Below are 113,920 nucleotides of genomic sequence, written 5' to 3'. Positions count from 1 at the left end.
TCGGCGGCAATGGACCCGCCGGACACCGGGAACGGAAGCACGACCGACAGCAAGTGCAGGCAGGTGTGCACGCGCATATGCGCATGGCGCCGGTCCCAGTCGAGTTTCTGGACGACCGGCGTGCCGACCGGCGGCAGGTCCTCGCCCCCGGCCGGGACCAAGACGATCCCACCCTCGCCCTTCTCGGCCGTCAGGACGGTGCAGGATCCGCCGACCCAGTCCAGCCGCCCACCGTCGCCGGGCTGACCGCCGCCGGTGGCATAAAACAGGCTTCGGTCCAGGACGATGCCAGACTCTGACACCGACACCACCGTGCCCGGCGCCTCGCGCAGATAGGCGTCGGCGGCGTAGAGCGGATCAGCGGTCGTTGTCGCCATCGGGATCGTCCGGTTCGATATCGCGGTGTGGCACAGCCGTGGGCAAGGTGCTGTTCGCCGCAATTTCCTCGGCCGAGAAGTTGTGACGCGAACCGCCGTGGAAGGCCTGCGCCCCGGGCAGGACCTCGGGGTTCCGAAGCCAGATGTCGCGCTGCGCGAAGGGGATCTCGAACCCTTCCTCGGCGAAGCGCTTGGCGATGGTGTGGTTCATCTCGGACTTCACGACCAGCATCCAGTTCACGTCGCGCAGGATCGCCCGGATTTCGAAGTTCAGCGAATCGGCGCCGAAGCCCTGGAAGACCACGCCCGGATTGGCCAACACCATCGGATGGGAATTCGCGATTTCCAGCAGGACCTTTTCGACCTTTCGGGTGTCGGTGCCATAGGCCACGCCCACCGGCACGATCACCCGGCCCACGGTGTTGCCGCGGGTATAGTTGACCACAGTCCCGGAAATCAGGTCCGAGTTCGGCAGGATCACGTCCGTCCTGTCGAAGGTTTCGATCCGGGTCGAGCGGACCGAGATGTCGCGGACATAGCCCATCTGACCGCCCACATCGATCCAGTCGCCCTTGGAAATCGGGCGTTCGATCAGCAGGATGATCCCCGACACGAAGTTCGACACGATGGTCTGAAGGCCGAAACCGATACCGACGGACAGGGCACCGGCGACGATGGCCAGGGACGACAGGTTGATTCCTGCCCCGGTGATCGCGACCAGAGCCGCCAGGAAGATCCCGACATAGCCCATGCCCGACACCATGGCCGCCTGCCCGCCCGGGTCGATCTTGGTCTTGGGCAGGATCGAGTTGCGCATCGCGGCCTGGATCAGCCGCGTCACGGTCAGGCCCACAGCAAAGATCGCCACGAAGACCAGGAACGACGTGGGCGAAATCACGACCCCGCCGATATCGTAGCCCTGCAGGAACCGCGACCAGAGCTCGGTCAGGTCGGAAATCCGCGCGCCCCAGATCAGCGCCAGGACCGGCAGCATGGCCACTGCCAGGATGAAGCCGATCAGGACGGTGAACAGGTTGTCGCCGGTGCTGTCGTCAATGCCCGCGACCAGGGCATAGATCGCCCCGATGAAGCGTTGCAGGATCAGCGTGACCGCGATCAGGGTCAGCGTCTGGACCAGCGGGAAGATGATCGCCTGCGATGCAGCCACATAACCCACGCCCGCCAGGATCGGCGCGATGATCGCCAGGACCACGACGAAGCGGCGCAGCAGTGGCACCCAGCCGCTGAAGGCCGACGGCGTCTGTTCGGCCGGCGCGGGCGTGCCGTCGTCGGTCCCGTCGTGCAGGTCCATCAGGCCCAGTTGCAGCATCCGCAGAAGCAGCATCGACGACAGCAGGATGATCGGGAAGACCACCACCGCCTTCGACCCGGAATCGATGCCATTGGTCCGGACATAAAGATCGGCCAGGTAGTTCAGGGCCAGCATCAGACCCTGCAGGTCGATCAGAAGCCGCAGCTCGGACCGCCGGTTGACGCGGATAATGGCGGTCCCGTCATCGTCCGCCAGCCCTGTCATCTGAAGACCCAGCCAGTGGTATCCCAGAAGGAACAGACCGCAGACCGGGACCGCGTCCAGCAACAGCTTGGTGCGCGCGCCGTAGAAGCCGGTGAGCAACACGCCTTCGACAATGGCCAGAAGCCCGACGAAGGGACCGGCGATCATGAAGAGCGTGGCCAGGAAACTCCAGACCGGGCCACCGCGGCCGCCATGCGTCAGCGCATAGGCGCCCAGCCGCTTCGACCAGTAGATGCCCCGCAGGACCAGGATCAGGCCGACCAGCCACAGCACGATGGATTCCGGCAGGTTGTTCCACGCCCGGCTCCGCACGTTCGGGTCGTTGGCCTGTTTGGTCACCTCGCTGACGAGCGAGACGGTCGCATCGCGGATATCGGCCAGGGCCCCGGGCCAGACCGTCGGCAGAAGCGGGATCGGGTCCCGCTTCATCAGCGCATCCGTCTGCCGGTTGCGCAGAATCGTGTCGATTTCGGTCACCAGACCATTGGCGCGCAGATAGGCCTCGTCCGCGATGATCTGCGGCGCCTTCAGTTGGGCCAGCTGTTCGGTCAGGTTGGCACGCAACTGTGCCACGTCGTCCGGCTCGGTCACGCCCTCTTCGGGCTTGGGTCCCAGCGCCTTCAGCTGCGCCTCCAGCGAGGAGACGCGCGCGGTATTGGCATCGCGGGCCTGGCCGAATTCGGTCCGATAGGCCGTGATGTCTTCCCGCAGCGTCTCCAGCGTGGAGTCCGATGCCTCTTCGCTGGCAACGACCCGCTGTGCCCGATCGGCCAGCGCGCCCCAGTTCCGCATCAGTTGCTGCGGGTCGCTGGTATCCAGCTGGGCAAAGGCCGGGACCGATGCAAGCGACAGCACAAGCGCCGTCAATCCAATGAAGAACGCCCGGAGAACCTCCGGGCGCGGGAAACGGGGTGCCTTTTGGGCGCGTGCAGTCATGCTTTGGCTCACGTGTCTACGAAGACCCCGGGGATGCTGCGCGGCGCATCGGTCATCCAGTCGGGAACCGGAAGATCCTTGCTGCGCAGGAATTCGGGGTTGAAGAGCTTGGATTGATACCGCGTACCGTAGTCGCACAGCACGGTCACGATGGTGTGTCCGGGGCCCATTTCCTTCGCCAGGCGCACCGCGCCCGCAATGTTGATGGCGGTCGACGACCCCATCACAAGCCCCTCTTCGCGGAGGAGATCGAAGATATACGGCAAGGCTTCGGCATCGGTGATCTGATAGTTAAAGTCCGGCGTGAACCCGTCAAGATTTGCGGTGATCCGCGCCTGACCGATACCTTCGGTGATCGAGGACCCTTCGGCCTTCAGCTCGCCCGTGGTGTAGTAGGAATAAAGCGCGGCCCCCATCGGGTCGGCCAGCGCGATCTTCACCCCGCGGGGCTGAAGCGCGGCCGCCACACCGGCAATGGTCCCGCCCGATCCGGCCGCGGATACGAAACCGTCGACCTTGCCGCCGGTCTGCTGCCAGATCTCGGGACCCGTCGTTTCGATATGGGCCTGGCGGTTGGCGACATTATCGAACTGGTTCGCCCAGATAGCGCCCCTCGGCTCGGTCTTGGCCAGTTCCTGCGCAAGCCGGTCGGAATAGCGGACGAAGTTATTCGGATTGCGATAGGGCGCCGCCGGCACCTGGATCAGTTCTGCGCCCGCCAGGCGCAGCATGTCCTTCTTTTCCTCGGACTGGGTTTCCGGGATGACGATGACCGTCTTGAACCCCATGGATGCGCCCACCAGCGCCAGGCCGATCCCGGTATTGCCGGCCGTGCCTTCCACGATGGTCCCGCCCGGCTGCAGTAGCCCCTTCGCCACCGCATCGCGGATGATGTAAAGCGCGGCCCGGTCCTTGACCGATTGCCCGGGGTTCATGAACTCGGCCTTGCCGAGGATCTCGCACCCGGTTTCCTCGCTGACGCGGCGCAGCCGGATCAACGGGGTATTGCCGACGGCTTCCGCCAGATCTCGTGCGATGTGCATGATGTTCCCCCTCGGTTCCGGCCAGTCTGCGGTTTGGGCCCCAGATGTAGCCCCGGCCGAAGGGGACCTCAAGCGCTGTCGCGCAACCGGTCACGGTGACGTGCCAGCCAAAGAAGGCTGGTCACCAGTGGCAGGTCCTTGAAGGCGCCTGCGTCGAATTCCGCCATCAGCTGGTCGAAGGGGATCACCCGGCTGCGGATGTCTTCGCCTTCCGACGCCAGGCCGCCATGCCCGTCGACTGAAGAAAGGTCGGTTATGCCAATGAAAAGATGAAGGAATTCGGTGGACGATCCGGTCGAGCTGTAGGCACCCGCCACCGGCTCCAGCGCCTTCAGCGTCAGCCCGGCCTCTTCTGCTGCCTCGCGGTGCGCGGCCTCGACAGGCGTTTCGCCCGCATCGATCAGGCCGGCCACCGGTTCCCACACCCAGGGGTTGGGATCGCCCAGCACATAGACCGGCACGCGGAACTGTTCGACCAGCAGCACTGTGTCGGCCACCGGGTCATAGGGCAGAACGACCACCGCATCGCCGACCCAGAAGGCGGCGCGGTCGATGGCCGCTCCCATCGTGCCATCGTACCTGCGGATCCGCAACGAGACCTCGTCCAGCGCAAAGAAGTTCACATAGGACCGCTTCAGCCAGACCTGTTCGACATGGGTGTCCAGCGGCCGGTCAGGATCGGCGGGCCGGGCCTCGGCCGCCAGGCGAGCGGTCGCGCGGATGCCGACGATGGGATCGCGGGCCGCCATCTCCTTCGGCGACAGGTGGCCGTGCATCAGCGCGTATTCGCGCGCCTCGGCCAGGGCCTGGTCGCCTTCCTCGCGCACCCAGTCCGCCAGCGACCATGGCCCGTCCGGCGCCATGCCCGCATTGTCACGCCCCGGCAGAAACATCTGCGCGATGACACCGGTGCCGTCGGGCATCCTCACTTCGACCTGTTCCAGGGTATAGCCCCAGCCGGTCTCGAAATCCGACAGCCGGGCGATGTCCGCTGCGCTGGCGTCCTTCATCAGCAGAACGACCGCTGTGGCGCCCGGCTGACGCTGGATCATGGGCCAATGGCCTTCGGTCACCTTGCAGACGGCGTGATCGGGCATCGTAGCCTCGATCAGGGTTCCCGGCGCGCAGGGCCTGTTCAGCACGGTTTCCAGCAGCGGCACATGGCGCAGCGTGCCATAGAAGGCCATCGTGCGGACATGGTCGTGGCCATTAGCCCGGAACCCCCCGAAAACATTCTGCATCTGGGGCACGTTGTCATGCTTGGTCATCGGCGCGGGCTCCGTCCGGGGCGGTCGAAAAAGGATTGACCGCGCCATAGGGCCGCGCCTGGCCGCGATGCAAGCCCGGCCTTCCCTTCGCCGCAGTGCAGCGTCAAAATGCCCGGTACAGGCGCCGCAAACGCAGGCAGGTCCGACGGATCAGGCCCCGGCGGCCACCGCCGCGGGTTCGGGCCGGGTGATCGTGATCTGGGTCACGTCGCAGGCCGCGTATTCGAAGGCGGCGGCACAGCTGGTCAGGTAATACCGCCACATCCGCTGGAACCGTTCGTCAAAGCCCAGCGGCACGATCCGCCGGTCCCACGCCGCGTCGAACCGTTCCAGCCAGCGCCGCAGCGTCAGACTGTAACTGGTCCCGAACTCGATGGACGGCCCCACCTCCAGCCCGGACTGGGCGATCTGGTTGCGCAGGACCGACGGGCTGGGCAGCATGCCGCCCGGGAAAATATGTTTCTGGATGAAATCCACGCTCTTGCGGTAGCTGTCCCAGCGCTTGTCCTCGACCGTGATGATCTGAAGTGCCGCGCGGCGGCCGGGCTTCAGCCGCGCTTTCAGTGCCTCGAAGAAGACTGGCCAATAGCATTCGCCCACGGCCTCGAACATCTCGATCGACGCCACGCCGTCATAGCTGCCGGTCTCGTCCCGGTAATCCTGCAGGCGGATCTCCACCTTGTCCTGAAGCCCCGCCTTGGCGATACGCGCGCGGGCGAAATCGTGCTGTTCCCGGCTGATCGTCAGACCGGTGACCTTCAGCCCGTGAACGGATGCCGCATATTCCGCGAAACCGCCCCAGCCGCAGCCGATTTCCAGCACATGGTCACCCGCCTGCAGGCCCAGCAGCTGGACAAGCTGTTCGTATTTGGCGATCTGCGCGCGCTCCAGGCTTTCCTGACCGGTCCGGAACAGGCCGCTGGAATAGGTCATCGTGTCGTCCAGCCACTCGCGATAGAACGCATTGCCCAGGTCGTAGTGGTACGAGATGTTCTTGCGTGCCTGTTTGCGGTGGTTTCGCTTCAGCCAGAACCGCGCCCGTTCGAAGGTCCGCACCAGCCCCATGCCGGGAAAGCTGTAGGCCAGCTGATCGTCGGCGGCGTGGATCAGGTCCATGAAGGCCAGAAGATCGGGCGTGCTCCACCAACCGTCAAGGTAGGCATCCGAAAAGCCCATGTCGCCTTCGCGGATCATGCGCGAGAACAAGCCCGGATTGTGCACCTCGATCAGGACCGCCGGACCGGGCTCTGCGCCTGTACGGCGAAAGGTGCGGCCATCGGGCAGTTGCACGTCGATCTGGCCCCGGTCCAGCCGGTCCAGCAACGCGAAACATGCCGCAAAGTATCGCGGCAATCCGCGCTGGCCATCGGTGGTTGTCAGAATTGTGCTCATGTGTCCTCGGGTCCCTCGCAGGTCGACAAGCGTAACGGTCGGGGTCCGGGCTGCAAGGCGCCCGGATGTCTTGACGCACGAAAACACCCCGGAAATGCCGAAAGTTGTGGCATCCATGCCCCGCTTGCGGGCGGGCACGGACGCCGGCGCCCCGGCCCATGGGCCAATCGGCGGATCTGCCGGGGCGCTGGTCCGGCACGGGACCGGACCGGATGGTTTCAGGCCGCACTTTCACGGTTGCCATAGGCCTCCAGCGCGGCCTCTCGCCCCTCTTTCAGGCCGACGATCGGATCGGGATAGGCATCGCCCGGCGACAGGCCCCAGCTTTCTGGGATCGCGTCGAAATAGGACAGCGCGTCGGCGGACGGTTCTTCCCGCCCCTCGGCCAGCCAGCGATCCAGGTAGGCGCCTTCGGGGTCGAACTTCGCGGCCTGGGTCTCCGGGTTGAAGACCCGGAAATAGGGTGCGGCGTCGGGACCCGACCCCGCCACCCACTGCCAGCCCATGGCGTTCGATGCCGGGTCCCAGTCCGTCAGGCAATCGGCAAACCAGTCCTGACCGATCCGCCAATGGGTCATCATGTGCTTGGTCAGGTAGCTGGCCACGATCATTCGCACGCGGTTGTGCATCCGGCCCGTCACGTACATCTCTCGCAGCCCGGCATCGACGATGGGTATCCCGGTCCGGGCCCGCTGCCAGGCGATGACTTTGCGGTCGCCCTGATCCGTCTTCCAGGGAAAGGTATCCCATTCCTCGCGCCAGTTGTCGGTCAGCATGTGCGGCCAGTGGTGCATCAGGTGATATGCGAACTCGCGCCAGACCAGTTCCTTCAGGAAGGTTTCGGCGCCTTGTGACGCCTCTTCCATCTTTGCCCGGCCGGCATGCCAGACGGTGTGCGGGCTGATCTCGCCCAGCGAGAGGTATTCCGACAGGCCCGAGGTCGCGTCGGCTGCCGGCACGTCGCGGTCGTCGCGGTAGCGGTCGATGCGGTCGTCCAGAAACAGGTCCAGCGCGTCGCGGGCGGCGTCTTCGCCCGCCCGGCCATGGGACGCCACAATGGCAGCGCCCCGTCGCATGGCCTTGCCCAGCCCCCAGCCCGCCCGGTCGTCGCCTTCCGGCCATGTGTCCGGCGCCGGGATCCCGGGCACGCTTGCAAGGGGCGCATCGACGTCGCGGACACGGACGGATTTCCACATCGGCGTGAAGACCCGGTAGGGCCCGCCGGTCCCCGTCTCGATGGTCCACGGCTCGAACAGAAGATGGCCGCCGAAACTGCGGGCGTCGATGTCGCGGTCCTTCAGCGCAGACTTGACCTTGCTGTCCCGCTTCACGGCGGCGGGGTCATACAGGCGCGTCCACCAGACAGACCCGGCGCCGGTGTCCCTGATCAGGGTCTGCAAGACCTGAAGCGCCGGGCCCTTGCGGCAGATCAGGCGGCTGCCTTGCGCCTTCAGGGCAGCGTCCAGCGCGTCGAGCCCCTGCCCCAGCCGCCATTTCGGCGCAGCGCCAAGGGCGTCGGTTTCGGGGTCGAGGATGTATACCGGGACCACAGGCCGGCCAGCCGTGCAGGCGGCGGTCAGCGCGGGATGATCGGTCAGGCGCAGATCGCGCCTGAACCAGAGCAGGATCGGGGTCTTGTCGGTCGTCACTTTGTACCTCTTGTCGAGAGGTATACGCACGGGACGCCGCCCCGGATCACAGCACCGTGTCGAGTGCGCCGATCAGCTTCGCGATCTCGGCATCTGAAGTGTAATGTGTGAAGGACAGTCGCAGGACACCGTTTTCCCGCTTCACGCCCATGGCGGAAAGCGCGCGGCCAGCATAGAAATCGCCACCGCCCGCGATGATGCCCTTTTCGGCAAGCGCGGCCGCGACAGGTTCCGCCGGGCGTCCCAGATCCAGCGCCAGCGTGGGCGCGCGGCTTTCTGCATCGGCCGGGCCCAGCAGGCGGACGTCGTTGCGGTCCTTCAGGGCATCCAGCAGGGGCAGCATCGCCTCGAACTCTCGCTGCCGCATCAGGTCATGGACGAAGGCGCCGCGGGCCGCGGGTTGCGCATCGCCGGCCACGCCGTGATGGGCGGCCAGCGCGTCGATGTAATCGGCAATCCCGGCACAGGCCGCGACCTGCGCGTGGTCGGGACCTGCCGGCGTGAACCGCTTGTAGAGCGTGTCGCCGTTGAAGACGTGGCCCTGGTTCGGCAGAAGCATACCCAGTTCCCGCCGGATCGCCATGATCCCCTGGTGCGGCCCATAGGTCTTGTAGGCAGAGAAGAGGTAAATGTCGGGGCCGAGGCTGCCGATATCCGGCAATCCATGGGGCGCATAGGACACCCCGTCGACGCAGACGAAGGCACCGGCTGCATGGGCCATGGCCGTAATCTCGACCACCGGGTTGACCTCTCCCACCACGTTAGAGGCATGGGGAAAGCACACGAGCCGCACGTCCTCGTCCAGGAGGTCGGCCAGTTTCTCGGGGTCGAGATGGCCTGTGGCGGGATCCATCTTCCATTCCCGGATCTCGATCCCGTCCTGTGACAGACGGCGCCAGGGGCCGGTATTGGCCTCGTGGTCCTGGTTGGTGACGACGATCGCCTCGCCCGGGGACAGGAACTGCCGGAAGGCCTGGGCCAGGACATAGGTGTTCTGTGTGGTGGACGGCCCGAAGCTGAGTTCGTCCCTGGCGATGCCCAGGAGCGCGGCCAGCCGCGTGCGGGCCTCGTCCATTTCCTCGCCGCCCAGCCGGGTCGGCGCGGCGGCGCCGTAAGGCTGCATCTTGCGGGTGCGGTAGAAACGCGTCAGCCGGTCGATCACGAAACCGCAGGCATAGGAACCGCCGGCATTCTCGAAATGCACGAGGTCCGCCAGTTCCGGGGCCGAAAAGGCCGGGAAGAGCGAGCGGACGTGATCGGTGTCGAACATCGGGGCGGTCATGGGTCTGCGCCTTCAGTGGTCCGGGCCTGTTGCGTGGCCCGGATCCGTTTTAGCGCAAGGGCCGGGCGTCGCAAGGCCCGCGGCAGGAGGTCCTGTCGCGGGCCTTTTTGGGGGCGCCGCCCCCGACGCGCCCTTGGCGCGCCTCCCCCGAGGTATTTCGAGACCGAAGAAGGGGAAGGCGCGCCCGGTTTGTCAGCGGGGTTCCGTCTTCAGGCCCTTGAAGATGGCCACGCACATCAGGAGCAGGATCACCGTGAAGGGCAGACCCGTCGAGATCACCATGGCCTGAAGGGACGAGAGCCCGCCGCCGATCAGCAGGGCGATGGCCACGAGCCCTTCGAACGTGCACCAGAAGACCCGCTGGGGCATCGGCGCATCGACCTTGCCGCCGGCGGTGATCGTGTCGATCACCAGCGAGCCCGAGTCCGACGAGGTGACGAAGAACACGATCACCAGGATGATCCCCACCGTCGAGGTGATGGAGGCAAACGGCAGGCTACCCAGCATCGCGAAGAGCGACAGTTCCGGCTTGTACGCGTCGATCACCTGGGCCTTCACCGCGCTGCCGGCGGGGTCGGCGATCACCTGTTCGATCGCGGCGCCGCCGAAGACGGCCATCCAGAACAGGCAGACCAGCGACGGGATCAGAAGGACACAGATGATGAATTCACGCACCGTGCGGCCGCGGCTGACGCGGGCGATGAACATGCCGACGAACGGCGACCAGGAGATCCACCATGCCCAGTAGAAGGCGGTCCAGCCCTGCAGAAAGCCGGTATCTTCGCGGCCGTGCGGGTTGGAGAGCGGGATCACCTCGCGCAGGTATCCCACCAGGCCTTCGCCGAATTCGGTCAGGATCGTGGCCGGTCCGGCGGCGATCAGGACGAAGGCCAGCAGGATGATCGCGATGATCATGTTGATCTCGGACAGAAGCTTCACCCCGCCATCCAGGCCGCGGACGACCGAGAAGAGCGCCAGACAGGTGATGCCGATGATCAGGATGACCTGAACGGTGGTCGAGACCGGGATGCCGTAGACGAAGTCGAGCCCGGCATTGGCCTGCTGTGCGCCAAGGCCCAGCGATGTGGCAAGACCGAAAAGCGTGGCGAAGACCGCGAGGATGTCGATGACGTGGCCGACCCAGCCCCAGACCCGTTCGCCGAAGATCGGATAGAAGGCCGACCGGATCGAAAGCGGCAGACCCTTGTTGTAGGTGAAGAGCGCCAGCGCCAGCGCCACCACCGCGTAGATCGCCCAAGGATGCAGCGCCCAGTGGAACGAGGTCGCGGCCAGTGCCATCTGGCGCGCGGCGTCGATGTTTTCGGGGATCAGTGTGCCGTCTTCCGCAAATGGGCGCACGACGCCAAGGGGCGCGTCCCCCCACGGGGTGGCGAAGTAGTAGACCGGTTCGAGCACACCGAAGAACATCAGGCCGATGCCCATGCCCGCGGCGAACAGCATCGCGAACCAGCCGGCATAGCCGTAATCGGGCGTGGCGTCCTGTCCGCCCAGCCGGACCGAACCCCAGGGCGTGACCACCAGCAGCAGGCAGAAGATGACGAAGATGTTCGCCGCCCAAAGGAAGAACCAGTCGAAGCTCGATGTCAGCGCCGGACGAAGCCAGCCGAAGAAGCTTCCGGCCTGTTCGGGAGCCAGAAGCGCATAGGCCACGAAGACGATGATGGCCGCGGCCGAGACGGCGAAGACCGGGTTGTGCACGTCGAAGCCGAAGGGGCCGACACTGCCTTCGACATTGTCCTGACCGATCTCGAATTCGGTTTCGATCAGGTCCACCGCCCCTTCCGGTTCCGGGATTCCCTGATTTGTCGTTTCATCGGCCATTGTTGGCTCTCCCTGTTCGATCGTTTGGGGTCATGGCGCAGATCATCCTTCGCGGATCAGCATGACCGAGACGCCGGCGTGGGCCGCAAGGTGGCCGCCATGCGAGGACAGCAGATAGTCGGCAATGCCCGGCACATGGCTGGCCATGATCACCAGATCCGCCCCGGTGTCCTTGACCGCCTTCAGCAGCGCATGGTTCAGGTCTGCCGCCGGATCGTGCGCCAAGATCGGAAGCGAAGTGGCGGACACGCCGCGCTGTCGGCCCTGGGCATCGGCAAAAGCCGCCAGGGTGTCGCCGAATTCTGCCGGGGTGCGTCCCGTCGGGCCCGGGGCCGACGATCCAACCGCCACGAAGCACAAGCTGGCGCCGTAGTGGCTGGCCATGTCTCCCGCGACGGTCAGCGACCGGGTCAGCTTGTCGACATGGGCCAGATCCACGGGGACCATGATCCTGTTGAACATCGCGTACTCCCTCGCTGTTGATTTAAATGCGTTTTTTGACGGTAGGCCCTTGGGCTAACATATCATGGCTATGGGTCCAACCCACCGCCCCCAAAGAAAGGCCGCACGTCCCATGGCGGCACTTCATCGCAAATCAACGACAATTTGCACGCTTTGGTTGCAAATTATCGCCCCGGGTCGCCTGCGATCACGGGACGTCCCAGGGGTGCTTCTCGCCAAGGATGGCAGCCCGGCTGGGCCTTAGCCGGTGTATTCGCCGGTCCACGTGACGGCGCAAATCAGGACCGATGCGGCCGAGAAGATCAGACTGAAGATCACTGCAACCCAGCGCCAGCCCCGCGTGCGCGAGGTCCAGGCAGAGCGGATCACACCCAGGGTGACGAGGACGGACAGGACCGACTGCAGGGTCGTGAAGATCCCCATGACAGCCAGTCCCCCGCCAGGCGGCAGCGCCCGGATGGCGATCATCAGGATGAACCAGGTGGGCACGCAGACGAACTCCAACCCCAGATGCCCGGCCCAGAAGGTCTCGCCCACGGTCAGGCGCCCCGCGACAAGGTCGCGAAGCCAGGGCGGGCGGAACATGGCCCGGCGCTGTTCCTGGATCGCGGCCAGTTCCCGGGGCGTCGGATCAGGCATTCACGTCGACCACGACGCGGCCCTTGACCTGCCCCTTCAGGATGGCGCCGCCCAGGTCCGGCACCTCGGCCAGGGTGGCGGGCACGATCATCTCTTCCAGCTTGTCCAGCGGAAGATCGGTGGCAATGCGCGACCAGGCCTTGCTGCGGCGGTCAACCGGACACATGACGGAATCGATGCCCAGAAGGTTCACGCCTCGCAGCAGGAACGGGATCACAGTGGTCGGCAGGGCAGATCCGCCGGCAAGGCCGACGGCGGCGACGGAACCGCCATAGATCATCTGCCCCAGAACGCGGGCCAGCATCGCGCCGCCCACGGCATCGACACAGCCGGCCCAGGTTTCGGATTCCAGCGGGCGCTTGACGGGTTCGGCCAGTTCCTCGCGCGGGACGATCCGTGTGGCGCCAAGATCGCGCAGGTAGGTTTCGGTTTCCGGCCGGCCGGTGACGCACGCGACCTGAAAGCCCAGCTTGGCCAGGATCGCCGTGGCGACCGATCCGACGCCGCCGGCCGCGCCGGTGACCAGCACCGGGCCCCGGTCCGGTGTCACCCCGTGATCTTCCAGCGCCATGACCGACAGCATCGCCGTCAGACCAGCGGTGCCAACGGCCATTGCCTGCCGGGTCGTCAGGCCGTCGGGCAGCGGCACCAGCCAGTCGGCCTTGACCCGCGCCTTCTGGGCGTAGCCGCCCCAGTGGATCTCTCCCACGCGCCAGCCGGTCAGGACCACCCTGTCGCCGGGGGCATAGCGGGGATCGTCGGATGTCTCGACCGTGCCCGCGAAGTCGATCCCCGGCACGTGCGGATAGGTCCGGACCAGCCCGCCACCAGAGCCCAGGCACAGCCCGTCCTTGTAGTTGACGGTCGAATACTCGACCGCCACGGTCACGTCGCCGGCGGGCAGACGGTCTTCGGTCAGAGTCTGAATTCCGGCCCGGGTCTTGCCCGTTGCCTCGTCCTTGTCGACCACAAGTGCCTTGAACATTTGATTGCCTCCCACGCGACTCCACTCGCGCCCTTATGCCTTGGCCCGGACCGCGGCGTCGAGGGTCGCGGCCGCCCGGACATCCGGAAAGACCGGGATGCCGGGGGGCGCCCGGCCCGGATCCTGCGCCGCGCTCGGAAGTTGGGCACTGTCCGGAACCTGGAGTCTTGCGCCCGGGACAGCCGCAAGGCGGTTGGTCCGGTTGGTCAGGCACCACATTACGGACGTGTGCGGTGATCGCGGATCGCGCAGGAACGACACGACGCCCCGTGTGGAATGGCCCCGTGTGAAATGTCCGATCAGGCGGGCCGGCCTGTCGATGCCCGGCCCGTCCATCGGACCCGCCGCATGGCCGCGTCCATCCCGGCACAGATCGTGCTATCAGCCCACCGCCCGTCCGTCGCGGCACAGCCACAGAGGGCGGGCCCGACGAAACTGTAAATCGGCCGCGGTTTTCATCAGCACGCGCTACTGGCCGGAATGCGCAGTCGGACAGTACACCGGCACGCCTGCCCTGCCCGGCCTCAGGCGGCGGATCGGCCTGCAACCTTGGCCGTCCCTGTTCGATTTTCGTGGGCCCTAATCTGGCAGGATGAAAAGATCGGTCACCGGCGCCTTGGACCCGGTGGCCGTCAGCATCGCATGGATCTGGCCCCGGTGATGCGTCTGGTGGTTGAAAAGGTGAACGACGCAGAGGCCCAGCGGCTTCGTCACGTCGGCCCCCAGCGCGCCCGAAAACCACGACAGGTCACCGTCCAGCCGGTCCTGGTCGATGTCTTCGCACCAGTCCTCGATCCGGTCGTCCATCATCGACCGGGCCACGGCCCAGCCCTGAATATCGGGCTGGATCGTCACGCTTTCGGAAATGCCGCCCATCGGCCTGTCGCCGCCGTCGAAGCGCGACATCCAGGTGCCGTCGGCCCACAGGAGATGGTTCGCCGTCCGGCGGATCGATGTGAAGAAGGCGCCCCGGGGGCGATCCAGTTCTTCCTCGGTCAGCGCCAAGAGATAGTCGGCCAGCTGATTGTTCTGCCAACGGTTGTAGCGGGCCATTGTCTGGCAATAGACGGGGTCGATCATCGCTGCCTCCTGTCGGCGGGACCGGGGCTCCCGTGCCGGTAACGGACGGGCGCGTCGCACGCCCGTGACGCCAGCTTGGCCGCCCCAAGACAACGTCCCTTGCGGTCGCGCCCCGGTGGCGTCGGGTTAAAGGATGAAGTCCGAGATCTGAAGACCCTTGGCATTGATCAGGTCGATGCGCATGTCGGCGGCGCCGTCGCCATCGACGTCGATCATCACCCGGCTGCCGTTCGTCACGCCAAGGGTGAAGAAGCTGGCCTCTTTCCCGCCCAGAAAGCTGTTCCGGGTCATTGTCAGCGTATCATCCGTCAGCATCGACAGGTCGATCTTGTCGTGCTGCACCTGGTAATCCAGGATCCGGTCGGATGCGCCCACGGTGCTGTCGCGCACGCCGCGGAAGACGAAGACGTCGACACCTGCGTCGCCGGCCCCGGTGCCGTCGCCGAACATCCTGTCCTTGCCGACGCCGCCGATCAGGATGTCATCGCCCGCGCCACCCGTCAGGATGTCGTTGCCGGCATTTCCGATCAGCCTGTCGTCGCCTTCTTCCCCGTCGATGGTATCGTCACCCTTCTGACCACGCAGGACGTCGTCGCCATCGCGTCCGTCCAGCGTGTCGTACCCGGCCCGGCCGCGCAGCACGTTGTCGCCGGAATTCCCGGTCATCACATCGGCCGCGCCCGTGCCGGTCCCGTCGATGTTGCGGGACCCGGTCAGTTTCAGGATCTCGATATTGTCGGCCATGTCGATGCTGACCGAACTGCGCAGCGTGTCGGTCCCGGTGTCGGCGCCTGCGCTCTCGCTAATGACCAACTCGTCGTTGTCGATGACAAAGGTATCGTCGCCATTACCGCCATAGATCGTCCCGGTCACGTCGCCGCCACGGCTGATGAAGGTATCGGCGCCCAGGCCGAGCTCGATGTCGCCGTCGATGATGCCCTTGTTCACGACCTTGTCGCCATCGCCGCCCATGTCGATCTGTTCGCTGATGGTGCCGGTGTTCCGAACGATGTTTTCCAGCGCCGATCCCGAAATCTGTCCGTCGATCATGCCGTGGTTCACGACAGTGCCGGACCCGGCAAAGACGACGGCATAGGTATCGGTTGTGGAAATGGTACCCGTGTTGACGATCAGGGACGTTTCCGACGGGCTGGCGACCGCGACATACAGCCCCACGGTGCCGCTGACGTTGCCGCTGTTGACAGCGTGGAAGGAGGTGACGATCGCCAGCACGCCATAGTCCTGGCCGACGATGTCGCCGCTGTTCTGGATCCGGACATGGGTGCCGCTGATCGACATCCCCCGCGTGCCCGAAATCGTGCCGGAATTCATCGCATCCAGCTGGTCCCCGAAGAATCTGACCCCATTGGTCGTGCCGAAGATGTCCCCCAAATTGGTCATCTGCAGGTTGATGTTCACCGCACGAAGGCCGTAGATCCCGCTGAGCGTGGCTTCGGGCCCCAGATGAATGCGGGTCGTCACCGCTGCCGCATTCTCCAGCCAGACGCCGGCACCCTCTCCGTGAACCGATCCCTGGATCGTCAGGAAGTTGTTGCCTTCGCCATAGACACCAATCGCGCCCGTCGAAACCAGCGTCGCGCTGTCGGCAACGAACAGGTCGTTCCCTTGGGTGACCAGGGTGTTGGTGCCGGCAGTGGCGCTGGAGTTGAAAATGGCGGTCGTGGTCATAGCGATGTCCTCGTGACTTGCAAAACCCATCTGACCCGCATCAGGGCAAGGTTGGAAAGATTGGTTATCGAATGGTTAACATGCGCGGCGCTCCGCGCGAACCCGCGTTCGTTCACGCTGCCTCCGCGGGCGTTGTACCGACGCGCCACCGCCCGGTCGGATTGCATTTGGATTGCGGCCGGGCACGGGCCCGACCGATGCCGCGTATCCGGTCAGAACAGGAAGTCAGTCTCGCCCAGGTCCGTGACTCCTGCCACGTCGATGCGCATGTCGGCCGAGGCATCGCCGTTCACATCGATCAGGACGCGGTTGTCGCCGCCCACGGTGCGGATGAAGAAGCTGGGATAGCCATAGGGCACGAAGCTGTCGGTCGTGCTCATCTCGATTGGGTTGCCGGTCAGGCGGCCCAGGTCGATCTTGTCCTGCCCAACCTCGAAATCGCGGATGACGTCATATTCAAGGACCGTGCTGTCCTTGACCCCACGATAGACGAAGACATCGGCGCCGCCGCCTTCGGCGACGGTATCCCCCCTCAGGAAATCGCGCCCGTTGCCGCCGATCAGGATGTCGTCGCCCAGGCCGCCCGTCATCGTGTCGACGCCGCGCCCGCCGATCAGAATGTCGTCGTCGTCGCCGCCATCCATGATGTCTGCGCCCCGGTTGCCCCGCAGGATATCGTCGCCTTCCAGCCCGTTCAGCCGGTCGCCGCCTGCGCGCCCCTTCAGGACGTTGTCGCCTTCGTTGCCGCCGATCATGTCGTTGTGGACGGTGCCGGTTCCATCGATGTCGCGGGCACCGCCCAGCGACAGGATCTCGATCCCGTTGGCCATCTGGATCGACACGGTGCTGACCAGGACATCGATGCCCTTGGCGTTCAGCGCCTCCTGGATCACGATGCCGTCGCTGTCGATCTGGTAGAAATCGCTGCTGTTTCCGCCGACGACCACGCCCGAAACCGTGCCGCCCCGGTTGACGAAGGAATTTGTACCGCCCCCCAGGACGACATTGCCGTCGATATCGCCACGGTTGATCACCGTGTCGTCGCCGAGCCCCATGTCGATATTGCCACTGATCGACCCGCCCAGGTTCTTCAGCGTGTTGCCGAATTCCGAGAACAGGACATTGCCGTCAACGATGCCCCGGTTGACCATCGACGCGTGGCCAGTGCCGACGACGGTCGCCGTGTCGGCATCGACAGGCGCATTCGGGCCAAACTGCCGGGTCCCGCTGACCGTGCCGTTATTGATGAACCGCGCCTCGAAATTGGCCACCAGACCGTTGAACAGCACCGCCTGCAGGCCCGAGATCGCGCCGTCGTTGATCACTGTCACGTTGTTGCCGGAAACGGACAGGCCGGTACTGGTTCCGTCGATCGTGCCGCCGTTCCAGAAGGACAGGAAACTGGACGCGATGCGCACCCCGGTTTCGCCATGGATGCTGCCCTCGTTCGAAACCTTCGCGCTGACGCTCCGCACGTCCACGCCGTGTTCGGCGCCCCAGATTTCGCCCGCATTCTGCAAGGTCAGGAAACGGGACAGGCCGTCGACCCCACTGTCTCCGCGTACGATCGCCTCGGCCCCGAAGCGCAGCGCATAGGTCCCGCTCGGGTGCGCCAGGTAGATCGCGTTCTTGGCTGCGACCACCGTGCCGTCGATGCCGATCTCGTTGTTCGCCCGGGCGTAGATGCCGTTTTCCTGCGACGACGTGATGGCCACGCCGCCCAGCACGTAAACGTCTTCGTGGTAGTTTGCGATCTTGCCGTTGTAGGTGCGGTGCGTATCCACCGAGATGATCGAAAATGCCATGGTCCGGCTCCCCTCCCGATTGTCGTGTCGGAGCGGACTTCCAACTGACACAACGTCAACTCCGCACCTGGTAGAGTGGTTAACACGGCACGGTGGTGTGCAGAAGTCTTTCTATCCTCCATTGCACAGGCCGGACCTTGGGCCTATATTCGTCTCTGTCCTTCGGGACTATGGACATAAACGCGCTCGTAATAAGCGGATCGGACCCGGGGGCGGTACCCGGCGGCTCCACCAAAAACCCGATCATTGCGGGTCATGGGGCCGAAACAGGATCGACGAACGTCTAAAGGGGTTAGCTTTGTCCCGGCGGGGTACCACCGTTATCGGTCCGCTAAGCATAATTGCCAATGACAATCGTGCTCCGGTGGCCGTTGCTGCGTAAGCAGTAACCAATACCGAAACTCAAGTCCTTGCGCCTAGCAGCGTAAGGCGGGGTTCGCAGGCGCCTGGCAACAGAAGCCTGCACTTTCCTCCCCGCTTTCATCCTGTGGCCTCCGGTCTTCGGAGCTCGGTCAGGCCACGTGCTGCAACTCTGGATCTGGACGTCCTACGTCGGGAACGCGGCCTCGCTACGCTTGGTGAAGCGGATGCCATGGGCCTGCCCGTCGTACAGCGCCCGGCCGCTGTCGGGAACCTGGCCCGGAAACACGGCGGACAGTGCCCCGCCATGTGCGTCCACCAGTCCGACCGGTCCAGGCCATCGCGTCAGACCGATCTGCGGCTGCCCGGGACCACGATTCCGGCCGCCCATCCGCCGTCAGGTTCAGCCCGCTGTCCGGCACCGCCGGCGACCCGGGTGCCCGCAGGCCGTCAAAGGAAAACGCCGCGGGAATGCTTCGACGAAAATCGAAGCGTTCCCGCGGCGTAAAAAGACGGGTCGCCCATACCGAAACGGGCGACCCGAAATCCGGTGAAACCCGGGATCAGTCGATGTTCAGCTTCACGCCCGAGCATTCGGACCACATGTTCATCGCCGACTTGGTGCCATACAGCGAGAAGCCGAAGATGTTGCCGCCCTCGACATCGACGACCAGCACTTCCTTGTTTGCGAAGTCGTTGACGAATTGCGGGTTGTCGATTGCCATCATCGCGCCGTAATAGCCCGCGCGCACGCCTTCGGTGACCTCGGTGATGACCGACTTGTACTCATAGTCGGTGTTGTCCAGCAGCAGGTGGATCTTCTTGGTCTTGCCGTTTTTCAGCTCGCCTTCGAGGTTGGTGAAGACACCGATATAGCCCTTGGTCGGGTCGTTCGCGGCCAGGCCCAGCTGCACGGCCACGCCGTTGCTGTCCTTCAGCATAACGCATTCCTTGGTGGCGTTGTCCTGAAGGACCTCCCAGCCCTGGGTGGTGCCGAAGCTGGTGTACTTGTCCTGAGCGACAGCCGACTGCGCGCCGAAGCAGACGGCGCCTGCGACCAATGCGGCTGCGAATTTACGAATTGCCATGGGATCTTCCTCCTGGTGCTGCCGTAATCTCGGCATGAACGGCACAACTTTATCGCGATCCACGCGGTTCCGCCATGCGCCTTAGAGGTCATAGGACATTTATTCCGCAGTTTTGCAACAGCGCAAAACCGCGGAATGGAAGGATTTTTTTCTGCATCCCGGCCAGGACGCGGTTGCGCGACGATCTAGCGGCCCCCCGGGCTGACCGGGCGGTGCTAGACGGGGACCGAAGCCGCGCAGACCGCCCAGACGGAGCACCCCCGATGACCCCGCCGCCCACCGGATCCAGGCCCCCGACCCTGTCCGACCTTGTCGCCGTCTTCGGCCGAATCGGCCTTTTGTCCTTTGGCGGCCCCGCGGCCCAGATCGCCTTGATGCACCGCGAACTGGTCGAACGCCGCCCCTGGCTGGACGAACAGGGATTCCTGCGCGCGCTCAGCCTTTGCATGCTGCTGCCGGGGCCCGAGGCGATGCAGCTGGCGACCTATGCCGGCTGGCGCCTGCGCGGCACCCCGGGTGGGCTGATCGCGGGTCTTCTGTTCGTGTTGCCAGGGGCGGTCGTGATCGCCGCTCTGGCCGCGCTTTACGTGCAGTTCGGGCAGGTCCCACTGGTGCAGGCGGCTTTCGTGGGCGTGAAGGCGACGGTCATCGTCGTCGTGCTTCAGGCCCTGCGCAGGATGGCCGGCCGCGCGCTGACAACGCCCCGGGCCTGGTGGATCGCGGGACTGGCCTTTCTGGGGATCTTCCTGTTCGACCTGCCCTTCCCTGCGATCATCGCCGCCGCGGCCGTCTGGGGTTATGCCGGCGCGTCGGCATCGGCCACGGCCCCCCCTCCCCTGGACATGTCCCATGGCCGAACGGTCCGCACCGCCGCGATCTGGGCCGCGCTGTGGTTGCTGCCGCTTGTGCTGCTGACGACCACAGGCGCCGGGTTTCTGGCGCAGGTTGGCTGGTTCTTCGCCTGGCTGGCGGTCGTCACGTTCGGCGGCGCCTATGCCGTGCTGGCCTACCTGACCCAGACCGTGGTGACCGATTTCCACTGGATTTCCACCGTCCAGATGATCGACGCGCTGGGGCTGGCCGAAACCACGCCGGGCCCGCTGATCCTGGTGACCCAGTTCGTGGCCATGCTGGCAGGCCAGTTGCAGGGCGGCCCGGGCCTCGCGCTTGCGGCCGGGGCTGTCGCACTCTGGGCCACGTTTGTGCCCTGCTTCCTGTGGATCTTCGTCGCAGGCCCCTATGTCGAGGCGCTGGCCCAACGCCCCCGCCTGTCGGCCGCCCTGCAGGGGATCACCGCCGCGGTGGCGGGCGTAATCCTGAACCTGTCGGTCTGGTTCGCACTGCATGTCCTGTTCGCGCAGGTCGGCCAGTTGGACCTGGGCCCCTTGTCCCTGCCCTGGCCGGCCTGGTCCGGCCTGCAGCCGCTGGCCCTGGCGCTGACGGCGCTGGCTGCACTGGCCATGTTGCGGCTGGGCCGCAGCCTGGGGGAAACGCTGGCCGCAGGCGCCGTTTTGGGGGCGCTGGCGGGCTGGATTTTCGGCGTCGTCTAGTCCGGTCCGGACGTGCCGAGCTGCCACGCAAGGCGTTGACATTCGCGCCCGTGCGCAGCCCCTTTCGTTTTCACCCGAATCCCCTATTCTGCCAGTCAGGAACTGGTGACATGGGTCGGCGTGGGGAACGGCGGAACCCGAAGGAAGCAGGAATGGCGCGCGAAATCGACTATGGCAACCTGATGCACGCGGCGATGCGCGGGCTCATCCGAACCGTCCTGGAAGGCGTAGAAGCCGAAGGATTGCCGGGCGCACACCATTTCTTCATCACCTTCGACACGACCCATCCCGGGGTCCAGATGGCCGACCGCCTGGCCGACCGCTATCCGGCCGAGATGACGGTGGTCCTGCAGCACTGGTATGACAATCTGGACGTCGGCGAAGACGGTTTTGCCATCACGCTGAACTTTGGCGACATGCCCGAACCGCTTTATATCCCCTACACCGCGATCCGGACCTTCGTGGACCCCTCCGTCGAATTCGGCCTGCGCTTCGAGGCGCCCGAGGACGACGAGGAAGATGATGACGAAGACGTTCTGGTGACCGAACGCCCGCTGCGGTCGGCGGATCGTCAGGATGGCGAAGGCAACGGTGACGGTTCGACCGATCCCGACCGTCCCCGCGCCGATGCCGAAATCGTTTCGCTGGACAAGTTCCGGAAATAAAAGACCTTTCCAGGACAGATACAATAGCGCCGGTGACCTGTGTCTCCGGCGCTTTGCATGTGACAACTCCATGAACCGGCCACGACCGGCGGGGACTTGCCGTCCGCCCGGTTGACAGTTTTCCGAAAGATTAACGTTAATAAGACACGGCCGGGATGTGCTGCAGGCAGTCGATCAAGGATCGACCGGCAACCGGTCATGTCGACGGAACTGGAGCGGGACTGCGCACATGGCAAACGATTTTGCGGTATTCCTGGGGGAGATGATCCGCCGGCCGACCGAGGTGGTGGCGATTGCGCCCTCTTCGGCGGCCGTGGCACGAAAGATGACCGAAGGGCTGGAGGCCACGACGGGGCCGATCGTCGAGATCGGGCCGGGCACCGGCAGCTTCACAAAGGCGATCCTGGCCCGCGGCGTGGCACCGGAGCGGGTGACGCTGATGGAGACCAACGAACGCTTCTGCGAGGCGCTGCGGCTGAAGTTCCCGGGCGTGACCGTCCTGAACCGCCCTGCGCAGGAAATCGACCAGTTAGGCCTGACCGATATCTCGGCCGTGATTTCCGGGGTTCCGGTGCTGGCGCGCCCCAAGATCCAGCGCGAGGTCGTGGGCACGGCCCTGAAAGTCATGGCGAAGGACGGGTTCTTCACCCAGATCACCTACAGCCCGACGCCGCCCATCGCGGAAGACATGCGGGCCGAACTGGGCATCACCTGCCGCCACCGCGGCATGGTCTGGAACAACCTGCCCCCGGCACGGGTCTTCGAGTTCCGCAGGGTGCACCAGTGAGGCGGCCGGCGTGACAGGCGAAAAAAGCTGCGCCGCGCAAACCAAAGCGCGGCGTTCTGCGTCTTGGGTATCCAGGTTACCTGCCCGCGCCACGCTACGCGCACGTTCTAGGACCGACTTTCGTCCAAGCCGTACTTCAACAAAAGCTTGGCGTACTGGTTCAGTTCGTACTGTGTGCCGCCAGATTCCGGGTCGCTGGGGTGGCCCTCATCGCTTCCGGCTTTCCGAAGCAACCCCGCGAAATGAAGAGCATCGGCAATCTCCTCCATCTTTCCTTGAAGACCGGGCTGAAACTTCAAGAGATAAAGCAGATCGGGCATGTAACATCTGTTGACCATTGCGGCCAGTCGCATGGCCTGATCATAAGTCAGCCCGCCTTCGACATGCGCGGCCATGAGGCGCCCAACGATAAGCGGCTTCTTCGTGTCATCGGCCCGTTCCAGAATCAGAAGGACCGTCTCGCCGAACTCATGAACTCGCTTCATTTCCTTTAAGTCTTCGACGAAGCGCCGCCTTGCCTTGGGTGTCGTACTGGACATGCCGGCCAGGAACCTGGCGGTCTTTCTCAGGAACAATTCGTCCCCGATACTCCGTCCTGCGCGCACTAGGCCGGTGACGATCCCTAGAATGGGAACCCCGTCCAACGCACCAGAAGTGACCACCGCATCCACACCGGCATCGGCGACAGCCGCCAAGGCATCGATACCTTCCGGGGACGCGATGCTGTCCACCAGGGCGGCACCAAGGGACCTGCCATGATCGTCTGCAGCTGGGCTCAATTTCCCCTCGCTTTCTGAAGAATACGTGCGTCGGACCGCGAGAGTGGGTCGCAGTCCCGGTTTAACCTATACTGTCAGCGGCAAAACTGCATCCGCGCCTGAATGTTTACGACCCCCCTTGGGTACGCAGGTCCGATGTTGACGCCGCAGACAGTTCCGGGTTGTGTCTGCCCCTGCATGCATGGGGGGACATCATGACCGACAAGGTGAAGGGACCCGCGTCCTATTTTCCGTCGATCGAGGCCAAGTACGGGCGCCCGATCGCGGAATGGAAGGCGTTGATCCGCGCGCAGGGGCCGATGAAGCACATGGAGCTGGTGACCTGGCTAAAGCAGGAGCACGGGATGGGCCACGGCCACGCGAATGCGTTGGTGGCCGACACCTTGCGCGAAGGGTCGGAATAGATGGCGCGCCACGATTTCGATCCGTCCACGGTCACGGCCGACGACCGCCCCGCGACCAAGGAGCGGCTGTTCGATCCCGGCGTCGAGACCGCCTGGCGCGGGTCGCTGAACGGCGAAGGCCTGAACTCTGAAACCACGGTGCTGGCCTATGGCAACGACACGCCGGGCGAAGGGCCGCTGCTGCACGTCCATCCCTATGACGAAACCTTCGTGGTGCTGATGGGCAACGCCCGCTTCTTCGTCGGCGACCAGGTGATCGAAGCCAGCGCCGGAGAGGTCGTGTTCGGCCCAAAGGGCCTGCCCCACAAGTTTATCAACCTGGGGCCTGGGCGGCTGCAGACCATCGACATCCACCATTCGCCACGCTGGATTCAGACCGATCTGGAATGACCTTGCCCTGCTGGACGCCTCAAAGGGCCAGAGACTGCCCGCGGACCTAAACGGCATGGCCTGACAGGCACGCGACGGACCGGCGTTCCGCGGACTTCTATCGGTCGCCGGTCCGAGGCGCCCCGATCCGCGCGATTACCCCGAGGGCCCAGCGAGAGGCCGCCGCGCCAAAACAGTCTTGGAGGGAATCGGCGGCGATCACGCTTCCAAGCGCCAGACGGCCCAGGAAGGTCAGCCCCCGGGATTGCGTGCCGTCCGTGCCCAGCACGGTGCCATCCGCTGTTGTCCGGGCGCCCATACCGTCCGCAACCGGGGACAGGCGACCGTCGGACACCAGACCGGTCACCAGCGGATCGGTCACGATGGACAGATCGGGTGACGGCAGGACAGCGTCGATCATCACCTCGGCCACGGCTTCGCGCCCGTCCGCGCTCAGCTTCCAGCCGTTGGAGACCAGCTCGATCCCCGGATCTGCGGACAGGCCCGGATCGACGATCCCGGCCCGGATCAGCGCAGCCAGTTCATGGCTGAACGACACCGGCGGCCCGTAGGAATAGCGCTTCAGCCCCTCGTCGAAGCCGATGATCAGTTCGGCCGTTTCAGGCGCCGTGTCGGCGGGGTTGAAGCCCGACCGCAGCGAGTCCTGCCATTTCCGCCAGACCTGACCTGCGGTGTAGCCGATGCCGGGTGGCACGCGCCCTTCGGCCATGGCGATCCCGTCGTGCAGGATCTTTTCCGGTCCGCCGATTTCCTGCGTGCCGGGGTCGGTCCATTCGGTCCTCAGCCAGTCCTCGATGGCCGCCTTGTCGGCCGCGCCGCCGGCCTTTTTCCAGATCCGTTCCAGGACCGGCAAAAGGGCCGCGCCTATCAGCTCGCGCGCAGTGCCCGGATCTGCCGCCGCGGCCCTGGCGATATGGTCCTGAAAGCACCCGGTCTCTGCCTCTGTCGGTTCGAACAGCGCGTCGATCCCTTCCGTTTCCGGCTTCGGGAACGGCGGTCGTCCGTCCAGCGAGAACGGCAGGATGCGCGCAGGCTCGCGCCCCGAGGGGATATAGACGCCATCCACGAACCGGCCGCCTTGCGCTTCGGTCAGGACGCGCAGCACGTCGAAGGCCGACAGCGCCAGACCGCGGATCGCGACGGTCTTGCCTGTCCAGTCCTCTGTCCTCCGGGCCAGATCGCGGGCGGGATAGGCATCGGCCAGCGCGGCGCCCGTTTCATCTGCATGGGCCTGCCATTCGGCCAGCTGATCGTCGGGCGAAACCTTCGGCTGGCCGACCGTCAGCAGAACCTCGTCATAGGGGCCATGCCAAGCGTCGCCCGCCTTCATCCGCCAGCCCGTGCCCACCTGTTCGGCCGCCAGCACATGATCTGCATGGAATGTCAGGGACAGCGCCTTGTCTTTGCACAGATCCCTGACCCGCGCTTCCAGGTAGCGGCCGATTTCGGTCCGTGGCGGAAAGACGTCCGGGTCCACGGGACCGGGCAGCCAGTCGGCGAAGGACCCGCAGGCCCCGATGTCCGGCGGGCGGATGTCTATATCGCGCAAGGGAATGTTCAGCCGGCAGAAAGGGCTTTCCGCCGGGTCGAAATTCGGGCCCGCGCCGCGCGCGGGGAACGGTTCGAAGATCTCTACCGCCAGCGGGTGCCACGCATGCGGAAGCCGGGCTGCCAGCGCTTCCAGCGCGCCAAGGCCGCGGGGGCCGAACCCGACGACTGCAATTCTGGATTTCGCTTGGCTTTGCATGGGCTTGGACGTCCACCTGAATGTTCTCGTGCTCTTTGTTCATCAATCTAGGCCGTTCCAACGCGAAAACCACAGGAAGGCTGTCCGGCTCGACCGGCCCCCCCCGGCCGAAAAACCCAGGTCAGCCCACCACGTTGAACCCCGGCCCATAGGGATAGCCGGTGATATCCTCGTTCCCGTTCTCGGTTATGACCAGGATATCGTGTTCGCGGTAGCCGCCCGCGCCGGGCCGGCCTTCGGGGATGGTCAGCATCGGCTCCATCGAGATGACCATGCCGGGCTCCAGCACCGTGTCGATATCCTCGCGCAGTTCCAACCCGGCCTCGCGCCCGTAGTGGTGGGACAGGATCCCGAAGGAATGTCCGTACCCGAAGGTGCGGTACTGCAGCAGGTCGCGGTCGGCGAAGAAGGCGTTGATGGCCTCTGTCACCTCGGCGCAGGACCGGCCCGGCCTCAGCAGCGACATTCCGTATTCGTGGGCTGCGACATTCGCCTCCCAGATCTTCAGCGAGGCATCGTCGACCTCGCCCAGAAACAGGGTCCGTTCCAGTGCGGTGTAATAGCCCGAGATCATGGGAAAGGCGTTCAGCGACAGGACGTCCCCGCGTTGCAGGATGCGGCCCGTCACCGGGTTATGGGCGCCGTCGGTGTTGATGCCCGACTGGAACCAGACCCAGGTGTCGCGGTATTCGCCTTCGGGAAAGCGCCTGGCGATCTCCAGCTCCATCGCGTCGCGGCCGGCCATGGCCACGTCGATTTCCCGCGCGCCTTCGCGGATCGCGTCCCGCATGGCATATCCGCCGATATCGGCGACCTGCGCCCCATGGCGGATCAGCGCGATTTCGGCCTGGGACTTCGACATGCGCTGGCGCATCGTGGCCGGGGCGATGTCGACTGTCGCCGAAGGCTTTAGGAAGAAATCCAGCGGCCCCTTCTGCGCCAGCGTCAGGTGGTCGCCTTCATAGCCTACCACCCTGCCCGCGCCCGCAACCGACAGGATCGCGCGCCAGAAATTGTCCCTCTGCCAGTCGGTATAGGTGATGTTGTCGCCATGGCAGCGTCGCCAGGGTTGGGCCGCATCGATGCCCGCGCTGATCGTGACGCTGTCGGTCGCGGTCACCACCAGGCCGAAAGGCCGTCCGAAGCTGCAATAAAGGAAGCCCGAATAGTAGGCGATGTTCTGCATCGAGGTGAAGACGCAGGCGCCGACACCCTCGGCCACCATCGACCGGCGCAGACCGGACAGGCGGGCATCGTATTCGGCGGGTTCGAACGGCAGGATCCGGTCGCCCTGGTGAAAGCGGTAGAAGTCTGGACGGTTCAAAGAGGCGCTCCTTGACGGAGCCGCCGCCGGATCCCGGGGCCGGACCGGCCCGGGCCACCGGCGGTGGCAAGGCAGGATCCCGGCGTTCAGGACGGACATGAAGGGCGCGCCAGACGGCGGCGGCGACGCCATCGCCTGCCCTCGATCAGGACTATGGCCGGATTTCCCCTGGCCGCGCAAGCGGGATCAAACGCCCCGCCCGCGCCTGGTAGTCGCGGTCAGTCCCTGACAAGAATCGTGTTGATGGTCCTCAGGATCTCGCCATTGCGGACACGGCTGAAGGCCAGGTCCAGCCCCAGATCCGTCAGGGTACGGTCGTATTGCTGGATCTCGTAGCCGCCGTCATCGCCCACGAACAGCGAGAAGACGGTCATCGTGTTGCCCTGGATCCGGGCCCAGACGAAGGGCTGTCCCTTCATCGGATCGGCCTGCACCTCGTGCCCGAAGACGTTCTTCTGCATCGCTGCAGCAAAGACGTCCGGCCGGTCGGTCCGGTTGAAATCGATGGAATAGGACGCTTCCTTGCTGCGTCCGTCGTCGAAATAGCTGATCGACGTCCAGGCGACCGTGAACTGATCCTTGCGGTTCTTGTCCTGCGGATAGCCCGAGATCTTCACGCTCATGTCGCGCTGATGAACCTCGCCGTCGGTCGATACCACTTCGGCCGATCCCGAATAGCTGCCGTAGAAATCCGAAATAGTCGCGGCATGGGCGGCGATGGCCGACCAGGCCATCATCAGAAAAACGCCCGCCGCCAGAAGGATCGCGCGCCGGTCCGATACGACGGCCCGGGTGGCCGCGGCCCTGCGGTGCCCCTGATCCAGCATCTGTCGCGGTCCAGCTTTCGGATTGCGTTCGGTCACGGCCTGCCTCCTTGCCATTGGGCCAGCCGCCAGTCCGGACAGGCCGAGACGGCGGCAGCCCCGCTATCCTATCTAGACTATATTGTGCCGCCAGCAAGACGTGCGCTCGACACGATTGCATCGGTACACAACGCCCCTGCGCCATCTGTGCCATTGCCTCCCCCCGCGTGGGCCGGTAGACGGCTTGTCAATCCATTTCCGACATTTCACGCGACGGAGGCGCCCATGTCCGCAACCCGTACCGAAACCGACAGTTTTGGCCCGCTGGAAGTTCCGGCCGACAAGTACTGGGGCGCTCAGACCCAACGGTCGCTGATGAACTTCCCGATCGGCTGGGAAAAACAGCCCGTGGCCATCGTCCGCGCGCTGGGGGTCATCAAGAAAGCCTGTGCCATGGCCAACAAGGCCAGCGGCAAGATGGATCCCAAGATCGCCGACGCGATCATCCAGGCCGCGTCCGAGGTGATCGAGGGCAAGTTCGACGACAACTTCCCGCTGGTCGTCTGGCAGACCGGGTCCGGCACCCAGTCGAACATGAATGCCAACGAGGTCATCGCCAACCGCGCGATCGAGATTCTGGGTGGCGTGATCGGGTCCAAGGATCCGGTCCACCCGAACGACCACTGCAATATGGGTCAGTCGTCCAACGATACCTTCCCGACCGCGATGCACATCGCAGCGGCCACCACCGTGCACGACACGCTGCTGCCGGGACTGGAAGTGCTGGCCGCGGGGCTGGAAGCCAAGGCTGAAGAATTCAAGGACATCATCAAGATCGGCCGGACCCACACCCAGGATGCGACGCCGCTGACGCTCGGTCAGGAGTTTTCCGGCTATGCCAAGCAGATCCGCAACGGGATCGAGCGTATCAAGCTGGCGCTGCCGGGCGTTCTGGAACTGGCGCAGGGCGGCACCGCCGTCGGCACCGGCCTGAACACCTCCGTGGGCTGGGACACCACCGTCGCGGCCAACATGGCCGAGATCACGGGCCTGCCCTTCATCACTGCCCCCAACAAGTTCGAGGCGCTGGCCGCCCATGACGCCATGGTCTTCATGTCGGGTGCTGTGAAAACTGTCGCCATGGCCTGCTACAAGATCGCCAACGACATGCGGTTCCTGGGCTCCGGCCCCCGGTCGGGTCTGGGCGAACTGATCCTGCCGGAAAACGAACCGGGCTCCTCGATCATGCCGGGCAAGGTGAACCCGACCCAGGCCGAGGCCATGACCCAGGTCTGCGCCCATATCCTGGGCAACGACGCCGCGATCTCCTTCGCCGGCAGCCAGGGCCATTTCGAACTGAACGTCTACAACCCGATGATGGCCTACAACCTGCTGCAGTCGATGACGCTGCTGGGCAACGCCGCCGACAGCTTCACCCTGCGGATGCTGAACGGGACCGAAGCCAATGTTGACCGGATCGGCAAGCTGATGCGTGAATCGCTGATGCTGGTGACCGCGCTGGCGCCGACCATCGGCTATGACAACGCGACCAAGGTGGCGAAGACGGCGCACAAGAACGGCACCACACTGAAGGAAGAAGCGATTGCCCTTGGCTTCGTGGACGCCGAAACCTTCGACCGTGTCGTCCGCCCCGAGGACATGATCGGCCCCAAGGGATGAGCGAACCGGTCAATCTGAACCGGTTTCGAAAGGAAAAGGCGCGGGCCGATCGAAAGGCCCGCGCAGACGAGAACGCCGTGAAGTTCGGCCGCACCAAGGCCGAGAAATCGCGCGACAAGGCAGAGGCAGAGCGCGAAGAGCGCCGCCTTGATGCCCACCGCCGCGACGACGACTGATCCCCCGATGACTGGCCGCCCCCGCAAACGATCCTTGACGCTTCGCGGGCACCGCACCTCGGTTTCGCTGGAAGACCCATTCTGGGACGAATTCCGCGCCATCGCCCGCGCCGACGGCGTGTCGGTCAGCGCCCTGGCCGCCCGGATCGACGAGGAACGCGGGCTGGACATCGGCCTGGCCTCGGCCATCCGGCTGTTCGTCCTGCGCCGGGTGAAAGAGCAGGCGGACAGCCCGGCCGCACACCAGCCCTGAAGCCAAAGGCGATTGCGGTCCAATTCGGGCCGGCACCCTTCCGGCCCGGGTCAGTTCCATCCTGAATTGTATTCGCGCAACGAAAACCCGCCCTTTCACAGGATATTTTGCGCCGCGTTCAGGTTTCCTCCAACATCATGGAAGGTTATGCTCTTTCGACAAAGGAACTATCCTTTCGTACAGGGGCATTCGCCGCTTGAATTAATGTCTTGGAAACAGATCCGGGGTAATAAACGATCCCACAGCAGGGGTGATGGACCCCAAGCGCACTGACAGACGGTTGTCGGGGAGGAGGATTGGAATGATGATTGCGATCATGGCCGGGCTGCGTCCCGCGCTTTCCACCGATGCATCCGACACCCGTGGCGAAGCCGCAGTCCTGTCCCTGCCCAGTGGCTGGTGGCTTCTGCCCAGCGTAATCGGGGGCGTTGCCGTCTGGTTCCAGATCGGCCGCGCGCTACTTTCCGCGATCTCATAAACCGCTGCCGCTGCATCACGCCGCACGGCGCCGATGCCGGCAACCCAGCCCACCACCGCAACGCCCCCCGCGCCCGGCCGCATTTCAGCAGGACCGTTCGACAAGACGGTTCGGGGACACGACGCCGTGACGATTCTGCGAAGTTTCGTCCGGTCATGACCGCGCCAGCATTTCGCATGCCATCCGCAGCCTGCCAGGACACTTCCGGCGATCCGGGTGGTGTGATTTCTGGCGGTCCGATTTCGGCGACTGAAACAGCCGCGCGTGTGCCGGCGGCTGTGGCCGACCCTTTGCCATGGACCTGGCCGCATGCCCCAAAAGGCCGACCTTCCAGCAATTCTGGCTATAGGACCTATACGAAAGATCGGTTCCCGAACAGGGGGTTACGACCTTAACTAGTCAAGTAGAAGAGATATGATCAAACGCGGAGAGGCAACCGTGAGTGACAGCCTGCAATGGGTCCTTTGGAGCTTTCTGCGGTCCATCAATGCTGAAGGGCCAGACGACCGGGCGGATCCCGATTTCGACCAGCTTATGGCACAGATGCAAGACCAGCCGACCGTCGCGGTCAAGTCTCTGGGACAATGGCCCGATTCTGCCCTGATCGCCTTCCGGAATGTCGTCCAGGATTTTCTGAGCGATATTCACGAAGCCGAACAGGCCGGTTCAAACGCCTTTTCCAGCAACAAGCTGCTGGGCGACACCACACCGGCCAAACTGTCCGGCCCGCTTCTGACCGAAATCCTTGCGCGGTCGGGCAACACCGAGCGAGTGCTTCCGATGAAGAGGTGGTCGTGACCGGCCCGACCGCGCGATCGGATAAAAAGTCCCGATAGCCCTGCATCGTCCCGATGGCGTCACCAGCCGCCATCATAAGACAGCCGGAAAAATCCGGTGTTCGGCGGTCCAGAGTTGGGGGAGCAGCGCAATCAACCTGCCGGACACTCCGTTCATTCGGAGGAGAGCCGGATCTTAGGTCACCTAAAACGTCAAACACTTGGCGAAGCGTTCGCTTGCGCGTTGGCGATTGGCCTGCCAGGTCACGAGACCTGCCCAGTCATGATGCCGCCGACAGAGACTGCGATCCCAGCAGCCAGGTCGTGTTCCATCACCAACAGACGCGCGTCGGCATCCGGCAGTTGCCCGTCAGGCGGCATTGGTGTCGGCGAACAGATCTTCCGGTGCGATCCCGCGTTTCTTCGCGCTCGCACGGACGGCGTCCTGCATCGAGGTGCTGCGGCCTAGCAAACGGCGGAACCGTGCCTCGTCCAGTTCCAGAAGGATCGACGGCGCAATCGCGCGCACTTCCGTCCTGAGCGTCTTTTTCATCAGGATGGACATCTGGCCGAACATTTCACCGCGCCCCAGGCGCCAGGTCTGGCCGGCCGTTTCCACCTCTGCCGCCCCCGACGCAATGAAGAACACGCTTTTCGCAACGCCGTCCCTGCGGACGATGACGTCCCCGGCATTCGCATAACGCGCCCGAAGCACGCGGCTCAGACGTTTCAGGTCACGTTCCTCCAGCCCGGCAAAAAGCGGAAGCTGGCGCACCAGTTCGATCCTTTGAAGCGTGATATCCAGGTTGGGGCGATCCTCGGCCGCCGCCCGGCGCAGGTCGAGGTCCTCCATCAGCTTGGTGTAGACTTCGGCCCCGATCAGGCCATCTTCGCGCATCGTCGAATACTCACGCTCTTCCAGACGCAGAGCGGTCCGGCGAATGAAGCGGCGCTCCAGTTCCTCGGCATAGCCGGGATACTGCAGCCTCAGCCCTTCCAGCGCGGTTTCGACCATCTCGATCCGGCGCGACAGCAGTTCCGACAACAGGTCGCTGACCCTCTTGCCGTGAATACGGCGGATGCGTCCGGTGATGAAACCGTCCAGATCGCGCAGGACCAGCCGCTGCGACAGCAGCAGTTCGAAATGGGCCGCGGTCATACGCGCCAGCGGTCGCGACATGCGCAGCCGGAAATTCAGGCGCCCGGCCGCACGGAAGGCGCGGCCGTAGGCCACGCTGCGGCGTGCGGCGCGGTTATACCCGTTTCGTCCGCCCGAGCGCGCGCCCTCGATCAGGCGATCCGCATCCGACAGCACCTGCTCGGCCATCCGGGCAGAGATCGTACGCTCCCTCACCCGGGCAAGGATCGTGTCGCGTTCGTGACCGGCCAGCGCAATCAGGCCCAGGGTGATCCGGTCCCGGTCCAGGATGTCGGCACTATCCTCGGCCGCCCTGACGGCGTCCTCCAGCCTTTCGCCGAAACGCTTGGCTTCTGACCGGACGATATCGCGGCCAAGGTCGTAATTCTCTGTGGTGCGCGCCAGGTCTTCCCGGACCTGCTGCAGGGCCACAGCGACCACCTGTCGCGACAGTGCCTCGTCGATCGGCGACAGGCGGTCCAGCCCCAGTTTGCCGATGATCCAGCGCAGGGTCGTGCCCTGCACGATCAGCGTGAACAGCGTGAAGCCGGTGGCAAGGATGCCGACCACGCGCTGAACCCCGTCCGGGACGCGGAAGCTTTCGGTGACCGCCAGCGCCAGCGCCAGCGTCACGGCGCCGCGCAACCCGCCCCACAGGATCGCGACCCGATAGGGCTGTTCGACCGTGGGGGACAGCTTCAAGGCGGCCAGCAACGGCAGGATGATGAAAAGGATCAGGGCCCGTGCGGCAATGGCAGCAAGGATCACCACGCCGACCTGCACGAAATCCTCGATCCGGACCTCTTCCAGAAGCCGGGGCACCAGCAGCGCCGCCAGGATGAAGATCAGCGCGCCAGCCCAGTGCGCCAGGACGTCCCACAGCTCGCGCAGGTTGGTCCAGGTCTGCGGCGGCAGACGCCCGGGACCGCTGAGGTTCAGTGTCAGACCGGCTGCCACGACGGCGATGACGCCGGACGCGCCCACGCTCTGTTCCGCGCCGATATAGGTGAGATACGGCAGCGCCACCGAGATCGAGATCTGTGCCAGTTCGTGACGGCCGAACATACCCATGACCCAGACCGCGATCCGCGCGGCCAGCCAGCCTGTGACGGCACCGCCGACGATCAGGAAGGGAAAGCGCGCCAGCGCGTCACCCAGTTCGGGGTCCGGTACGCCCAACATGACGAAGCCCATGAACAGCCCGAACAGCGCGATGGCGGCGGCGTCGTTCAGCAGGCTTTCGCCCTCGATGATCCGCGACAGGCGGCGCGGTGCCGAGATCGACCGGAAGATCGAGACCACGGCGGACGGATCGGTCGTGGAAATGATCGCGCCGATCAGCAGACAGGCCGCAAGCGGAAGCGTGCTGACCCACGACAGCGCATAGCCCACGAAAAGCGTCGCCGCGACCACGGCCACGACGGCCAGCATCAGGATCGGCACCCAATCGTCGAGCATCCTGCGCAGGTCCATCCCCAGCGTGGCCTGGAACAGCAGTGTCGGCAGGAAGACATAGAGAAACGCGTTCGACCGGATCGGCAAACCCAGGATCGCTTCGGCCACGGGGTTCAGCGCGTCGGTCAGCTGGGTCCGCAGGAAAAAGGTCGCGCCGACGCCGATCAGGATGCCGATGCCCGCCAGGATCACGCTGAAGGGCAGCCGCAGCCGCGCAGCCAACGGCTCCGCAAGCCCGATGACGAGGAAAAGCGAGGCAATGACGGTCGTGATGAGAACAATGTCCATGCTGTTGAAATATCACATGGATCGAGGAGTTCATCGTGGAAAAGTTGTTTCCGGACATTCAGCGAGGCCGACGCCGGTCCTCCGTCGTGAATGTCCGTTGCGAAGGGCCACAGTGCGGCGGGAGGGTGCTGTTTCTATTCGCGGCAACAGGCCGGGCGCATCGGATGCTGCCCGCATGGGTCACCGCTGCGGCACGGCCGACAGACTGCACCGAGCGCTTGCACGAAATTCAATCATCGTCGGGAGGCAATTTCTTCATCTGTCGAGCGACGTGTTAAACCGGCTCGGCGGATCATGGTTGCGTTCCACCTTCCTCCTCAGGAGAGGTCCGTGCCATGCGGTGTCCAGCATCATGCGGAGTCCAGCATAAAGGCCAAACCCATCATGATCCGGGCGAAGACGCCTTTATCGCTACACATCTTGCAACGGTTCCGAGACGTGTCTTGTGAGGGCCGCATTTCCTTGGGGCCTCGCGCCGACCCAAGCCATTGCGATTGATAAGGACAATTCCTCTCAGGACACGCCGATCAACGCCCCGTGGCTTCCCGTGTGGCTTCGGCAAGCAGGGTTTCGGACGCGCCATCTTTGCGTCGCTCGACCGGAGTAGACCAGACATGCTCACCGCTCGTTTTCAAGCCGTGGCTCATGGACGCCCACCCAAATCAATGGGTCCTGAGCTCAGGGTCTTTCCCTTCCCCCGCGTGCAGTGCCGCTCCAGGTCGAAATCAGTCGGCCGTCGATGGCGACCAGGCCGGCACAGATCAAAGCCATCCCGACGAAATGGCGCGGCAGCATGGTTTCTCCAAGGAATGCCGTGCCCAGAAGAATTGCACTGACCGGGATGAGGAAGGTCACGAGCAACAGGTTCGTTGCTCCGGCCGTGGCGAGGATGCGAAAGTAAAGCACGTAAGCCAATGCCGTCGAAATCGCAGCAACACCTATGGCGGCGCCGATTGCTTCAGGGCTCGGCATCGGCAGGGTCCAGGGGCGGTCCACGACGGCGACAAGCGGCAACATGATCAGGCTGGAGGCCATGACCTGACCTGTGGCCGTTCCGATAGGGCTGACACCCCTATCACGGAACCGTCGGCCATAGATGCCGGCCAAAGCATATGAGATGGCGCCCCCCAGGCACAGAAACTGAGCAAAAAGACCGGCGCCAATGCCGCGCAACGCGTCCAGACCGATCATGACAGCGACACCGGCAAAACCGACCAGGACCCCAAGGACCTTGCCACCTGTCATGCGTTCGTCGTCGGTCAGAAAGTGCGCGAAAATCACCGTGAACATTGGGGTCGATGCATTCAGGATCGAGGCGACGCCGGATGCTATGTCCTTCTGCCCCCAGACGATGAGGGTAAAGGGGATCGCGTTGTTCAGGAGCCCCATTGCAAAAAACGCCCCCCAGATCCTCCGACCGCGCGGCAGGCGCTGACCGCTTAGACGCATGATCGCCAGCAGGATCATTGCCGCCAGGGCGACGCGGCAGACCACCACCGTGAAGACAGGCAACTCGCGTACGGCAATCGCATTGAAGAAAAATGACCCGCCCCAAACGCCGGCCAGTGCCAGCAACATGGACCATTCCAAGAGAGACATGGCGCGATGAGTTGCCGATGGCGATTGCAATTATCGTACTCCGGTTCGGCCGACTGGGCGGCATTTCGAAGCGATGATTGTCCGTTTCGACATAGGCTCGGCGACCCGTTCCTTGCGGTTTCCGGCAATGCGGCTGGATCTCGATTTCCGGCATCCGGCGGAAGTGCGGGCAACCGCAGCCCGGGCGGAGCTCTTCGACCGCTCACCAGCCGCAACCAGCTTCGGCGTCCGGCACGAGGTCTGTCGCCGCTTCGCCGACTTCAGCGGGCGTCAGGATGGCGTTCCGGTCCAGTGTGGCAAGCAGGCCGATCACCGACCGTCGTAGGCCGGCCCCGACGCCCGGGGATCGACAGGGCACCGCGCTGGCGGTCAAGCCATGCGCACCCGTCACGGCGATTCCGCTGAACGCGCAGCTGGAGCACCTTCCGGGTCGGTCCCGGCTAGAGGATCACCAGTGTGTCATCGCTTTTGCCCAGACCTGTCAGGGCGATATCTGCGAAATAGGCGTTCCCGACTTCGCCCGGTGCGTCGCTCCCCATGCCCAGGACGATCCGGTCGAACGTGCCTTGATGGATGCTGCCGACATCGATCTCAAATGTCTTGTAACCACTGCCGATCTCGTATTCGCCGCCGGAGTGCCCCCACTGTTGCGTCCCGGCAAACTGGAAGAAGAGGTCATTGTCGAGACCGGTGTCACAGTCCAGGCCGATACCTTGTATTTCGCCCTCGGCATCGCTGCGGAACCGGACCGACAGCACGGTATTGGCGTCGACCTCCAGATCCTGCCCTGCCAGGATCGCCTTCCGGGCATTGGACGCCAGTTCGAGCCCCCGCCTCCCACGAATTCTCGAGCGGCCCCCTTGTCGTTGGCCGCCCCGCCCTGGCTGGTCACATTCACCGAGAACGGATCGCGCAGAAGTTCGATATTCGAGAACTGAACCATGCCGGAGCCGTCCGCATCGTCGTCAGGTACCATGGCAAGATTGGCAAAATCACCCTGGAAGAACGTGCCTGCCGCGATCTCGAAATGACGGGTGTCGCCGTTGCCGGCATAGTCCAGATGCGCCGCCATGTTCTTGCGGAATTCGGTTCCGCCCAGTTGGAAGAAATGCGGGAAATCCCTTCCGCTTCCGTTGAATCTGCTGTCCGCATCGAAACCGATGGCCGCGATCTCGCCCGGATCGCTACTCGAGAAATCGAAGGACAGGACTGTGTCCGCCGTGATCTGCGCATCGACCGTAAGGTATTTCCACGCGTTGCCCGTCAGGGACAGGTCTCTCCCAACGCCGGAGACCACCGCCTGGCCTTCGTCCTGATCCCCCTGGCGCATAAGCCCGCCACCACATAGTCGGCAGACGTTCCATCCACACCGATCCGGACGTAGGCGGGCGCGGGCTCGTCTGAGACGGTCAGGGACAATGTCTCGGTCCCGTCGCCGCGGAAGAACAGGGGCGGCGTTTCGAAAAAGTCATGGGCCGTCGGGACCAGATCAGATGTTGGCAGGATCGTGAACCCGATTGCCAACAGGTTGTCGGTCTGATCCTCCTCATCGATGTAGTTATCCGCGTCGGCCACGACCAGCATGTAGTAGTCACCGGGCAACGGCCCGGATTGCAAATGGGCAGCCTCGTCTACGTTGGACCGGTACGACGCACCGGGAGTCAGACCGACAAGCCCTGACACCAAGACAAAGCTGTCTGACATGTCCCAAACCGCATCAGGCGAAAGGCAGGCAATAAAGCCGGAGTAGTCCACGCCGATGTCGCCGTGATTCATATGCGTGGCACTGACAACGAAATCCTGGCTGATGAAATTCGCCTGCGGTGTCGCCCAGTTGAAACCACTCCAGGAAAGATTTGCCGCCATTTCTCAATTCCCCTCACAAAACCCTATGATACGTAGCGTACACGGACGGCGGCGAAATTCAGACTTTTCCAAATTCCCATGCGTCACACTGCCATTCCGGATTCCACGTTCCAAAAAAAAACGCGCATCTGAAATTAAATCTCCGTCACGGCAAAGCGACCGTTCCCGTCCCCAACACCAAGGCATCCCCGGCCGCCGGCCAAAGCGATCAAGTATCGATCCTGTGAAGCAGCCCAATTGGCCCGGCGCTGCAAACCCCGACGCGGCTCCTCCCCGTCAATTGCACCTATGAAGGCTCGATGCACTCCGGACGCGTTCGGCACATCTTTGCCTCAATCCAGATCCGAAAACGCTACGCTTGGATCTTATCTCAGGTGATGGTGCAGCCCGCTTTCTACAGACACTCGAAATAAAGGTCATTTCCATTGATCTGCAATGTCCATTCGCACTGCCGAAGACAGTTTCAATTTATCAGATTCGAGCGATTTGGCGGCTGAATATTATCTGAAATCTTACAATCTCGACGTAAATCTTCTGTCCTTCGCGCGAGGGTACATTGGACGAAATTTCATTTCGAAATAGGCGGCGTAACCCTATTCCTTTTCGGCAAGGATCGTTCGCAGCGCCTCGCCCGAACTACCGCCGTGGGCTGGGTGCGGCAGGCGCTTCGGTCGATATGGATGACAGGTGGCCGCGTCGTCCCGGATCGGCTCCTGGACCTGTTCTGGCACCTGCCGGCGGGTGGCAGCTCAGCCCAATCGTTGCCGGCTGAGCCACTGCACGGGTGTCATGCCCAGTTCGCTCCGAAACGCCCTGCGCAGCGATTGGGCGTCGGGAAAGCCGGACAGAGCGGCGATCCGTTCAATCCCCCGGGACCCTTGCAACAGGGCGTCCTGGGCCCGCGCGACCCTCGCCCGACGGATCCATCCCCCCAGGCTGCCACCGGTGCGCGCCCGGATGTGCCGGGTCAGGCTGCGGCGGCTCATACCCGACTGGGCCGCCAAAGCATCCAGGCAGGGACTTGTCACCGGGTCGGACCAGAGCCGTTCGAGGATACCGGCGACCCGGCGTTCCGCCGAGGAGGCCGGCGCAGGACGGTCCAGCAACTGCGGCTGGTCGGCCGCGCGCTGCGGCGCAACGACAAGCTGGCGCGACACCCGATTGGCCGTTGCCACGCCGGAAAGCCGGGCAAGCACATGCAGGCAACAATCAAGCCCGGCGGCAATGCCCGCCGAGGTCAGCACCTGACCTTCATCGACGAAGATCGCCTGCGGATCGGTCCGAACGGCGGGAAAGCGCGCGGCAAATTCCCCGACCTTCGCCCAGTGGGTCGTCGCACGCCGGCCGTTCAACAGGCCCGCTTCGGCCAGACCAAAAGCCCCGAGACACAGGCCGATCACGATGGCGCTCCGCCCATGAGCGGCACGGAGCTGCTCCAGCAGCGGTCCGGAAACCGGCTCCTCCGCATCCCGCCAACCAGGAAGAATGACAATATCCGCCGTTTCCGTGGCATCGAGCCCATGATCTGTTTCGATCAGGACACCGCCGGTCGTCGTCGGGATGCGGCGTTCTTCAGCGCAGACCATCACTTCGTGGTCCATGGCCAGAAAGGGCTCGCCAAAGACCGCGAGCGGCACGGAGAGCATGAAGGGGCTTATGCCCTTGTAGGCGATGACGGCGATGCGCATTGGCCCAAAATAATTGAAACATGACCTTCGGGCCACTGCAAACCGCCGGATCGGCATAGTAGGTCGAATACCGGACCCAAAAGGAGGCCCCAGATGAGCCGCGCGCTTCTCGTCATCGATATTCAGAATGACTATTTCCCGGGCGGCGTCCTGCCGCTGCATGATGCAGAGGCGGTCGAAGGACGTGTCGTCGCTGCAATCGGACGTGCCCGGCGGGCCGGCGATCGCGTGATCGCGATCCGTCATGTATCGCAGGCAGAGACCGGGCTGTTCGCCGCCGGCGGGGATGGCGTTTCCATTCGTCCGGCAATCCTGGCGGCCGTCGGCGACGCCCCGGTCGTGACCAAGACGTTCGCCGATGCGTTTCAGGATACGGATCTCGCCCGGCATCTGGAGGGGGCCACCGACCTTCTGGTCTGCGGGATGATGACACAGAATTGCGTCGTGTTCACAGCCATGTCGGACGCCGCGGCAAAGTTCGATGTAACCGTCATCGGCGATCTTTGCACCGCGCCGTCCGAGATCGTGCATCGGATTGCGTTGGGCGCCCTGGCGTCGAAGCTGCGGGTCGCCAATGCCCCCGACGTCTGGGACTGAACGAAAAGGCGGCGGCGGCTACGCGTAGGTCCGTCCCCTTCTCCCGGCCTGACGACCCGGACCGCCGGCTACCGGACTGCTGCAGATCCCTCTGACCCGTTGGACTGAAACCCGGAACCCTGGGTTCGCGACCCAACGGGCACTTCGCAAGCCTACCCGTCTTCCTGCGCCCGCCCCCCATCGCCGCTTCGGTCCGCCGCTTCCAGATGAACCGGCTGCGGAAGCGGGCATCAGCTAGGCGATCTTACGGAGATGTGGCACTGAAGCATCCTGCGCCGAGGCAATCTGGAATTCCGCCACAACTTCGCTCAGCAAATTGGTCGCGTCGGTCAAAGCCGTCGTTGCAGCAGAGGTTTCTTCAAACATTGCCGCATTCTGCTGTGTAAGCTGATCAAGCTCACCCATGGTGTGCTTGAGATCGGCGATTCCCTTTGACTGGGTGCCCACCGTAGATGCGATGTTCTGCATGGAGTCAGATGCCTTGCGGACCGCATCCAGAACACCGCGAAGTACCTCACCCGCGTTGTCGACAAGCTGCACACCGTTTCGGACCTGGCGCGCACTGTCGCTGATAAGAACACTGATTTCCTTGGCGGCATCCGACGAACGACCGGCAAGCGCGCGAACTTCCGTAGCGACAACCGCGAACCCTTGCCCCCCCGACCCGGCGCGCGCGGCCTCGACACCGGCGTTGAGCGCCAGAAGATTGGTCTGAAACGCCACGTCTTCGATCATATCGACAACCAGCTGGATGCGGTCGGAGCTTTCCTTGATCTGATCCATCGCGTCCAGCGCACCGTCGACCACTTTCATGCCGTTTTCGGCATCCACCCTTGTCCCGGCTGTCGTCACCGCTGCCTTCCGGGCGTCTTCCGATGCGGCGGACATGACTTCGCTGATGTTGTCGATACGCGAGGTTACGCTTCCCAGAGCGTTCGCCTGATGCTCGGTCCGCTGGGCAAGTTGTTCGGATGCCGACGCGATACTCATTGTGTCCAGCTTGATTGAGCCTGCGGTATCCTGGACGCGGGTCATGGCAACCGACAGAGAATTGACCGCGCTGTTGAATTCGTTTCGCAGCGGCTCGAACTGTTCCGGAAACACGGTCTCGATCCGTGTTGCAAGGTCTCCATTTGCCAATTTGGTCAAAGCCGCGCTGAACTGTTCCATGACATTGAGCTGTTCGGCTTCCTTCCGCGTCAGGTTCAGTTGCAACTCTTGCGAGCTGGTCAACGCATCGGACAGCTGTGTCGCCTCTTGCTCGATCTGGGCGCGTTGTTTCAGCTGCATGTGCAGCAGGTAGGAAAGACCCATGGTTTCCGCCACCCAAACGGTGCCGTGCAGCGCCAGGCGCCCCAGATCAAGCAGCAAGCCGCTGCTTGGGTAAATCAGCGTCGGCAGAAAGAACGTCAGCATCGCGTGATGAACAATGACGAGCCCTGAAGCGGCGAGAAGTGCCCGCTGGTCTTGCAGGATAACCAGACCGGCCAGCACGGCAAAATAGATGAGGTGGGAGTCGAGCTGCCACGGGTTTCCGGCCAGGGCTGCCGTCAGCAGCGGCAACTGGCCCATTGCCCCTAGCGACACTGCGATCCGAGCAATACCCCCGCCCCGGCGCTGAAGGCCGAGGGCGACTGTGACAATTGCCAAGGATACTGCCAGAAACGGCCAGGGCGACAAGCCCGCCAACCAGGCACCGCACGCCGGGAGGGGCGCCAGCAGGATGTTGACATAGCCGATTACGCGGAGGCCATTTGCCTGCGCGACCGCAAGTGAGGAGGTGTTGCTGGTCATTCTAAACTCCGCAGAGTTGCGCTGCGATTGCGCCGTCGAGGACCAACCAAGCGCCTTCGGCATTCAGACGCTCTGGAAAGTCTTCAGGATGAGTGTCTGCCACGGCAAGCAGGGCAAACGGTGCACGCGTCGGTCCGACGGGACGTCCGCCCGCGCGGCTGACCAGGTCAGGCAAACCGTTCATCGGCCCGATAACAAGAAGTGTGCTTGTCGTCTGAACAGGGCGCCCTGTCAGAGCCAGCACTGGCGCCGAGATCAGGGGTCCCATGACCAAACATATCATTGCAACGACACGCATTGCGGCCTTTCCAAAGGAATCTTTTCGTCCCGCAGAAATAGCACCGTGACCTTACCAGTCGATTAAGTTGCGTCCGCCATTAACAGCCCTGCAAACAGAGGTCGTCCCCGAAGACCGGGCACCCTGCCAAGCCTGCCAGCAACCGTGGCGAGGACGAACAGCGAGGCTGGCAAACGGAAGATTCACGGCGCCGAATTCAAGGCAGAAGGCGCCGCCTGGAACCATTCGTGGCGAGACGACGAAAGCCGAGCTGGCGGCAATGGCGTGCATGAAACGCCGATCGACACCTGGAAGCGGCAGGCACAGGGCAGCATGGCCGGCCTGACAGGCAGCAGCATGATCGACAGGCTAGCTTGGCGACGCCCAAATATGTTCGGGAAATGGGGAAGACCTCAGGGCAGCGCGTCCACGACCCTGCCTGCAAGATCCTGGGGCGAGCGTTCGCCATCGAGGCGAAGAACCGGGGCGGTTTGCGTGGCCAGCCACCGTTCATGCTGTGCGAGGTTTCGTCCGGTGAATGACGGATCGTCGTAACGAGAGGCCCAGTCACGGAACGCCAGATGTGACCGGTGCATGTCGCCGCCGGGAAGAATCCGGCTTCCATGACGGAGCGCCTCACGCGCGTCCAGTCGTTTCAGGCGTAACGGGGTTGGCGTATGGATGAAGACGATCAGATCGACATTCACGACCAGCGGATCGCCCCAACCGATGAACGATCCGGTCAGCACCCAGCCCTCGCTCCGGCGTTGGCGCTCGCTGATCAGCAGGACACGGTCTTCGGGATCTCGTTTGACGCTGAACGGCGGGTCGGTCGGCATCCAATAGAAATTGTCGACGTCAATCTGTTGGACATCTAGTCGTTCGGCCAGGACCGCGCCAAGCGTCGACACGCCCGAGCAAGAAGCACCCATCAGATATAGTTTTGGCTTCACCTGACGCCTCGTGAAGATCTACGCGTCGCTGCCGACGATACCGGTCTGGCGAGACGCGTTCGTCACCAGAAGGCGGCCGCCACAACCCAACGTCTCTGCTGCAACTCTGCGTGTCGCATACTGAAAAACCCCCTGTCCCGCCACAGCCCAGATCCTGGCCCATTCCAGTACGGGAGTCACGTTTTCCGCATGTGGGCGCCATCTGCCCGAACATATGCAGGACGCGGTCGATGTGCCGGGTTTTGCATGCCGGAAACGGGAGACCACAGCTTATGGGGACTTCGGAACATTTCGCAGATCATGGATCGGTCTATGAAATCATGGTGGGTGATGAGGGATTTGAACCCCCGACATCTTCGATGTGAACGAAGCGCTCTACCACTGAGCTAATCACCCGCCGTGGACCGGGTATGTAGCGGCAGGCGGCGGGGTCCGCAAGAGCCTGCGGACAGGAAAATGAAAGGCCCCGGAACATCGTCCGGGGCCTTTCCGACTCGGGTGTCGAAACGGGCCGAAGCCCGGCGTTTTCAGGAGACGTCGGTCTCGCCGCTCTCGACGGCATCGTCTTCCGTCTTGAGCTTGGGCATGCGCACGCGGCAGAAATAGGTCGTGGCCCCTTCCGTCTCGGTCGAACGGTTAACCCGCAGCTTGCCCATCGGGGGCAGGTTCATCGGACGGCCTTCTGCAAGGGTGGCGCCCATCTGGGCCAGCATCGCATCGATGACCGGCTTCGCGAATTTCTTCTTCACGCCTGTTTCGGCCACGATCATATCGATCAGGTCGCGGCGCTTCAGCTCTTCCACCACCTCGGCCGGATCGGTCGCCACGGCGTCTTCGCCGTCGATTTCGGCTGCCATGACCTTGGCGCGCGGGGCGCGCTGTTCGGTCTTGCTGGAAGGGGTCTTGTCGGTGCTCATCTGCAGTCCTCGACAGGGTTGAGTATTTTCAAATCTTACACCCGATGAGGTCACAACACTACGGAATTTGGCGAATGTTGCGCCTCCATGCCTCCAAAAGACGGCAATTTTACACATATTTTGCGCGATCCTGGCCCGCAGGCACCATTTACACCCCGGGCGACCAGCCCCGGACGCGCAGCAGGGGCGTCCGGCGGAGTTCAAAGCAGAATCGGACGATCCCGACACGAAAACGGCCGGACCCGAAGGTCCGGCCGCATCCTGTTCACTGGCCCGAAAAACGGCCCCGGCGCGATCAGTGCGCCGTGGTCGCGGGCGCAGGCTTGCCCGAGGCCATGGCCGCGCGGGCGGCTGCGGCTTCGGCATCGGCGGCCTCGTCCCAGTCGGCCGGTTCCGGCACACGGACCAGGGCGTGTTGCAGCACTTCCGACACGTGGCTGACGGGGATGATGGTCAGCCCCTCCTTCACGTTGTCGGGGATCTCCGGCAGGTCCTTGGCGTTTTCCTGCGGGATCAGCACCGTGGTGATGCCGCCCCGAAGCGCCGCCAAGAGCTTCTCCTTCAATCCGCCGATGGCCAGCGCGTTGCCGCGCAGCGTCACCTCGCCCGTCATCGCGATGTCCTTGCGCACCGGGATCTGGGTCAGCACGGACACGATCGAGGTCACCATCGCCAGGCCGGCCGACGGGCCGTCCTTGGGCGTGGCGCCTTCAGGGACGTGGACGTGGATGTCCCATGCCTCGAACTGCGGCGGGGTCAGGCCAAGCTTCGGCCCGACCGACCGGACATAGCTGGCCGCGGCGTCGATGGATTCCTTCATCACGTCGCCCAGTTTGCCCGTGGTCTTCATCCGGCCCTTGCCCGGCAGGCGCAGTGCCTCGATCGACAGAAGCTCGCCCCCGACCGAGGTATAGGCCAACCCGGTGACCACACCGATCTGATCCTCTTTCTCGGCCAGGCCATAGCGGTACTTGGGCACGCCCAGGAAATCCGACAGGTTTTCCGGGGTGACCGTCACGCTGTCGGTCTCGCCCTTGACGATCTTGGTCACGGCCTTCCGGGTCAGCTTGCCTAGTTCGCGTTCCAGGTTCCGCACGCCCGCTTCGCGGGTATAGGTGCGGATGGTCTGGGTCAGCGCCTCGTCGGTCAGCTCGAACTCCTTCTTGCGAAGGCCGTGCGACTTGACCTGCTTGTCGACCAGGTGCTGTTTCGCGATCTCGCGCTTTTCATCCTCGGTATAGCCGGCCAGGCTGATGATCTCCATCCGGTCCAGAAGCGGCCCGGGCATGTTGTAGGTGTTCGCCGTGGTCAGGAACATCACGTTCGACAGGTCGTATTCCACCTCAAGATAGTGGTCCACGAAGGTCCCGTTCTGTTCCGGGTCGAGCACTTCGAGCATGGCCGAGGCCGGATCGCCACGGAAGTCCTGGCCCATCTTGTCGATCTCGTCGAGCAGGATGAGGGGGTTCGTGGTCTTGGCCTTCTTCATCGCCTGGATGATCTTGCCGGGCATGGAGCCGATATAGGTCCGGCGGTGACCGCGGATCTCGGATTCGTCGCGCACGCCGCCAAGGCTGATGCGGATGAATTCCCGGCCCGTGGCCTTCGCCACCGATTTGCCGAGCGACGTTTTACCAACACCCGGAGGGCCGACGAGGCACAGGATCGGCCCCTTCAGCTTCTTCGAGCGCTGCTGCACCGCCAGGTATTCCACGATCCGTTCCTTGACCTTCTCCAGGCCATAATGGTCGGTATCCAGGATCTCCTGCGCGCGGTGCAGGTCCTTCTTCACGCGGCTTTTCGTGCCCCACGGGATCGACAGCATCCAGTCGAGGTAGTTGCGCACGACAGTGGCTTCGGCCGACATCGGCGACATCGACTTCAGCTTCTTCAGCTCGCCCTCGGCCTTTTCGCGGGCTTCCTTGGACAGCTTCGCCTCGGCGATCTTGGCTTCCAGTTCGGCCACTTCGCCGGCGCCGTCCTCGCCGTCGCCCAGCTCCTTCTGAATGGCCTTCATCTGCTCATTCAGATAGTACTCGCGCTGGGTCTTCTCCATCTGGCTCTTGACCCGGGTCTTGATCTTCTTCTCGACCTGCAGGACCGACAGCTCGCCCTGCATCAGGCCATAGACCTTCTCCAGACGTTCGCTGACCGACAGCGTCTCAAGCAGTTCCTGCTTGCGCTGCACGTCGATGCCCAGATGACCCGCGACCAGGTCGGCCAGCTTTGCCGGCTCGGTCGACTGACCGACGGCGGCCAGGGCTTCTTCGGGGATGTTCTTGCGGACCTTGGCATAGCGTTCGAATTCCTGCGCGACGGTGCGCAGCAGGGCCTCGGCCACTTCCTCGTCGCCGGGCACTTCCTCCAGCGGCTCGCCCAGGGCCTCGAAATAGGCGGGGTTGTCCAGAAGCCGGGTGATCCGCACGCGTTCCTGGCCTTCGACCAGCACCTTGACGGTGCCGTCGGGCAGTTTCAGCAATTGCAGGACATTGGCCACGACGCCGGTCTTGTAGATGCCGTCGGCGTCGGGATCGTCCTCTGCCGGGTCGATCTGGCTCGACAACAGGATCTGCTTGTCATCTGCCATCACCTCTTCCAGGGCGCGCACCGACTTTTCCCGCCCGACAAAGAGCGGCACGATCATGTGCGGGAAGACGACAATATCCCGAAGCGGCAGAACCGGAACCGGGGTGGTGGTGTACGAAGGCGCTTCCATTGGCATTCCTTATCTTGGGCAAGACGGCCGAGGCCCCGCAAGGCGGCAGCACGGTGGCCGTCTCCGGTCGAACGAAATAGGTGGGGCACCGTTCCGGCTCTGTCAACCGCTCTCGCCGTTCGGATGGGGCGTGCCGGGTATCTGGTCCGGTCGATCCGATCCTCGGGAAGCGTCGGCTCCGGACCGTTCAGGTCCGGTTGGTGGCGGGTCCGTTCGTGGCAATCCCACACTGTCGCCGAACCAGCGTGGCCGGTCCGGGTCTTTTCGGCAAGTCGCGTCCGGCGTCCCGTCCCCGTCTGGGGAGAAGCCCGGCCCGCCTGCCGAAGGGCGCCGCCTTTCCCGGCGCAGTGCTGAAATATTCATCGCGTCCCGGCCCTTCAAGGGCCGCGCCCCGATCCGCCGGCACCGCGGGGCACCGCACACCGGGTCCGCAAACGGCCACGGTCCGGGGCACCGCCGCGCGCCCGGACGGGCGCGCACAATATTCGGATCGGGCCCAACGCGTGGCCTGTCGATGACGGCCTCATGACGCCGCAGACCGGGGACCGGCCCGTCGGGGATCAAAGCTGCCTCACAGCGGCGGGATATCCCCCTCGGCCCGGCCGGCGTGGAACTCTGCCTCCCAGGCATCGAACCGGCCTTCGGCGATGGCGCCGCGCATTCCGGCCATGATCTCCTGGAAGTAATGCAGGTTGTGCCAGGTCATCAGCATCGACGACAGGATCTCGCCCGCGCGGAACAGGTGGTGCAGGTAGGCGCGGGAATAGCTGCGGCAGGCCGGACAGGTGCAGGCCTCGTCCAGGGGGCGCGGATCGTCGGCATGGCGCGCATTCTTGATGTTCACGACGCCGCGGCGGGTAAAGGCCTGCCCCGTCCGTCCCGACCGGGACGGCAGCACGCAGTCCATCATGTCGACCCCGCGCTTCACGGCGCCGACGATGTCGTCGGGCTTGCCCACGCCCATCAGATAGCGCGGCTTGTCCGCGGGCAGCATGGCCGGCGCATAGTCAAGGACGCCGAACATCGCCTCCTGCCCCTCGCCCACGGCCAGCCCGCCCAGGGCATAGCCGTCGAAACCGATCTCGATCAGCGCCTTGGCGCTTTCTTCGCGCAATTCCCGCGTGACGCCGCCCTGCTGGATCCCGAACAGCGCATGGCCCGGCCTGTCGCCGAAGGCCTCGCGCGACCGCAGCGCCCACCGCATCGACAGGCGCATGGCCTCGGCCACGCGTTCGTCGGTCGCGGGCAGCGCGGGGCATTCGTCGAAGCACATCACGATGTCGGACCCCAGCAGGCGCTGGATCTCCATCGACCGTTCCGGCGTCAGCGTGTGGCGCGACCCGTCGACATGGGACCGGAAGGTCACGCCCTCCTCGGTCAGCTTGCGCAGTTCGGCCAGGCTCATCACCTGAAAGCCGCCGCTGTCGGTCAGGATGGGCTTATCCCAGTTCATGAACCTGTGCAGGCCGCCCAGCCGGTCGATCCGTTCCGCCCCGGGGCGCAGCATCAGGTGATAGGTATTGCCCAGCAGGATGTCGGCGCCGGTTTCGGCCACGCTTTCGGGCCGCATCGCCTTGACGGTCGCGGCGGTGCCCACGGGCATGAAGGCAGGGGTGCGGATCTCTCCCCTCGGGGTCGAGATCACGCCGGTACGTGCGGCCCCGTCGGTGGCCTGCAGCGAAAATGAGAATCGGTCGGTCATGGCAGCAGGGATTACGCCCGAAACCGCCGCGACGCAAAGGCAGGGCGGGGCTCCCCCCGCCGTTGCCGGTCCCAAGGGCAGGTGCAGAGGGGTGAACCCCGCCCTACGGGTCATGCAGAACGCGCCCGGAACAGCTCCGGGCGCGTCTGGCACGTGTCGGCAAAACGTCTGGGAACCGTTGGGCCGGATGGACCGGCCCCGTGGGGTCCCAGGTCAGATCGCGTCTGCTTCGGAGGCCAGTTCCAGCGCCTCTTCTTCCTCGGGATCGGTCACTTCGTGTTCCGGCAGGACCAGCGACAGGATGATCGCGGACAGACCGGCCAGGGTGATGGGGGCGGCCACGACCTGCTTGATGAAGGTCGGCAGGTGCTGCGTGGCGTCCGGCACCATGACCACACCCAGCGACAGGCCGAAGCTGACCGCCATGATATAGACCCGGCGCTGGTCGATCGGTTCCGTCGCCAGAATGCGGATGCCCGCCACGGCGATGGTGCCGAACAGGACCAGCGTCGCGCCGCCCAGGACTGGTTTTGGGATGATCAGGAAGGCCGAGCCGATCACCGGGAACAGCCCCATCAGCACCAGGTAGCCCGCGATCCACAGGCCCACATGACGGCTGGCAACGCCCGTCATCTGGATCACGCCGTTGTTCTGGCTGAAGGTCGTGTTCGGAAAGGTGCAGAAGATCGCCGCGATCCCCGAATTGATCCCGTCGCCCAGCACGCCGCCCTTGATGCGGCTCATGTAAAGCTCGCCTTCCACCGGCTGGCCCGAGATGACCGAGTTCGCGGTCAGGTCGCCCGAGGTCTCGATCGCCGTCACCAGGTACAGGAACGCAATCGGGATGAAGAGACCCAGGTCGAAATCAAAACCGTACTTGAACGGCATCGGCACCGCGAAAAGCTGCGCATTGGCCACCGGCGCAAAGCTGACCATGCCCATGAAGGCGGCGATGATCGTGCCGACGACCAGCCCCACCATGATCGCGGAAATGCGCAGCATCGGCTTGCCCAGGAAGGTCATGACCAGGATGATCACCACGACGACCGTCCCCATCAGCAGGTTTTCCGGCGCGCCCAGGTTTTCGCCCGCCGTGGCACCGCCGGCAAAGTCGGTGAACCCCACCCGCAGCAGGCTGAGACCGATCACCGTGATCACGATCCCCGTCACCGTCGGGGTGATGATCCTGGACAGGTAGGGCAGCAGCTGCGACAGCACCACCTCGACCAGACAGCCCACAAGGCACAGTCCGAAGATCATCGCCAGGATGTCCTCGGGCGTGCCGCCGCGGCCCTTGACCGCAAAACCGGCAGCCAGCACCGCGCCCAGAAAGGCAAAGCTGGTGCCCTGCAGGCTGAGAAGGCCGGACCCTACCGGCCCGATCCTGCGGCACTGGATGAAGGTGCCGACCCCCGACACGAAGAAGGCCATCGCGATCAGATAGGGCACATGTTCGCCCAGACCCAGCACGCCCCCGATGATCAGTGTCGGCGTGGCGATCCCCACGATGGCGGCCAGCAGGTGCTGAAGCGCGGCCAGTGCCGCCTGCGGTGGCGGTGGCACATCGTCCAGCCCGTAGACCAGATCGTGATGCGGTATCCCTTCGGCCATGTTCTGTCCCCTATGCAATGATTAAACCAGTCGTCCTGGTAACTGGGCCGATCTTCACGCCCGTTTTGCGGTTGCAGCAACATGGCCCGCAGTGCCCCGATGCCGGCCGTCGCGAACATGTCACTTTTGCGACACTCCCGAGGTCGGTGATTAATCCGCAGGCAGTACGTGAAATGGCGACCGGGACTGCAAGCGTTCCCGCTCCGGTCGCATTTCAGCGCCCTGCCTCGCCCCGCTCCACGTCCATTCGACAGGCCGTATCGGCCGCCGGACGGGCGCCTATCCGGCGCGTCGGCCGGCCGGGTCGGGTCATCGGGTCGGGCCGCCGCGTTGCGCCAGAACTGGCCCCGGACATTCACACATTCTTCACCAAGTTCCGACACTGGAACGGCGACGCACGCGATTCATCCGGCAGCGCCCTGCCCGACCGAAATTCGCGGGTTTCGCCGGCCATGCATCGGCCCTATAGGGGCCGCCTCTCAATCTGACGGAGTCGACATGTTCCAGCCCAAGCCCCTGACCTTCGGATGGGAAGAATGGGTCGCCCTGCCCGATCTCGGCCTGCCCGCGATCCGGGCCAAGGTGGATACCGGGGCGCGGACCTCGGCGCTCCATGCCTCGGATATCGAAACGTTCGGCCCCGTCTCGCATCCGCGCGTCCGCTTTTCCGTCCAGCCGATCCCCGGCCGCACCGATCTGGCCATCGCCTGTTCCGCCGAACTGGTCGACCGGCGCGAGGTGACGTCGTCCAACGGGGAATCCGAACTGCGCTATGTCATCCGCACCAATCTGACCGTCGCCGGCCAAAGCTGGCCGATCGAGGTGACGCTGACCAACCGGTCCGGCATGGCCTCGCGCATGCTGCTGGGCCGGCAGGCGCTCAGCGAGCATATCTCCATCGCGCCCACGGAACGGAACCTGCAGCCGGAACTCAGCTACGACGTCTACCATTCCCAGCAGGTCCGCCGCGCCGCGCCGAAACGCGCGCTCAGGATCGCGGTCCTGAGCCGCGAGAACAACTATTCCACCAAGCGTCTGGTCGAAACCGGCGAAGCCCGCGGCCACGTGGTGGAGGTGATCGATACCGCGCGCTGCTACATGGCGATCAACGCCCTGGCGCCCGAAGTGCATTACGATGGCAAGCGCCTGCCCCGCTATGACGCGGTGATCCCGCGCATCGGGGCCTCGATCACGCCCTATGGGACGGCCGTCATCCGCCAGTTCGAAACCATAGGGACCTTCTGCGTGAACGGCAGCGCCGGCATCACCGCCAGCCGGGACAAGCTGCATGCCCATCAGGTGTTGGCCGCCCGCCAGATCGGGATGCCGGTTACGGCCTTTGCGGCGTCGCCCAAGGACACCGACAACCTGATCGAACTGGTGGGCGACGCGCCGCTGGTGGTGAAGCTGCTGGAAAGCACGCAAGGCAAGGGCGTGGTGCTGGCGGAAACGACCAAGGCCGCCGAAAGCGTGATTTCCGCCTTCCGGGGCCTGCGCGCGAACTTCCTGGTCCAGCAATTCGTCAAGGAAGCCGCGGGCGAGGATATCCGCTGTCTGGTCGTGGGGTCCCGCGTCGTGGCGGCGATGAAGCGCACCGGGGCCGAAGGCGACTTCCGGTCGAACCTGCACCAGGGCGGTACGGCAACGGCAGTCCGCATCACGAAGGAAGAGCGCGACACCGCCCTGCGCGCCGCCCGCGCCTTCGGGCTGAACCTGGCGGGCGTCGACCTTCTGCGATCCTCCGACGGGCCCAAGGTGCTGGAGGTCAATTCCTCCCCCGGGTTCGAGGGGATCGAGACGGCGACCGGCAAGGACATCGTCGGCAAGCTTTATGACGAGATCGAGCTGCGCGTGCGCCCGCAGCCGGTGCGTCGCCGCAAGGCCGCAGCGTCGGAAGACGCATAGGCCGGAACGCTCTCATCGACACACAAGCGCACGGGTTCCCGCACGGTTCGCCTTAAGGCTGTTCTACACTCCGGGAAAAAAGCCCATCCAAACGCTTCCCCCGTGACGCCGTCGCCGCGGGGGAACCGTTGTTTGTCCGGCACAACGCGACGCGGATGCACTGCCAGACCCACCTGAACGACCACCAGAAGGGCATCACCGGCAACGTCTGTGCCGACGGGATGGTCGAACCGGACGACGACGTGGGCGAACTGCTGAACCTGCTGGACGAACTGGGCGTGGCCGACAACGCCATGGCCATGTTCTCGACCGGCAACGGGGCGGCGACGCATTCCTGGCCCGACGGCGGCAACCAGCCCTTCCGCGGCGAAAAGGGGCTGGGCGGCTATGAAGGCGGCTTCAAGGTGCCGATAGCGGTGAAATGGCCGGGCGTGATCCCTGCCGGCACCACCACCGGCGAGATGACGCCGATGGGGGACTGGATGCCCACCATCATGTCCGTTCCGGGCCAGCCCGACCTGAAGGACGGGCAGCTGGACGGCGCCGACATCGGCGGCACGAATTATCGTGTCCAACTGGACGGTTACGACCAGAGGCCGATCCTGAACGGCACCGGCCCGTCCAACCGCATGGAATTCTTCTATTTCACCGAATCCCCCTTCCACGGCCTGCATCACGGCAAATGGAAAATCCTGTTCACGACGCAGGACAAGTGGTTCAACGGTGTTGTCAGCCAGCTGATCACCCGGCTGGACCTGGACCCGTTCGAACGCTTTCACGAGGCGCGCGGTTTCGACGAATGGCAGGAAAACCTATCCTGGGCGCTGTCACCGGCGCTGGCCATCGTCCAGCAACTGGCGGACACCTTCCAGACCTGCCCGCCGCGCCTGATCAGCTTCAGCGCCGATACCGACACCGGCACCGGCACGATCATGGAGCAGATCATGAACGCGACCCCCAACCGCTGGGGGCGGTCGGATCGTGACTTCCGATCCGGCACATCCTACATGAAGGTTGTGCCACGGACAGGAGGATCACCGATGGACGAACAACTTCTGATCGACCTTCTGGCCGGGAACCTCGTCTATGTCCTGGCCTTCGTGCTGGTCGTGGTGGTGATCTTCCGCGGCGTGAAGATTGTGCCGCAGTCGGAAAAATACGTGGTCGAACGGTTCGGCCGGCTGCATTCGGTGCTGGGGCCGGGCATCAACGTGATCGTGCCCTTCATCGACTATGTCGCGCACCGGATTTCGATCCTGGAACGGCAGCTTCCGACGATGAGCCAGGATGCCATCACATCGGACAACGTGCTGGTCGAAGTCGAAAGTTCCGTCTTCTACCGCATCATCGAACCGGAAAAGACCGTCTACCGGATCCGCGACGTGGACGCGGCCATCGCGACCACCGTGGCCGGCATCGTGCGCTCGGAAATCGGCAAGATGGAACTGGACGAGGTGCAGTCGAACCGCGCCACCCTGACCGCGACGATCAAGGAATCGGTATTTGCCGTGGTCGACGACTGGGGGATCGAGGTCACCCGGGCGGAACTTCTGGACGTGAACCTGGACCAGGCGACCCGCGCAGCGATGCTGCAGCAGCTGAACGCCGAACGCGCCCGCCGCGCCCAGGTGACAGAGGCCGAAGGCAAGAAGCGCGCGGTCGAACTGGCCGCGGATGCCGAACTTTATTCCTCGGAACAGATCGCCAAGGCGCGCCGCATCCAGGCCGATGCCGAAGCTTACGCGACCGAGGTGGTGGCCAGGGCGATCCGCGATCACGGGATCGAGGCGGCACAGTACCAGGTCGCCCTGAAACAGGTCGAGGCGCTGGTGGCGCTGGGCAAGGGCGAAGGCCGCCAGACCATCGTCCTGCCCGCCAACGCGATGGATGCCTTCGGCGACGCCTTCGCCATGCTCAGGGGCGTGGGCAAGACAGGGGCCGGGCGATGATCTTTCTGGACCTTCTTGTCCTCTGGTGGGTCTGGCTGGCCGCCGCGCTGGTCCTTGCCACGCTGGAGGTGCTGGTGCCCGGCTTCGTCTTCCTGGGCTTCGCGATTTCCGCCCTGCTGGTTGGGCTGTTGCTGCTAATCCTGCCCCTGGCCGTGGGCGCGCTGGCGCTGCTTGTGATCTTCGCGGTGGTGGCGCTGGTGGCCTGGATTGTGCTGCGGCGGCTCTTTGCGCTGCCCACCGGACAGGTGCGGATCATCCGCCGGGACATCAACGACTGACGCGCTCCCCATACCAGCCGCGGGGTGGACGTTACCTGCGCAAAATCCTATATATTCGGTCAGGATATGAACGAGGCCGGAATGACCGAAAGCACCCAGCCGCTGGAAGGCACACCGTTGATCGCACCGTCGACCACGGACCATCCGCTTTACGAGGCCGTCACCGACGCCTGCCGCACGGTCTATGACCCGGAAATCCCGGTGAACATCTACGAGCTGGGGCTGATCTACACCATCGAGATCAGCGAAGAAAACGACGTCCGCATCCTGATGACCCTCACAGCCCCGGGCTGCCCCGTGGCCGGCGACATGCCGGGCTGGGTCGCCGATGCCGTCGAACCCCTGCCGGGTGTCCGCAAGGTCGATGTCGACCTGACCTGGGAACCGCCCTGGGGCATGGACATGATGTCGGACGAGGCGCGACTGGAACTGGGGTTTCTCTGAACGCCAGCCGCGTTTGACCGCCCTCTGACGGCCGATCCTGCAGGCCTCACCCTGTCGAGCCACCGATGCCGGACGCCGTCGCGGTCCGGCATGTGCTCTGTGTCAGGGCTTCGATCCGATGGCCCCCGGCCGGATTGCCACCCCGCCATTGTTGGCATCTGCCGCCCGATCCTCGAATTCCATGGCCTCGCCAAAGGGCATTGCATAGCCGTCGTCGATCAGCTTCTTCATCGCCGCCACATTCGCCGGATCGAAGGCCGCGGCCGCAGCGGCCAGCGCCTGTGCCTCCGTCCCCAGATCCGCATCGTCGACACAACGGTTGATGAAGCCCAGCCGTTCCGCCTCTTCCGCCGTCACCCGGCGCCCTGTCAGGGAAATCTCCTTGGCGCGGTGCGGCCCGATCAGCCGCGGCAGGCGCTGGGACAGGCCCCAGCCCGGGATCAGCCCGAATTTCGCATGGGTGTCGCCGAACCAGGCCGACCGCCCCGCCAGGCACATGTCGCAGGCCAGCGCCAGTTCGAACCCGCCGGTCACCGCCAGCCCGTTCACCGCCGCGATCACCGGCTTTTTCACCGCCGCCAGCGTGTCGCCCAGATTGGTGTCGGCCGCCAGGGACGTGCCGACCGGCGCGCCCGATGATCCAAGTTCCTTCAGATCCAGCCCCGCACAGAAGGCACGGCCCCGGCCGGTGATCACAATGGCGCGGATCCCGGCATCCGCATCGGCCACCTTCAGTGCCGCCACCATCGCTGCCTTCAAGGCCCGCGACAGCGAATTCAGCGCGTCGGGCCGGTTCATCGCCAGCGTCAGCACCCCGTCTGCCGTGGATTGTTGCAGAACCTGGTCGGTCATCGTCATCTCCCTGTCCCGGCCCACTCCGGTCTTATATCCCGGCGACCCCCGGACTTCAGTCATGCATGTTTGTGCCCGGGCCACCAGTCCCGGCAGGACCAGGACCCGGGTCAGAGTGACCATGACGACCGTCCCCTTGCCAGAATCGATGTCCGTCCCGCCCGGCTTTGTCCGCCTCGAAGACCCGACCGAGATGGCGGCCGTCAACGGCCCGCACTACTTGATGCCCGCCGCAACCGGCCCCGGCACGCTGGGCTTCCGCGTCGAACGACGCCGCCTGAACCGGTCGGGCCTCTGCCATGGCGGCACGCTGGCCGTCTTCGCCGACATGATGGGTCGCGCGATGGACCTGACCTCGTCCGAAAAGACCGGCCCGACGATCACGCTCTCGGGCGACGACCTGGCGCCGGTGAAACAGGGCGATCAGGTCGGGGCCACGCCGGAACTGACCCGCGTCACGCGGCGGATGTTCTTCTTCCGCGCGCTGATGGTGGTGGGCGACACGACCGTCGCCAGCGTCCACGGCATCTACAGGCGCCGGTCCCGCACCGAAAGCGTGATCGAAGACTGACGCCTCACAGCCGTCCAGGCGCCAGCTTTTCCGGCACCAGCCCCTGGGCCGCGATGTCGTCCGGAACGCCCCGGCCCAGCACCAGCGCCGCCGCCAGCCGCGACAGGGCGGGCGCCGTCTGGATGCCGTAACCGCCCTGCCCGGCCAGCCAGAAAAAGCCCGGCGCGACGTCGGAATAGCCCACAACCGGTTCCCCGTCGGCCACGAAGCTGCGCAGGCCCGCCCAGCGGCTTTCGATGCGGCGGACCTTCAGGTCAAAGGCGGTCTCGATCCGGTCGATACAGATGGCGATGTCCAACTCGTCCGGCTGGACGTCCTGCGGCTCCTCCGGATCCTCGTTGGCGGGCGAAATCAGCAGTCGCCCGGCATCGGGCTTCATGTAGAACGCCTCGTCCACGTCGCAGGTCATGGGCCAGCCGTCGACATCCACGCCCTCGGGCGCCGCGATGGTCAGGGCCGTGCGGCGCCTGGGCGTCAGCCCGATGGTCTCGGCCCCGGCCAGCGCGCCGATCCGGTCGGCCCAGGCCCCGGCGGCATTGACGACCACCGGAGCGTTGAAGGTGCCGGCGGCCGTTTCGACCGTCCAGGCGTCGGCCGTCCGGGTCAGGCCGGTGACAGGGGCCTTTGTCACCAGTTTCCCGCCCCGGGCACGGAAGGCGCGCAAATAACCCTGCAACAGCCCGTGCACGTCGATGTCCTGCCCGCTTTTCGACAGCATGGCCCCCACGGCATAGCCATCGCGAAGCACCGGCACGAGCTTGCGCGCCGCGTCGGCATCCAGCCGTTCGACCGTGCCTTCGGCCGAAGCCTCGGTGATCATGGCGTCCAGCGTGTCCGACTGGTCGGCCCGCGCGATCATCAGCACACCCCGGGGCGTGACCAGCGGTGCCTCGGCAAAGCCTTCGGGCGGATCGTGAAAGAACGTGCCCGCGGCACGGGTCAGCGCCCGGATCCCCGGCGGGCCATAGCCCGGTTCGTACATCGCCGCGGACCGTCCGGTCGTGTGATAGCCGGGCTGGCCTTCCATCTCCAGCAGCAGGACCCTGGTATCCCGCGACAGCTCTGCCGCGGCCGAAGCCCCGGCCATGCCGGCGCCGATCACGATCACGTCCACCTGTTCACCCGAAGCCATGCCTGTCGTCCCGTTTCAGATCCGTTCCCTGATGCGATACCATGCCCCGGACCTGCGCGCCGCGCGACGGCAGCGCGCAGGTCCAATGGAAAGCCCCCGTTGGCCCACACGACCTGTCGGTGGCAACCTGCTCTCGTCAGCCCCCCCCCTCAAGGCCCCCTCAAGGCCCCTGTCCCGCATGGCCACAGGGCGGTAAAGCTGCCACGGGGCATTCCAAGGGGCATCCAGGGGGCAGACGGGACATCATGGGCATTGAAGGCGAACCGATCAGTACCAGCATCCTGGCGATCATGTATTTCGGCGACGTCGTCTTTGCCGTCAGCGGCGCGCTGACGGCGGCGCGGTTCCGGATGGATGTGCTGGGCTTCGTGCTGGTCGGCACGATCACGGGCATCGGCGGTGGCACCACGCGGGACCTTCTGCTGAACCGCGAAATCTGGTGGGTCCACGACCCGACAGAGCTGTTACTGTGCGCGGTGGCGGCCCTGACGACCTTCTTCTTCGTCCCGTCCGAACGCTATCGCCAGCGCGGCCTGATCTGGGCCGACGCCCTGGGTCTTGCGGCCTTTGCCGTGGTCGGCTGCCACACGGCGCTGGCCTTCGGCACGCCACTGGTGATCGCGGTCTTCATGGGGATGCTGACCGCCACCGGCGGCGGCGTGATCCGGGACGTGCTGACCAATACCCAGCCCATCATCCTGAGCGGCGAGCTTTATGCAACGGCCGCCCTGGTCGGCGCGCTGACCTATGCGCTGCTGATGCAGACCGACATCCCCGTCCCGATCGCGCAGGGCATCGCCTTTCTGGCGGCCTTCACCCTGCGGGCGCTGGCGATCCTGCTGGATATCCGCATGGGCCCGCCAGGCGAGTTCGTCCGCATCGGCCGCTGGAACGGCCCGCGGCAGTAACTCTTACCACTGCCCCAGCGCCGGCAGTTCCGCCAGGCGGGCCGCGGCCATCTGCATCGCCACGGTCGCCTTGGCCTGCCGGTCGATCAGGTCCGGCAGCGCCAACGGCAGCGAGGTGCCAAGCACCGCCCGCGCCCGCCGTTCCGGCCCGGTCGCACCGACGGGCACGGCCAGCCCGGCGATGCCGCTTTCGTATTCGCCGCGCACGACAGAGACGCCGCCGTAGATCGCCGCCTCCACCGCCTTCGCAATCGCGTCGCGGTCCAGGCAGGTGTCGGCCGTCATCGCCTCCAGCGGCGCGGCGGCGATCAGGTCGGCGCGCTGGCCCTCTGGAAGACCGGCCAGCAGCATCCGCCCCACGGCGGTGGGCAGCAGCGGAAGCGTGCTGCCGATGGTGAAGCCGAAGCTGACCCGCGCCTCGGCCGTGGCGGACTGCGCGACATAGATCGCCTGCATCCCGTCGCGGACCGCCAGACTGACCTCGCCCCCCATGCGGGTCGCACAATCGTTCAGGACCGGCTGGACGGAATGGCCCACCGCATTGGCGCGCAGGAAGGCGCCCGCCAGCGTCAGCACCCCCGGCGCCAGGCGATAGCCGCGGTCGGTCGCGGCCAGCAGCCCCGCCTGAACCAGCGTCAGGCTCAGCCGTCGCACCGTCGCCCGGTCCAGACCTGTCCGTCGGGCCAGGTCGGCCTGCGTCACGTCCCCGTCGGTGCCGCGAAAGGCGCGCAACACCTCAACCCCCTTCAACAAGGTCGTGGCGATGTTCCGGTCCTGCATGCGGTCCCTTTCCGCCGGCCACCCTTGACAGGTCGCGCCAGCACGGTAGCATTTCACTATATCAACATATGTGCGTATAACGCACGTCCCAGCCAACGGCAACCAAGCTCGGCCCACCACGCCGCCCCAGGGAGATGACCGCGATGATCAGCCAGGAATTGAACGACACGATCACCCGGGTCGGCCCCGGCACGGCGGCCGGAGAGGTCCTGCGCCGCTATTGGCAGCCGGCGGCACTTGTCGACGAACTGGCCGGCGAAAGGCCCGTGGTGCCGGTCACGCTGTTGGGGGAACGGCTGGTCCTGTTTCGCGACAACGACGGCAATCTGGGCCTGATCGGCCGCCACTGCCCGCACCGGGGCGCCGACCTGTGTTTCGGCCGGCGCGAGGACAACGGCCTGCGCTGCCCCTTCCACGGCTGGCACTTCGACCGCAACGGCCAGTGCGTGGAACAGCCCGGGGAACCCGAAGGTTCGGAAATGTACAAGCAGATCAAGACGGTATCCTATCCCGTTGAAGAACGAAACGGCATCGTCTTCGCCTATATGGGCCCGGGCGAACCGCCCAGCTTTCCGAATTTCGACTGTTTCCGCGCGCCCGACACCCATGTCTTTGCCTTCAAGGGCCTGTGGCAGTGCAACTGGCTTCAGGCGCTGGAAGTGGGGATCGACCCGGCGCACGCATCCTTCCTGCACCGCTTTCTGGAAGACGAGGACCCGAAAGACAGCTATGGCAAGCAGTTCCGCGACAGCGCGGGCGAAACCAACATCCCCATGACCCAGCTTCTGCGGGACTATCCCCGCCCGGAGATCCGGGTGGAGGAAACCGATTTCGGCATGAAGCTGACGGCCCTGCGGCACATGGAAAACGGCATGACCCATGTCCGCGTCACGAACCAGATCTTCCCCGAAGCGATCTGCATTCCCATGAGCCGCGAGATGACGATCACCCAGTGGCACGTGCCCATCGACGATGAAAATTGCTATTGGTATTCGATGTTTACCAGCTTTGCCAAACCGGTGAACAAGGATCTGATGCGCGAACAGCGGCTGAAGGAGCACACGTTGCCCGACTATGCGCCGCTGAAGAACAAGTCGAACAACTATAACTTCGACCCGGCGGAACAGGCGACGCAGACCTATACGGGCATGGGGCTGGACATCAACGTGCACGACCAGTGGGCGGTGGAAAGCATGGGGACGATCCAGGACCGCACGCAGGAGCATCTGGGCAAGACCGATGTCGGCATCATCAAGTTCCGCCGCATGCTGCGCGAGGCGATCCGGAACTTGGCCGACGCGGAAGAAACCGCGCTGCCCATGCGCAACGGCGTCGACGTGTCCAGGATCTTCGGCCCCCTGTCGAACGACGCGATCACCGACACCGCCGACTGGGAAGCCGCCAGCCAGCGCGCCGATGCCGAACGCCGCGCCGCCTGCCCCTGGGATGCGACGGTCTGACGGCACCGGCCCATCCAAAAGGCGGTCCCCCGCCCCGACGGCGCCCGGGGCGCACGCGTCCCGCGGGGGCGGATCATGTCACGCAGGCGCCGGGCGGCGTGGCCTTGCCCGGGGCACCTGTCCCGGGCGTTTCGCAGTGCGGGTGGGCACGTGTCGGGCGTCCTGGGCGGGGTCCGGACACCGGGCCATGGCGCGCGGCCGCATCGAAAAGTGGTGTCCGTTAAAGGGGAACGCCCGTCTGCGCCGGGAACAGGCCATCCGTGCAGGCCCTCTGCACAGGACGCGATTCAACTGCCGACCATACCGTTCGGTATTCAGAAACCTCTTTGAACATCCCCTGTGGATGATATTCGGAGGCTATACAGCAGGAAGGCCGTAAGCAGGCGTTCACCAGGTAACGATGACCCGATTGTCCCGAGAAAAAGCCCGCGAGGCGACACGCGGCAAGCTGATTGCCGCGGCGCGCACCTGTTTTGCCCAGCACGGTTTTGCCGGGGCATCGGTCGATGTGATCGCCGAAACCGCCGGCTATACCAAGGGCGCCTTCTATTCGAACTTCGACAGCAAGGAAGCCGTCTTCTTCCTGCTGCTGGAAGACCACCTGGCGCAGGAGATCGCGCGCGGACGTTCCGCCACCGCCGGCAGCAGCTTCAACGAGGCACTGAACCGGATGATCCGCGTCTATGACCTGGAAGGCGAAAGCCAGGACTGGTGCCTGCTGGCGGTGGAATTCGCGCTGCATGCCGCGCGGTCGGAAAGCTTTGCCGCGCGCTATACCGAGCTTTGCGGCAACAATCACGTGCAGCTGGGCCGGAACCTGACGCGGTTGGCGGATCTTGCGGGGCGGCCGATGAACAAGCCCGCCTACAAGGCCAGCAAGTTCCTGGCCTTCCGCACCGGCCTGGCGCTGGACCGGACTGCCCCCGCCCCGTCGCTGACACCCGGTGACGTGCGCGGCGCGCTGGGGGGATTCCTGCGCAAGGTGCTGCTGCGGATCTGACCGGATCCGCACACGCGGCGCTGCGGGTTTCATCATCGATACTTGGAATATGTGCATTTTTTGTGCAACTATTCGCAGCACAGCCTTTCATGTCACGACAGTTCTGGCCGCCTTTCCGCACTGCGGCATAGGTTCGGGGCGAGTAGAAGCGGAAGGGCCCCAGGCTCGGTCATTGCTCATCCATTCCCGACGGTTGCCTGCGAAAGCGGCAGCGACTGGGCTATTGTGGTGAGGCGACGCATGCTCGACAGCAACAACGGTGCAACCCCGTCCGGCGGCAACATGTTCACAGCGCATATTGCCCAGCGGATGACGGGTGACACGGCCGGAGCGCAGTGTTCCGGCAGGGCCCGGGTCCGCGCTTGCCACATTGGAAGCACGGGCATGCGGGACCATCGCCCGTCGGCCTGCCGCTGCGGCCGGACGCGGCGCAGACCGCCCATGCACGACCGGATCACCAACCGGAGTAGAAGCAGTCAGCGCCACCGGAAGGGCGTCGGTCATTGCTCCCCATCTGCAGGAGGAGACCTGAGATGACGAGCGACACGCCGAAACTGGCGGAGCTGGAAAAGGAAGCCCTGATGGGCAGTTACGGCGAGGAGGTCGACCGCGACATCCCCCGGATCGACATGTCCGACTTCCACGCCCGCAAGGCGGAGATCACCGAAGACCTGTGGCAGGCCGCGACCGGCATCGGTTTCTTCCAGCTGGAAAACCACGGCATCCCGCAGGCCCTGATCGACGAGGCCTTCGCCCTGTCGGCGGCCTTCTTCGATCTGCCCGCGGATCTGAAGGACACCATGCCCCTGCGCCCCGGCACCAATGCGGGCTGGGAATACATGGCGCAGGTGCGCCCGTCGACGGGGACGGCGGACCGCAAGGAAAGCTTCCAGATCACCCTGCCGCGGATGCGGGGCCTCTGGCCGTCCGAAGGGGACCTGGCTGGCTTTCGCGCCACCATGCTGGCCTTCGAACGTCAGAACTGGGCCCTGGCGATGAAGGTCCTGTCCTGTTTCGGCGACCGGCTGGGCTTTCATCCCGACACCTTCATCGATGGCCACGATCCGCAATCGGACCAGTACCAGTCCACCCTGCGGCTGCTGCACTATCTGGGAATGGAAGACGCCACGCCCGAGGATTTCAGGGGCTGGCGGTCGGGTGCCCATACCGATTTCGACTGCCTGACGCTGTTGCACCAGAAGGGCGGTCAGGGCGGCCTGCAACTGTGCCCGTTCAAGGACAGCCGGGGCCGCGCCATCGCCTGGACCGACGTGCCGCCGCTGGAGGGCGTGATCACCTGCAATATCGGCGACATGCTGATGCGCTGGTCCGACGACAGGCTGCAGTCGACGCTGCACCGGGTGCGGATGCCCAAGTCCGACGAATATCTGGGCCCGCGCTATTCCATGGCTTTCTTCGCCCAGGCCAACAGGGACACCGTGCTGGCCGGTCCCGACGGCAAGTACGATCCGATGACTGGCCACGATTACATCCAGATGCGCCTTGGCGCGAATTACGGAAAAAAATGATGCACGACAGGCGGTTGCCCGAAAAGGTTAACGCGACCGCCTGCCGTGGCGAAATCCGGCAGGCGCGGGTCCGGTCCCGCGCCCCCATGGCCCTGTCTTCATCTGCCTCGACACAATCGGCAGGGCTGAACGGCATGACCCGCGCCGGGCGGGATTGCCTTCAAGAAACAAAGATCCAACACGGAGGTTACCAATGAAATCCACAGCTCTCGCCGGCGCCCTGGTGGCGCTGGCCGCGGTACCCGCGGCCGCCCAGGACCTGCCCAAGGCCGTCTTCGGCACCAACTGGCTGGCCCAGGCCGAACATGGCGGGTTCTATCAGTCGGTCGCCGACGGCACCTACAAGGACTGCGGTCTGGACGTGTCCATCGTGCAGGGCGGCCCGCAGGTGAACAACCGCGCCATGATGCTGGCCGGCAAGATCGACTATCACATGGGAGGCGACCTGCTTCAGGCGTTCAACGCCGTCAAGGAAGGCGTGCCGGTCGTGTCGGTCGCCGCGATCTTCCAGAAGCACCCGCAGGTGATCCTGGCCCACCCGGGCAAGGCCGAAACCTTCGAGGACCTGAAGAACCTGACCCTGCTGATCGGCGACAACGGCTATCAGTCCTATTACCAGTGGATGATGGCCGCCTACGGCTTCACCGCCGAACAGCGCCAGCCCTACACGTTCAACCCGGGCCCCTTCCTGGCGGACGACAACAAGGGCATGCAGGGCTACCTGTCGTCGGAACCCTATCTGGTTGAAAAGGAAGGCGGATTCACCCCGGCCGTGTTCCTGATCGCCGATGCGGGCTATTCCACCTATGCCACCACGATCGAGACGATGGCCGACACCATCGCCAATAAGCCCGAGCAGGTGCAGTGCTTCGTCGATGGGTCGATCAAGGGGTGGTACAACTATCTTTACGGCGATCATTCGGCCGCCGATGCGATGATCATGGCCGAAAATCCGGAGATGACGCAGGACAAGATCAACTACGCGATCGAGAAGATGCTGTCCGAAGGCATCGTCGATTCCGGCGACGCCGAGACGATGGGCATCGGCGCGATGACGGACGAGAAGGTGAAGGATTTCTTCGACAAGATGGTCGACGCCAAGGTGACCGACGCCGATATCGACTGGAAGTCGGCCTATGACAACCAGTTCGTCAACGCTCAGGTCGGCATGGACCTGAAGAAGTAAACGTTCCTGCGGCGGGGCGACATGTCCCGCCGCCCCCTTTCGGAGGTAGCTATGGCCAAGGAACGCAAACCGCTGGGGCAACGCGACCCGGTGCTGCACATGAGCCATGTCGAAAAGACATTCCGCGGCAATGTCGTGGCACTGAAGGACATGAACCTGGACGTGAACGAGGGCGACTTCATCTCGCTGCTTGGGCCGTCGGGTTGCGGCAAGTCCACTGCGCTGCGGCTGATCTCGTCGCTGATGCAGCCCACGTCCGGATCCATCCGCTGGGCCGGCGGTCAGACCAAGGACGACCTGGGCGTCGTCTTTCAGGAACCGACGCTGATGCCCTGGGCGCGGGTGGCCGACAATGTCTGGCTGCCGTTCCGCCTGCGCGGCAAACCCTATGCCGAGGTCAGGGACGACGTGCTGGAGGCGCTGAAGCTGGTGGGGTTGGAAAAATTCCAGCGCGCCTTCCCGCGCGAACTGTCGGGCGGGATGAAGATGCGCGTGTCCATCGCCCGCGCACTGGTGACCAAGCCGCGGCTGATCCTGATGGACGAACCCTTTGCGGCGCTTGACGAAATCACGCGGCACAAGCTGAACAACGACCTTCTGGAACTGCGCCAGCGGGTGAACTGCACGGTGATCTTCGTGACCCATTCGGTCTTTGAATCCGTGTTCCTGTCGGACCGGATCGTCGTCATGGCCGCCCGCCCGGGCCGGGTGATCCGCGAATTGCAGGTCGACGCGCCCTATCCGCGCGACGAGGCCTTCCGTACCTCGGCCGAATATGCCGCCTATTGCCGGCAGGCCTCCGAGGCGCTGCACGAAGCGATGGGAGAAGCGGCATGACCCTGGCCCAAGACGGCGCCCCCGTGGTGCACCCGGAACTGGACGCCGAGGAAGCCGCCCGCGCGCGCACCGAACGGGTGATGAAAATCGCCCGCTGGACGCTGCCGTCGCTGGTCATGGTCCTGACGATCCTGGCCTGGCACCTTTACGTGACCATCGGGGAAATCCCGCACTATATCCTGCCCGGACCGACACTGGTGGCCCAGAAGATGGTCGAGGACTGGTCGATCCTGTGGCCCGCAATGATCAAGACCGGCCGCCTGACGGTGCTGGCGCTGACGCTGGCGGTGATCGGCGGCGTGGGGCTGGCCGTGGCCTTCACCCAGTCGAAATGGGCGGAAATGTCGTTCTTTCCCTACGCCGTGATCCTGCAGGTGACGCCGGTCGTGGCGGTGGCGCCGCTGATCCAGATCTACGTGGAAAACGCCTTTGTCGCCGCGTTGCTGTGCGCCTGGATCGTCGCCTTCTTTCCGATCCTGTCGAATACGACCATCGGGCTGAAGTCGGCGGATCACAACCTGAGCGACCTTTTCACGATTTACGGGGCCACGAAATGGCAGCGGCTGCGCTACCTTTCTGCGCCGTCGGCGCTGCCCTTCTTCCTGGGCGGGCTGAAGATCGCGGGGGGCCTGGCGCTGATCGGCGCCGTGGTGGCCGAATTCGTGATCGGCCGGGCGGGCACGGGCCTTGGCCTTGCCTCGACCCTGCTGGAGGCGTCCTATCGCTTCAACTTCGGTCGTCTTTACGCCGCGCTGATCCTGATTTCGGTCATGGGCGTGGTCATCTTCGCGCTGATGAGCGCGATTTCCTATCTGGCGCTGTACCGCTGGCACGAAAGCGCCCTGAAACGAGAATGAACATGGACTTCAAGACCCTGCCTTCCGGGCGCTTCACCCTGCGCAACGTATCTGTTCCGGCCTGTCTGATCGGCCAGCCGGGCGACCTGGTCCGCACCGATATCGGTGTGGACGCGGGCAAGATCGCAGCGCCCGGCGGCATGGACGTGGACATGGGCGGCGCCATGGTGCTGCCCACCTTCACCGACATGCACACCCATCTGGACAAGGGCCATATCTGGCCCCGGTCCCCCAATCCCGACGGCACCTTCGACGGTGCGCTGTCGACGGTGCGCGCCGACCATGCCCGCTGGACGGCCGAGGACGTCGGCGCCCGGATGGATTTCGCCCTGCGCTGCGCCTATGCTCACGGCACCGCCCGGATCCGCACCCATATCGACAGCGTCGACGGCCAGTATCAACGCAGCTGGCCCGTGGTGGTCGAGATGCGCGAGAAATGGGCCGGCAGGATCGACCTTCAGGCTGTGTCCCTCATGAGCTGCGACCGCTTCGGCACCGACGCGGCCTTCGACGACCTGGCCAATGTGGTCCAGCAGGCGGGCGGCGTTCTGGGCCTGGTGACCTATCCGATCCCCGACCTGCCCCGCATCCTGAACGGGTTCTTCGAGATGGCGGGCAGGATGGGCCTGCATGTCGACTTCCACACGGACGAGACGATGGACCCCACGTCCGAAACGCTGTGCATGATTGCCGAGTCGGTGCTGGAAACGGGCTATGATCTGCCGGTCGTCGTCGGCCACTGCTGTTCGGTGTCGACGCAGGAGGAGGCGCGCGCGCTCGACACGCTCGACATCGTGGCCAAGGCCGGTCTGAACGCCGTGTCGCTGCCGATGTGCAACCTTTACCTGCAGGACCGCGCCCCGGGCCGCACGCCCCGCCGCCGCGGCGTGACGCTGGTGCACGAGATGAAAGCGCGCGGCATCCCCGTCAGCTTTGCCTCCGACAACACGCGGGATCCGTTCTATGCCTATGGCGATCTGGACATGGTCGAGGTGATGCGAGAGGCGACCCGCATCGCCCATCTGGACCATACAGGCACCGACTGGGTGAAGGCCTTCACCACGACCCCGGCCGCCGCCTGCATGTTCGATGCCCCGGACCTCAGCCCCGACGCCCCTGCCGATCTGATCCTGTTCCGGGCGCGGTCGTGGACCGAATTCTTCGCCCGCCCGCAATCCGACCGCGTGGTCCTGCGGAGGGGAACGGCCATCGACCGCACCCTGCCCGACTACGCCGAACTCGACCACCTGATGACGAATTGAGGACGACATGACTGCCGATATCGCCGGAGCCAAGGCCGCGCTGGCCCATCTGGACATCGAACAGAGCCCCGCAGGCATCAAGGCCGCCAGCCGGGACTTCTTCTGGTACTCGCCCGTGCTGAAGGAACACATGGACCACCTGGAGGCGGATTTCGTCGTCCGCCCCCGGACCGAGGCCGAGGTGATCGAGATCCTGAAGGTCTGCTATGCCCATGACGTCCCCGTCACCACGCGGGGGGCCGGCACGGGCAACTATGGCCAGGCCATGCCGATGCGGGGCGGCTGCGTCATGCACCTGCGCCACATGACGGCAGTGAAGGAAATCGCACCGGGTCGCGTCGTCGTGGAGCCGGGCTGCCTGCTGAAGGATCTGGATGCCGCCACAATCGCGCATTCCGGTCAGGAACTGCGCATGGTGTCGTCCACCTGGGCGACGGCGACCATCGGCGGTTTCATCGCGGGCGGATCGGGCGGCGTAGGGTCGGTGACCTGGGGCGCGCTGCGCGATCTGGGCAACATCATCCGCCTGCGGGTCGTGACGATGGAAGCCGAGCCACGGATCCTGGAATTCAAGGGCGAGGAACTGGCCCGCGTCAGCCACGCCTACGGCACCAACGGCATCATCACCGAACTGGAGATGCCGCTGGCCCCGGCCTATGACTGGACCGACATCTTCGTGGCCTTCGACGATTTCGGCGCGGCGATGAGCTTTGCCGACGACATCGCGAACGAGGACGGGATCCTTCTGAAGATCGCGTCGGTCTACGAGGCGCCCATCGCACATGACTATTTCCAGCGGGTGAAGCCCCATGTCACCGAAGGCACGCACCTTGTGGGCCTGATGGTGGCGCCGCAGAACATGGACGGGTTCCTGACCTTCCTGGGCCGGCGTCCGGCGGCCAGGATGATCTACCGGTCCGACGATCACGACTGGCCCAAGGGGCCGGGCAAGGTGTTCGAATACGGCTGGAACCACACCACCCTGCGCGCGCTGAAGGTCGATCCGTCGATCACCTATCTTCAGGTCCGCTATGCCTTCCCCGACCACAAGGAACTGGTGGAAAAGATCCGCGCGAAATTCTCGCCCGAGATCCTGCAGCACCTGGAGGTCATGCGGTCCGGCGGCAAGGCGGCCTTTGCCGGGCTGACGCTGGTGAAATACACGACCGAGGAGCGCCTGAACGAGATCATCGCGCTGCATGAAGAGGCCGGCGCCCTGATCTTCAACCCGCACCGCTACACGCTGGAGGAAGGCGGCCGCCAGATGACCGACGACACCCAGCTGGCCTTCAAGCGCGAGGCGGATCCCAAGGGCCTTCTGAACCCCGGCAAGATGATCGGCTGGGACAACCCGGATTTCGACTATGCGGGCATGTACCACTATCCCGACATGACGAAACCGGCATGAGGGCCCCCAGATGAAAGCCCTTGTTCTCTTTGCCCACCCGGTGCCGGAAAGTTACGGCGCGGCGCTGCACACGACGATCGTCGAAACGCTGCAGGGCCGCGGCTGGGAGGTCGACGATTGCGACCTGAACGCCGAAGGCTTCGATCCGGTGATGTCGGCCGAGGACCGGCGCAGCTATCACGACGTGCAGACCAACCAGACGCGGGTGGCGGGCTATGTCGAACGGCTGCGGGCGGCGGATGCGCTGATCCTGTCCTTCCCGGTCTGGAACTTCGGCTATCCGGCGATCCTGAAAGGGTTCTTCGACAAGGTCTTCCTGCCGGGCGTGTCGTTCCGGCTGGAAGACGGCAAGGTCGTGCCCAACCTCGACAACATCAAGACGCTGGTGGCGGTCACCACCTATGGCGGCACCCGCTGGCGGGCCTTCACCGCGGGCGATCCGCCGCGCCGGTCGGTGACCCGCGCGGTCTGGCATTCGACCCGGCCCGACAAGATGAAGTACCTGGCGCTTTACGACATGAACCGCGCCAGCGACGCAAAACGCGCGGCCTTCCAGGCGAAGGTCCGGCACGAGATGGAAGTGCTCTGACCATGCGCGCCCTTGTTGTCTACTGCCATCCGAGGCCGGAGAGTTTCACGGCCGCGATCAAGGCCACCGTCCTGGCCCGGCTGGATGCCGCGGGCGCCGAAGTCGAGGTGCTGGACCTTTACGCCGAAGGCTTCGACCCGGTGATGGACGGGCCGGAAAACGCGGCCTACCTGGCCTGTTCGCTGGGCAAGGCCCATGTGCTGGACCATGTCCAGGCGCTGGAATGGTGCGACACGCTGATCTTCGTCTATCCGACCTGGTGGTACGGGATGCCGGCGATGCTGAAGGGCTGGCTGGACCGGGTGCTGCTGCCGGGCAGCGCCTTCCTGATGCCGGACGCCGAACATAGCGACATCCGCCCGGGCCTGACCCATATCACCCGGCTGGCGGTCTTCACGACCTGCGGCGCCAGCTGGTGGCTGACACGGCTGATCGGCGCGCCGGGCCGGCGGACGCTGCTGCGGGGTCTGCGGATCCTGTGTGCCAAACGCTGCCGCACCGCCTTTGCCGCGCATTACCGGATGGACAGTTCCACCCCCGACAGCCGGGCGCGGCACCTGACCCGCGTCGTCCGCACGCTGGACAGGTTCCTGGCCGGCCGGCGATCAATGAAGGAGGCCGCCGCATGATCCCCGTCCTGGACTGGAGCACCTTCGCCACCGACCCGGATGTCTTTACCACGTGCCTGGGCGAGGCCTGCCGCGAAACCGGGTTCTTCCTGCTGACCGGCCACGGCATCCCCGACGCGCTGATCGAAAGAACCTTTGCCGCCGGCGATGCGCTGTTTGCCCTGCCGGTCGCGGCAAAGGAGCAAATGTCGATCGCCCGCAACCCCCACAACCGCGGCTGGACCGGGCCGGGGGGCGAGAACCTGGACGACAGCTCCGACCAGGTCGACCGGAAGGAAGCGTTCAACATCGGCCTCGACCTTGCGGCCGACGATCCGCGGGTCGTGGCGGGCGAACGGTTTCGGGGGGTGAACCTGTGGCCCGACCTGCCGGGTTTCCGGACGACGCTGACCGCCTATTTCGACGCCGTGCTGACGCTGGGGGTCGATATCCACCGCGCCATCGCCCGCGACCTGGGGCTGGAGGAAGACTTTTTCGCCCCCCATTTCACGGCGCCGCTGGCCACGCTGCGCCTGCTCTCCTACCCGCCCGGCACCGGAGCGGCGAACGAGATCGGCGCCGGCGCCCATACCGACTATGGCTCGATCACGCTGCTGATGACGGATGGCGAGGCCGGGCTTCAGGTCCGCCCCCGCGGGCAGGGCTGGGTGGATGTACCCCATGTGCCGGGCGCCTTCGTGATCAACATCGCCGATTGCCTGATGCGCTGGACCAACGACATCTATGTCTCGACGCCCCATCGGGTGCTGCCGCCGAAACGTGCGCGGCGGTCCATCGCCTTTTTCCTGGACCCGAACCCCGACAGCGTGATCACCGCCCTGCCCGGCACCGGTACGGCCAAATACCCGCCCGTGACCGGCGCCGACTATCTTCAGATGCGCCTCGACGCGACCTACAAGACGGAGCCCGCCCCATGAGAACCCTGGACTGGACCGCGCGCCGCGCGCCCGAATTCGGTGCCGTGGACCCGATGAAGACCATCGCGATCCTGCCGACGGCGGCGGTGGAACAGCACGGGCCGCACCTGCCGGTGGGGACCGACACGCTGATCGCGGAAGGCATGCTGAACCGCCTGCGCGCCACCTGCCCGGCGGACCTGGACCTGGCGATCCTGCCGATCATGGCGGTCGGCAAGTCGAACGAACATCTGTGGGCCGCCGGAACGCTGACGCTTTCGGCCGCGACGGCGCTGGCGGCATGGACCGAGATTGGCCTCTCCGTCGCCCGCGCCGGCGTCCGGAAGATCGTCATAGCGAATTCCCATGGCGGCAACCTGGACCTGATCTCGATCCTGTCGCGGGAACTCCGGGTCGAGGCCGGGATGCTGGCGGTCAAATGCCAGTGGGGCAATTTCGGCCACCCGGACGGCATGTACACACCGCACGAGCTGCGCTTCGGTATCCATGGCGGCGATGTCGAAACCTCGCTGATGCTGGAATTCCGCCCTGACACGGTGGACATGTCGAAGGCGGTCAACTTCCGCTCCGCGGCCGAGACGATGCCGATCCCGCCCACGGGCCCGATTAGCCGCGGCTGGATCGCGTCCGACCTGAACCCGGACGGCACGGTGGGCGACGCGTCCCTGGCCACGGCCGAGAAAGGGGCGGCCACCGCCGATCACCAGGTCGCGGGCTTCATCGACATGTTGCGCCAGGTCGAGGCGATGCCGGTCCCCACGGCGCCGGCCAAGATCGCCTAGCGCGGGGTACGCCCCGCCGCGCCGGCCCGCGTCTTGCGCAAACGGCGGGGCAAACCCCGCCCTGCGCGGAAACTTCCAGCGACGCAGCAGTCCCTGCGTGGTTCGGGGGCTCTGCCCCCGCCGCGCCCCTGGCGCGACTCCCCCGGAGGTATTTGGGAAAGAGGAGAAGCAGGAGCGCGCCCCTGGCTTCTTCTCTTCGAAAATACTCCCGCCGGAGGCGGCACGCCGCCAAGGCGTCGACCGGCCCGTGCCGAGGACGCGCGCGGGTCAGGCGACGGCCGCGGTGGGCGCGCGGTCCGACATCGTGGCGATCTGGGTGTCGCCGAAGCCGCGCAGGGTTTCAGTGCGGAGACAGGCGAGGTCGAATTCCTGCTCCAGCTCGCGGATCATGGGGCCGCTGACGGTGATTTCCATCGGTTCGGAAATGTCCTGAAGTCGCGCGGCCAGGTTCACGGCCGGGCCGAAGACGTCGTAGATGTATTTCTGGATCCCGACGACCGAGCCCACGACCGAGCCCGAGGCCAGGCCGATCCGGGCCTGCCACTTGTGCTGGTGGGTGCGATTACGGTGTTCGAGATAGCGCACCATCTTGGCCGCGCAGCGGGCGGCCGACAGCATGTGGTCCGGGTTCGGATGCGGCAGGCCCGCCACCGCCAGGTAACAATCGCCGATGGTCTTGATCCGCTCGCAGCCGTGCATTTCGCCGATCCGGTCGAAGGCGGTGAAGAGGTCGTTCAGTTCCGCCACCGTGACCGTCGGGTCCGCGGCCGCCGCCATGTCGGTGAAGCCCACGAAGTCCAGCATCAGGACCGAGACCGGTTCGAACAGGCGTGGCGCGACGGAACCGAAGCTGCGGTATTCCTCATAAACCGTGCGCGGCATGATGTTCAGCAGGAGCTTTTCGACCTGCACCTTCTCGCGTTCCAGGTCGCGGGTGCGGCGGTCGACCATGGCGGCGTAGCTGTCGATCATGGCTTCCGTCTCGCGCAGGCGCGAGACGTTCTGGCATTCCAGGATCAGCATCTGGCGGCCGTCATGTTCGGCCCGGTCGACGCGCGCCTCGAGGATCAGGGTGCGGCGCCTGACCTTGGCGCGGATCTCGACCTGGCCGCTTGCGATGGCGTCTTCCATCGCCTCGGGACCCAGGCTTTCGACGACCGCGGCCACGGGGCTTTCCGGGGCGGCGTCGGGGAACCAGCCCTGAAAGGTCCTGTTGCAGAAGAGGATCCGGTGGCTGGCACTGTCCAGGAGGCAGAGACCGACGCCGATGGATTTCAGAAGGCGGGTGCTGAGCGTTTCGGGAAACATCGGCCTATCTCCTGACGATGACGGACCGCCGCCGTTCTACGGAGGTCAGGATGGTGACGATATCGACGGGCTCCAGCCCGGCGGCGGTCAGCGTCTCGGTCAGAAGGGCCGCGATCTCGTCGAATTCGGCATGGGTGATGGCCATCGACGCGTGGGCCCGGGCCAGGCGGTCGTCGGAAAAGTCGACCGGACCGCCCATCATCATGGCGAAGAACTTGGTCTGGTGGTCGATCAGCCGGGTCATGTCGACATCGTCGAAATAGGGACCCAGCGTGTCGCTGTCCAGGACGCGGTCGTAGAAGTCCATGATCACGTTCCGAAGCATCCGGATGCCGCCGTATTTCTCGAACAGCGGCAGGGAACGGGAACGCGTTACGGCAGTGGTCATGGCATCATTCCTTCCGTCTATGGGGCATCTGGGGGAAAGGCCCGGCGGCGACCGGGAGGGGTTGGGGGAACGGGATCGCCGCCGGGGTCGGGCAGAAGAGGACCGGACGCAGGGCCGGCTGCCCTGTCAGGTCCGGTGTCAGGCCTTGTGGACCACGATCTCGGCATATTGTGCCGGGACGATCATCTGCCGGTCGCAGGACGAATGGACACGGGCCAGCGCGATCAGGTCGGCGGCCAGCGCCTTGTGCCCGTCGGCACCCACGGCCTGGAAGGCCTTGTTCATGGGGCCGTAGGCGACGCTCCAGCTTTCGATCCAGTATTCGGGCGAGCGCAGGCGGAAGGTATAGTCGCGCAGCCGAACGTCGATTTTGCGGGACTGCGCGCCGAAGAGTTCGCGCAGGCGGCCTTCGGTGCCCCATTCGGCGGGGGACCGCAGACCGGCAGGCGGCGGGACGTGCTTGCCGATGGTCTTGAAGACCTGGCCGATGAAGCCCTGGGGCGTCCAGTTGGCAAGGCCGATCTTGCCGCCCGACCGGCAGACCCGCAGCAGTTCCGCCGCGGCCGTATCCTGGTCGGCCGTGAACATCACGCCGAAGGTCGACATCACCGCGTCGAAGGAGCCATCCTCGAAGGGCAGGTTTTCGGCATCGGCCTCGCGGAAGGCGACGGTCAGCTTTTCGGCCTCGGCCCGGGCCATGCCGGCCTTCAGCCAGTCGGTGACGTAATCGGTCGAGACGACGTTGCAGCCGCGGCGCGCGGCGGCCAGCGTGGCGTTGCCGTTGCCGGCGGCCACGTCCAGGACGCGGGCATCGGGGCGCAGGTCCATGGCCTCGGCCAGGTTTTCGCCTACGATCTGGATCGTGGTGCCGATGGCGGGATAGTCACCGGTGGCCCAGGTGGCCTGTTGCCTGGCCTTGACGGCGGCGAGATCGGGCAAGGGGGCGGTTGCGACGTTCATTGTGGGTTCTCCTTGGGTCGGATCGTTCAGGGTGGATCAGTACCCAACTGATCGCCCATCCCCGGTTCCGTTGCTTGGAGGAGATCTGCAGAACCTCTGCAGATTGCGGGAGAAGCCGTGGTTTCTGTCTGCAACGCGCCGGAAAGCCCCGTCTGCGCGCCCGGGGCAGCCAAATGTGTTCCCAGATCGCGGAATTGAGTTTACGTTGCGTCCACCGGCCCTGTCGCAGGCCCGGGGTGGAGCCGCCATGCGCTATGTCTTTGCCGATTTCGAACTGGATGCCGACAGGGCAGAGCTTCGGCGCGAAGGCCAGGTCGTGCCGGTCGAACCGCAGGTCTTCGATCTGCTGAACCTGCTGGTCGGGGCCGGCGACCGGATCGTGACGCGGGACGAAATCTTCGACCGGATCTGGGGCGACCGGATCGTGTCGGACGCGGCCCTGTCCAGCCGGGTGCGCGATGCGCGCAAGGCCATCGGCGACGATGGCAAGGCCCAGAAATACATCCGCACCATCCAGCGCCGCGGCCTGCGCTTCGTGGGCGCCGCGCAAAAGATCGTGCCGGGCGTCGTCGCGGCACAGACGCCGGCGCTGGCACCGACGTCGCCCCAGCCCGCACCCGACAGCTTCGAACGGCCCGCCGTGGCGGTCCTGCCCTTCGACGACCTGACATCCGACGGGCGGCCATCGCCGCTGGCGGACTGCCTGACGATGGAACTGTCGGCGGCCCTGTCTGCCTGGCGCTATTTCCCGGTGATCGCCCACACCTCTGCCGCGCGGTTTCGGGGCAGCCCCCTGAGCGCCGCCGATATCGGCGCGGCGTTGAAGGCGCGCTATCTGGTGTCGGGATCGATCCGGAACCTGGGCAATCGCCTGAAGGTGCAGGTCACGCTGACCGATACCGAAACCGACACCCAGATCTGGGCCGACCGCATCGCGCAGGATGTGGCAGGCGTGCTGGACCTGGAGGAAGAGGTCGCAGCCCTGATCGCCACCGCCGTCTCGCCCGAACTGGAAGGGGCCGAGGCGCGGCGGATCATGCACAAGGCGCCCGCCGACCTGACCGCCTGGGACATGTCGATGCGGGCGGCCTGGCTTCTGAGCCAGCGCAACCCCGACGTCCTGTCCGAGGCCGAGGCACTGGCCACGGCGGCCGCCAATCACGCGCCCGGCTGGGTCCTGCCCTATACGCTGATCGCGATGTCCCGCTTTCACCAGGCGATGTCGGGATTTTCGGTGGCCGACAGTGGCCAGGCCTTCCAGCCCACGCTGGAGGCCGCCCGTCGCGCGCTGGAAGTGGACCAGACCGCCTGGATCGCCCATGCGCTGACCGCGGTGGGCGAGCTCTGGTCCAACCGCACCCATGACCGCGCCCTGCTGCACGTGGAAAAGGCCCTGGAACTGAACCCCAGCGCCGCCATCAACTATCACTTCGGCGGCTGCATCACAGGCTTTTCCGGCGATCCCACCAAGGCGCGCACCTACCAGGAACGGATCTGCCGCGTCGATCCCGTCTATCCCTACCGTGCGGTGATCGAGGCGGACCTGGGCCTGTGGCACATGCTGGACGGCAACTGGGCCGAGGCCGACGACCATCTGGCCCGGGCGCAAAGCTGGGACCCGGCCTATGGTCGCGCGTTGCAGCGCCGGATGGTCCTGTCCGGCCTGACCGGCAACCGCGATGCGGCACAGGCGGCCGCGCGGCGGCTGGCGGATCTGGGCCAGACGCTGGATCCGCATGCCATCATCGCCTCCTACCCGTTCCGGCGGGACGACCACCGCGAGATGTTCCTGCAGGGCCTTCGCTTCGCGGGCTTCAACATCTGATCCCCGCCCCGGACCGCCCCCGACCGCTTCGGGCCACCCCGGTTCGGTGACGACGCCCGCGCGCTCAGATATTTGTCGCCGCTGCGAGGAATCATTTGCGCAATCCGATATGTTTGATATCCATCGATCGTCGAAGGCCGAGTGGAGAGGCCTTTACGGGAGGAAATCATGATCAATCGTCGTATTGCGCTTGGCGCAATCATTTCTGCTGTCGTGCCCTTCGCCGCGCAGGCATCCGATGTCACCCTGCGCCTGTCGCACTGGGTGCCGGCCGGCATCGCCCCCGCCAAGGCCGGGATCGAGCCCTGGGCCAAGTCAGTCGAGGAAGCGTCGAACGGCAGCATCAAGATCCAGATCTTCCCGGCGCAGCAGCTGGGCAAGGCGCCGGATCACTATGACATGGCCAAGCAGGGCATCGTCGATTTCGCCTGGGTGAATCCGGGCTATACCGCAGGCCGTTTCCCGGTCTACGCGCTGACCGAAATCCCGTTCATGGCGGACAATTCCGTCAGGGGCGCGAAGGCGATCCACGAATGGTATGTGGAATACGGCGCCCCCGCGGAAATGGAGGACGTGAAGTTCTGCTTCGTCCATCCGCACGCGCCGGGCACGCTGCATTCCAAGACCAAGATCACCAAGCCGGAAGAGGTCAAGGGCAAGAACGTGCGCCCGGCGCACGGCACCATGGCCCGCTTCATCAGCCTTCTGGGCGGCGGCCCCGTCCAGGTGCCCGCTCCCGAAGTGCGCGAGGCACTGGCCCGTGGTACGGCCGAAGCCGTCACCTTCCCCTGGGGGGCAATGTACGACTTCAAGCTGACCGGCGAAGTGCCGCAGCACCTCGACATGCCGTTCTACCTGTCGGCACAGTCGCTGGTGATGAACAAGGCCAGCTATGACAAGCTGTCGGACGCCAACAAGAAGGTGATCGACGAGCATTGCTCGCCAGAGTGGTCGGCCAAGGTCGCCCAAGGCTGGAACGACGACGATATGGCCGCCCGCGACAAGCTGATCGCCGACCCGGACCAGACCCTGAACGAGCCGACGGCAGAGGAAGTCGAAGCCTGGCGCGCTGCGTCCCAGCCGCTGATCGAGGAATGGAAAGCCTCGGTCAACGCCAAGGGCCTGGACGCCGACGCGATCCTGGCGGCCTACATCGCGTCGCTTGAAGCGAACGACGCCAAGTACTGATCCTCTTTTTCACTGCCACTGATCTGCGCGGTACGCCGCGCAGATCCTCCAGCTTCGGGTTTTCCATGGAAAAAAGCTCTGGAACGGGGAACGCGGTATCGCGTGCGATCCTTGCGATCGAACGTATCGCCGCTGTGATCCTTGGCCTTGTCACAGTCCTGATCATGGTGTCGGCCATCACGCGATACGGCTTTGCCATGCCAGTGCCGGATGTGTTCGACGTCTCGCGCCTGGTGCTGGGCATCGCCATCGCCTGGGGTTTCGCCAGCCTGGGCTTTCGCGGCAACCACATCAAGGTCGACCTGCTGGCCCAGGCCGTGCCGCGCGTCGTGCTTAAGGCGATCAACGCCTTCGCGTGGGGGGTGCTGCTGTTCTTCACCGCGCTGATGACCTGGAAGATCTGGGAACGCACCATGGACGCGATGGGCGGCGGCGATGCCACGATGGAGCTGCGCCTGGCCCACTGGCCCTTCTTCCTGGGGATCTGCCTGGGCCTTCTGGCGGCCCTGTTCACCACCGCACTTCGGTTGTGGCTGATCGTGACCCGGGGCACCGACCTGGGCGAATTCGAAAGCATCGAGACCGAAGGTCACAAAGAATGAGCCCCCAAAAATGAGCAACGAGTTCCTGACCTTCGCAGGCTTCGCCGCCCTGTTCGGAATGATGATCCTGCGGGTGCCTGTGGGCGTGGCCATGGGCCTAGTGGGCATCGGCGGTTTCGGCGCCATCGTGGGCTTTGGCCCGGCGCTGAACCTCCTGGCGCAGTCCCCGATCTCGACCATTACCGACTTCAACCTGACGCTGATCCCCTTCTTCGTCCTGATGGGCGTCCTGGCCACCAATTCCGGCATGTCGTCCGAATTGTTCGGCGCCGGGCGGGCCTGGCTGGGCGGCATGAAGGGCGGGCTTGGGCTGGCCTCTGTCGGGGCCTGCGCGGGCTTTGCCGCGATCTGCGGGTCCTCCGTCGCCACCGCGGCCACGATGACCAAGATCGCCTATCCCGAGATGAAGCAGAACGGCTATTCGGACGAGGCCGCGACCGGCATCATCGCCGCGGGCGGCACGCTGGGCATCCTGATCCCTCCTTCGGTCGTCCTGGCGATCTATGGCTTCATCACAGAAACCGATATCGGCACGCTTTTCGTGGCGGGCATCGTTCCCGGCATCCTGGCCGTGATCATGTACATGGCCACCGTGCGCCTGTGGTATGGCAGCGACCTGCCGGCCGGCGACACGTTCAGCCTGAAGGCCGGGCTGAAATCGCTGCGGGGCATCTGGGCCGTGCTGCTGCTGTTCATGGCGGTGATCCTGTCGATCTATTTCGGCATCGCGACCGCGACCGAGGCCGCGGCCGTCGGCGCCGTCGTCACCGCGATCATCGGCATGGCGCGCGGCCGGCTGAGCTGGTCGATGCTTCTGGACAGCCTGGTCGAAGCGCTGCGCACCTCGGTCGCGATCTATGTCGTGCTGATCGGGGCCACGCTGTTCGGGTACTTCCTGACGATCACGCAGGTGCCGCAGAACCTGACGGAATACCTGCTGGGGCTGGGTGCCGGGACCTATGGCACGCTTTTGCTGATCATGCTTCTGTTCTTCGTCATGGGCTGTTTCCTGGACGCGATGGCGATGATCATCCTGATGGTTCCCATCGTCTTTCCCGTCGTGCTGGAGCTGGGCTTCGACCCGATCTGGTTCGGTATCATCATCGTGATGACCGTGGAACTGGGCCTGATCACGCCGCCGGTGGGGATGAACGTCTTCGTCATCAACTCCATCGCCACGCGGGTCAGCCTGGTCACGATCTTCAAGGGCGTCCTGCCCTTTGTGGTGACCGACGTGCTGCGCCTTCTGCTCCTGATCGCCTTCCCGGCCATCGTGCTGTTCCTGCCGTCGGGGATGCACTGAGCGATGGAAGACGGCGGTCGCAAATCCGAAATCACCGAGCCGGCGGAACTGACCGACAGCGTCAGCTACCGGATCCGCCTGCTTCAGATCGCCGCCTACAAGAGCTTTGAGAGGGTGGTGGCGGGCCACGGCACCGCGCCGCGATATTTCGGCCTGCTGAAGATGGTCGAGGCCAATCCCGGCATCAGCCAGGCCCGCCTGGCCGAGGCGATCTTCCTCGACCGTTCCAGCCTTGTGCCGATCCTTGAAACGCTGACCCGGGAAGGCTGGATCGAACGCCACCCCTGCCCCAACGACAAGCGCGTCCGGCAGGTCTTTCTGACGGGCGACGGGCGGACCCGCCTGGCCCGGTTGGAGCACGAGGTGCTTCGCCACGAGGCGATGATGACCACCGGCCTCAGCGCCATGGACCGCACCCGGCTGCTGCAGCTTCTGTCGAAGATCGACGGCAACCTGCGCAGCGCCTTTTCCGACGACGGGAACGGAGACGACACATGACCATCAGAAGCCTGGCCGATATCGAGGCGCTGGAAGCCCATGGCTTCGACGCCGTCTTTCCCGTGAAGACCCCCTGGGACCTGATCCGCGACGCGGCCGGGCGCGCGCCAGACAGCCTGGCGATCCGCTATCTGACCGATGCAACCGATACGTCCCGCGACGTGACCTTGACCTATGCCCAGTTCGCCGACCGCATCGCCCGTGCCGCGCAGGTCTTCCGCGACCTGGGCGTGGAGCCCGGGAAATCGGTGGCCTTTTTAGGCCAGCACACGCCGTCCGCGCAGGTGGTGCTGTGGGGCGCGCAGGGCGCCGGGCACCTTTGTCCGATCAACCCGATGCTGCGGCCGGACCATATCGCCGTCCTGCTGAAGGCCGCCGATGCCGCCGTGGCCGTGATCTGCGGGCCCAATTCCGAGGTCGACTATTGGTCCGCCCTCGTCCCTGCGCTGCGGGCCGAAGGTGTCACGATCCCGATCCTGGCCATCGACGCGGATGGCGAGGCCCCCGGCGCCCATGGGCATCTGGAAAAGATGTTGGAAGAGGCCGCGCCTCTGACGACGCCTCATGGGGACGAAACCGCGCTTGCCGCGTGCTATCACACCGGGGGCACCACAGGCGCACCGAAGCTGGTGCTGCATTCGCGGCTGAACCAGGCCCATGTCGCCCGGTCCTGCGCGCTGATGCACGATCTGCGGGCCACCGACGTGATGCTGAACGGCTTTCCCCTGTTCCACGTCGCCGGCGCCTTCGTCTATGGGCTGTCGACCCTGTCGGTCGGCGGCACGCTGCTGATCCCTGGCATACAGGGTATGCGGAACCGGGCCTTCGTCGGCTCGATCTGGGAACAGGTCGAACGCCACGGCATCACCATGATCGGCGCCGTTCCGACCTCTATGACCACTTTCGCGGGCCATCCGATCGATGCCGACATCTCCTCGCTTCGGTATTTCCTGACCGGCGGGTCGCCGCTGCCGGTGGAACTGGCCGACATGGTCGAACGGCAGACCGGCAAGGGCGTGCGCAACATCCTGGGCATGACCGAATGCGCAGGCACCGTCGCGGTGGAACCGGTCCACGGACCCCGGACGCCCCTGTCCTGCGGCCTGCGCATCCCGTTTTCGCAGGTCGCGATCCTGGGAGAGACCGATGGCGACGCCGACCCGTCCAAGATCCTGCCGGCGGGCGAGACGGGCATCATCGCGCTGCGCGGTCCCAATGTCTCGGCCGGTTATTCCGATCCGTCGCGCAATGCCGGCACCTTCCTGCCCGGCGGCTGGCTGGTGTCGGGCGACGTCGGGATGCTGGATGCCGAAGGGCGCCTGTTCATCACCGGCCGCAAGAAGGACATCATCATCCGCGGCGCCCACAATATCGACCCGCAGATGATCGAAGACACACTGTTGGCCCATCCAGAGGTCGAGAATGCTGCCGCCGTCGGCATGCCCGACGCCTATGCCGGAGAGCTTCCCGTGGCCTTCGTCACGCTACGCGCGGGCGGCACCGCGACGGGGGCGGACCTGATCGGCTTTCTGAAGGACCGGATCGAAGATCCGGTCGCCTTGCCGAAACGCATTGCCGTGAAGGACAGCCTGCCCCTGACCCCGGTGGGCAAGATCTTCAAGCCAACCCTGCGGCAGGAGGCCGTTCTGTGGGCCGTCGCAAGCGCCGCCGAAACCGCCGGCCTGACAGAGGTGGAGGTCGAGGTATCCGACGACCTGAAGGCCACCGTCACCGCGCCCGAGGATCGGTTGCCGGCGCTGAAGGCCGCGCTGGCCACCATGCCGCTGACCGTGACCTTCCGCGCCGGGGTGCCGCAATGACCCTGCCGCTGCTTTACGAAACCGACGGCCCCGTCGCCACGATCACCTTCAACCGGCCCGACCGGCACAATGCCCTGAACCCGGAGGTCGTCTGCCGCATGGACGACGCCCTTGCCGCGTTCGAGGCGGACGACGCACTGCGCGTCTGCATCGTCACCGGCGCGGGATCCGCCGCCTTCTGCGCGGGCGGCGATCTTGAAACCATGCTGCCGCTGCTGACGGGCGCGCGGGCGCCCGAAACCAAATGGGACCGCCGCATCGCCGCAGACCGGGACACCGTGTTCCGGGCAAGCTTCAAGGGCCGGCCGTTGACCAAGCCGGTGATCGCCGCGATCAACGGGCACTGCCTGGCCGGCGGGTTCGAACTGATGCTGGGCACCGACATCCGCATTGCCGCGCCGCACGCGACCTTCGGCCTGCCCGAGGCGAAGCTGGGCCTGATGCCCTTTGCCGGCGCGCTGGCCCGACTGCCCCGGCAACTGCCGCCCGCGCTGGCGATGGAGATGATGCTGACCGGCGACAGCTATCCGGCGGAACGGATGGCCGCCCTGGGCCTGATCAATGCCGTCGTTCCGGCAGAGGAGGTCCTGCCCCGCGCGTTGAAGATCGCGGCCAGGATCGCCGCCAACGGCCCCGTCGCGGTGCGCGAGATCAAGATGGCGGCGCTGGATGCCATCGGCCGCCCCTTCGACGACGGGTTCCAGCGCGAGACCGAGGCCATGGACCGCGTTCTGGCGACCGAGGATGCGGTCGAAGGCCCAAGATCCTTCATGGAAAAGCGCCGGCCTGTCTATCGCGGCCGCTGACGCCCAGGATCACAGCGCCGCACGCTTGATCCGGAACCGTTCCCGGTAGGCGCTGGGGGATGTCCCGGCAAATTCGTGGAAGGTGGCGCGGAAGGTGGCTTGCGAGCCGAAGCCGCAATCCTCGGCGATGTCCTCCAGCGTCAGAGCAGTCTCTTCCAGCAGGCGCATGGCCCGCAAAACGCGTTCCCGGCGCAGCCACTGGACCGGGGTCTGGCCCGTCGCCTCGCGGAAGCGGCGCAGGAAGGTGCGTTCGCTCTGCCCCGCCTGTTTCGCCATGTCCGGCACCCCCATGGGCCCCGCCAGCTGTCCCCGCGCCCAGTCCAGCACCGGCGCCAGCGATGACCCGGGCCGCAGCCTGACCGGCGCATCCACGAACTGTGCCTGCCCGCCGTCGCGGTGGGGCGGCATGACCAGCCGCCGGGCGACCAGATTGGCGACCTTGGCCCCGTGATCCGTCCGGATCAGGTGCAGACCCGCATCGATGCCCGCGCTGGACCCGGCCGATGTCACGATCCCGTCTGCCTCGGTATAAAGCACGTCGTCACGGACCTGCGCATCCGGGAACCGCGCCTGAAGGTCGGCCGCATAGCGCCAGTGGGTCGCGGCGGGCCGTCCGTCAAGCAGGCCGGCCGCACCCAGAAGGAAAGCGCCGGAACAGATCGACATCAGCCGCGCACCGCGTGCATGTGCGCGGGCCAGCGCGGCCGACAGCTCCGCCGGTGGGGCTTCATTCCGGTCCCGCCAGCCCGGCAGGCAGATCAGGTCGGCCGTGTCCAGCAGATCCAGCCCGCCGTCGACCTGCATCCGGTAACCGCCCATGCCCCGGATCACCGGATCCACCCCCGCCAGGGCGAAATCGTACCACGGGAAATCGAATTCCGGCCGCGGCAGGGCGAAAAGTTCGGTCACGATGCCGAATTCGAAGGTGCAAAGCCCATCATAGACAAGGCAGACGACGCGGGTCGTGGAGGTCATCGGGGGTCCCCGTCACGTTTGGCGGAATACTAGCGCAGATTGTCATTCCCGCCAATTCCCGATTGGCGTGTCCCGGCGTAAATCTGCAGCGACAGACTGGAGTTCGCCCATGACCAACCCGATCACTGAAGTGCCCGCCGCCCCCTCGGACCGCGCGCTTGCGCATTTCGAGGCGATGCTGGAGTTCGAAACCGATTGCTGGGACACCCACGCAGCGCTGGAGTCGGGCGAAACCGACTTTGTCGTCCTCGACGTCCGGTCCCCCCAGCTTTACGCGCAGGGCCATATCGACGGCGCGCTGTGCCTGCCCCATGGCAAGATCACCGGCCGCAGGATGTCGGAATTCGCGTCCGGCACAACCTTTGTCGTCTACTGCGCCGGGCCCCATTGCAACGGCGCCAACAAGGCCGCCGTCCGGCTGGCGCGGCTGGGCCTTCCGGTGAAGCTGATGATCGGCGGAATCACCGGCTGGCTGGACGAAGGGTTCGACCTGGTGAGGGACAGGGGCTGAGGCCCCTCAGGACCCTGCCGCCACCGGCGCCACGTCCACCCGCAGGATCCGGCCGTCCAGGCCGGGTCCCGCCGCCGGCCACAAGTCGGCCACACGCGGATCGTGGGCGGGCACGATGTGATCGTCGCTGTCGGCCAGCTCCCGGATCCGGCCATGGGCCGCGATCATGTCGGAGATGTTGAAGGCCACGGCATAGGGTTTGCCCCGCTCCAGCTCCTCGAAATAGTGCAGCGCGTCGGACGCCAGCACCACCCAGCCCCGCGCGGTATGGACGCGCACGATCTCCTGCCCGTCGCAATGGCCGCCGACCCAGTGGACGGTGACGCCGGGGGCGACCCCGGCGTCCGGCCCGTGCAGGTGCAGCCGCCCGGCGTGCAGCAGGCCGACCAGTGCAGCGATATCCGGCGCCAGATAGGCATGACGGAACAGCGCGTGTTCCATCCAAGGGCCGGTGACATAGGCCATCTCGCGCGCCTGCATCCAGAACCGCGCCTGCGGGAAGGCATCGATGTGGCCGACATGGTCATAATGGGCATGGGTCAAAAGGACGGTATCGACCGACGCAGGGTCGATGCCCAGTTGGGCCAGGGCCTCCGGCGGGGCCATCACCGGGGTGTGGCCGTACCGCGCCGCCGTTTCGACCTTCATTCCGGTGTCGACGACGACCGTCCGGTCGGGCCCGACCAGCACCCAGGAATAGAAGTCCATCTGCAGCAGCGCCGCCGGATCGGGATCGTTGATGAAGTTCTGCGCCCGGATCCGCACCGTGTTGACCCCGTGGCGAATGGCATAGATCTGATAGTCCGGCAGGTGTCCGGTCATCGTCTTCCCCCCCTTTTGCCGGTCGAAACCTTCCGTCGCCCGGACGTTGCGGACCAGCCTAGCCGCGACCGGGCGATGCGTCGAAGGCAATCGGCACGTCACAAGCCGCTGCCCTGCCCGTCCGACACATCGACAGACGATCCCGGATCGCCTATCCCTTTGGATCAGGGCCACACAGCTGGGGAGCATCGGGCATGGGCAGTCTGGAACGGCGCGGCTGGGTTGCGGGCGGGGTCGAAGACTATGTCGCAGAAATCGCCGGCTGGACATCCGCCGCAGGCAGTGACGCGGTCGAGGCGCGGATCCTGGAGCTGTCGGCAGAAAACCGTCGGATCCACGAAGCGCAGTGCGTGAACCTGAACCCGGCGACGAACGTGATGAACCCGAGGGCCGAGGCGCTGCTGGCCTCGGGCCTGGGCACGCGGCCTTCGCTGGGCTATCCCGGCGACAAGTACGAGATGGGGCTGGAGGCGATCGAGAAGATCGAGGTCATCGCCGCCGAACTGGCCGCAGAGATCTTTGGCGCGAAATACGCCGAGATCCGCGTCTCCTCGGGCGCGATGGCCAACCTTTACGCCTTCATGGCGACCTGCCAGCCGGGCGATGCGATCATCGCGCCGCCCTCGTCGATCGGTGGGCATGTCACGCACCATGCGGCCGGCGCTGCGGGGCTTTACGGCCTGAAGATCCACGAGGCGCCGGTGACGGCCGACTATGCGCCGGACCTCGACGGGCTGGCCGCACTTGCGCGCACGGTGCGGCCAAAGCTGATTACGCTGGGCGCCTCGCTGAACCTTTTCCCCTGGGACGTGGCGGCGGCGCGCAAGGTGGCGGACGAGGTCGGCGCCTGGCTGCTGTTCGACGCGGCACATCTGTGCGGAATGATCGCCGGGGGCACGTTCCCGAATCCGCTGGCCGAAGGCGCGCATCTGATGACGATGAGCACCTACAAGAGCCTGGGCGGCCCTGCCGGCGGCCTTCTGGTCACGAACGAGGCCCGGCTGGCGCAGAAGCTGGATGCCATCGCCTTCCCCGGCCTGACCGCGAATTTCGACGTGGCCAAATCGGCGGCGCTGGCGGTCGCGCTGCTGGACTGGCGGGAATACGGCGCGGATTACGCGCGGGCCATGGTCGCCACCTCGACAGCCCTGGCGCAGGCGTTGCAGGCCCGCGGGCTGCCGGTCTTCACCACGTCGCTTGGCGCCACGTCCTCGCACCAGTTCGCCTTGAAGGCCGCCGGATTCGGCGGCGGGCAGACCGCGTCAAAGCGGCTGAGGTCCAGCAATATACTGGCCTGCGGGATCGGCCTGCCCATCGCCCCGGTCGACGACGATCTGAACGGCCTGCGGATCGGGACGCCGGAAATCGTGCGCTTCGGCATGGGGCCCGCGGACATGGACGAACTGGCCGACCTGATCACCCGGTCCCTGACCGGGAACGATCCCGAAGCGCTGGCCCCAGCCGTCACCGCCTTCCGCGCGCGTTTCGCCACGCTTCATTTCATGCGCTAAACCCTTTCAATCCCGTTTTTTTACGCAGGTTTTTCCATGGTCCGTTCGATTGTTCTGCTCTGCCTGGCCCTGACGGTTCTGACGGGCTGCTTTCGCGTCCAAAACGGCGATGACGTGACGCGGGTCCGCCAGGGCATGGGTGCCAGCGTGCAGCCCGCCGTGACCGGACTATACTGGAAGACCAGCCCGGACGGGGTGGTCAGGCCCTCGGACCCGGTGGTTCTTGTGCGCAAGATCCTGCGCGACGGGCGTCCGGCCTATGCCGTGAACTCCAGCTTCGTCTATGCCTTTCCGGCGGGCGGCAACCGCTACTTCTTCGAACTGGTCGACAAGGGAGAGCTGACCTCGGCCGATTTCTCCACCTGGTCGGTGGCGGATGTGCAGGGCGGGCGGATCGTTGTCTATGGGGCCGGCTGCACGAACGTGTCGGAAAACATGCGCAAGATGATCGGATTGGTGCCGGATGGGCAAAGCAACTGCACCGTTCGGGACGCGACGACGCTGAAGAACGGGCTGACCATGGCGGTGCAGACTTCGAAACCGGCCAATGTCTATGTGCTGAAGCAGCAGTTGCCGGACTTCTGATCCGGATCAGACCGTTTCGAACACCGGTGCGAAGGTCACGGGAAAGTTCACCGACCGGGCGATGAAACAATAGTCGTGGATCCGGTGGTGGATCGCCTCTGCCTCGGCCAGATCGGTCCCCCACGGCACCGCGATCCGCGGCCGCAACTCCGCCGACACGAAGCGGCCCTTACCCGACGGTTCGGTTTCGCCATGGCCCACGGGCGTGTCCCGATAGGACATGACGGCGATCCCTGCGTCGCTGGCAAGGTGCAGATACCACAGCATGTGACAGGCCGAGAGCGCGGACAGCAGCATGTCCTCGGGGTTCATCTTGGCAGGATCCCCGCCCAGCATCGGGTCGTTGGAACAATGGATCGGCGCCTTTCCGGGCACTGCCACGTCCCATGTCCGGTCGTACCCACGATAGCTTTGCGTGCCCTGCCCGCGGTTGCCGGTCCAGATCACGTGCGTGGTGAAATCGTGCGCCTTGGCCATGTTGCCAGCCCCCACAAAATTGGATACATTCATCCATTAATCCAAGGTGGGACATGGATCAACCGATGACAGCGGACGAAATCGCGGCGGAACTGAAGGCGGACATCATGGCGGGCCGCATCCCGCCGGGAACGGAACTGCGTCAGGAAGGGATCGCGCTGCGTTTCGGGGTCAGCCGAATGCCGGTCCGGGATGCGCTGAACCTGCTGGCCGTCGACAGGCTGGTCCGACTGCGCCGAAACCGCGGCGCGCAGGTGATCCGCTTTTCGGCAGAAGAGCTGGCCCAGGTCTTCCACATGCGCCACCTGCTGGAGGCCGACCTGTTGCGCCATGCCATCGACCGTTACGACGAAGACGCCCTGCAACGGCTGAAGCACGAGATGCACCGCTGCGAGGTCGAGGCCGGGCACCCGGACTTTCCGGCCGCCGACTGGCGCTTTCACGCGGTGCTTTACGCGCCGTCTGGCATGGAGCTGCAGATCGCCACTGTTCAGGAACTGCGCCTGTCGGCGCAGGTCCACGTCGCCGTCTATGACGACCTGCGCCAGTCGGAAACGCAGTGGAACGACGACCATCGCCGCATTGTCGCGGCGGTCGAGGCGCGCGACAGCGACGAAGCGGTGCGGGCGCTGCACGCCCACCTGACGCAAGCCGAAGCGGCGCTACGCGCCGCCATGGGCGGGGTTCGCCCCTGACAGACCCGACAGGATCGCGCGCGCGGCGCGCAGGCCGGGTGCTTCGCCGCCCTGCCCCAGGCGTTTCATCGTCAGGGCCATGGCGTCCAGCTGGGCCGTGGGATCCGCCAGCACCGTCTTCAGGCCGGCGGCGATCAGCTCGGGGCGGCAGTCCTCGCCCAGGCATTCGGGCACGGTGCGGGTATCGGTGACCAGGTTCACCAGCGTGACCGTGTCGATCAGGGCCATCCGCCAGATCAGCTTGCGCGACAGCCAGTTGAAGTCATAGGCCACGACCATCGGCGTGCCCGCCGCCGCCAGTTCCAGCGAGACCGTACCCGAGGTGGCGATCGCCGCCACTGCCGTTGCAAAGGCCGCGCGCTTGTGGCTGGCCGCCAGATCGGCGTCCGTGCCGCGCGGGTCCAGCACCAGCACCTGGCCGGGCCAGTCGGCCACCGTCTCCTGCACCAGTTGTGCCACGCCCGGCGCCGCAGGCACCACGACGCGCAGGTCCGGACGGTCCGCCAGGACCTGTTTCAGCGCAGTGCCGAAGATCTGCCCCACGCGCCCGACCTCGCCCCGGCGAGAGCCGGGCAGCACCAGCAGCACCGGCGCTTCGCCAAGATCGTGCGCGGTGCGAAAGGCCGCGATCTCGGCCTCGGTCGCCTGGGGTTGGGCCACGACGGGATGGCCGACGAAGGTGCATTCCATACCGGCCGCTTCCATGTAGGGCGGCTCGAACGGCAGCAGCGCCAGCACGTGATCGATCATCTTCGCCATCTTGGCGGCCCGGCCCGGACGCCATGCCCAGACCGACGGGGCGACATAGTGGACCGTGCGCAGATCGGGTCGCGCCTCCTTGACCAGCCTGGCGACCCGCAGACAGAAATCGGGGCTGTCGATGGTGATCAGCACATCCGGCTTCGTGGCGATCACCGCATCCGCCGTTTCACGGATGCGGCGTTTCAGGTGGAAGTACTTGGGCAGCACCTCGGCCAGCCCCATGAGGCTGAGTTCGTCCATCGGGAAGCGGCTGACCAGACCCTGCGCCTGCATCAGCGGACCGCCGACCCCGTCGAAGGCGATGCCCGGCGCCAGTTCCCGAAGGCCCGCCATCAGCGCCCCGCCCAGTGCATCGCCCGAGGCCTCGCCGGCGATCAGGAACGCCTTCATGTCACACGCGCCGCGCGGGACCACAGGAACAGGCCCAGCCGGTTGCATTCGGCAATCACCGTCTCGCGGTCCAGGACCAGGACGCCGCCGGCCTCGATCACGATCCCGGCCAGCGCCGCATCGGCGGCGCCACGGACGGTTTCGGGGCCGATCGTCGGCAGGTCGGCGCGACGTTCCTGCCCGACCTTCGGCGCCTTGTAGAGCACACCACCCGTGGTCGGCAGCGAGTCGGGCCGGTTGAGGAGACTGGACAGCATCCAGTCGGTGCCGAAGACGGTTTCGACCCCGATCGCCATGCCCGCGCGGACGGCGCAGGCCTGACCGATGTCGACGGCGCTCATCGCGCCGACGACGGCCGCGCCGCGGGCCGCATCGCCGATGTCGGCCCTTGCCGGCTGGCGGTCCGTAGGACAGCCTTCGGCCATCAGCAGGTCCGGCGCGATCTCGTGCGCGCCGAGGACTGTGAACCCCTGGGTTTCGAAGACCCCGATGGCGATCCGCAACGATCCGTCATCGCCCTGGGCCAGCGCCTGCATGATCACCGGCACCAGCGGCAGCGTCGCCGCGTCCAGCGCCGACGGGTCGACGTCGGGCCGGGTCAGGCTGCCCGCAAGGCAGAGTTCAGTCACGCCGCGGGCCTTCAGGTCCGCCAGCAGCGTGCCCAGCGTTTCCACCCGGAAGGTCAGGTCAGGGGTCAGCCCCTCGGGCACGGTCCCTTCGAAGGAACAGACCACGGGGCGCGCGCCCATCGCGGCCACAATGGCGGCAGGCAATCCGCCGCCCCCGGCAATCAGCGCTTGCATGGCGTGCCCTCCCCGGCTGACCTACTTGCCCGGCGTCAGGAAGTGCCGGTCGCTGTCCGCAAGGACGAAATCGACGATATGGCGGACATAGTCGCTTTCCGTCTCGTCCCCCAGACGCTGGGCGCGGTCGTGGAACGTGCCCTCGCCCTGGCTCAGCATCTGGAAGGCCGCCCGCAGCGCGGTGATGTCCTTGCGCGGCACGCCGCGCCGCTTCAGCCCCACAAGGTTCAGCCCGTCCAGCACGCCGCGCGGCGCCTGGACCAGGCCATAGGGAATGACGTCGTTCGTGACCATGGTCAGCGCACCGATGATGGCGCCGCGGCCGATGCGGACGAACTGGTGGATGCCGCAGAGGCCCCCGATGATCACGTCGTCTTCCAGGATGCAATGCCCCGCCACGGCGGCCGAGTTCACGACGATCACCCTGTCGCCGACGATGGCATCGTGCGCCACATGGCAGCCGGCCATCAGCAGGACATCGTCGCCGATCTTGGTCAGACCCCCGCCGCCCGCCGTGCCGGTATTGACGGTCACATGTTCGCGGATCCGGGCCCGTTCGCCGATTTCCAGACGGGTCTTTTCGCCCCCGAACTTTTTGTCCTGGGGGATCTCGCCGATCACGGCGAAGGAATAGAGAACGGAATCCGCCCCGATCGACGTTTCGCCGGTGACGACGACATGGCTTTTAAGTTCGACACGGTCGCCCAGCGTGACGTCGCGGCCGACCATGCAGAACGCGCCGATCACGCAATCGGCCCCTATGCGAGCGCCCTCTTCGACGATGGCCGTCGGATGGATCGAGGTCATGCCTGCTCCTGTTATCCCTTGCCCCAGTCGATCATGGCGGTGAACTCCGCCTCGGCTGCGACTTCCCCGTCGACTTCGGCGCGGCCCGCGATCTTCCACACCTTGCCGCCGGGGCGGCCACGAACGGTGGTCACGTGCAGCTTCAGCACGTCGCCCGGCACCACCTTGCGGCGGAACTTGCAGTTGTCGATGCCCATGAAATAGATCAGCAGGTCCGTCGTTTCCATTTCGACGCTGCAGCCGATCATCACGCCCGCGGTCTGACCCATCGCCTCGACGATCATGATACCCGGCATGATCGGCACATCCGGAAAGTGTCCCTGGAAGTGCGGTTCGTTCATGGTGACGTTCTTGATCCCCGTTGCCGACGACGTGCCGTCGATGTCCACGACCTTGTCCACCAGCAGGAACGGATAGCGGTGGGGCAGTATCTGCTGGATGCGTTGGATATCGGCGGTCAGAAGCGCAGGGGCTGTATCGGTCATTCGGATCGGTCCTTGGTACGGCTGATGCGGTGACTAGCAACCCGGCCGGTCGCAGGCAAGCACCGCCTCAGGGTTGCCCGGCAGCCGGAGCGGATTGCCGGGCGGCGTCGGGGGCGATGGCGGGACCCATGTCGTCGGCCGGATCCGGACCGGCATCGGCCGGCGCCAGGGTGCTTCCATCGGCCAGCGTGGCGTCGATCCGGGCTACGATATGATCCGTGATGTCGATCGCCTGTGCGCTCGCGATGACCGACTGCTGCTCCAGGATCGCGGCAGCCCCGCTTTCGTGCAGCGCCATGCCCAGGATCGGCTGGATGTCGGTCCAGAACCGGCTCTGCGCCTGCTCGTGCTTGCGGTTGGCTTCGGTCAGCGCCTGGTCGCGTTCGCGCCGGATCTCGCGCACCTTGGTGTCGAAGGCCCGGGCCAGGTCGGCAAAGGCCTGCTGTTCCATTTCGGCCCGGCGTTCCGACAGGTCCTGTTCCTCGGCCGTCAGTTCGGCCTCGATCCGGCGGTTGTCGGCAGCCAGGACCGCCAGTTGGGCCTTGTAGTCGTTTTCGATCCGCTGGCCGTAAAGCGATTTCCGGAAAACCTCTTCCGACCGGACAGTCAGAAGCGGGCTGATCGGCGCGTCGCCGGTCTGAAGGTTCGTGGGAGGACCGGACTGCGCCGAAACGGTGGCCGGCAGAAGCGACAGGCCCGCTGCCAGAAGGGCAGCGGCCCAGGCGGAAGACCCGGCCCGCTTCCGGGGCTGGGTCCGATCTGTCCTGCGGTGGGGTGCGGGCTGCATGGCCTACATCAGAACGTGGCCTGGACGGTCAGGTCGAAGTTCCGCGAGCGGTCGAAGTCTTCCTTCTTGATCGCCTTCGAGAAGTTGAACCGCAGCGGGCCGATGGCCGTCGTCCAGAGCACAGAGAAACCGATCACGTGGCGCAGCGACATGTCGCGACCGACCACGCCCGGCCCGGTAACGTTCACGTCCGCTAGGTTCCACAGGGTGCCGATGTCATAGAACAGGCCGCCCCGGATCCCCAGTTCCTCGGGCAGGCCGATGGGAAATTCCGCGTCGAGGCGCAGCACGGCGAACTGGTTGCCGCCCAGCGGGTCGTTCACGTCGCCATACTCCTGGCGCGGACCGATACCGGCGGGTTCGAAGCCCCGCATCCGGTTGGTGGACAGGGTGAACCGGTCTTCGGCCCGGCTGGGTTGATCCGACTGCCAGCGCAGGGCACCTGTCTCGAAGGTCGCGCGCAGCACGACTTCCTCGTGATACACCCGGGTCTGGGCAACTGCCTTGGCGTTCGACTTGATGTACTTGTTGTCGCCGCCGACGCCCGCCACTTCGGTCCCGAATTCGATCAGCAAACCACTGTTCGGGTCCAGGCCGTTGGTCCGGCTGTCGAAGGCATAGTTGAAGCCAAGCGCGCTGGACGTCTTACGACCTTGTGCGATCTCGCTCAGGATGATCGGGCCGTTGGTCGTGCTGTTCTGCGCTTCCATCTCCGAGTTGCTGTAGCTGTAGTTGAACGAAACCCGGCTGAATTCGTTCACGCTGAAGGTCAGCGCGGGACGGAAGAAGCGCGCACTGGTGTTGTACTTGCGATAGCTGGACGAAGTCGTGCCCAGACCCAGGTCCAGGTCGAAGCGCAGGTCGCGGCCCAGAAGATAAGGTTCGGTAAAGCCGATCTGGAAGTTGTCGGCGTCCTGAGCGGTCGCGATCACGAAGCGCAACCGCTGGCCCCTGCCCAGGAAGTTGTCTTCAGTCAAGCCCAGGTTGATGCCCACGCCGCTGTCGATCGAGTACGACCCACCCACCGTCAGCGAGCCCGTGGGCTTTTCCTCGACGTTCACGTCGATGATCTGCTGTTCGGGCGAGGACCCTTCGCGGGTTTCCACGTTGGCGTCGGCAAAATAGCCCAGGGCCTTGATCCGTTCCGCGCTCTGCCGGATGGCGCGCGGGTTGAACGGGTCGCCTTCGACCGTGGTGAACTGCTGCCGGATCACGCGGTCCAGCGTGGTGGTGTTGCCCTCGATGTCGATGCGCTCGACAAAGACACGGGGACCGCGGACCAATACGAAGTCGACATCCAGCGTCAGCTGGCGATCGTTCCGGGTGACCCGGGGTTCGACCCGCATGAAGTCGATGCCCTGACGAACCGCCAGGCGTTCCATCCGGGTGATCGCCTGCTCCATCAGGGTCGGGCTGTAGATCACGCCGGGCTTGATCCGCAGGGTCGCCGCGTAATCGTCGGCATTGGCCTGGGCCATATCGCTGGTGACGGTGATATTGCCGAACTTGAACTGATTGCCTTCGTACAGGTCGAACAGCAGGAAGAAACCGTCCCGCTCCTGGGTCAGTTCCACGTTGGCGCTGTTGATCCGGAAATCGACATATCCGCGCGACAGGTAGAATTCCCGCAGCACCTGCTTGTCGAACTCGATCCGGTCTTCGATCAGCGTGTCGTTGCGGACGAAGGCGCGCAGAAAGGTCGCCTGCTTGGACTGCATCACCTGCCGCAGGCGGCGGTCGGTGAAGGCGCGGTTGCCGACGAAGCTGACCCGCTCGATCTCGATGGTGGCGCCCTCGTCGATCTCGAACACCAGATCGACGCGGTTGTCGTTGCGGCGGATGATCTGCGGACGCACCGTGGCGGCAATCCGGCCCTGCTGGGAATATGCCTCGGCAATCACGCCGGCATCCCGTTCGACCTGCGCCGGGTTCAGCACGCGCCGCGATTCGGATTCGATCAGTTCGGACAGCGCGTCGTTCTTGATGCGCCGGTTGCCTTCGAAATTGATCCGGTTGATCGTCGGGTATTCCGTGACCTTTACAACCAGGGTCGATCCCTGCGGAACCAGTTCGACCGTCTCGAACGCGTTCGAAGCGACAAGGCGCTGATATCCGTCGTTCAGCTGCGCCGCGGTCACTTCTGCCCCGCGCTCGATCCCGAGGTAGCTGACGATGGTCGACGACTCGATCCGCTGGTTGCCTTCGATCTTCAGGTTCGTGAACCGATAGCTCTGGGCAAGTGCGGCATCCATAGGCAGCAGCAATGCGAGGGCCAGACCCAGCGCATAGACCAGCCGCGCAAACGCGGACTTCATCGGGCGACGCAGAGAAAATCCGCGCACGCTCCCCTCGCGGTTCAGCGAAACCATATTCCCGACCCAATAGCAGCAGACATCAGCAATGTGGTTATCGGTATTGCAACACCTTGTCAAAACCGCAGAAAAGCCGATCCGCCATGCTGCGGCATCCTGCCGGGCCGGGGTTTTGCCATCTATCACCCTTGTTTCAGGGACTTTCCAATTCCCTGTTGCCGTCGCGGGAACCTGCCGACCGGCAAAAGATATTTTCCGCACTGCGGCGGACCTGTCCCGGAACAGAATCGGTTCCGCCGCGGGGGCCGGCGCCGAACCGGCCCCGGCAGCCCTGTCAGCACGCCCATCCGGCCGTCCGGGGCCGGGTCGTTCCGCGATCCGGGCGGCTGTCTGTCCCGGACGGGATCGGAAAGCCGTCCGGAACGCCGGTCAGCAGAACAGGTCGTTCGACAGCGCGAAGAACATCAGCGAAAGAATCAGCACCAGGCCCGCCGTCATCAGGATGCGCAGCGCACGTTCGCTGGGCGGGCGGCCGGCCACGGCCTCGTAGCCGAAGAAGACGAGGTGCCCGCCGTCCAGAACGGGAATCGGGAAGAGGTTCAGAAGACCCACTGCCGTCGACAGCACCGCGATGAAGCGGATGAAGCTGCCCGCGCCCTGGCTGGCCATGTCGCCGGACGCCTCGGCGATGCCGATGGGACCGGACATGTTGCAGGTACTGATCGCACCCGTGATCATGTGCCAGAGGCCGGACAGGGAACCGCTGATGATCGCCCCGGTCTGCAGGACCCCGCCCTGCAGCGCCTCCCACGGGCCGGCGACAGTGGTCGCCGGGTCGAAGGCCATGCCCCCCACGATGCCGATCCGCCAACGGGTGACGAAACCGCCATCGGCCGATGGTTCGTCCGTGCGCCGCGGCGTCAGGGCGAAATCGTTGACCGTGCCGTCGCGCCAGACGCCCAGCAGCAGGGTTTCGCCTGCGCCGCCCTCGACCACGTCCCGCAATTCGTCGAAGGCCGCGATGGGCGTCCCGTCGACCGAGGTGATGACGTCTCCCGGCCGCAGGCCCGCATCCATCGCTGCACTACGCGGCGCGACCTGACGGACCAGCGGCGGCAGCAGATAGGGGCCGTCGACCTCCATCCGCTGGCCGTCGCGACTGACAGTATAGGTCAGGACCGGCTGTTCGGGCATCGCATCGGTGAAGGCAGCCCAGGCGGCACCGTCGCTGAAATCGGGGGTCGGGATGCCTTCGATCCCCAGGATGACGTCGCCTTCCTGCAGTTCGTAGAAACCGTTGGGCAGCGCATATTCCTCGCCCACCGTCAGCGGTTCCGAGGCAACGCCCCGCAGCATCAGCACCGCCGCGAAGACGGCGATGGACAGGATGAAGTTGAAGACCGGACCCGCCAGCACGGTCAGCGACCGCGCCCACAGCGGCGCGCCGTGCATCGTGCGGCGCAGCTCTGCCGGATCCTCCGCCGCCACGCGCATCGTCGCGGCGTCCGCCCCGGCCGAAGCCGCATCGGCATCGCCCAGGAACTTCACGTAACCGCCGAAGGGAAGCGCCGCCAACTGCCAGCGGGTGCCGCGCCGGTCGACCCGGGAAAACAGGACGGGCCCGAAGCCAAGCGAGAACACCTCGGCATGGATGCCGGTCCAGCGGCCGACGATGTAGTGGCCGAATTCATGGACCGCCACGATGATCGACAATGCGATCACGAAGGCCACGAGCGTATAGGCCAGCCCGCCGAACTGCGGCATCATCTCGACAATATTCACGTCCCGTCCCCGTTCTTGGTATTCGTTCCGGCCGCCCCGCCGGACTGCGCCTTACGCATCTGCGGTCGCGGGTCCGGTTTTCAAGGGTTTCAGCTGCCCGTGCGGGCCTGCCCCGCCAGCGCCGCGATTTCCGCATCCGCCGCCGCGCGCGCGGCCAGATCGGCCGCCAGCACGTTGTCCAGGGTCATTTCGGCGTCCATCAGGCCCGGTTGCCCTTCGATCCGGTCCAGCACGCGCGCCACGACTTCGGCCATGGCGGTAAAGCGGATGTGACCGTCCAGGAAGGCATCCAGCGCCCGTTCCTTGGCCCCGTTGAAGACCGCGCCGGCCAGCCCGCCCCGCGCCATCACCTGCCGCGCAAGGTCCAGCGCCGGATAGCGCGCCGGATCCGGCGCCCGGAAGGTCAGCGTGCCGATCTGCGCCAGGTCCAGCCGCGCGACCGGCAGATCCTGCCGCTCCGGCCAGTGCAGCGCGTAACCGATGGCGTGCCGCATGTCCGGCGGCCCGACATGGGCCATCAGCGCCCCGTCGCGGAACCCCACCAGCGCATGGATCAGCGATTCCGGGTGGATGACGGTCTCGATCCTGTCCGGATCGACCCCGAAAAACTCACGGGTTTCAATTAGTTCCAGCGCCTTGTTGAACATGGACGCACTGTCGACCGTGATCCGTGCGCCCATCGCCCAGTTGGGGTGCGTCGTGGCCTGGGCCGGGGTGGCATGGGCCAGCTTCTCGATGGGCCAGTCGCGGAAGGCGCCGCCGGACGCGGTGATAACAATACGTTCGACCGCCTCCATCGCCTCGCCCACCAGGGCCTGGAAGACAGCGGAATGTTCGCTGTCGACAGGCAGGATGCGGCCGCCATGGGTCGTGGCCGTCTGCATCACAAGCCGCCCTGCACAGACCAGCGATTCCTTGTTGGCCAGCGCCAGCGTCGCGCCCTGTTCCAGCGCCGCCAGCCCCGGGGCAAGCCCCGCGGCACCAACGATGGCGGACATGACCCAATCGGCAGGGCGCGAGGCGGCCTCGATCAATGCCTGCGGGCCTGCCGCGGCCGTCACGTCCGAACCGGCCAGAGCGTCTTTCAGCGCACCAAGGCACTCCGGATTGGCGGTCACCGCGACATCGGCCTTCAGCCGGATCGCATCGATGGCCAGCCGGTCGATATTCCCGGCCCCGGTCAGGGCCACGACGTCATAGGCATCGGGCGCACGGGCAATCAGGTCGATGGTGTTCTGCCCGATGGACCCGGTGGCCCCCAGGATCGACACGCGCCGCATCAGCCCGCCCCCGCCGGATAGCCCGTGACGGTCATCACCAGAAGCACCAGCACCGTGGCGCCGATCATGCCATCGAAGCGGTCCAGCACGCCGCCATGGCCCGGGATCAGCGTGCCGCTGTCCTTGGCGCCGACGCTGCGCTTGATCGCACTTTCGGCGATGTCGGACAGCTGCGCGGCCATCGAGGCCGCGACGGACAGTACCACCAGCCCCCAGCCCGTCGGGATGATCCAGGCGAAGATCGCCCCGATCAGCGCCGCCGCGATCCAGCCGGCGATGGTGCCGGACCAGGTCTTGTTGGGGCTGAGCGCCGGCCAGGTCTTGGGCCCGCCGATGGCCTTGCCGGCGAAATAGCCCGCGATATCGGTGCCTGCGACCAGCAGGACCAGCCAGAACATCCAGTTCACGCCGAATTCGTTCCGGACCGACATCATGCCGAAGGCCGACAGCAGGATCAGCAGCACAGCCGGCACCGCCATGCGGCGTTTGTCCGGCAGGGTGATCCACGTGACCACCAGCGGCACCAGAAGCGTCGGCACCACCATTTCGGCCCGGAAAAAGATCGCGAACAGCGCGCAGGCCCAGGACAGAAGGCCCATCTGGCGCGCCAGCACCGGATCCTCGGGCGCCAGAAGCGTGAACAGTTCCCACACCAGAAGGCCCGTCAGGATGCCCACGAACCACAGCCAGACCGACCCGCCGATCCCCAGCGCGCCGAAGGACGCCACGGCCAGAACGGTACCAGAGATCACGCGCACCTTGAGATCGCCCCAGGTCCGCTTGCCCCCAGCCCCGACCTTGCCTGCGCTGTCGGTTGGATCTGCCATCGCCCTATCCGGACACGGCCCCGAAGCGCCGTTCCCGTCCTGCATAATTGGTGCACAGCCGGGCAAATTCCTCGGCCGTGAAGTCGGGCCACAGCGTGTCGACGAATTCGTATTCGGAATAGGCGGACTGCCACAGCAGAAAGTTCGAAATCCGCGCCTCGCCGCTGGTGCGGATCACCAGGTCCGGATCCGGCAGCACGTGGGTATCGAGGTATTTGGGCAGCGTTTCCTCGTCGATTTCCTCGGGGTCCAGCTTGCCGTCCGCCACGTCGCGGGCCAGCCGCTTGGTGGCGCGCGCCACCTCGTCCCGGCCGCCATAGTTCAGCGCGACCGTGATGTTCACCCCGTCATTGTCGGCGGTCTGCGCCTCCAGCGTGTCCATCAGGTCGATCAGCTTCCTGTCCAGCTTTACCCGGTCGCCGATGAAGCGCACCCGCGCACCGCGGTCATGCAGCTCGCGGGTCTCCTTGGCGATGTAGCGGCGGAACAGGCTCATCAGGCCCGCGACCTCGACCTGGGTACGTTTCCAGTTCTCGGTCGAAAAGGCAAAGATCGTCAGATACTTGACGCCGATATCCTCGCAAGCCTCGACCACCTCGCGCACGCGCCGGGCACCGGCATGGTGCCCGAACAACCGCGGCCGCCCGCGGGCCTGAGCCCAGCGGCCATTGCCATCCATGATGATGGCCACGTGCTGTGGCGCCCCCGGGATCGGGTCGAAGACCTTGGCATTCTTGCTGCCGGCCTTCTTGAACTTGCCAAGGAAACCGCCGGCCTCAGACATGCATGATCTCGGCCTGTTTCGTTTCCAGCGCCGCGTCCACCGCGGCGATCATCTTGTCGGTCAGGTCCTGCACCACGGATTCCCAGAATTTCTGGTCGTCTTCCGACATGCCGTCGGCCTTGGCCTTCTTGATCTGGTCCATCCCGTCGCGCCGCACGTTGCGGACCGACACGCGGGCATGTTCGGCATACTGGCCGGCAACCTTGGTCAGCTCGCGGCGGCGTTCCTCGTTCAGTTCGGGGATCGGCAGCATGATGATGGTGCCGTTCAGCTGCGGGTTGATGCCCAGCCCGCTTTCGCGGATCGCCTTTTCGACCTTGCCGACCAGGCCCTTGTCCCAGACGTTGATCGTGACCATCCGCGGTTCGGGCACGTTCACCGTGCCCACCTGGTTGATCGGCGTGGGAGAGCCATAGGCCTCGACCATGATCGGTTCCAGCATGGAGCCACTGGCGCGCCCCGTCCGCAGAGAGGCGAATTCTGTCTTCAGGTTCGCCATGGCGCCGTCCATCCGGCGCTGCAGATCGTCGGTGTCGAGTTCGAATTCGTCGGACATAGCGGTCTTCTCGTTGTTGCCCCCGACAGGCGCGGTCTCCCGGCCCGCCCGGATCTGTTCCAGCCTTGCGGCCGTTCCTCCCCGGCCCTGATCCGGATCAACGATCCCCGCGCCGGCGCGTTCCGTCCAACGCGAAACGCCGGACCGTCAGGGCCCGGCGCCGAGGCAATCGGCCGGTGACCGCTCTATAGCCTTAGCCGCGCACCATTGTATAGGTGCCTTCCCCGGACAGGATGCCCCGGAAGCCACCCGGTTCGTCCAGCGAGAAGACGATGATCGGCAGCTTGTTGTCCCGCGCAAGGGCAATCGCCGTCGCGTCCATCACGCCCAGACTGTCGGCCAGGCACTGGTCATAGCTGACCGTGTCGTAGCGCTTGGCATCGTCGAACTTCTTGGGGTCCTTGTCATAGACGCCATCGACCTTGGTGCCCTTGAAGATCGCCTCGCAGTGCATCTCGTTCGCGCGCAGCGTGGCGGCGGTGTCGGTCGTGAAGTACGGGTTGCCGGTCCCGGCGGCAAAGATGCAGACCCGGTTCTTTTCCAGGTGCCGCACGGCGCGGCGGCGGATGTAGGGCTCGCACACCTCGTCCATCCGAATAGCCGAGATCACGCGGGTATAGACGCCCATGTTCTCCAGCGCCGACTGAACCGCCAGCGCGTTCATCACGGTCGCCAGCATGCCCATGTAGTCGGCCGTGGTCCGCTCCATCCCCTGTGCGGATCCGGACAGGCCGCGGAAGATGTTGCCGCCGCCGATCACCATCGAGATCTGGACGCCCAGTTCATGGACCGACTTCACCTCGCGGGCGATACGTTCCACCGTGGGCGGGTGCAGCCCGAATCCCAGCTCGCCCATCAGGGCCTCGCCGGAAATCTTCAGCATGACGCGTTTGTACTTGATCCCCGAGGGATCGGATCCTGTTTCGGGTGAGGCGGTCATGTTGCGCTCCGGACTGTCATGGGGGTAATTTCGCGCAAACTGAACGATAAGGCTTGAGGGTTCAATGCGACAGGCAGGCGGATATGCACGGATCTGCCCGGCTGGGACATTTTGGCAAGGACCGGCGGCTTGAAGATGGACGATATCGTGCCGGGGAACCTGCCACCGGACTGCCCCGTCCTGATCGCCGGGCCCACGGCCTCGGGCAAGTCGGCACTGGCGCTGACCATCGCCGAGCGCCATGGCGGGCGGATCGTCAATGCCGATGCCAGCCAGGTCTATGGCTGCTGGCGGGTGGTGACGGCCCGGCCCTCGGCGGCCGAGGAGGCGCGCGCGCCCCATGCGCTGTACGGCCATGTCGCCCATGACGCCCCCTATTCCGCGGGCCACTGGCTGCGCGAGGTGGCGCCGCTTCTGCCGGACGGGCCGCGGCCGATCATCGTGGGCGGTACGGGCCTTTATTTCACCGCGCTGACACAGGGCCTGGCCGACATCCCCGCCACACCGCCCGAAATCCGGGCCGAGGCCGACCTGATTCCCCTGGAAACCCTGCTGGCCGACCTGGATCCGCGCACCGCCGAAGGGCTGGACCGCCGGAACCGCGCCCGGGTTCAGCGCGCCTGGGAAGTGCAGCGCGCGACCGGGCGGGGGATGGCAGACTGGCAGGCCGACACGCCGCCGCCCCTTCTGCCGTTGTCCGGCACGCTGCCGCTGGTCATGGATGCGCCAAAGGACTGGCTGACCGCGCGGATCGAACGCCGCTTCGACGCCATGCTGGCGGCGGGCGCGCTGGACGAGGTGGCGGCGATGCGGGACCGGTATGATCCCGCCCTGCCTTCGATGCGGGCCATCGGCGTGCCGGAGCTGATGGACCATGTCGCCGGTCGCCTGTCACTGGACGAAGCGCGGCAGAGGGCGACCGTTTCCACCCGCCAGTTCGCCAAGCGGCAGCGCACCTGGTTCCGTTCCAGAATGGGTGCATGGCGCAGGATCCCGCCGCCTGCTGCATAATGCTGCGGCACCGGGCGGCCGGACATCGGGGCCGCAGCGCAAGGGGTATTGGCGGTTTGAGGCCCCCTCGTTAACACTATTGGTTAATGTTCGACGCCCCGCGCATATCCGACGGGCCTTCCTTCCTGTCGCTGTCCGGTCTGGCCCCTGACGGGGCCTGGCAGATCGACCTTGCCCATGACCGTCCGCAGCACCTGCTGATCTGGATCACGCGCGGACAAGGCACGGCGCTGCTCTATGGGGCGCGGGTCGGCGTAGGCCCCCACAATGCGCTGTTCGTGCCGGCGCGGAACCTGTTCGCGCTGCGCATGGGGCCCGGTGCCCTGGGTCACGTGATGGCCGTGCCGCTGCCCGCGGCCCTGCCCCTTCCGGACGGACCCAAGCATCTGCGCATCCGCGAGGTCGGCGACCAGCGCGACCTGACCGCCCATATGGAGGCCGGCGCGCGCGAGCAGCGGCAGATGGACGACCCGGCGCAGGACAACACCCTGACGCAGGCCGCGGTCGACGCCCGCGCCATGCTGACGGCGATCTGGCTGGCGCGGCACCTTGGGACAGGTGGTGCGCCAGACCCCAATCCCACCGCGGCGCGCCATCTGGTGCGGGCCTATGCGCGACGGATCGTGGACCACTACGCTTCGGGCGCCACCATGGCCGACCATGCCGAGGCACTGGGGGTCACAGCCACCTACCTGACCCGCACCTGCAGGGGCGAAACCGGCCACACGGCGGCCACCTTGCTGACCCAGCGGCTGCTGCACGCGGCCTGCAGTCAGTTGATCGGAAGCGACCGCCCGGCGCAGGACATCGCGGCCGGCCTGGGCTTCGCCAGCGCGGCCTATTTCAGCCGCTTTCTGCGCCACCACGTCGGCCAAAGCCCTATTGCCTTCCGCCGGCTGCACCGCCCCTGACGCAAAGCTCCTGATCTTTTGCAGCTTTTTCAGGCTTTGCCTTGCCCACCCCTGCGACATTTGCGCCCGCCAATGCCCGTCAATGTCGCATTCAGCGAGTTCTTATGTCGCTTTCTGTCGTTCCAGTGACGGCGACGGGAATTGACGCGTGGGTTGAACTGGTGCCGAATAGCGACCATGCACCCGGTCCCGGACCCGTGACCGCCTACGCAACCGGGCAAGACATGCGAACACGCAGGTACGAGGCAGGACGACAGGACACCAATGCCGCTTCGCCGCCCTGTACCGATTGCGCCCCGATGCCGGCCGGCCCGCAACGCGGACCGACCCGAAGACGATACGACGCGACAGGCACTAAAATAACGATAACGAGCGGGGGCCACCGAGCCTTCGACCGACAGGGGAAAGAAGCTTGGGACTGTTCATCCTCCGACGAACCGGTGTGATGGTGCTGACGGCGTTGTGCCTCACCTTCATCGTGTTCTTCCTGACGAACCTCTATCCGAACCTGGAAAAGCTTGCGAAGACGCAAGGCAACTTCCGGATGTCGGACGAGGCAGTGGCCAGCTGGCTGGACAACAACGGCTATTCGGGGCCGATGCTGTTCAGATACGGCGAATGGCTGGGCGTGACCCCCGGCTGGACCCGGGACGCCGCCGAAGGCAAGGTCCGCGGGCGCTGCATCGACGGCGACGTCCTGCCAGAGGTCGCGGCCGAGGCCCCCGCCTATTGCGGCATCATCCAGGGCTACTGGGGCCGGTCGACGGTCTTCAAGGAACCGGTCGCGGGCATCATCGGCGAAAAGCTGGGCCTGACGGGGGTCCTGATGTTCTGGGTGCTGGTGCTGATGGTGCCAACGGCCCTGATCGTCGGCGTCCTGGCGGGCATGCGGGAAGGATCGGCGCTGGACCGGGGGCTTTCGACCTTTTCGATCATCACCACGGCCACGCCGGAATATGTGTCCGGGGTGATCTTCATCGCGGTCTTCGCTTCGTCCGCCGTGGGGCTGAAATGGTTCAAGGGCACGGCCACCAGCGCCATGTCCCAGCCGACATTCGAAAACTTCTTTCTGCCGGTCCTGACCATCGCGCTTTACGGCATGGGCTACATCGCGCGGATGACCCGCGCGTCCATGACCGAGGTGATGACAGCCCAGTACATCCGGACTGCACGCCTGAAGGGGGTCAGCTTCGGCAACATCGTCCTGAAGCACGCCTTGCGGAACGCGCTGATCGCACCGTTCACGGTGATCATGCTGCAGTTCCCGTGGCTTCTGAACGGTGTGGTCATCGTCGAGACCCTGTTCAACTACAAGGGCTTCGGCTGGACGCTGGTACAGGCCGCCAGCAACAATGACATCGACCTCCTGCTTGCGGTCTCCGTCGTCTCGGTGGCGGTGGTGCTGGTGACGCAGCTGATATCGGATATCGGCTATGTCTATCTGAACCCGCGTATCCGGCTGTCGTAAGAGAGGCACATGATGGAACCCCTAAGCGGTATCGACATTACCGGACGCATCCTGTGGCAATTCTGGCCCGTCTGGATTTCACTGATCGTGCTTTTCGCCCTGTCCATGCGCTTCAAGCGCAGGCTGGGGCTTTACGGCAAGCTCTTCGACAGCCCCATCGGCATGATCGGCTTTGCCCTGGTGATGTTCTGGATCTTCACCGGCATCTACGCCAGCTTCGACCTGATCATGACGCACCTCCCACTGTCCCAGATTTCGGGCCTGAAGAACAAGGGCCCCGGATCGCCCTTGCCCAGCCCCGACCCCGGCCAGTACCAGTGGTACCTGCTGGGCGGCGACAACCTGGCCCGCGACGTCTTCAGCCGCATGGTCAAGGGATCGTCCATCGTGATCGGGATCGCGCCGCTGGCGACGCTGTTCGCCTTCATGGTCGGCATCACCATGGGCCTGCCCGCAGGATATTATGGCGGGCGGCTGGACGTGTTCCTGTCCTTCATGGCGAACCTGATCCTGGCCTTCCCGGTGATCCTGCTGTTCTTCCTGCTGGTGACGCCGGAAATCGTGGCGGCGGGCGTGCCGAACTACATGGCGACGGTCCTGTTCTGCTTCCCGATCATCTTTGCCACGGTGCTGCTGAATTCGCGCTACCATTCCCAGCCCTCGGTCAGGACGCCCCTGATGAGCGCGGTGCTGGTGGTGCTGATCTGGATCTATCTCTCGGCGATCTCGACCGACGGGTATCTGGTTCGGACGGAAGGCCTGAAGATCCCGCTGCTACCCAATGCAATCGACCTCTTCAACATTGCCGGCGGCACGCTGGTCGTGTTCGTGTCGGTGGTCTTCGTGAACTCGCCCACCGTCTACCGGATCGTCCGGGGCCTGACGATGGACATCAAGACCCGCGACTATGTCGCCGCCGCCCAGACAAGGGGCGAAGGCCCGTGGTACATCATGCTGTGGGAAATCCTGCCCAATGCCCGCGGCCCGCTGATCGTCGATTTCTGCCTTCGGATCGGGTACACGACGATCCTTCTGGGCACGCTCGGCTTCTTCGGGCTGGGCCTGCCGCCGGAAAGCCCCGACTGGGGGTCGACCATCAACGACGCGCGCAAGCTTCTGTCGATCTATCTGCACCCGGCGCTGCCGCCGGCGCTGGCGCTTCTGTCGCTGGTCCTGGGGCTGAACCTGCTGGCCGACGGGTTGCGCGAAGAAAGCCTGAAGGACTGATCTTGAAGACAAACCCCAAAACCCTGGCCCGGGCCGCTGCTGTCGCCATTTCGATGGCGATGGCGGTGCCCGCGGCCGCGGCCGACCTGTCACCCTACCGGATGCGCGACTGCATCGCCGAAGCTTCCGCCCTGATCGCCTTCGGCAAGGCGATGCAGAACTATGGCGCGGGCATCACCGACGACCAGCTGGACCGGCTGGGCACGCTGCGCGACGGCTGGGTGAACATCACGATCAACACGCTGGAATGCCGGTCGCTGGGCCTTCTGTCCGACGCCATCGAGGGCGGTCAGAAGGACGTGCGCGACATGACCGCAAAGCTGGGCACGCGCCAGCCGCAGGATGTCTGGAACCGGCAGATGAAACAGATCCGCACCTGCGCCGACATGTTCGGCCTGGACGCCACGCGGCAGGCGGCCACCGCCACGCCCTTCGACCTGACCACATGCCAGAAGGGCTGACGGGCCTCGCCCCTTGCCCACCCGCCACGGGATTGAACGGAGACGACGCAAATGTCCAAGGATGACTACGACGGCCCGATCCTGGAGATCGAGAACCTCTCGATCTCGTTCTTCACCCGTCTGCGGGAAATCCCCGCGGTGATGGACTTTTCCGTGACCGTCCAGCCGGGCGAGGCCGTAGGCCTTGTCGGCGAATCGGGATGCGGCAAGTCCACCGTGGCCCTGGGGGTGATGCGCGACCTGGGCAAGAACGGGCAGATCGTCGGCGGGTCGATCAAGTTCAAGGGCCGCGACATGGGCGCCATGTCGGACGAGGAATTGCGCGATATCCGCGGGTCCGAGATCGCGATGATCTACCAGGAACCCATGGCCAGCCTGAACCCGGCGATGAAGATCGGCAAGCAGCTTATGGAAGTGCCGATGATCCACAAGGGCGCCTCGAAGGAACAGGCCTACGAACGCGCGCTGCAGGTGGTCACCGATGTGAAGCTCCCGGACCCGAAGCGGATCCTGGACAGCTTCCCCCACCAGCTTTCGGGAGGCCAGCAGCAGCGGATCGTCATCGCCATGGCGCTGATGGCCGAACCCAGCCTGCTGATCCTGGACGAACCCACCACTGCGCTGGACGTGACGGTCGAGGCCGCGGTGGTCCAGCTGGTAAAGGAGCTGGGCAAGAAATACGGGACGTCGATGCTGTTCATCTCGCACAACCTTGGGCTTGTGCTGGAAACCTGCGACCGGCTGTGCGTGATGTATTCGGGCGAGGCCGTCGAAACCGGATCGATCGCAGACGTCTTCGACAAGATGCAGCACCCCTATACGCAGGCGCTGTTCCGGTCGATCCCGCTGCCCGGTGCCGACAAGAACGCGCGGCCGCTGAAGGCGATCCCGGGCAATTTCCCCCTACCTCATGAACGCCCGCAGGGCTGCAATTTCGGCCCGCGCTGCGACTATTTCGAGGACGGCCGCTGCAATGTCACCGATATCCGCATGGCCGAGGTCGCGGGCGACGACCGTCACTGGACCCGCTGCCTGAAGTTCCAGGAAATCGACTGGAACGCGCCGATGGAACTGATGGAGACCAAGCAGAAGGGCGAGATCGGTCCCGTCGTCCTGAAGATGGACAACCTGAAGAAATACTACGAGGTCGCGGCCAATGCCCTTTTCGGCGGCGGCAGGACCAAGGTGGTGAAGGCGAACGAGACGCTGAGCTTCGAGGCCCGCGAAAGCGAGACGCTGGCCATCGTGGGCGAAAGCGGCTGCGGCAAGTCCACTTTCGCAAAGGTGCTGATGGGGCTGGAAACGGCGACCGACGGGCAGATCCTTCTGGACAACCGCAATATCGAGATGACGCCGATCGAGAAGCGGGATTCCAAGACCGTGAGCGAAATCCAGATGGTCTTCCAGAACCCGTTCGACACGTTGAACCCGTCGATGACGGTCGGCCGTCAGATCATCCGTGCGCTGGAAATCTTCGGCATCGGCAAGAACGACGCGGAACGCCGCGCCCGGATGCTGGAACTGCTGGACCTCGTGAAGCTTCCCCGCGAATTCGCCGACCGCATGCCGCGGCAACTGTCGGGCGGGCAGAAACAGCGCGTGGGCATCGCCCGCGCCTTTGCCGGCGACGCCCGGATCGTGGTGGCGGACGAACCCGTGTCGGCGCTGGACGTGTCTGTTCAGGCGGCGGTGACGGACCTGCTGATGGAGATCCAGCGCGAGAAGAAGACGACCCTGCTGTTCATCAGCCACGACCTGTCCATCGTGCGCTACCTGTCGGACCGGGTCATGGTCATGTATCTGGGCCACGTGGTGGAACTGGGCACGACCGATCAGGTCTTCTCGCCGCCCTATCACCCCTATACCGAGGCGCTGCTGTCCGCCGTTCCCATCGCCGACACCTCGGTCCAGAAGGAACATATCGTTCTGGAAGGCGACATTCCGTCGGCGATGAACCCGCCCCCGGGCTGCCCGTTCCAGACGCGCTGCCGCTGGAAGGACCAGGTGCCGGGCGGGCTTTGCGAAAAGGACGTGCCGCCGATGCGCCAGATGGCGGACGGCCACCAGATCAAGTGCCATCTGGCCGAAGATATCCTGTCCCGCATGACCCCGGTCATCAAGATCGCCGCCGAATAAGCGCGGGGTCCCGCTGACGACGCGGCCGGCCGTAGACCGGCCCGTCGTTCCCATTACGATGATACGCGTGCGGAAACGGAAAGGCGGTGACCGGCATGGAATATGACGAGGCAGCGGCGGACCGGCTGGAAGCGACCTATCTGGGCAAGGACGTGATCGCACAGCGGGCCGACACGCTGGCCCGGCTGGCGATTCAACCCGGCGAACACGTGCTGGACATCGGTTCCGGTCCCGGATTCCTGGCCGAGGAGATGGCCCGCCAGACCGGGCCGGATGGCCGGGTGACGGGCGTCGACCTGTCCCCGATCATGGTGGCGCGCGCCCTGGCCCGGGCCTCCTGCGGGTGGCTGGACTTTCTGCAGGCGGACGCGACCTCGCTGCCCCTGCCCGATGCGGCCTTCGACGTGGTGGTGTCGACCCAGGTGGCCGAATATGTCCCTGACATCCCCGCCATGTGTGCCGAAATCGCGCGGGTCCTGAAACCCGGCGGGCGCGGGTTGGTCATGGCGACGGACTGGGGCGGGCTGGTCTGGCATTCATCGGACCCGGCCCGCATGGACCGCGTGATGAAGGCGTTCGAGCCCCATTGCGCCGATCCGCACCTTCCCCGGACGCTGGGCCCAGAGCTGCGCGCGGCCGGGCTGGCGGTCCCCGGCATCAGCTATTTTCCGATCGTGAATACCGGGATCGGCGACGGCAGCTATTCCCGCGGCTCCATCGACTTTGTCGCAGGCTACGTAAAGGACGGTGGGGCCATCCCCGCGGCAGAGGTTCAGGCGTGGCGCGACGACCTGCATGCGCTGGACGAACGCGGGGAGTACTTCTTTTCCAACGGGCGGTTCAGCTTCGCCATCGCGAAGCCCTGATCGACCGGACCGGCCCGGATGGCCGCGGACCCGGCACCGACCCCGACGCGCCGAAGCCGGATCAGCTACCCCATATCACCCGGACGTAATTCTGGGTTTCCTTGTAGGGCGGGATGCCGCCGTGCTTCTTCACCGCTTCCGGCCCGGCATTGTAGGCCGCCAGCGCCAGCCGCCAGGACCGGAAGGTCCGGTATTGCGTGGCCAGATAGCGCGCGCCGCCGTCCAGGTTTTCGTAAGGGTCGGCCGGATCGACCCCCAGCCGCCGCGCGGTCGTGGGCATCAACTGGGCCAGACCAAGGGCGCCCTTGTGCGACTTCGCCCTGGGGTTCCAGCCGCTTTCCTGCTGGACCAGCCGCAGGAACATCTCTTCCGGGACCGAATGGCGGCGGGCAGCCTTGCGGGCCATGTCCAGGTATTCGCCGCGGTAGTTGCCCGAATAGGCGCGCGAGACACCGATGCCATCCCCCAAAAGCGGCTGGGCCTGCGGCGTCAGGCGCACGGAATAATCGTATTGCGTGGCGCTGCGGGTATCCAGGACCTTGGTCCGGGCCTTGAACACGTCGCCCCGGTTCTTGTTCGACGCAAAGAGATCCGCCGCAACGGCATCGACCGGGCCAAGGCCCACGGCCATCGCCACCATCATCGCAAGGCCACGGCCCATCCGGGACCCGCCACTGCGCCGCGCCGGCTCAACTGCCGGTCTCACCGTTTCTGCCCGTACGCTCAATGATCCACCCGTCTGATGCGGCCCTTGCGCTGCGTTTTCCGGCGACGGACCTGCGCACCCCAATGGCAGATCCCGGCAGTCGCCGATCGAGGCATTCGACCGCAGCGTGGACCGGTTCGTTTCGCCCGGAACCCTATCCACATAAATTTGGAGCATTATATCTTTCCCGCACGCAAGATCCAGCCTTTCGCGCGGGTTGTCGCATCGGCAAGCGGGCTTCCGCCCCTATCCTGTTTCCGCACGCTGCGCGCTGGTATAGGGTCGGTCAACACGGCTCTGCCCGGATTCGACACACGACACCAAAGACCCATCAACGAAGGACAGCGAAGGCCATGGCCGGCTCCATCAACAAAGTCATTCTCATCGGAAATCTTGGCCGCGACCCCGAGGTGCGCAACTTCTCGAACGGTGGCAAGGTCTGCAACCTGCGCATCGCCACGTCCGACACGTGGAAGGATCGCGCCACCGGCGAACGCCGCGAGAAGACCGAATGGCATACCGTTGCCATCTTCAATGAACACCTGATCCGGCTGGCCGAACAATTCCTGCGCAAGGGGTCCAAGGTCTATGTCGAAGGCAAGCTGGAAACCCGCAAGTGGCAGGACCAGCAGGGCCAGGACCGTTACACGACCGAAGTCGTGCTGCGCCCCTTCTCGGGCGAGATGACGTTCCTCGACCCGCGGGCCGGCGAAGGCGCGGGCGCGGGCGGCGGCAGCTATGGCGGCGGGTCCGGCTATGGCTCTTCGGGCGGTTACGACCGGATGCCCGATGACGATCCCTATGGCGCGCCCTCCTCGGGCGACGGCGGCAGCCGCGGCCCGTCCAGCCGCGACATGGACGACGAAATCCCGTTCTGATCCCCTTCAAGGGCCTGAACGACCGAATGAAAGGGCGCCGCGACCACGGCGCCCTTTTTCCTTTGATCAGGGTCCTATCCCTACGGATAGCGCGCGCATACCGACGCCCTCCCCCGTTAACGGATCATCAAGGTTAACAAACGGACGTCCAAATTCATCGCTTGCGAAGCGAGTCGCCCACATGAAAATCCGTCACGAACGTCCGATGTCCGACATGGCCTTCCCGGTCCGCGCGCCCTTGCGCCTGACCGATGCGATCGGTCGGTCCTGGTCCGTCGGCTGCTGGACCCTGTCCGGCCTGATGATCGAAGGTGCCGCGGATCTGCCCCGCCAGGCGCAGCTGACCATCCCGTTCCAGAGCGCGGACGTGTCCTTCACCGTCACCCTGGGCGATACGGACGAAAACGGCTGGGTCATCTTTTCGGGCCTGACGGGACCGCAGCGGGAAACGCTGGCGCTGTTCTATCGCAACCTGCTGTCGGGCAGGATGGAGGCGACCGCCGACATCATCACCAGCCTCGACACGCCGGTCGATCTGGTGCCGATGGGCGAAACCGACGACGAAAAGGCCGCCACCGCCACCCGCAGGGCACCGCGGGCCGTCCGCATCGCCGGCCGGCTGCTGCAGTACGCGGCGCTGGCGGGCATCGTCTTCGGTGTGCTGGGCAACCAGGTCTGGAAACGGATCGACAATGTCGACATCCAGCACGGCCGTGTCGTGGCGCCGATGCTGCAACAGACAGCACCGGGCAATGCCACCGTCGCCGATCTGCGCGTAGCGGTCGGCCAAAGCGTTGCCCGGGGCCAGCTTCTGGTGGCCTTCCGGACCCCGGGCCAGGACGCCGACCTGAAGGCGGCGCAGGCCGACCTTTTCGCCGCCGAGGCAGAGCTGGCCCGGGTCGAGGCCGCTCTGAACGAGATCCGCGCCACCGTCGCGGATACCGAAGCGTCGATGGCCCGCCGTTTTGCCGTCGCCGCCATGGCCCGTTCGGAATTCCTGAAAAACGACAGCCTGGACGAGGCGCGCGAGCTGTGGCTGACCATGCGCACGGAAGACCCGGCCGCGGCCGACTCGCTGCGCCCGGACGCCATCACCGAACGCCAGATCGCGGCGCTGGTCGATGAACGCGCGGCCGATGTGGCCCGCGCCCAGGCCGCGCTGGACACCTTGACCTCCGAAGCCCGCGCGCTGGACCTGCGCGCGCCGGCCGATGGCGTCGTCCGCCAGCTCTATGTCGCGGACGAGGATTTCCTGCGCGCCGGCACGCCGGTGCTGGACCTGGAAACCGACGCGCCCCGCGTGGCCATCGGCTGGGCCTCGCCCACTATGGCGGAAACGCTCTTTGTCGGCATGCCGGCCGAAATGGGCTTCAACGTCAATGGCCACCGCCAGAAGCTGCAGGGCGAGGTCGTGAACCTGACCACAGGCGAAAATCCCACCCGTCAGGGCGAATTCGGCATCATCGTGACCGTCGCCGTCGATGGCATGGACGTGGCCGAAACGCGCGAGACGCTGCGCCCCGGTGCCCCTGTCGCCCTGAACGCCGAAAAGCAGTTGGGCACGCGGATGCTAGCCGGTGCCGAAGGTCTGGCCCAGTCCGTCGGTTGGACCCTGGACCGCGTGCTGCCGGACCGGGTCTGGCCGATGCCCTTCGGCACCGGTCAGGACACACGCATCGTCGTCCACATGCCCACGACCGACCGCTGATCCCCTTCGCGCCCGGACCCATTGCCATGACCCCGACCACCTCGGTTCCGTCCTCGGACTACGCCTTCGACAAGAGCCTGACCGCGCGCCTTGACGCGCTGAAGGGGCCGGCCCCGTCCTACTGGTCGCGCTGGACGCTGGGACAGGTCACCCTGGGCCTGGGCATCCTGGCCTGGCTGGTCTGGCTGATGTTCAACACCCAGAACCGGTTCACCCAGCCGGGTGTCGTGCACATCACGATCATCCTGGGCACCCTTGGCATCTGGCGCTTCGGCTGGTGGTTCACCCACGCCATCCGCGCCGAGATCTATGCCCGCGCCGCCTTTCCGGCGATGCGCGCCCGTGCCTCGGCCCTCTGGGAGGACGGATGGAGACCGCGGCGGCTCCACATCCAGATGACCACCTATTTCGAGGAAGCCGCGATCACCAAGCGGGTCATCGGATCGATCCTGTCCCAGATCAAGCGCGAGGGGATTCCCACGACGCTGTATATCGGCACAGGCTCGGCCTATGACGAGGAGATCATCCGGTCTTTCGTCGAAACTCATGCGCAGGACATCCCCGACGATCTGGCGGAACTGGTCTTCATCCGCCAGAACCAGCCGGGCAAGCGCATGGCCATCGGCCTGATCCTGCGCGCGATCAACCGGTCCGACGTGCATCCGGACGACTTGGTCATCTTTATGGACGGCGATGCGCTTTACGGGCACGACGTGCTGGAAAAAACCCTGTCGATGTTCGGCGCAGACCCGGTGCTGCAGGCCCTGACGACGGACGAGGAGGTCATCTGCTATGGCCCGCAATGGATCCAGTCCTGGCTGAACATGCGCTTTGCGCAGCGCCGGCTGGCCATGCAAAGCCACGCCCTGTCGGGGCAGGTTCTGACGCTGACAGGGCGGATGTCGGTCTTTCGCGCCAAGCACATCCTGTCCTACCAGTTCATCCGCACGATCGAGGCGGATCACCTGGATCACTGGCTGTGGGGCCGGTTCCGGTTCCTGTCGGGCGACGACAAGTCGACCTGGTACTACCTGCTGACCAAGCGGGCCAAGATGATCTATGTTCCCGACGCCACCGTCTACACGATCGAGGTGATCAAGGAAAAAGGCCTGCAGCGCATGGTGCAGAACTTCCGCCGCTGGTCGGGCAACATGCTGCGCAACGGCGCCCGCGCCATAGCCCTGGGGCCCTTCGTCGTGAAGCCCTTCATCTGGTGGTGCGTCGTCGATCAGCGGCTGGCGATGTGGACAATGCTGGTCAGCCCGGTCATGGCGATCCTCGCCTCGGCCACGGACCCGGTCTATATCTGGACCTGCCTGATCTGGGTCGTCTTCAGCCGCGTTGTGCTGACCCTGTTCCTGTTCCGCTATGCAAGATCCGTGGACATGAGCTGGCCCTTCATCCTGTACTTCAACCAGATCATCAACGCACTGGTGAAGGTGTTCATGGTCTTCCACCTGTCCAGGCAGAAGTGGTCCAACCGCGGGAACCAGAGCGTGGGCGGCGGTGCTAGCATGGTCGCACGGCTGCAGGGTGCGATGGCCAAGTTCCAGTTGATCACCGCGGTCACAGCCTTCGTCGCCGCGGCGGCGCTCTACATGGGGCTGATCACATTCCCCGGGTTCTGACGCCCAACCGCGCACCACTTCTAACCTTCGGTATCGCCGTCTGTACCAACGCACGCCCGGCCTGTTCTTCCGAACGACCGGGCGCGCTGCGTCTGCGTGCTATGGTCTGAAGACCGCCGTCCTCAGGACCACTTGGCACAGGAGACCCGGATCATGATCACGCCCATCCTTCTTGCCGGTGACGACGGCCTTTCCCTTCATCGCAATGTTCAGGGCCGGTCCCTGCCCGGCGACGGCGAAAGCTCTCCCTTGATGGACCTCGCGCAAAGCCTCGTCCGCGCCGGCTGCACCGACCCGATCGTGGTCACCAGCCCCGCCTGGCAGCGCGAAGCCCGCCGCCAGCTGGCCGAAGCCGGGCTGGGCGATGCGGATATCCTGATCACGCCCATGCCCCGGGGCAGCGCGCCGGCCGCCCTGTCCGCCGCCCTGCGGCTGGAGATGGCGCGGGACGCCATTCTGCTGGTCTGCGGGGCCTCGGACCTGGCCGCCGATGCCCACGCCCTGGCAGCCGCGATCCAGACCGGGCAGCCCGCGGCAGAGGCCGGCGGCCTCGTGACCTTCGGGCTTCTGCCCGACGACCGGGCCTTCGACCACGGATGCCTGCGCATCGCAGCCAAGGATCGCGGTGCCGCCGGGCCGGTGCCCCTGATCGGCCATTGCGAACCGCCGGGCCGCGTCCATGTGCGGACCCTGCTGGAACGGGGCGATCATCTGGGCCATGCGCAATGCTACATGCTGCGGGTCGATACGCTGCTGGCGGCCTTCTTCGCCGCCGCCCCGGCGCTGAAAGCCACCTGCCGGGCCGCGCTGGACCATGCGGCACCGACCTGCGGGGCGCTTCTGCTGGCCAATTGCCCTTGGTCGGATCTGGAATATACCTCGATCGATCCCGTGCTCTTGGGAACACCCGCCGATGTCCGGGTCGTGGCCCTGGGTCCGGCCGGCACCGGCGATGACCGGGACGGCGAACCGCTCGCCTGCCGCCCGTCGGAGCGGTCGGCGGACCGCC

Annotated in this window: 104 protein-coding genes, 1 tRNA gene, 1 other RNA gene and 2 pseudogenes (2 of these 108 running past the window's edge); 53 read left to right on the top strand and 55 right to left on the bottom strand. The window is 65.4% G+C overall.

Annotation, left to right across the window (positions count from 1 at the left end; all coding sequences use genetic code 11):
* The 14 genes from FQK05_RS15345 to FQK05_RS15280 form a co-directional block, all read right to left on the bottom strand.
* Positions 1–377, bottom strand: the 5' portion of a protein-coding gene (locus tag FQK05_RS15345) for an alanyl-tRNA editing protein (RefSeq protein WP_158968344.1). It extends 349 nt beyond the left edge of the window; only the first 377 of its 726 coding nucleotides appear in the window; its start codon is at positions 375–377; its stop codon lies off the left edge, out of view.
* A complete protein-coding gene (locus FQK05_RS15340) occupies positions 358–2,850 on the bottom strand; it encodes a DUF3772 domain-containing protein (protein WP_158968342.1) in 2,493 nt (830 codons plus the stop codon). Before FQK05_RS15340 ends, FQK05_RS15345 begins: the two co-directional genes overlap by 20 nt.
* 8 nt (positions 2,851–2,858) lie before the next feature.
* Complete coding sequence (locus FQK05_RS15335; protein ID WP_158968340.1) at positions 2,859–3,893, bottom strand: cysteine synthase A; 1,035 nt, start codon at positions 3,891–3,893, stop codon at positions 2,859–2,861.
* 68 nt (positions 3,894–3,961) lie between these two features.
* The gene (locus FQK05_RS15330; protein ID WP_233270527.1) at positions 3,962–5,161 is read right to left on the bottom strand and encodes an NUDIX domain-containing protein; all 1,200 of its coding nucleotides are present in this window, start codon (positions 5,159–5,161) and stop codon (positions 3,962–3,964) included.
* Positions 5,162–5,311: 150 nt separating this feature from the next.
* Positions 5,312–6,553: an SAM-dependent methyltransferase gene (locus FQK05_RS15325; RefSeq protein ID WP_158968338.1), complete on the bottom strand. Its 1,242-nt coding sequence runs from the start codon at positions 6,551–6,553 to the stop codon at positions 5,312–5,314.
* Between the two features lie 218 nt (positions 6,554–6,771).
* Entirely contained in the window at positions 6,772–8,202 is a 1,431-nt protein-coding gene (locus FQK05_RS15320) for a cryptochrome/photolyase family protein (protein WP_158968336.1), read from the bottom strand.
* Positions 8,203–8,248: 46 nt separating this feature from the next.
* Positions 8,249–9,484 carry an aminotransferase class V-fold PLP-dependent enzyme gene (locus FQK05_RS15315; protein ID WP_233270526.1) on the bottom strand — a complete coding sequence of 412 codons (1,236 nt, stop codon included), beginning with the start codon at positions 9,482–9,484 and terminating at the stop codon, positions 8,249–8,251.
* A 192-nt stretch (positions 9,485–9,676) separates the two neighbouring features.
* Positions 9,677–11,326, bottom strand: coding sequence for a BCCT family transporter (locus FQK05_RS15310; protein WP_158968333.1), 1,650 nt, complete (start codon positions 11,324–11,326; stop codon positions 9,677–9,679).
* A gap of 42 nt (positions 11,327–11,368) precedes the next feature.
* The gene (locus FQK05_RS15305; RefSeq protein ID WP_158968331.1) at positions 11,369–11,788 is read right to left on the bottom strand and encodes a universal stress protein; all 420 of its coding nucleotides are present in this window, start codon (positions 11,786–11,788) and stop codon (positions 11,369–11,371) included.
* Positions 11,789–12,028: 240 nt separating this feature from the next.
* Entirely contained in the window at positions 12,029–12,427 is a 399-nt protein-coding gene (locus FQK05_RS15300; protein WP_158968329.1) for a hypothetical protein, read from the bottom strand.
* Positions 12,420–13,412 (bottom strand): MDR family oxidoreductase, encoded by a 993-nt coding sequence (locus tag FQK05_RS15295; RefSeq protein ID WP_158968327.1) that lies wholly within the window; start codon positions 13,410–13,412, stop codon positions 12,420–12,422. Before FQK05_RS15295 ends, FQK05_RS15300 begins: the two co-directional genes overlap by 8 nt.
* 579 nt (positions 13,413–13,991) lie before the next feature.
* Positions 13,992–14,492, bottom strand: a complete 501-nt coding sequence (locus FQK05_RS15290) for a DinB family protein (protein ID WP_158968325.1) — start codon at positions 14,490–14,492, stop codon at positions 13,992–13,994.
* Positions 14,493–14,618: 126 nt separating this feature from the next.
* Complete coding sequence (locus FQK05_RS15285; RefSeq protein WP_158968323.1) at positions 14,619–16,181, bottom strand: calcium-binding protein; 1,563 nt, start codon at positions 16,179–16,181, stop codon at positions 14,619–14,621.
* Between the two features lie 212 nt (positions 16,182–16,393).
* The gene (locus FQK05_RS15280; protein WP_158968321.1) at positions 16,394–17,986 is read right to left on the bottom strand and encodes a calcium-binding protein; all 1,593 of its coding nucleotides are present in this window, start codon (positions 17,984–17,986) and stop codon (positions 16,394–16,396) included.
* Between the two features lie 117 nt (positions 17,987–18,103).
* On the opposite strand from FQK05_RS15280, the gene ssrA reads away from it, so the two are divergent.
* Positions 18,104–18,453, top strand: a transfer-messenger RNA (tmRNA) gene (gene ssrA, locus FQK05_RS15275).
* A gap of 80 nt (positions 18,454–18,533) precedes the next feature.
* Here the strand turns inward: ssrA and FQK05_RS26390 are convergent.
* On the bottom strand, positions 18,534–18,665 hold the full coding sequence (locus tag FQK05_RS26390; RefSeq protein ID WP_267902370.1) for a hypothetical protein: 132 nt from the start codon (positions 18,663–18,665) through the stop codon (positions 18,534–18,536).
* A 244-nt stretch (positions 18,666–18,909) separates the two neighbouring features.
* Positions 18,910–19,434, bottom strand: coding sequence for a hypothetical protein (locus FQK05_RS15270; protein WP_158968319.1), 525 nt, complete (start codon positions 19,432–19,434; stop codon positions 18,910–18,912).
* Between the two features lie 263 nt (positions 19,435–19,697).
* Between FQK05_RS15270 and chrA the strand changes: the two genes are divergently transcribed.
* The 3 genes from chrA to FQK05_RS15255 all read left to right on the top strand — a co-directional run bounded on the left by chrA (position 19,698) and on the right by FQK05_RS15255 (position 22,436).
* Positions 19,698–20,984: a chromate efflux transporter gene (gene chrA, locus FQK05_RS15265; protein ID WP_158968317.1), complete on the top strand. Its 1,287-nt coding sequence runs from the start codon at positions 19,698–19,700 to the stop codon at positions 20,982–20,984.
* A gap of 152 nt (positions 20,985–21,136) precedes the next feature.
* Positions 21,137–21,649, top strand: a complete 513-nt coding sequence (locus FQK05_RS15260) for an SspB family protein (protein ID WP_158968315.1) — start codon at positions 21,137–21,139, stop codon at positions 21,647–21,649.
* A 229-nt stretch (positions 21,650–21,878) separates the two neighbouring features.
* Positions 21,879–22,436 carry a class I SAM-dependent methyltransferase gene (locus FQK05_RS15255; RefSeq protein ID WP_158968313.1) on the top strand — a complete coding sequence of 186 codons (558 nt, stop codon included), beginning with the start codon at positions 21,879–21,881 and terminating at the stop codon, positions 22,434–22,436.
* A 107-nt stretch (positions 22,437–22,543) separates the two neighbouring features.
* Here FQK05_RS15255 and FQK05_RS15250 read toward each other — a convergent pair whose 3' ends face one another.
* Entirely contained in the window at positions 22,544–23,167 is a 624-nt protein-coding gene (locus FQK05_RS15250; protein WP_233270525.1) for a hypothetical protein, read from the bottom strand.
* A 242-nt stretch (positions 23,168–23,409) separates the two neighbouring features.
* Here FQK05_RS15250 and FQK05_RS15245 point away from each other — a divergent pair, with 242 nt between their 5' ends.
* Together FQK05_RS15245 and FQK05_RS15240 are read left to right on the top strand one after the other, a co-directional pair.
* Positions 23,410–23,619, top strand: coding sequence for a DUF4287 domain-containing protein (locus tag FQK05_RS15245; RefSeq protein ID WP_158968309.1), 210 nt, complete (start codon positions 23,410–23,412; stop codon positions 23,617–23,619).
* The gene (locus tag FQK05_RS15240) at positions 23,620–24,009 is read left to right on the top strand and encodes a cupin domain-containing protein (protein ID WP_158968307.1); all 390 of its coding nucleotides are present in this window, start codon (positions 23,620–23,622) and stop codon (positions 24,007–24,009) included.
* A gap of 97 nt (positions 24,010–24,106) precedes the next feature.
* On the opposite strand, the gene FQK05_RS15235 is transcribed toward FQK05_RS15240, so the two are convergent.
* From FQK05_RS15235 to FQK05_RS15225, 3 genes are all read right to left on the bottom strand, one after another.
* Positions 24,107–25,756 carry an FAD/NAD(P)-binding protein gene (locus FQK05_RS15235; protein ID WP_158968305.1) on the bottom strand — a complete coding sequence of 550 codons (1,650 nt, stop codon included), beginning with the start codon at positions 25,754–25,756 and terminating at the stop codon, positions 24,107–24,109.
* A 121-nt stretch (positions 25,757–25,877) separates the two neighbouring features.
* Positions 25,878–27,080, bottom strand: coding sequence for a M24 family metallopeptidase (locus tag FQK05_RS15230; protein WP_158968303.1), 1,203 nt, complete (start codon positions 27,078–27,080; stop codon positions 25,878–25,880).
* Positions 27,081–27,298: 218 nt separating this feature from the next.
* Entirely contained in the window at positions 27,299–27,943 is a 645-nt protein-coding gene (locus FQK05_RS15225; RefSeq protein ID WP_233270524.1) for a hypothetical protein, read from the bottom strand.
* A gap of 225 nt (positions 27,944–28,168) precedes the next feature.
* Between FQK05_RS15225 and fumC the strand changes: the two genes are divergently transcribed.
* From fumC to FQK05_RS15200, 5 genes are all read left to right on the top strand, one after another.
* A complete protein-coding gene (fumC, locus tag FQK05_RS15220; protein ID WP_158968301.1) occupies positions 28,169–29,563 on the top strand; it encodes a class II fumarate hydratase in 1,395 nt (464 codons plus the stop codon).
* Positions 29,560–29,739: a DUF4169 family protein gene (locus FQK05_RS15215; RefSeq protein ID WP_158968299.1), complete on the top strand. Its 180-nt coding sequence runs from the start codon at positions 29,560–29,562 to the stop codon at positions 29,737–29,739. Before fumC ends, FQK05_RS15215 begins: the two co-directional genes overlap by 4 nt.
* 7 nt (positions 29,740–29,746) lie before the next feature.
* On the top strand, positions 29,747–29,992 hold the full coding sequence (locus FQK05_RS15210) for a ribbon-helix-helix domain-containing protein (RefSeq protein ID WP_158968297.1): 246 nt from the start codon (positions 29,747–29,749) through the stop codon (positions 29,990–29,992).
* A 301-nt stretch (positions 29,993–30,293) separates the two neighbouring features.
* Positions 30,294–30,470 carry a hypothetical protein gene (locus FQK05_RS15205; RefSeq protein WP_158968295.1) on the top strand — a complete coding sequence of 59 codons (177 nt, stop codon included), beginning with the start codon at positions 30,294–30,296 and terminating at the stop codon, positions 30,468–30,470.
* 438 nt (positions 30,471–30,908) lie between these two features.
* The gene (locus tag FQK05_RS15200) at positions 30,909–31,268 is read left to right on the top strand and encodes a hypothetical protein (RefSeq protein WP_158968293.1); all 360 of its coding nucleotides are present in this window, start codon (positions 30,909–30,911) and stop codon (positions 31,266–31,268) included.
* 348 nt (positions 31,269–31,616) lie between these two features.
* Here FQK05_RS15200 and FQK05_RS15195 read toward each other — a convergent pair whose 3' ends face one another.
* The 6 genes and pseudogenes from FQK05_RS15195 to FQK05_RS15170 all read right to left on the bottom strand — a co-directional run bounded on the left by FQK05_RS15195 (position 31,617) and on the right by FQK05_RS15170 (position 39,280).
* The gene (locus tag FQK05_RS15195; protein ID WP_158968291.1) at positions 31,617–34,127 is read right to left on the bottom strand and encodes a cation:proton antiporter; all 2,511 of its coding nucleotides are present in this window, start codon (positions 34,125–34,127) and stop codon (positions 31,617–31,619) included.
* Positions 34,128–34,498: 371 nt separating this feature from the next.
* Positions 34,499–34,743: pseudogene (locus FQK05_RS26145) on the bottom strand (transposase); the annotation flags it as partial.
* 62 nt (positions 34,744–34,805) lie between these two features.
* Positions 34,806–35,705, bottom strand: coding sequence for a DMT family transporter (locus FQK05_RS15190; protein WP_233270523.1), 900 nt, complete (start codon positions 35,703–35,705; stop codon positions 34,806–34,808).
* 502 nt (positions 35,706–36,207) lie between these two features.
* Complete coding sequence (locus tag FQK05_RS15180) at positions 36,208–37,056, bottom strand: hypothetical protein (RefSeq protein WP_158968285.1); 849 nt, start codon at positions 37,054–37,056, stop codon at positions 36,208–36,210.
* Positions 36,990–37,592 (bottom strand): CARDB domain-containing protein, encoded by a 603-nt coding sequence (locus FQK05_RS15175; RefSeq protein WP_158968283.1) that lies wholly within the window; start codon positions 37,590–37,592, stop codon positions 36,990–36,992. The genes FQK05_RS15180 and FQK05_RS15175 overlap by 67 nt, the downstream gene beginning before the upstream one ends.
* 749 nt (positions 37,593–38,341) lie before the next feature.
* Complete coding sequence (locus FQK05_RS15170; protein ID WP_158968281.1) at positions 38,342–39,280, bottom strand: GlxA family transcriptional regulator; 939 nt, start codon at positions 39,278–39,280, stop codon at positions 38,342–38,344.
* 93 nt (positions 39,281–39,373) lie between these two features.
* On the opposite strand from FQK05_RS15170, the gene FQK05_RS15165 reads away from it, so the two are divergent.
* The gene (locus FQK05_RS15165) at positions 39,374–39,877 is read left to right on the top strand and encodes an isochorismatase family protein (protein ID WP_158968279.1); all 504 of its coding nucleotides are present in this window, start codon (positions 39,374–39,376) and stop codon (positions 39,875–39,877) included.
* A gap of 234 nt (positions 39,878–40,111) precedes the next feature.
* Here FQK05_RS15165 and FQK05_RS15160 read toward each other — a convergent pair whose 3' ends face one another.
* The 7 genes from FQK05_RS15160 to FQK05_RS15130 form a co-directional block, all read right to left on the bottom strand.
* On the bottom strand, positions 40,112–41,671 hold the full coding sequence (locus FQK05_RS15160; protein WP_158968277.1) for a methyl-accepting chemotaxis protein: 1,560 nt from the start codon (positions 41,669–41,671) through the stop codon (positions 40,112–40,114).
* A gap of 690 nt (positions 41,672–42,361) precedes the next feature.
* The gene (locus tag FQK05_RS15155; RefSeq protein ID WP_233270522.1) at positions 42,362–42,901 is read right to left on the bottom strand and encodes an ATP-binding protein; all 540 of its coding nucleotides are present in this window, start codon (positions 42,899–42,901) and stop codon (positions 42,362–42,364) included.
* Positions 42,902–43,222: 321 nt separating this feature from the next.
* Positions 43,223–43,297: transfer RNA gene (locus FQK05_RS15150), tRNA-Val, on the bottom strand.
* A 131-nt stretch (positions 43,298–43,428) separates the two neighbouring features.
* Positions 43,429–43,818 carry an HU family DNA-binding protein gene (locus FQK05_RS15145; protein WP_158968275.1) on the bottom strand — a complete coding sequence of 130 codons (390 nt, stop codon included), beginning with the start codon at positions 43,816–43,818 and terminating at the stop codon, positions 43,429–43,431.
* Positions 43,819–44,113: 295 nt separating this feature from the next.
* Complete coding sequence (lon, locus tag FQK05_RS15140) at positions 44,114–46,534, bottom strand: endopeptidase La (protein WP_158968273.1); 2,421 nt, start codon at positions 46,532–46,534, stop codon at positions 44,114–44,116.
* A gap of 571 nt (positions 46,535–47,105) precedes the next feature.
* Positions 47,106–48,236, bottom strand: a complete 1,131-nt coding sequence (tgt, locus tag FQK05_RS15135) for a tRNA guanosine(34) transglycosylase Tgt (protein ID WP_158968271.1) — start codon at positions 48,234–48,236, stop codon at positions 47,106–47,108.
* A 213-nt stretch (positions 48,237–48,449) separates the two neighbouring features.
* Positions 48,450–49,847 (bottom strand): nucleobase:cation symporter-2 family protein, encoded by a 1,398-nt coding sequence (locus tag FQK05_RS15130; protein WP_158968269.1) that lies wholly within the window; start codon positions 49,845–49,847, stop codon positions 48,450–48,452.
* Between the two features lie 498 nt (positions 49,848–50,345).
* On the opposite strand from FQK05_RS15130, the gene rimK reads away from it, so the two are divergent.
* The 5 genes and pseudogenes from rimK (at position 50,346) to FQK05_RS15105 (ending at position 54,423) form a co-directional block, all read left to right on the top strand.
* Complete coding sequence (rimK, locus tag FQK05_RS15125; RefSeq protein ID WP_158968267.1) at positions 50,346–51,752, top strand: 30S ribosomal protein S6--L-glutamate ligase; 1,407 nt, start codon at positions 50,346–50,348, stop codon at positions 51,750–51,752.
* Between the two features lie 155 nt (positions 51,753–51,907).
* Positions 51,908–52,243 (top strand): annotated as a pseudogene (locus FQK05_RS26140) (sulfatase-like hydrolase/transferase); the annotation flags it as partial.
* A 549-nt stretch (positions 52,244–52,792) separates the two neighbouring features.
* Entirely contained in the window at positions 52,793–53,701 is a 909-nt protein-coding gene (locus tag FQK05_RS26135; protein WP_158968517.1) for an SPFH domain-containing protein, read from the top strand.
* Complete coding sequence (locus FQK05_RS15110; RefSeq protein WP_158968265.1) at positions 53,698–53,979, top strand: hypothetical protein; 282 nt, start codon at positions 53,698–53,700, stop codon at positions 53,977–53,979. Before FQK05_RS26135 ends, FQK05_RS15110 begins: the two co-directional genes overlap by 4 nt.
* Positions 53,980–54,060: 81 nt before the next feature.
* Positions 54,061–54,423 (top strand): SUF system Fe-S cluster assembly protein, encoded by a 363-nt coding sequence (locus tag FQK05_RS15105; protein ID WP_158968264.1) that lies wholly within the window; start codon positions 54,061–54,063, stop codon positions 54,421–54,423.
* Positions 54,424–54,525: 102 nt separating this feature from the next.
* Here the strand turns inward: FQK05_RS15105 and FQK05_RS15100 are convergent, their stop codons facing one another.
* The gene (locus FQK05_RS15100; RefSeq protein ID WP_158968262.1) at positions 54,526–55,275 is read right to left on the bottom strand and encodes an enoyl-CoA hydratase; all 750 of its coding nucleotides are present in this window, start codon (positions 55,273–55,275) and stop codon (positions 54,526–54,528) included.
* A 121-nt stretch (positions 55,276–55,396) separates the two neighbouring features.
* Between FQK05_RS15100 and FQK05_RS15095 the strand changes: the two genes are divergently transcribed.
* Entirely contained in the window at positions 55,397–55,846 is a 450-nt protein-coding gene (locus FQK05_RS15095) for a PaaI family thioesterase (protein WP_233270535.1), read from the top strand.
* 4 nt (positions 55,847–55,850) lie between these two features.
* Here FQK05_RS15095 and FQK05_RS15090 read toward each other — a convergent pair whose 3' ends face one another.
* Positions 55,851–56,978: an NAD(P)/FAD-dependent oxidoreductase gene (locus tag FQK05_RS15090; protein WP_158968258.1), complete on the bottom strand. Its 1,128-nt coding sequence runs from the start codon at positions 56,976–56,978 to the stop codon at positions 55,851–55,853.
* A 245-nt stretch (positions 56,979–57,223) separates the two neighbouring features.
* Between FQK05_RS15090 and FQK05_RS15085 the strand changes: the two genes are divergently transcribed.
* Entirely contained in the window at positions 57,224–57,886 is a 663-nt protein-coding gene (locus tag FQK05_RS15085) for a trimeric intracellular cation channel family protein (protein ID WP_158968256.1), read from the top strand.
* Between the two features lie 3 nt (positions 57,887–57,889).
* Here FQK05_RS15085 and FQK05_RS15080 read toward each other — a convergent pair whose 3' ends face one another.
* Positions 57,890–58,666: an IclR family transcriptional regulator gene (locus tag FQK05_RS15080; protein WP_158968254.1), complete on the bottom strand. Its 777-nt coding sequence runs from the start codon at positions 58,664–58,666 to the stop codon at positions 57,890–57,892.
* Between the two features lie 143 nt (positions 58,667–58,809).
* On the opposite strand from FQK05_RS15080, the gene FQK05_RS15075 reads away from it, so the two are divergent.
* The 12 genes from FQK05_RS15075 (at position 58,810) to FQK05_RS15020 (ending at position 71,122) form a co-directional block, all read left to right on the top strand.
* Entirely contained in the window at positions 58,810–60,126 is a 1,317-nt protein-coding gene (locus FQK05_RS15075) for an aromatic ring-hydroxylating dioxygenase subunit alpha (RefSeq protein ID WP_158968515.1), read from the top strand.
* Positions 60,127–60,535: 409 nt separating this feature from the next.
* On the top strand, positions 60,536–61,126 hold the full coding sequence (locus FQK05_RS15070) for a TetR/AcrR family transcriptional regulator (protein ID WP_158968252.1): 591 nt from the start codon (positions 60,536–60,538) through the stop codon (positions 61,124–61,126).
* A gap of 533 nt (positions 61,127–61,659) precedes the next feature.
* Entirely contained in the window at positions 61,660–62,655 is a 996-nt protein-coding gene (locus FQK05_RS15065) for an isopenicillin N synthase family dioxygenase (protein WP_158968250.1), read from the top strand.
* 193 nt (positions 62,656–62,848) lie between these two features.
* A complete protein-coding gene (locus tag FQK05_RS15060; RefSeq protein ID WP_158968248.1) occupies positions 62,849–63,841 on the top strand; it encodes an ABC transporter substrate-binding protein in 993 nt (330 codons plus the stop codon).
* Between the two features lie 51 nt (positions 63,842–63,892).
* Positions 63,893–64,678, top strand: a complete 786-nt coding sequence (locus tag FQK05_RS15055; RefSeq protein ID WP_233270521.1) for an ABC transporter ATP-binding protein — start codon at positions 63,893–63,895, stop codon at positions 64,676–64,678.
* Positions 64,675–65,535: an ABC transporter permease gene (locus FQK05_RS15050; protein ID WP_158968246.1), complete on the top strand. Its 861-nt coding sequence runs from the start codon at positions 64,675–64,677 to the stop codon at positions 65,533–65,535. Before FQK05_RS15055 ends, FQK05_RS15050 begins: the two co-directional genes overlap by 4 nt.
* Positions 65,536–65,537: 2 nt before the next feature.
* Positions 65,538–66,797 carry a cytosine deaminase gene (locus FQK05_RS15045; RefSeq protein ID WP_158968244.1) on the top strand — a complete coding sequence of 420 codons (1,260 nt, stop codon included), beginning with the start codon at positions 65,538–65,540 and terminating at the stop codon, positions 66,795–66,797.
* Positions 66,798–66,804: 7 nt separating this feature from the next.
* The gene (locus tag FQK05_RS15040; protein WP_158968242.1) at positions 66,805–68,205 is read left to right on the top strand and encodes an FAD-binding oxidoreductase; all 1,401 of its coding nucleotides are present in this window, start codon (positions 66,805–66,807) and stop codon (positions 68,203–68,205) included.
* A gap of 10 nt (positions 68,206–68,215) precedes the next feature.
* Positions 68,216–68,794, top strand: a complete 579-nt coding sequence (locus tag FQK05_RS15035; protein WP_158968240.1) for an NAD(P)H-dependent oxidoreductase — start codon at positions 68,216–68,218, stop codon at positions 68,792–68,794.
* A 2-nt stretch (positions 68,795–68,796) separates the two neighbouring features.
* The gene (locus FQK05_RS15030) at positions 68,797–69,423 is read left to right on the top strand and encodes an NAD(P)H-dependent oxidoreductase (protein ID WP_158968238.1); all 627 of its coding nucleotides are present in this window, start codon (positions 68,797–68,799) and stop codon (positions 69,421–69,423) included.
* Positions 69,420–70,340 carry an isopenicillin N synthase family dioxygenase gene (locus FQK05_RS15025; protein ID WP_158968236.1) on the top strand — a complete coding sequence of 307 codons (921 nt, stop codon included), beginning with the start codon at positions 69,420–69,422 and terminating at the stop codon, positions 70,338–70,340. Before FQK05_RS15030 ends, FQK05_RS15025 begins: the two co-directional genes overlap by 4 nt.
* Positions 70,337–71,122 carry a creatininase family protein gene (locus FQK05_RS15020; RefSeq protein ID WP_158968234.1) on the top strand — a complete coding sequence of 262 codons (786 nt, stop codon included), beginning with the start codon at positions 70,337–70,339 and terminating at the stop codon, positions 71,120–71,122. The genes FQK05_RS15025 and FQK05_RS15020 overlap by 4 nt, the downstream gene beginning before the upstream one ends.
* A 267-nt stretch (positions 71,123–71,389) precedes the next feature.
* Here the strand turns inward: FQK05_RS15020 and FQK05_RS15015 are convergent, their stop codons facing one another.
* From FQK05_RS15015 to FQK05_RS15005, 3 genes are all read right to left on the bottom strand, one after another.
* Positions 71,390–72,430: an adenylate/guanylate cyclase domain-containing protein gene (locus tag FQK05_RS15015; RefSeq protein WP_158968232.1), complete on the bottom strand. Its 1,041-nt coding sequence runs from the start codon at positions 72,428–72,430 to the stop codon at positions 71,390–71,392.
* 4 nt (positions 72,431–72,434) lie between these two features.
* Positions 72,435–72,818 carry a group I truncated hemoglobin gene (locus FQK05_RS15010; RefSeq protein ID WP_233270520.1) on the bottom strand — a complete coding sequence of 128 codons (384 nt, stop codon included), beginning with the start codon at positions 72,816–72,818 and terminating at the stop codon, positions 72,435–72,437.
* Between the two features lie 138 nt (positions 72,819–72,956).
* A complete protein-coding gene (locus tag FQK05_RS15005; RefSeq protein ID WP_158968230.1) occupies positions 72,957–73,778 on the bottom strand; it encodes a class I SAM-dependent methyltransferase in 822 nt (273 codons plus the stop codon).
* Between the two features lie 247 nt (positions 73,779–74,025).
* On the opposite strand from FQK05_RS15005, the gene FQK05_RS15000 reads away from it, so the two are divergent.
* From FQK05_RS15000 to FQK05_RS14970, 7 genes are all read left to right on the top strand, one after another.
* Positions 74,026–75,603 carry a winged helix-turn-helix domain-containing protein gene (locus tag FQK05_RS15000; protein ID WP_158968228.1) on the top strand — a complete coding sequence of 526 codons (1,578 nt, stop codon included), beginning with the start codon at positions 74,026–74,028 and terminating at the stop codon, positions 75,601–75,603.
* A 168-nt stretch (positions 75,604–75,771) separates the two neighbouring features.
* Entirely contained in the window at positions 75,772–76,791 is a 1,020-nt protein-coding gene (locus FQK05_RS14995) for a TRAP transporter substrate-binding protein (protein ID WP_158968226.1), read from the top strand.
* A 65-nt stretch (positions 76,792–76,856) separates the two neighbouring features.
* Positions 76,857–77,393 (top strand): TRAP transporter small permease, encoded by a 537-nt coding sequence (locus FQK05_RS14990; RefSeq protein WP_158968224.1) that lies wholly within the window; start codon positions 76,857–76,859, stop codon positions 77,391–77,393.
* 10 nt (positions 77,394–77,403) lie between these two features.
* Entirely contained in the window at positions 77,404–78,696 is a 1,293-nt protein-coding gene (locus FQK05_RS14985; RefSeq protein WP_158968222.1) for a TRAP transporter large permease, read from the top strand.
* Between the two features lie 3 nt (positions 78,697–78,699).
* The gene (locus tag FQK05_RS14980) at positions 78,700–79,194 is read left to right on the top strand and encodes a MarR family winged helix-turn-helix transcriptional regulator (protein ID WP_158968220.1); all 495 of its coding nucleotides are present in this window, start codon (positions 78,700–78,702) and stop codon (positions 79,192–79,194) included.
* Positions 79,191–81,014, top strand: coding sequence for an AMP-binding protein (locus FQK05_RS14975; protein WP_158968218.1), 1,824 nt, complete (start codon positions 79,191–79,193; stop codon positions 81,012–81,014). Before FQK05_RS14980 ends, FQK05_RS14975 begins: the two co-directional genes overlap by 4 nt.
* A complete protein-coding gene (locus tag FQK05_RS14970) occupies positions 81,011–81,820 on the top strand; it encodes an enoyl-CoA hydratase/isomerase family protein (RefSeq protein WP_158968216.1) in 810 nt (269 codons plus the stop codon). Before FQK05_RS14975 ends, FQK05_RS14970 begins: the two co-directional genes overlap by 4 nt.
* Before the next feature lie 9 nt (positions 81,821–81,829).
* Here FQK05_RS14970 and ftrA read toward each other — a convergent pair whose 3' ends face one another.
* On the bottom strand, positions 81,830–82,795 hold the full coding sequence (ftrA, locus tag FQK05_RS14965) for a transcriptional regulator FtrA (protein WP_158968214.1): 966 nt from the start codon (positions 82,793–82,795) through the stop codon (positions 81,830–81,832).
* A gap of 109 nt (positions 82,796–82,904) precedes the next feature.
* Here ftrA and FQK05_RS14960 point away from each other — a divergent pair, with 109 nt between their 5' ends.
* Complete coding sequence (locus FQK05_RS14960; protein ID WP_158968212.1) at positions 82,905–83,306, top strand: rhodanese-like domain-containing protein; 402 nt, start codon at positions 82,905–82,907, stop codon at positions 83,304–83,306.
* Between the two features lie 6 nt (positions 83,307–83,312).
* On the opposite strand, the gene FQK05_RS14955 is transcribed toward FQK05_RS14960, so the two are convergent.
* The gene (locus tag FQK05_RS14955) at positions 83,313–84,128 is read right to left on the bottom strand and encodes an N-acyl homoserine lactonase family protein (RefSeq protein ID WP_158968210.1); all 816 of its coding nucleotides are present in this window, start codon (positions 84,126–84,128) and stop codon (positions 83,313–83,315) included.
* 194 nt (positions 84,129–84,322) lie between these two features.
* Between FQK05_RS14955 and FQK05_RS14950 the strand changes: the two genes are divergently transcribed.
* Both FQK05_RS14950 and FQK05_RS14945 read left to right on the top strand, forming a co-directional pair.
* Positions 84,323–85,639 (top strand): serine hydroxymethyltransferase, encoded by a 1,317-nt coding sequence (locus FQK05_RS14950; protein WP_158968208.1) that lies wholly within the window; start codon positions 84,323–84,325, stop codon positions 85,637–85,639.
* Between the two features lie 36 nt (positions 85,640–85,675).
* Positions 85,676–86,224, top strand: a complete 549-nt coding sequence (locus tag FQK05_RS14945; RefSeq protein ID WP_158968206.1) for a hypothetical protein — start codon at positions 85,676–85,678, stop codon at positions 86,222–86,224.
* Between the two features lie 6 nt (positions 86,225–86,230).
* Here the strand turns inward: FQK05_RS14945 and FQK05_RS14940 are convergent, their stop codons facing one another.
* Positions 86,231–86,734 (bottom strand): OsmC family protein, encoded by a 504-nt coding sequence (locus FQK05_RS14940; protein ID WP_233270519.1) that lies wholly within the window; start codon positions 86,732–86,734, stop codon positions 86,231–86,233.
* A 32-nt stretch (positions 86,735–86,766) separates the two neighbouring features.
* Here FQK05_RS14940 and FQK05_RS14935 point away from each other — a divergent pair, with 32 nt between their 5' ends.
* Positions 86,767–87,396, top strand: coding sequence for a GntR family transcriptional regulator (locus FQK05_RS14935; protein ID WP_158968202.1), 630 nt, complete (start codon positions 86,767–86,769; stop codon positions 87,394–87,396).
* On the opposite strand, the gene lpxB is transcribed toward FQK05_RS14935, so the two are convergent.
* The 12 genes from lpxB to pyrH all read right to left on the bottom strand — a co-directional run bounded on the left by lpxB (position 87,364) and on the right by pyrH (position 99,911).
* Positions 87,364–88,548 carry a lipid-A-disaccharide synthase gene (lpxB, locus tag FQK05_RS14930; RefSeq protein WP_158968200.1) on the bottom strand — a complete coding sequence of 395 codons (1,185 nt, stop codon included), beginning with the start codon at positions 88,546–88,548 and terminating at the stop codon, positions 87,364–87,366. The genes FQK05_RS14935 and lpxB overlap by 33 nt on opposite strands.
* Entirely contained in the window at positions 88,545–89,351 is an 807-nt protein-coding gene (locus FQK05_RS14925) for an LpxI family protein (RefSeq protein WP_158968198.1), read from the bottom strand. The genes lpxB and FQK05_RS14925 overlap by 4 nt, the downstream gene beginning before the upstream one ends.
* 21 nt (positions 89,352–89,372) lie before the next feature.
* On the bottom strand, positions 89,373–90,158 hold the full coding sequence (gene lpxA / locus FQK05_RS14920; RefSeq protein ID WP_158968196.1) for an acyl-ACP--UDP-N-acetylglucosamine O-acyltransferase: 786 nt from the start codon (positions 90,156–90,158) through the stop codon (positions 89,373–89,375).
* Positions 90,159–90,169: 11 nt separating this feature from the next.
* Positions 90,170–90,643, bottom strand: a complete 474-nt coding sequence (gene fabZ / locus FQK05_RS14915) for a 3-hydroxyacyl-ACP dehydratase FabZ (protein ID WP_158968194.1) — start codon at positions 90,641–90,643, stop codon at positions 90,170–90,172.
* A 67-nt stretch (positions 90,644–90,710) separates the two neighbouring features.
* A complete protein-coding gene (locus tag FQK05_RS14910) occupies positions 90,711–91,430 on the bottom strand; it encodes an OmpH family outer membrane protein (RefSeq protein ID WP_158968192.1) in 720 nt (239 codons plus the stop codon).
* Between the two features lie 8 nt (positions 91,431–91,438).
* Positions 91,439–93,745 (bottom strand): outer membrane protein assembly factor BamA, encoded by a 2,307-nt coding sequence (gene bamA / locus FQK05_RS14905; protein WP_158968190.1) that lies wholly within the window; start codon positions 93,743–93,745, stop codon positions 91,439–91,441.
* Positions 93,746–94,171: 426 nt separating this feature from the next.
* On the bottom strand, positions 94,172–95,524 hold the full coding sequence (rseP, locus tag FQK05_RS14900) for an RIP metalloprotease RseP (RefSeq protein WP_158968188.1): 1,353 nt from the start codon (positions 95,522–95,524) through the stop codon (positions 94,172–94,174).
* An 89-nt stretch (positions 95,525–95,613) separates the two neighbouring features.
* Positions 95,614–96,804, bottom strand: a complete 1,191-nt coding sequence (gene dxr / locus FQK05_RS14895) for a 1-deoxy-D-xylulose-5-phosphate reductoisomerase (RefSeq protein WP_158968186.1) — start codon at positions 96,802–96,804, stop codon at positions 95,614–95,616.
* Positions 96,804–97,631: a phosphatidate cytidylyltransferase gene (locus FQK05_RS14890; protein WP_158968184.1), complete on the bottom strand. Its 828-nt coding sequence runs from the start codon at positions 97,629–97,631 to the stop codon at positions 96,804–96,806. Before FQK05_RS14890 ends, dxr begins: the two co-directional genes overlap by 1 nt.
* Before the next feature lie 4 nt (positions 97,632–97,635).
* Complete coding sequence (locus FQK05_RS14885; RefSeq protein WP_158968182.1) at positions 97,636–98,415, bottom strand: isoprenyl transferase; 780 nt, start codon at positions 98,413–98,415, stop codon at positions 97,636–97,638.
* The gene (gene frr, locus FQK05_RS14880) at positions 98,408–98,971 is read right to left on the bottom strand and encodes a ribosome recycling factor (RefSeq protein WP_158968180.1); all 564 of its coding nucleotides are present in this window, start codon (positions 98,969–98,971) and stop codon (positions 98,408–98,410) included. The genes FQK05_RS14885 and frr overlap by 8 nt, the downstream gene beginning before the upstream one ends.
* Positions 98,972–99,164: 193 nt before the next feature.
* The gene (gene pyrH / locus FQK05_RS14875; protein WP_158968178.1) at positions 99,165–99,911 is read right to left on the bottom strand and encodes a UMP kinase; all 747 of its coding nucleotides are present in this window, start codon (positions 99,909–99,911) and stop codon (positions 99,165–99,167) included.
* 135 nt (positions 99,912–100,046) lie between these two features.
* On the opposite strand from pyrH, the gene miaA reads away from it, so the two are divergent.
* The 7 genes from miaA to FQK05_RS14840 all read left to right on the top strand — a co-directional run bounded on the left by miaA (position 100,047) and on the right by FQK05_RS14840 (position 107,991).
* Complete coding sequence (gene miaA, locus FQK05_RS14870) at positions 100,047–100,922, top strand: tRNA (adenosine(37)-N6)-dimethylallyltransferase MiaA (RefSeq protein WP_158968509.1); 876 nt, start codon at positions 100,047–100,049, stop codon at positions 100,920–100,922.
* Positions 100,923–101,008: 86 nt separating this feature from the next.
* Entirely contained in the window at positions 101,009–101,833 is an 825-nt protein-coding gene (locus FQK05_RS14865) for an AraC family transcriptional regulator (RefSeq protein WP_233270518.1), read from the top strand.
* Positions 101,834–102,245: 412 nt separating this feature from the next.
* Positions 102,246–103,301 (top strand): ABC transporter permease, encoded by a 1,056-nt coding sequence (locus FQK05_RS14860; protein ID WP_158968176.1) that lies wholly within the window; start codon positions 102,246–102,248, stop codon positions 103,299–103,301.
* A gap of 12 nt (positions 103,302–103,313) precedes the next feature.
* The gene (locus FQK05_RS14855) at positions 103,314–104,528 is read left to right on the top strand and encodes an ABC transporter permease (RefSeq protein WP_158968505.1); all 1,215 of its coding nucleotides are present in this window, start codon (positions 103,314–103,316) and stop codon (positions 104,526–104,528) included.
* A gap of 2 nt (positions 104,529–104,530) precedes the next feature.
* Positions 104,531–104,989, top strand: coding sequence for a hypothetical protein (locus FQK05_RS14850; RefSeq protein ID WP_158968174.1), 459 nt, complete (start codon positions 104,531–104,533; stop codon positions 104,987–104,989).
* A 51-nt stretch (positions 104,990–105,040) separates the two neighbouring features.
* The gene (locus tag FQK05_RS14845; protein ID WP_158968172.1) at positions 105,041–107,125 is read left to right on the top strand and encodes a dipeptide ABC transporter ATP-binding protein; all 2,085 of its coding nucleotides are present in this window, start codon (positions 105,041–105,043) and stop codon (positions 107,123–107,125) included.
* A gap of 95 nt (positions 107,126–107,220) precedes the next feature.
* The gene (locus FQK05_RS14840) at positions 107,221–107,991 is read left to right on the top strand and encodes a methyltransferase domain-containing protein (RefSeq protein WP_233270533.1); all 771 of its coding nucleotides are present in this window, start codon (positions 107,221–107,223) and stop codon (positions 107,989–107,991) included.
* A gap of 61 nt (positions 107,992–108,052) precedes the next feature.
* Here the strand turns inward: FQK05_RS14840 and FQK05_RS14835 are convergent, their stop codons facing one another.
* Entirely contained in the window at positions 108,053–108,652 is a 600-nt protein-coding gene (locus tag FQK05_RS14835; protein WP_158968168.1) for a lytic transglycosylase domain-containing protein, read from the bottom strand.
* A gap of 398 nt (positions 108,653–109,050) precedes the next feature.
* Between FQK05_RS14835 and ssb the strand changes: the two genes are divergently transcribed.
* The 4 genes from ssb to FQK05_RS14815 all read left to right on the top strand — a co-directional run.
* Positions 109,051–109,575 carry a single-stranded DNA-binding protein gene (gene ssb, locus FQK05_RS14830; protein WP_158968166.1) on the top strand — a complete coding sequence of 175 codons (525 nt, stop codon included), beginning with the start codon at positions 109,051–109,053 and terminating at the stop codon, positions 109,573–109,575.
* Between the two features lie 181 nt (positions 109,576–109,756).
* A complete protein-coding gene (locus tag FQK05_RS14825) occupies positions 109,757–111,283 on the top strand; it encodes an HlyD family secretion protein (RefSeq protein ID WP_158968164.1) in 1,527 nt (508 codons plus the stop codon).
* A 26-nt stretch (positions 111,284–111,309) separates the two neighbouring features.
* The gene (locus tag FQK05_RS14820) at positions 111,310–112,911 is read left to right on the top strand and encodes a glycosyltransferase (protein WP_158968162.1); all 1,602 of its coding nucleotides are present in this window, start codon (positions 111,310–111,312) and stop codon (positions 112,909–112,911) included.
* Positions 112,912–113,064: 153 nt separating this feature from the next.
* On the top strand, positions 113,065–113,920 hold the 5' portion of the coding sequence (locus FQK05_RS14815; protein ID WP_158968160.1) for a sugar phosphate nucleotidyltransferase. Its footprint extends 200 nt past the window's final position; the window shows 856 of its 1,056 coding nt (coding positions 1–856); its start codon is at positions 113,065–113,067; the stop codon falls past the right edge of the window.

The sequence above is a fragment of the Chachezhania sediminis genome, from assembly GCF_009765275.1.
GTDB classification, from domain to species: Bacteria; Pseudomonadota; Alphaproteobacteria; order Rhodobacterales; family Rhodobacteraceae; genus Chachezhania; species Chachezhania sediminis.
Note: the sequence above shows the minus strand (reverse complement) of the source record. Positions and strands in the feature narration are given on the sequence as shown.

Excerpts from the sequence above, each read along its gene's own strand:
- FQK05_RS15340 (WP_158968342.1), bottom strand. The coding sequence starts at position 2,850 with ATGACTGCACGCGCCCAAAAGGCACCCCGTTTCCCGCGCCCGGAGGTT.
- FQK05_RS15335 (WP_158968340.1), bottom strand. The coding sequence starts at position 3,893 with ATGCACATCGCACGAGATCTGGCGGAAGCCGTCGGCAATACCCCGTTG.
- FQK05_RS15330 (WP_233270527.1), bottom strand. The coding sequence starts at position 5,161 with ATGACCAAGCATGACAACGTGCCCCAGATGCAGAATGTTTTCGGGGGG.
- FQK05_RS15325 (WP_158968338.1), bottom strand. The coding sequence starts at position 6,553 with ATGAGCACAATTCTGACAACCACCGATGGCCAGCGCGGATTGCCGCGA.
- FQK05_RS15315 (WP_233270526.1), bottom strand. The coding sequence starts at position 9,484 with ATGACCGCCCCGATGTTCGACACCGATCACGTCCGCTCGCTCTTCCCG.
- FQK05_RS15310 (WP_158968333.1), bottom strand. The coding sequence starts at position 11,326 with ATGGCCGATGAAACGACAAATCAGGGAATCCCGGAACCGGAAGGGGCG.
- FQK05_RS15305 (WP_158968331.1), bottom strand. The coding sequence starts at position 11,788 with ATGTTCAACAGGATCATGGTCCCCGTGGATCTGGCCCATGTCGACAAG.
- FQK05_RS15300 (WP_158968329.1), bottom strand. The coding sequence starts at position 12,427 with ATGCCTGATCCGACGCCCCGGGAACTGGCCGCGATCCAGGAACAGCGC.
- FQK05_RS15295 (WP_158968327.1), bottom strand. The coding sequence starts at position 13,412 with ATGTTCAAGGCACTTGTGGTCGACAAGGACGAGGCAACGGGCAAGACC.
- FQK05_RS15290 (WP_158968325.1), bottom strand. The coding sequence starts at position 14,492 with ATGATCGACCCCGTCTATTGCCAGACAATGGCCCGCTACAACCGTTGG.
- FQK05_RS15285 (WP_158968323.1), bottom strand. The coding sequence starts at position 16,181 with ATGACCACGACCGCCATTTTCAACTCCAGCGCCACTGCCGGCACCAAC.
- FQK05_RS15280 (WP_158968321.1), bottom strand. The coding sequence starts at position 17,986 with ATGGCATTTTCGATCATCTCGGTGGATACGCACCGCACCTACAACGGC.
- FQK05_RS15270 (WP_158968319.1), bottom strand. The coding sequence starts at position 19,434 with ATGGCAATTCGTAAATTCGCAGCCGCATTGGTCGCAGGCGCCGTCTGC.
- chrA (WP_158968317.1), top strand. The coding sequence starts at position 19,698 with ATGACCCCGCCGCCCACCGGATCCAGGCCCCCGACCCTGTCCGACCTT.
- FQK05_RS15260 (WP_158968315.1), top strand. The coding sequence starts at position 21,137 with ATGGCGCGCGAAATCGACTATGGCAACCTGATGCACGCGGCGATGCGC.
- FQK05_RS15255 (WP_158968313.1), top strand. The coding sequence starts at position 21,879 with ATGGCAAACGATTTTGCGGTATTCCTGGGGGAGATGATCCGCCGGCCG.
- FQK05_RS15245 (WP_158968309.1), top strand. The coding sequence starts at position 23,410 with ATGACCGACAAGGTGAAGGGACCCGCGTCCTATTTTCCGTCGATCGAG.
- FQK05_RS15240 (WP_158968307.1), top strand. The coding sequence starts at position 23,620 with ATGGCGCGCCACGATTTCGATCCGTCCACGGTCACGGCCGACGACCGC.
- FQK05_RS15235 (WP_158968305.1), bottom strand. The coding sequence starts at position 25,756 with ATGCAAAGCCAAGCGAAATCCAGAATTGCAGTCGTCGGGTTCGGCCCC.
- fumC (WP_158968301.1), top strand. The coding sequence starts at position 28,169 with ATGTCCGCAACCCGTACCGAAACCGACAGTTTTGGCCCGCTGGAAGTT.
- FQK05_RS15215 (WP_158968299.1), top strand. The coding sequence starts at position 29,560 with ATGAGCGAACCGGTCAATCTGAACCGGTTTCGAAAGGAAAAGGCGCGG.
- FQK05_RS15210 (WP_158968297.1), top strand. The coding sequence starts at position 29,747 with ATGACTGGCCGCCCCCGCAAACGATCCTTGACGCTTCGCGGGCACCGC.
- FQK05_RS15205 (WP_158968295.1), top strand. The coding sequence starts at position 30,294 with ATGATGATTGCGATCATGGCCGGGCTGCGTCCCGCGCTTTCCACCGAT.
- FQK05_RS15195 (WP_158968291.1), bottom strand. The coding sequence starts at position 34,127 with ATGGACATTGTTCTCATCACGACCGTCATTGCCTCGCTTTTCCTCGTC.
- FQK05_RS15190 (WP_233270523.1), bottom strand. The coding sequence starts at position 35,705 with ATGTTGCTGGCACTGGCCGGCGTTTGGGGCGGGTCATTTTTCTTCAAT.
- FQK05_RS15180 (WP_158968285.1), bottom strand. The coding sequence starts at position 37,056 with ATGCGCCAGGGGGATCAGGACGAAGGCCAGGCGGTGGTCTCCGGCGTT.
- FQK05_RS15175 (WP_158968283.1), bottom strand. The coding sequence starts at position 37,592 with ATGGCGGCAAATCTTTCCTGGAGTGGTTTCAACTGGGCGACACCGCAG.
- FQK05_RS15170 (WP_158968281.1), bottom strand. The coding sequence starts at position 39,280 with ATGCGCATCGCCGTCATCGCCTACAAGGGCATAAGCCCCTTCATGCTC.
- FQK05_RS15165 (WP_158968279.1), top strand. The coding sequence starts at position 39,374 with ATGAGCCGCGCGCTTCTCGTCATCGATATTCAGAATGACTATTTCCCG.
- FQK05_RS15160 (WP_158968277.1), bottom strand. The coding sequence starts at position 41,671 with ATGACCAGCAACACCTCCTCACTTGCGGTCGCGCAGGCAAATGGCCTC.
- FQK05_RS15145 (WP_158968275.1), bottom strand. The coding sequence starts at position 43,818 with ATGAGCACCGACAAGACCCCTTCCAGCAAGACCGAACAGCGCGCCCCG.
- lon (WP_158968273.1), bottom strand. The coding sequence starts at position 46,534 with ATGGAAGCGCCTTCGTACACCACCACCCCGGTTCCGGTTCTGCCGCTT.
- tgt (WP_158968271.1), bottom strand. The coding sequence starts at position 48,236 with ATGACCGACCGATTCTCATTTTCGCTGCAGGCCACCGACGGGGCCGCA.
- FQK05_RS15130 (WP_158968269.1), bottom strand. The coding sequence starts at position 49,847 with ATGGCCGAAGGGATACCGCATCACGATCTGGTCTACGGGCTGGACGAT.
- rimK (WP_158968267.1), top strand. The coding sequence starts at position 50,346 with ATGTTCCAGCCCAAGCCCCTGACCTTCGGATGGGAAGAATGGGTCGCC.
- FQK05_RS26135 (WP_158968517.1), top strand. The coding sequence starts at position 52,793 with ATGGACGAACAACTTCTGATCGACCTTCTGGCCGGGAACCTCGTCTAT.
- FQK05_RS15110 (WP_158968265.1), top strand. The coding sequence starts at position 53,698 with ATGATCTTTCTGGACCTTCTTGTCCTCTGGTGGGTCTGGCTGGCCGCC.
- FQK05_RS15105 (WP_158968264.1), top strand. The coding sequence starts at position 54,061 with ATGACCGAAAGCACCCAGCCGCTGGAAGGCACACCGTTGATCGCACCG.
- FQK05_RS15100 (WP_158968262.1), bottom strand. The coding sequence starts at position 55,275 with ATGACCGACCAGGTTCTGCAACAATCCACGGCAGACGGGGTGCTGACG.
- FQK05_RS15095 (WP_233270535.1), top strand. The coding sequence starts at position 55,397 with ATGACGACCGTCCCCTTGCCAGAATCGATGTCCGTCCCGCCCGGCTTT.
- FQK05_RS15090 (WP_158968258.1), bottom strand. The coding sequence starts at position 56,978 with ATGGCTTCGGGTGAACAGGTGGACGTGATCGTGATCGGCGCCGGCATG.
- FQK05_RS15085 (WP_158968256.1), top strand. The coding sequence starts at position 57,224 with ATGGGCATTGAAGGCGAACCGATCAGTACCAGCATCCTGGCGATCATG.
- FQK05_RS15080 (WP_158968254.1), bottom strand. The coding sequence starts at position 58,666 with ATGCAGGACCGGAACATCGCCACGACCTTGTTGAAGGGGGTTGAGGTG.
- FQK05_RS15075 (WP_158968515.1), top strand. The coding sequence starts at position 58,810 with ATGATCAGCCAGGAATTGAACGACACGATCACCCGGGTCGGCCCCGGC.
- FQK05_RS15065 (WP_158968250.1), top strand. The coding sequence starts at position 61,660 with ATGACGAGCGACACGCCGAAACTGGCGGAGCTGGAAAAGGAAGCCCTG.
- FQK05_RS15060 (WP_158968248.1), top strand. The coding sequence starts at position 62,849 with ATGAAATCCACAGCTCTCGCCGGCGCCCTGGTGGCGCTGGCCGCGGTA.
- FQK05_RS15055 (WP_233270521.1), top strand. The coding sequence starts at position 63,893 with ATGGCCAAGGAACGCAAACCGCTGGGGCAACGCGACCCGGTGCTGCAC.
- FQK05_RS15050 (WP_158968246.1), top strand. The coding sequence starts at position 64,675 with ATGACCCTGGCCCAAGACGGCGCCCCCGTGGTGCACCCGGAACTGGAC.
- FQK05_RS15045 (WP_158968244.1), top strand. The coding sequence starts at position 65,538 with ATGGACTTCAAGACCCTGCCTTCCGGGCGCTTCACCCTGCGCAACGTA.
- FQK05_RS15040 (WP_158968242.1), top strand. The coding sequence starts at position 66,805 with ATGACTGCCGATATCGCCGGAGCCAAGGCCGCGCTGGCCCATCTGGAC.
- FQK05_RS15035 (WP_158968240.1), top strand. The coding sequence starts at position 68,216 with ATGAAAGCCCTTGTTCTCTTTGCCCACCCGGTGCCGGAAAGTTACGGC.
- FQK05_RS15030 (WP_158968238.1), top strand. The coding sequence starts at position 68,797 with ATGCGCGCCCTTGTTGTCTACTGCCATCCGAGGCCGGAGAGTTTCACG.
- FQK05_RS15025 (WP_158968236.1), top strand. The coding sequence starts at position 69,420 with ATGATCCCCGTCCTGGACTGGAGCACCTTCGCCACCGACCCGGATGTC.
- FQK05_RS15020 (WP_158968234.1), top strand. The coding sequence starts at position 70,337 with ATGAGAACCCTGGACTGGACCGCGCGCCGCGCGCCCGAATTCGGTGCC.
- FQK05_RS15015 (WP_158968232.1), bottom strand. The coding sequence starts at position 72,430 with ATGTTTCCCGAAACGCTCAGCACCCGCCTTCTGAAATCCATCGGCGTC.
- FQK05_RS15010 (WP_233270520.1), bottom strand. The coding sequence starts at position 72,818 with ATGACCACTGCCGTAACGCGTTCCCGTTCCCTGCCGCTGTTCGAGAAA.
- FQK05_RS15005 (WP_158968230.1), bottom strand. The coding sequence starts at position 73,778 with ATGAACGTCGCAACCGCCCCCTTGCCCGATCTCGCCGCCGTCAAGGCC.
- FQK05_RS15000 (WP_158968228.1), top strand. The coding sequence starts at position 74,026 with ATGCGCTATGTCTTTGCCGATTTCGAACTGGATGCCGACAGGGCAGAG.
- FQK05_RS14995 (WP_158968226.1), top strand. The coding sequence starts at position 75,772 with ATGATCAATCGTCGTATTGCGCTTGGCGCAATCATTTCTGCTGTCGTG.
- FQK05_RS14990 (WP_158968224.1), top strand. The coding sequence starts at position 76,857 with ATGGAAAAAAGCTCTGGAACGGGGAACGCGGTATCGCGTGCGATCCTT.
- FQK05_RS14985 (WP_158968222.1), top strand. The coding sequence starts at position 77,404 with ATGAGCAACGAGTTCCTGACCTTCGCAGGCTTCGCCGCCCTGTTCGGA.
- FQK05_RS14980 (WP_158968220.1), top strand. The coding sequence starts at position 78,700 with ATGGAAGACGGCGGTCGCAAATCCGAAATCACCGAGCCGGCGGAACTG.
- FQK05_RS14975 (WP_158968218.1), top strand. The coding sequence starts at position 79,191 with ATGACCATCAGAAGCCTGGCCGATATCGAGGCGCTGGAAGCCCATGGC.
- FQK05_RS14970 (WP_158968216.1), top strand. The coding sequence starts at position 81,011 with ATGACCCTGCCGCTGCTTTACGAAACCGACGGCCCCGTCGCCACGATC.
- ftrA (WP_158968214.1), bottom strand. The coding sequence starts at position 82,795 with ATGACCTCCACGACCCGCGTCGTCTGCCTTGTCTATGATGGGCTTTGC.
- FQK05_RS14960 (WP_158968212.1), top strand. The coding sequence starts at position 82,905 with ATGACCAACCCGATCACTGAAGTGCCCGCCGCCCCCTCGGACCGCGCG.
- FQK05_RS14955 (WP_158968210.1), bottom strand. The coding sequence starts at position 84,128 with ATGACCGGACACCTGCCGGACTATCAGATCTATGCCATTCGCCACGGG.
- FQK05_RS14950 (WP_158968208.1), top strand. The coding sequence starts at position 84,323 with ATGGGCAGTCTGGAACGGCGCGGCTGGGTTGCGGGCGGGGTCGAAGAC.
- FQK05_RS14945 (WP_158968206.1), top strand. The coding sequence starts at position 85,676 with ATGGTCCGTTCGATTGTTCTGCTCTGCCTGGCCCTGACGGTTCTGACG.
- FQK05_RS14940 (WP_233270519.1), bottom strand. The coding sequence starts at position 86,734 with ATGAATGTATCCAATTTTGTGGGGGCTGGCAACATGGCCAAGGCGCAC.
- FQK05_RS14935 (WP_158968202.1), top strand. The coding sequence starts at position 86,767 with ATGACAGCGGACGAAATCGCGGCGGAACTGAAGGCGGACATCATGGCG.
- lpxB (WP_158968200.1), bottom strand. The coding sequence starts at position 88,548 with ATGAAGGCGTTCCTGATCGCCGGCGAGGCCTCGGGCGATGCACTGGGC.
- FQK05_RS14925 (WP_158968198.1), bottom strand. The coding sequence starts at position 89,351 with ATGCAAGCGCTGATTGCCGGGGGCGGCGGATTGCCTGCCGCCATTGTG.
- lpxA (WP_158968196.1), bottom strand. The coding sequence starts at position 90,158 with ATGACCTCGATCCATCCGACGGCCATCGTCGAAGAGGGCGCTCGCATA.
- fabZ (WP_158968194.1), bottom strand. The coding sequence starts at position 90,643 with ATGACCGATACAGCCCCTGCGCTTCTGACCGCCGATATCCAACGCATC.
- FQK05_RS14910 (WP_158968192.1), bottom strand. The coding sequence starts at position 91,430 with ATGCAGCCCGCACCCCACCGCAGGACAGATCGGACCCAGCCCCGGAAG.
- bamA (WP_158968190.1), bottom strand. The coding sequence starts at position 93,745 with ATGAAGTCCGCGTTTGCGCGGCTGGTCTATGCGCTGGGTCTGGCCCTC.
- dxr (WP_158968186.1), bottom strand. The coding sequence starts at position 96,804 with ATGCGGCGCGTGTCGATCCTGGGGGCCACCGGGTCCATCGGGCAGAAC.
- FQK05_RS14890 (WP_158968184.1), bottom strand. The coding sequence starts at position 97,631 with ATGGCAGATCCAACCGACAGCGCAGGCAAGGTCGGGGCTGGGGGCAAG.
- FQK05_RS14885 (WP_158968182.1), bottom strand. The coding sequence starts at position 98,415 with ATGTCTGAGGCCGGCGGTTTCCTTGGCAAGTTCAAGAAGGCCGGCAGC.
- frr (WP_158968180.1), bottom strand. The coding sequence starts at position 98,971 with ATGTCCGACGAATTCGAACTCGACACCGACGATCTGCAGCGCCGGATG.
- pyrH (WP_158968178.1), bottom strand. The coding sequence starts at position 99,911 with ATGACCGCCTCACCCGAAACAGGATCCGATCCCTCGGGGATCAAGTAC.
- miaA (WP_158968509.1), top strand. The coding sequence starts at position 100,047 with ATGGACGATATCGTGCCGGGGAACCTGCCACCGGACTGCCCCGTCCTG.
- FQK05_RS14865 (WP_233270518.1), top strand. The coding sequence starts at position 101,009 with ATGTTCGACGCCCCGCGCATATCCGACGGGCCTTCCTTCCTGTCGCTG.
- FQK05_RS14855 (WP_158968505.1), top strand. The coding sequence starts at position 103,314 with ATGGAACCCCTAAGCGGTATCGACATTACCGGACGCATCCTGTGGCAA.
- FQK05_RS14845 (WP_158968172.1), top strand. The coding sequence starts at position 105,041 with ATGTCCAAGGATGACTACGACGGCCCGATCCTGGAGATCGAGAACCTC.
- FQK05_RS14840 (WP_233270533.1), top strand. The coding sequence starts at position 107,221 with ATGGAATATGACGAGGCAGCGGCGGACCGGCTGGAAGCGACCTATCTG.
- FQK05_RS14835 (WP_158968168.1), bottom strand. The coding sequence starts at position 108,652 with ATGGGCCGTGGCCTTGCGATGATGGTGGCGATGGCCGTGGGCCTTGGC.
- ssb (WP_158968166.1), top strand. The coding sequence starts at position 109,051 with ATGGCCGGCTCCATCAACAAAGTCATTCTCATCGGAAATCTTGGCCGC.
- FQK05_RS14825 (WP_158968164.1), top strand. The coding sequence starts at position 109,757 with ATGAAAATCCGTCACGAACGTCCGATGTCCGACATGGCCTTCCCGGTC.
- FQK05_RS14820 (WP_158968162.1), top strand. The coding sequence starts at position 111,310 with ATGACCCCGACCACCTCGGTTCCGTCCTCGGACTACGCCTTCGACAAG.